General features: G+C 38.7%; 99 protein-coding genes, 1 tRNA gene and 6 pseudogenes (1 of these 106 running past the window's edge). 37 read left to right on the forward strand and 69 right to left on the reverse strand.

All coding sequences use genetic code 11. The features are described from left to right. Positions 1–173, forward strand: a pseudogene (locus F908_RS10295) (IS4 family transposase); the annotation flags it as partial. A gap of 54 nt (positions 174–227) precedes the next feature. Here the strand turns inward: F908_RS10295 and def are convergent. Then, complete coding sequence (gene def / locus F908_RS10300) at positions 228–710, reverse strand: peptide deformylase (RefSeq protein WP_005161384.1); 483 nt, start codon at positions 708–710, stop codon at positions 228–230. Positions 711–840: 130 nt separating this feature from the next. Here def and F908_RS10305 point away from each other — a divergent pair, with 130 nt between their 5' ends. Next, positions 841–1,044, forward strand: a complete 204-nt coding sequence (locus F908_RS10305; RefSeq protein WP_034602845.1) for a hypothetical protein — start codon at positions 841–843, stop codon at positions 1,042–1,044. A 45-nt stretch (positions 1,045–1,089) separates the two neighbouring features. Here the strand turns inward: F908_RS10305 and F908_RS10310 are convergent, their stop codons facing one another. Together F908_RS10310 and F908_RS10315 are read right to left on the reverse strand one after the other, a co-directional pair. After that, a complete protein-coding gene (locus F908_RS10310; RefSeq protein ID WP_005161389.1) occupies positions 1,090–1,581 on the reverse strand; it encodes a DUF2505 family protein in 492 nt (163 codons plus the stop codon). Between the two features lie 109 nt (positions 1,582–1,690). Further along, positions 1,691–1,981: a hypothetical protein gene (locus tag F908_RS10315; RefSeq protein WP_005161399.1), complete on the reverse strand. Its 291-nt coding sequence runs from the start codon at positions 1,979–1,981 to the stop codon at positions 1,691–1,693. A 213-nt stretch (positions 1,982–2,194) separates the two neighbouring features. On the opposite strand from F908_RS10315, the gene F908_RS10320 reads away from it, so the two are divergent. After that, positions 2,195–2,635 carry a universal stress protein gene (locus tag F908_RS10320; RefSeq protein WP_005161401.1) on the forward strand — a complete coding sequence of 147 codons (441 nt, stop codon included), beginning with the start codon at positions 2,195–2,197 and terminating at the stop codon, positions 2,633–2,635. Between the two features lie 44 nt (positions 2,636–2,679). On the opposite strand, the gene F908_RS10325 is transcribed toward F908_RS10320, so the two are convergent. The 3 genes from F908_RS10325 to F908_RS10335 all read right to left on the reverse strand — a co-directional run bounded on the left by F908_RS10325 (position 2,680) and on the right by F908_RS10335 (position 7,109). Further along, on the reverse strand, positions 2,680–3,843 hold the full coding sequence (locus F908_RS10325; protein WP_005161405.1) for an alanine racemase: 1,164 nt from the start codon (positions 3,841–3,843) through the stop codon (positions 2,680–2,682). 234 nt (positions 3,844–4,077) lie between these two features. Beyond that, positions 4,078–5,364, reverse strand: coding sequence for a D-arabinono-1,4-lactone oxidase (locus F908_RS10330; RefSeq protein ID WP_005161411.1), 1,287 nt, complete (start codon positions 5,362–5,364; stop codon positions 4,078–4,080). Continuing rightward, positions 5,361–7,109: a neutral/alkaline non-lysosomal ceramidase N-terminal domain-containing protein gene (locus F908_RS10335; RefSeq protein ID WP_005161412.1), complete on the reverse strand. Its 1,749-nt coding sequence runs from the start codon at positions 7,107–7,109 to the stop codon at positions 5,361–5,363. Before F908_RS10335 ends, F908_RS10330 begins: the two co-directional genes overlap by 4 nt. Positions 7,110–7,170: 61 nt before the next feature. Between F908_RS10335 and F908_RS10340 the strand changes: the two genes are divergently transcribed. Beyond that, positions 7,171–8,271, forward strand: a complete 1,101-nt coding sequence (locus F908_RS10340) for an AraC family transcriptional regulator (protein WP_034602731.1) — start codon at positions 7,171–7,173, stop codon at positions 8,269–8,271. Positions 8,272–8,380: 109 nt separating this feature from the next. Here the strand turns inward: F908_RS10340 and F908_RS15955 are convergent. Then, positions 8,381–8,644: pseudogene (locus F908_RS15955) on the reverse strand (IS701 family transposase); the annotation flags it as partial. 258 nt (positions 8,645–8,902) lie between these two features. Between F908_RS15955 and chrA the strand changes: the two are divergent. After that, the gene (chrA, locus tag F908_RS10345) at positions 8,903–10,246 is read left to right on the forward strand and encodes a chromate efflux transporter (RefSeq protein WP_005161417.1); all 1,344 of its coding nucleotides are present in this window, start codon (positions 8,903–8,905) and stop codon (positions 10,244–10,246) included. A gap of 139 nt (positions 10,247–10,385) precedes the next feature. Here chrA and F908_RS10350 read toward each other — a convergent pair whose 3' ends face one another. Genes F908_RS10350 through modA form a run of 3 tightly spaced genes read right to left on the reverse strand, consistent with a single transcriptional unit; the run spans position 10,386 to position 12,470 of the window. Then, complete coding sequence (locus F908_RS10350; protein ID WP_005161420.1) at positions 10,386–11,003, reverse strand: molybdenum ABC transporter ATP-binding protein; 618 nt, start codon at positions 11,001–11,003, stop codon at positions 10,386–10,388. A gap of 2 nt (positions 11,004–11,005) precedes the next feature. Continuing rightward, positions 11,006–11,695 carry a molybdate ABC transporter permease subunit gene (gene modB / locus F908_RS10355; RefSeq protein WP_005161422.1) on the reverse strand — a complete coding sequence of 230 codons (690 nt, stop codon included), beginning with the start codon at positions 11,693–11,695 and terminating at the stop codon, positions 11,006–11,008. A gap of 4 nt (positions 11,696–11,699) precedes the next feature. Then, complete coding sequence (modA, locus tag F908_RS10360; protein WP_005161425.1) at positions 11,700–12,470, reverse strand: molybdate ABC transporter substrate-binding protein; 771 nt, start codon at positions 12,468–12,470, stop codon at positions 11,700–11,702. A gap of 756 nt (positions 12,471–13,226) precedes the next feature. Here modA and F908_RS10370 point away from each other — a divergent pair. Both F908_RS10370 and F908_RS15675 read left to right on the forward strand, forming a co-directional pair. Beyond that, positions 13,227–14,756, forward strand: coding sequence for a cryptochrome/photolyase family protein (locus tag F908_RS10370; RefSeq protein WP_005161436.1), 1,530 nt, complete (start codon positions 13,227–13,229; stop codon positions 14,754–14,756). 2 nt (positions 14,757–14,758) lie between these two features. Next, complete coding sequence (locus tag F908_RS15675) at positions 14,759–14,920, forward strand: DUF2256 domain-containing protein (RefSeq protein WP_081399873.1); 162 nt, start codon at positions 14,759–14,761, stop codon at positions 14,918–14,920. A gap of 24 nt (positions 14,921–14,944) precedes the next feature. Here the strand turns inward: F908_RS15675 and F908_RS10375 are convergent, their stop codons facing one another. After that, complete coding sequence (locus tag F908_RS10375) at positions 14,945–15,478, reverse strand: lipocalin family protein (protein ID WP_372616322.1); 534 nt, start codon at positions 15,476–15,478, stop codon at positions 14,945–14,947. Positions 15,479–15,822: 344 nt separating this feature from the next. On the opposite strand from F908_RS10375, the gene mdh reads away from it, so the two are divergent. Then, positions 15,823–16,995, forward strand: a complete 1,173-nt coding sequence (gene mdh / locus F908_RS10380; RefSeq protein ID WP_005161441.1) for an iron-dependent methanol dehydrogenase — start codon at positions 15,823–15,825, stop codon at positions 16,993–16,995. Between the two features lie 365 nt (positions 16,996–17,360). On the opposite strand, the gene F908_RS10385 is transcribed toward mdh, so the two are convergent. Continuing rightward, on the reverse strand, positions 17,361–18,542 hold the full coding sequence (locus F908_RS10385) for a hypothetical protein (RefSeq protein ID WP_005161443.1): 1,182 nt from the start codon (positions 18,540–18,542) through the stop codon (positions 17,361–17,363). A gap of 142 nt (positions 18,543–18,684) precedes the next feature. Here F908_RS10385 and F908_RS10390 point away from each other — a divergent pair, with 142 nt between their 5' ends. Then, on the forward strand, positions 18,685–20,196 hold the full coding sequence (locus F908_RS10390; protein ID WP_005161445.1) for an acetaldehyde dehydrogenase ExaC: 1,512 nt from the start codon (positions 18,685–18,687) through the stop codon (positions 20,194–20,196). Between the two features lie 212 nt (positions 20,197–20,408). Here F908_RS10390 and F908_RS10395 read toward each other — a convergent pair whose 3' ends face one another. The 7 genes from F908_RS10395 to F908_RS10425 form a co-directional block, all read right to left on the reverse strand. Next, entirely contained in the window at positions 20,409–21,803 is a 1,395-nt protein-coding gene (locus tag F908_RS10395; protein ID WP_005161448.1) for an amino acid permease, read from the reverse strand. Between the two features lie 177 nt (positions 21,804–21,980). Then, on the reverse strand, positions 21,981–22,955 hold the full coding sequence (astE, locus tag F908_RS10400) for a succinylglutamate desuccinylase (protein WP_005161451.1): 975 nt from the start codon (positions 22,953–22,955) through the stop codon (positions 21,981–21,983). 34 nt (positions 22,956–22,989) lie between these two features. Continuing rightward, positions 22,990–24,330 carry an N-succinylarginine dihydrolase gene (astB, locus tag F908_RS10405; protein ID WP_005161454.1) on the reverse strand — a complete coding sequence of 447 codons (1,341 nt, stop codon included), beginning with the start codon at positions 24,328–24,330 and terminating at the stop codon, positions 22,990–22,992. Between the two features lie 32 nt (positions 24,331–24,362). Further along, positions 24,363–25,832: a succinylglutamate-semialdehyde dehydrogenase gene (gene astD / locus F908_RS10410; protein ID WP_005161458.1), complete on the reverse strand. Its 1,470-nt coding sequence runs from the start codon at positions 25,830–25,832 to the stop codon at positions 24,363–24,365. After that, positions 25,832–26,875 carry an arginine N-succinyltransferase gene (gene astA / locus F908_RS10415; protein WP_005161461.1) on the reverse strand — a complete coding sequence of 348 codons (1,044 nt, stop codon included), beginning with the start codon at positions 26,873–26,875 and terminating at the stop codon, positions 25,832–25,834. Before astA ends, astD begins: the two co-directional genes overlap by 1 nt. 22 nt (positions 26,876–26,897) lie before the next feature. Further along, the gene (locus F908_RS10420; protein WP_005161465.1) at positions 26,898–28,103 is read right to left on the reverse strand and encodes an aspartate aminotransferase family protein; all 1,206 of its coding nucleotides are present in this window, start codon (positions 28,101–28,103) and stop codon (positions 26,898–26,900) included. A 79-nt stretch (positions 28,104–28,182) separates the two neighbouring features. Beyond that, on the reverse strand, positions 28,183–29,457 hold the full coding sequence (locus F908_RS10425) for a Glu/Leu/Phe/Val family dehydrogenase (protein ID WP_155756603.1): 1,275 nt from the start codon (positions 29,455–29,457) through the stop codon (positions 28,183–28,185). Between the two features lie 226 nt (positions 29,458–29,683). Here F908_RS10425 and F908_RS10430 point away from each other — a divergent pair, with 226 nt between their 5' ends. Continuing rightward, on the forward strand, positions 29,684–30,106 hold the full coding sequence (locus F908_RS10430) for an Lrp/AsnC family transcriptional regulator (RefSeq protein WP_004660976.1): 423 nt from the start codon (positions 29,684–29,686) through the stop codon (positions 30,104–30,106). A gap of 82 nt (positions 30,107–30,188) precedes the next feature. Here the strand turns inward: F908_RS10430 and F908_RS10435 are convergent, their stop codons facing one another. From F908_RS10435 to F908_RS10490, 13 genes are all read right to left on the reverse strand, one after another. Continuing rightward, positions 30,189–31,028 carry an SDR family NAD(P)-dependent oxidoreductase gene (locus F908_RS10435; protein ID WP_005161472.1) on the reverse strand — a complete coding sequence of 280 codons (840 nt, stop codon included), beginning with the start codon at positions 31,026–31,028 and terminating at the stop codon, positions 30,189–30,191. Positions 31,029–31,037: 9 nt separating this feature from the next. Beyond that, entirely contained in the window at positions 31,038–32,105 is a 1,068-nt protein-coding gene (locus F908_RS10440) for an amidohydrolase family protein (RefSeq protein WP_005161475.1), read from the reverse strand. Positions 32,106–32,403: 298 nt separating this feature from the next. After that, positions 32,404–32,514 (reverse strand): hypothetical protein, encoded by a 111-nt coding sequence (locus F908_RS15960; protein ID WP_087543379.1) that lies wholly within the window; start codon positions 32,512–32,514, stop codon positions 32,404–32,406. Positions 32,515–32,727: 213 nt separating this feature from the next. Continuing rightward, positions 32,728–34,428 carry an NAD-dependent malic enzyme gene (locus F908_RS10445; RefSeq protein WP_005161493.1) on the reverse strand — a complete coding sequence of 567 codons (1,701 nt, stop codon included), beginning with the start codon at positions 34,426–34,428 and terminating at the stop codon, positions 32,728–32,730. Positions 34,429–34,720: 292 nt separating this feature from the next. Further along, positions 34,721–35,107 (reverse strand): carboxymuconolactone decarboxylase family protein, encoded by a 387-nt coding sequence (locus tag F908_RS10450; protein WP_005161494.1) that lies wholly within the window; start codon positions 35,105–35,107, stop codon positions 34,721–34,723. Then, the gene (locus F908_RS10455) at positions 35,104–36,561 is read right to left on the reverse strand and encodes an NAD-dependent succinate-semialdehyde dehydrogenase (RefSeq protein WP_005161496.1); all 1,458 of its coding nucleotides are present in this window, start codon (positions 36,559–36,561) and stop codon (positions 35,104–35,106) included. Before F908_RS10455 ends, F908_RS10450 begins: the two co-directional genes overlap by 4 nt. A gap of 147 nt (positions 36,562–36,708) precedes the next feature. Next, the gene (locus F908_RS10460) at positions 36,709–37,878 is read right to left on the reverse strand and encodes a hypothetical protein (protein ID WP_005161498.1); all 1,170 of its coding nucleotides are present in this window, start codon (positions 37,876–37,878) and stop codon (positions 36,709–36,711) included. 25 nt (positions 37,879–37,903) lie between these two features. Continuing rightward, positions 37,904–39,304, reverse strand: a complete 1,401-nt coding sequence (locus F908_RS10465; RefSeq protein WP_005161499.1) for a purine-cytosine permease family protein — start codon at positions 39,302–39,304, stop codon at positions 37,904–37,906. A gap of 313 nt (positions 39,305–39,617) precedes the next feature. Beyond that, the gene (gene tgnC, locus F908_RS10470; RefSeq protein WP_005161500.1) at positions 39,618–41,087 is read right to left on the reverse strand and encodes a (Z)-2-((N-methylformamido)methylene)-5-hydroxybutyrolactone dehydrogenase; all 1,470 of its coding nucleotides are present in this window, start codon (positions 41,085–41,087) and stop codon (positions 39,618–39,620) included. Positions 41,088–41,097: 10 nt separating this feature from the next. After that, complete coding sequence (gene tgnB / locus F908_RS10475) at positions 41,098–42,135, reverse strand: flavin-dependent trigonelline monooxygenase oxygenase component (RefSeq protein WP_005161501.1); 1,038 nt, start codon at positions 42,133–42,135, stop codon at positions 41,098–41,100. A 2-nt stretch (positions 42,136–42,137) separates the two neighbouring features. Continuing rightward, positions 42,138–43,070 carry a flavin-dependent trigonelline monooxygenase reductase component gene (gene tgnA, locus F908_RS15965; protein ID WP_004660963.1) on the reverse strand — a complete coding sequence of 311 codons (933 nt, stop codon included), beginning with the start codon at positions 43,068–43,070 and terminating at the stop codon, positions 42,138–42,140. Positions 43,071–43,100: 30 nt separating this feature from the next. Then, a complete protein-coding gene (locus F908_RS15970; RefSeq protein ID WP_005161504.1) occupies positions 43,101–43,892 on the reverse strand; it encodes an alpha/beta fold hydrolase in 792 nt (263 codons plus the stop codon). Then, positions 43,861–44,463, reverse strand: coding sequence for an amino acid synthesis family protein (locus F908_RS10490; protein ID WP_005161507.1), 603 nt, complete (start codon positions 44,461–44,463; stop codon positions 43,861–43,863). The genes F908_RS15970 and F908_RS10490 overlap by 32 nt, the downstream gene beginning before the upstream one ends. 153 nt (positions 44,464–44,616) lie before the next feature. On the opposite strand from F908_RS10490, the gene F908_RS10495 reads away from it, so the two are divergent. Then, entirely contained in the window at positions 44,617–45,279 is a 663-nt protein-coding gene (locus F908_RS10495; protein ID WP_005161509.1) for a GntR family transcriptional regulator, read from the forward strand. A 56-nt stretch (positions 45,280–45,335) separates the two neighbouring features. Then, on the forward strand, positions 45,336–45,623 hold the full coding sequence (locus tag F908_RS10500; RefSeq protein WP_005161511.1) for a DUF1330 domain-containing protein: 288 nt from the start codon (positions 45,336–45,338) through the stop codon (positions 45,621–45,623). A 116-nt stretch (positions 45,624–45,739) separates the two neighbouring features. Here the strand turns inward: F908_RS10500 and F908_RS10505 are convergent, their stop codons facing one another. From F908_RS10505 to F908_RS10530, 7 genes are all read right to left on the reverse strand, one after another. After that, positions 45,740–46,699 (reverse strand): ATP-binding protein, encoded by a 960-nt coding sequence (locus tag F908_RS10505; RefSeq protein ID WP_005161515.1) that lies wholly within the window; start codon positions 46,697–46,699, stop codon positions 45,740–45,742. A gap of 86 nt (positions 46,700–46,785) precedes the next feature. Further along, entirely contained in the window at positions 46,786–47,112 is a 327-nt protein-coding gene (locus F908_RS16320) for a hypothetical protein (protein ID WP_005161517.1), read from the reverse strand. Next, on the reverse strand, positions 47,112–47,792 hold the full coding sequence (locus tag F908_RS10510; RefSeq protein ID WP_004660952.1) for a response regulator: 681 nt from the start codon (positions 47,790–47,792) through the stop codon (positions 47,112–47,114). Before F908_RS10510 ends, F908_RS16320 begins: the two co-directional genes overlap by 1 nt. Then, entirely contained in the window at positions 47,777–48,682 is a 906-nt protein-coding gene (locus F908_RS10515) for an FAD:protein FMN transferase (RefSeq protein ID WP_005161520.1), read from the reverse strand. The genes F908_RS10510 and F908_RS10515 overlap by 16 nt, the downstream gene beginning before the upstream one ends. Positions 48,683–48,763: 81 nt before the next feature. After that, the gene (locus tag F908_RS10520; protein WP_005161523.1) at positions 48,764–50,143 is read right to left on the reverse strand and encodes a DUF3570 domain-containing protein; all 1,380 of its coding nucleotides are present in this window, start codon (positions 50,141–50,143) and stop codon (positions 48,764–48,766) included. Beyond that, the gene (locus F908_RS10525) at positions 50,134–50,388 is read right to left on the reverse strand and encodes a DUF4266 domain-containing protein (RefSeq protein ID WP_005161526.1); all 255 of its coding nucleotides are present in this window, start codon (positions 50,386–50,388) and stop codon (positions 50,134–50,136) included. Before F908_RS10525 ends, F908_RS10520 begins: the two co-directional genes overlap by 10 nt. A gap of 13 nt (positions 50,389–50,401) precedes the next feature. After that, positions 50,402–50,935, reverse strand: a complete 534-nt coding sequence (locus F908_RS10530) for a TlpA disulfide reductase family protein (RefSeq protein WP_005161529.1) — start codon at positions 50,933–50,935, stop codon at positions 50,402–50,404. A 183-nt stretch (positions 50,936–51,118) separates the two neighbouring features. On the opposite strand from F908_RS10530, the gene dsbD reads away from it, so the two are divergent. After that, positions 51,119–53,026 (forward strand): protein-disulfide reductase DsbD, encoded by a 1,908-nt coding sequence (gene dsbD, locus F908_RS10535; protein WP_005161532.1) that lies wholly within the window; start codon positions 51,119–51,121, stop codon positions 53,024–53,026. A 65-nt stretch (positions 53,027–53,091) separates the two neighbouring features. Here the strand turns inward: dsbD and F908_RS10540 are convergent, their stop codons facing one another. The 4 genes from F908_RS10540 to F908_RS10555 all read right to left on the reverse strand — a co-directional run bounded on the left by F908_RS10540 (position 53,092) and on the right by F908_RS10555 (position 55,959). After that, positions 53,092–53,976, reverse strand: coding sequence for a cation diffusion facilitator family transporter (locus tag F908_RS10540; protein ID WP_005161539.1), 885 nt, complete (start codon positions 53,974–53,976; stop codon positions 53,092–53,094). Between the two features lie 19 nt (positions 53,977–53,995). Continuing rightward, positions 53,996–54,505 (reverse strand): cytochrome b, encoded by a 510-nt coding sequence (locus F908_RS10545; RefSeq protein ID WP_005161542.1) that lies wholly within the window; start codon positions 54,503–54,505, stop codon positions 53,996–53,998. 319 nt (positions 54,506–54,824) lie between these two features. Beyond that, positions 54,825–55,598 carry an NAD(+) diphosphatase gene (nudC, locus tag F908_RS10550; protein ID WP_005161545.1) on the reverse strand — a complete coding sequence of 258 codons (774 nt, stop codon included), beginning with the start codon at positions 55,596–55,598 and terminating at the stop codon, positions 54,825–54,827. 97 nt (positions 55,599–55,695) lie between these two features. Further along, positions 55,696–55,959 (reverse strand): TIGR03643 family protein, encoded by a 264-nt coding sequence (locus tag F908_RS10555; RefSeq protein WP_034601686.1) that lies wholly within the window; start codon positions 55,957–55,959, stop codon positions 55,696–55,698. 585 nt (positions 55,960–56,544) lie between these two features. On the opposite strand from F908_RS10555, the gene F908_RS10565 reads away from it, so the two are divergent. Next, positions 56,545–57,704 (forward strand): IS3 family transposase gene (locus F908_RS10565; RefSeq protein ID WP_136374631.1). Its coding sequence is split into 2 segments (ribosomal slippage): positions 56,545–56,779 and positions 56,779–57,704, totalling 1,161 coding nucleotides; the frame shifts between segments, so codons are not numbered across the junction. Between the two features lie 284 nt (positions 57,705–57,988). On the opposite strand, the gene F908_RS10570 is transcribed toward F908_RS10565, so the two are convergent. Further along, complete coding sequence (locus tag F908_RS10570) at positions 57,989–59,029, reverse strand: PDDEXK nuclease domain-containing protein (RefSeq protein ID WP_005161559.1); 1,041 nt, start codon at positions 59,027–59,029, stop codon at positions 57,989–57,991. Between the two features lie 464 nt (positions 59,030–59,493). Between F908_RS10570 and F908_RS10575 the strand changes: the two genes are divergently transcribed. The 4 genes from F908_RS10575 to F908_RS10590 are packed head-to-tail and all read left to right on the forward strand — an operon-like array spanning position 59,494 to position 64,105. Next, on the forward strand, positions 59,494–60,588 hold the full coding sequence (locus F908_RS10575; protein ID WP_005161561.1) for a CBASS cGAMP-activated phospholipase: 1,095 nt from the start codon (positions 59,494–59,496) through the stop codon (positions 60,586–60,588). Next, complete coding sequence (locus F908_RS10580; RefSeq protein ID WP_005161563.1) at positions 60,585–61,886, forward strand: CBASS cGAMP synthase; 1,302 nt, start codon at positions 60,585–60,587, stop codon at positions 61,884–61,886. The genes F908_RS10575 and F908_RS10580 overlap by 4 nt, the downstream gene beginning before the upstream one ends. A 4-nt stretch (positions 61,887–61,890) precedes the next feature. Beyond that, on the forward strand, positions 61,891–63,651 hold the full coding sequence (locus F908_RS10585) for an E2/UBC family protein (RefSeq protein ID WP_228127623.1): 1,761 nt from the start codon (positions 61,891–61,893) through the stop codon (positions 63,649–63,651). A 10-nt stretch (positions 63,652–63,661) separates the two neighbouring features. After that, positions 63,662–64,105 (forward strand): CBASS system CD-NTase/cGAS isopeptidase Cap3, encoded by a 444-nt coding sequence (locus F908_RS10590; RefSeq protein WP_228127624.1) that lies wholly within the window; start codon positions 63,662–63,664, stop codon positions 64,103–64,105. Between the two features lie 47 nt (positions 64,106–64,152). On the opposite strand, the pseudogene F908_RS15685 reads toward F908_RS10590, so the two are convergent. Continuing rightward, positions 64,153–64,251, reverse strand: a pseudogene (locus F908_RS15685) (transposase); the annotation flags it as partial. Positions 64,252–64,483: 232 nt separating this feature from the next. Between F908_RS15685 and F908_RS10595 the strand changes: the two are divergent. Further along, complete coding sequence (locus F908_RS10595) at positions 64,484–66,190, forward strand: hypothetical protein (protein WP_228127625.1); 1,707 nt, start codon at positions 64,484–64,486, stop codon at positions 66,188–66,190. A 104-nt stretch (positions 66,191–66,294) separates the two neighbouring features. Here the strand turns inward: F908_RS10595 and F908_RS10600 are convergent, their stop codons facing one another. After that, positions 66,295–66,606, reverse strand: a complete 312-nt coding sequence (locus F908_RS10600; protein ID WP_005161574.1) for a hypothetical protein — start codon at positions 66,604–66,606, stop codon at positions 66,295–66,297. 1 nt (position 66,607) lies between these two features. Continuing rightward, the gene (locus F908_RS10605) at positions 66,608–66,937 is read right to left on the reverse strand and encodes a hypothetical protein (RefSeq protein ID WP_228127626.1); all 330 of its coding nucleotides are present in this window, start codon (positions 66,935–66,937) and stop codon (positions 66,608–66,610) included. 199 nt (positions 66,938–67,136) lie between these two features. Between F908_RS10605 and xseA the strand changes: the two genes are divergently transcribed. The 4 genes from xseA to F908_RS10625 all read left to right on the forward strand — a co-directional run bounded on the left by xseA (position 67,137) and on the right by F908_RS10625 (position 73,746). Then, positions 67,137–68,396, forward strand: coding sequence for an exodeoxyribonuclease VII large subunit (gene xseA, locus F908_RS10610; protein ID WP_005161580.1), 1,260 nt, complete (start codon positions 67,137–67,139; stop codon positions 68,394–68,396). Beyond that, positions 68,389–68,583, forward strand: coding sequence for an exodeoxyribonuclease VII small subunit (xseB, locus tag F908_RS10615; protein WP_005161583.1), 195 nt, complete (start codon positions 68,389–68,391; stop codon positions 68,581–68,583). The genes xseA and xseB overlap by 8 nt, the downstream gene beginning before the upstream one ends. A gap of 102 nt (positions 68,584–68,685) precedes the next feature. After that, positions 68,686–71,424 carry a UvrD-helicase domain-containing protein gene (locus F908_RS10620; protein WP_005161587.1) on the forward strand — a complete coding sequence of 913 codons (2,739 nt, stop codon included), beginning with the start codon at positions 68,686–68,688 and terminating at the stop codon, positions 71,422–71,424. A 534-nt stretch (positions 71,425–71,958) separates the two neighbouring features. Further along, positions 71,959–73,746: an alpha/beta hydrolase gene (locus F908_RS10625; protein WP_005161590.1), complete on the forward strand. Its 1,788-nt coding sequence runs from the start codon at positions 71,959–71,961 to the stop codon at positions 73,744–73,746. A 43-nt stretch (positions 73,747–73,789) separates the two neighbouring features. Here the strand turns inward: F908_RS10625 and F908_RS10630 are convergent, their stop codons facing one another. Beyond that, complete coding sequence (locus F908_RS10630) at positions 73,790–74,659, reverse strand: IS982 family transposase (protein ID WP_005161594.1); 870 nt, start codon at positions 74,657–74,659, stop codon at positions 73,790–73,792. Positions 74,660–75,038: 379 nt separating this feature from the next. On the opposite strand from F908_RS10630, the gene F908_RS10635 reads away from it, so the two are divergent. Both F908_RS10635 and F908_RS10640 read left to right on the forward strand, forming a co-directional pair. Beyond that, positions 75,039–76,040: a hypothetical protein gene (locus tag F908_RS10635; RefSeq protein ID WP_005161596.1), complete on the forward strand. Its 1,002-nt coding sequence runs from the start codon at positions 75,039–75,041 to the stop codon at positions 76,038–76,040. Between the two features lie 56 nt (positions 76,041–76,096). Further along, complete coding sequence (locus F908_RS10640) at positions 76,097–76,462, forward strand: hypothetical protein (protein ID WP_005161599.1); 366 nt, start codon at positions 76,097–76,099, stop codon at positions 76,460–76,462. A gap of 165 nt (positions 76,463–76,627) precedes the next feature. On the opposite strand, the pseudogene F908_RS10645 reads toward F908_RS10640, so the two are convergent. After that, positions 76,628–77,398 (reverse strand): annotated as a pseudogene (locus F908_RS10645) (hydrolase or metal-binding protein); the annotation flags it as partial. A 26-nt stretch (positions 77,399–77,424) separates the two neighbouring features. Continuing rightward, on the reverse strand, positions 77,425–78,318 hold the full coding sequence (locus tag F908_RS10650; RefSeq protein ID WP_005161604.1) for an AraC family transcriptional regulator: 894 nt from the start codon (positions 78,316–78,318) through the stop codon (positions 77,425–77,427). A gap of 101 nt (positions 78,319–78,419) precedes the next feature. Here F908_RS10650 and F908_RS10655 point away from each other — a divergent pair, with 101 nt between their 5' ends. Further along, positions 78,420–79,172 (forward strand): SDR family oxidoreductase, encoded by a 753-nt coding sequence (locus tag F908_RS10655; protein WP_005161607.1) that lies wholly within the window; start codon positions 78,420–78,422, stop codon positions 79,170–79,172. Between the two features lie 75 nt (positions 79,173–79,247). Here the strand turns inward: F908_RS10655 and F908_RS10660 are convergent, their stop codons facing one another. After that, the gene (locus tag F908_RS10660) at positions 79,248–79,892 is read right to left on the reverse strand and encodes a hypothetical protein (protein ID WP_005161610.1); all 645 of its coding nucleotides are present in this window, start codon (positions 79,890–79,892) and stop codon (positions 79,248–79,250) included. A gap of 12 nt (positions 79,893–79,904) precedes the next feature. Beyond that, on the reverse strand, positions 79,905–80,870 hold the full coding sequence (locus tag F908_RS10665; RefSeq protein ID WP_034602738.1) for a 5'/3'-nucleotidase SurE: 966 nt from the start codon (positions 80,868–80,870) through the stop codon (positions 79,905–79,907). Between the two features lie 188 nt (positions 80,871–81,058). Here F908_RS10665 and F908_RS16195 point away from each other — a divergent pair, with 188 nt between their 5' ends. Beyond that, positions 81,059–81,292 carry a hypothetical protein gene (locus F908_RS16195; RefSeq protein ID WP_005161616.1) on the forward strand — a complete coding sequence of 78 codons (234 nt, stop codon included), beginning with the start codon at positions 81,059–81,061 and terminating at the stop codon, positions 81,290–81,292. 302 nt (positions 81,293–81,594) lie between these two features. Here F908_RS16195 and ppk1 read toward each other — a convergent pair whose 3' ends face one another. Together ppk1 and F908_RS10680 are read right to left on the reverse strand one after the other, a co-directional pair. Then, positions 81,595–83,676, reverse strand: a complete 2,082-nt coding sequence (ppk1, locus tag F908_RS10675; RefSeq protein ID WP_005161617.1) for a polyphosphate kinase 1 — start codon at positions 83,674–83,676, stop codon at positions 81,595–81,597. Between the two features lie 268 nt (positions 83,677–83,944). Beyond that, positions 83,945–85,570, reverse strand: coding sequence for an inorganic phosphate transporter (locus tag F908_RS10680; protein ID WP_005161620.1), 1,626 nt, complete (start codon positions 85,568–85,570; stop codon positions 83,945–83,947). Positions 85,571–85,759: 189 nt separating this feature from the next. On the opposite strand from F908_RS10680, the gene F908_RS10685 reads away from it, so the two are divergent. After that, positions 85,760–86,203, forward strand: coding sequence for a universal stress protein (locus F908_RS10685; RefSeq protein ID WP_005161622.1), 444 nt, complete (start codon positions 85,760–85,762; stop codon positions 86,201–86,203). Between the two features lie 628 nt (positions 86,204–86,831). Here F908_RS10685 and F908_RS10690 read toward each other — a convergent pair. From F908_RS10690 to F908_RS10705, 4 genes are read right to left on the reverse strand one after another with little or no spacing between them, the layout of a single operon-like run. Continuing rightward, positions 86,832–87,950, reverse strand: coding sequence for an ABC transporter permease (locus F908_RS10690; protein ID WP_005161623.1), 1,119 nt, complete (start codon positions 87,948–87,950; stop codon positions 86,832–86,834). Positions 87,951–87,955: 5 nt separating this feature from the next. Beyond that, on the reverse strand, positions 87,956–89,083 hold the full coding sequence (locus tag F908_RS10695; RefSeq protein ID WP_005161626.1) for an ABC transporter permease: 1,128 nt from the start codon (positions 89,081–89,083) through the stop codon (positions 87,956–87,958). Next, on the reverse strand, positions 89,080–90,864 hold the full coding sequence (locus tag F908_RS10700; RefSeq protein WP_005161628.1) for an ATP-binding cassette domain-containing protein: 1,785 nt from the start codon (positions 90,862–90,864) through the stop codon (positions 89,080–89,082). Before F908_RS10700 ends, F908_RS10695 begins: the two co-directional genes overlap by 4 nt. Positions 90,865–90,874: 10 nt before the next feature. Then, on the reverse strand, positions 90,875–91,873 hold the full coding sequence (locus F908_RS10705; protein WP_005161633.1) for an HlyD family secretion protein: 999 nt from the start codon (positions 91,871–91,873) through the stop codon (positions 90,875–90,877). Positions 91,874–91,989: 116 nt separating this feature from the next. Here F908_RS10705 and F908_RS10710 point away from each other — a divergent pair, with 116 nt between their 5' ends. After that, positions 91,990–93,018 carry an IS701 family transposase gene (locus F908_RS10710; RefSeq protein ID WP_081399852.1) on the forward strand — a complete coding sequence of 343 codons (1,029 nt, stop codon included), beginning with the start codon at positions 91,990–91,992 and terminating at the stop codon, positions 93,016–93,018. Positions 93,019–93,089: 71 nt separating this feature from the next. Beyond that, a complete protein-coding gene (locus F908_RS10715) occupies positions 93,090–93,746 on the forward strand; it encodes a TetR/AcrR family transcriptional regulator (protein WP_005161636.1) in 657 nt (218 codons plus the stop codon). Positions 93,747–93,824: 78 nt separating this feature from the next. On the opposite strand, the pseudogene F908_RS15690 reads toward F908_RS10715, so the two are convergent. The 8 genes and pseudogenes from F908_RS15690 to F908_RS10755 all read right to left on the reverse strand — a co-directional run. Further along, a pseudogene (locus tag F908_RS15690) lies at positions 93,825–94,031 on the reverse strand (hydrolase or metal-binding protein); the annotation flags it as partial. 56 nt (positions 94,032–94,087) lie between these two features. Continuing rightward, the gene (locus tag F908_RS10725) at positions 94,088–94,786 is read right to left on the reverse strand and encodes a response regulator (protein ID WP_005161641.1); all 699 of its coding nucleotides are present in this window, start codon (positions 94,784–94,786) and stop codon (positions 94,088–94,090) included. An 11-nt stretch (positions 94,787–94,797) separates the two neighbouring features. Continuing rightward, a complete protein-coding gene (locus F908_RS10730; protein ID WP_005161644.1) occupies positions 94,798–97,443 on the reverse strand; it encodes a sensor histidine kinase in 2,646 nt (881 codons plus the stop codon). 12 nt (positions 97,444–97,455) lie between these two features. After that, the gene (gene kdpC, locus F908_RS10735) at positions 97,456–98,088 is read right to left on the reverse strand and encodes a potassium-transporting ATPase subunit KdpC (protein ID WP_005161645.1); all 633 of its coding nucleotides are present in this window, start codon (positions 98,086–98,088) and stop codon (positions 97,456–97,458) included. Positions 98,089–98,097: 9 nt separating this feature from the next. Then, complete coding sequence (gene kdpB / locus F908_RS10740) at positions 98,098–100,110, reverse strand: potassium-transporting ATPase subunit KdpB (RefSeq protein WP_005161646.1); 2,013 nt, start codon at positions 100,108–100,110, stop codon at positions 98,098–98,100. A 16-nt stretch (positions 100,111–100,126) separates the two neighbouring features. Beyond that, positions 100,127–101,824 (reverse strand): potassium-transporting ATPase subunit KdpA, encoded by a 1,698-nt coding sequence (kdpA, locus tag F908_RS10745; protein WP_034602849.1) that lies wholly within the window; start codon positions 101,822–101,824, stop codon positions 100,127–100,129. 243 nt (positions 101,825–102,067) lie between these two features. Then, positions 102,068–103,654, reverse strand: a complete 1,587-nt coding sequence (locus tag F908_RS10750) for a CAP domain-containing protein (protein WP_005161648.1) — start codon at positions 103,652–103,654, stop codon at positions 102,068–102,070. A 25-nt stretch (positions 103,655–103,679) separates the two neighbouring features. After that, positions 103,680–104,288, reverse strand: coding sequence for a hypothetical protein (locus tag F908_RS10755; RefSeq protein ID WP_005161649.1), 609 nt, complete (start codon positions 104,286–104,288; stop codon positions 103,680–103,682). Positions 104,289–105,326: 1,038 nt separating this feature from the next. Between F908_RS10755 and F908_RS10760 the strand changes: the two genes are divergently transcribed. Continuing rightward, complete coding sequence (locus F908_RS10760) at positions 105,327–105,674, forward strand: hypothetical protein (RefSeq protein WP_005161651.1); 348 nt, start codon at positions 105,327–105,329, stop codon at positions 105,672–105,674. A 1,343-nt stretch (positions 105,675–107,017) separates the two neighbouring features. Further along, positions 107,018–107,290, forward strand: coding sequence for a helix-turn-helix transcriptional regulator (locus tag F908_RS10765; RefSeq protein ID WP_005161653.1), 273 nt, complete (start codon positions 107,018–107,020; stop codon positions 107,288–107,290). 56 nt (positions 107,291–107,346) lie between these two features. Here the strand turns inward: F908_RS10765 and F908_RS10770 are convergent, their stop codons facing one another. The 3 genes and pseudogenes from F908_RS10770 to F908_RS10780 form a co-directional block, all read right to left on the reverse strand. Beyond that, the gene (locus F908_RS10770; RefSeq protein WP_005161656.1) at positions 107,347–108,573 is read right to left on the reverse strand and encodes a tyrosine-type recombinase/integrase; all 1,227 of its coding nucleotides are present in this window, start codon (positions 108,571–108,573) and stop codon (positions 107,347–107,349) included. Positions 108,574–108,741: 168 nt separating this feature from the next. After that, positions 108,742–108,831: transfer RNA gene (locus tag F908_RS10775), tRNA-Ser, on the reverse strand. Positions 108,832–108,927: 96 nt separating this feature from the next. After that, positions 108,928–109,275 (reverse strand): annotated as a pseudogene (locus F908_RS10780) (GreA/GreB family elongation factor); the annotation flags it as partial. 108 nt (positions 109,276–109,383) lie between these two features. On the opposite strand from F908_RS10780, the gene gmtY reads away from it, so the two are divergent. The 5 genes from gmtY to F908_RS10805 form a co-directional block, all read left to right on the forward strand. Further along, entirely contained in the window at positions 109,384–110,694 is a 1,311-nt protein-coding gene (gmtY, locus tag F908_RS10785; protein ID WP_004660863.1) for a gamma-mobile-trio recombinase GmtY, read from the forward strand. Further along, a complete protein-coding gene (locus F908_RS10790) occupies positions 110,691–113,459 on the forward strand; it encodes a gamma-mobile-trio integrase GmtZ (protein WP_004660861.1) in 2,769 nt (922 codons plus the stop codon). The genes gmtY and F908_RS10790 overlap by 4 nt, the downstream gene beginning before the upstream one ends. Then, a complete protein-coding gene (gmtX, locus tag F908_RS10795; protein WP_004660860.1) occupies positions 113,449–114,057 on the forward strand; it encodes a gamma-mobile-trio protein GmtX in 609 nt (202 codons plus the stop codon). Before F908_RS10790 ends, gmtX begins: the two co-directional genes overlap by 11 nt. Further along, positions 114,054–114,533 (forward strand): transcription elongation factor GreB, encoded by a 480-nt coding sequence (gene greB, locus F908_RS10800; RefSeq protein ID WP_004660857.1) that lies wholly within the window; start codon positions 114,054–114,056, stop codon positions 114,531–114,533. Before gmtX ends, greB begins: the two co-directional genes overlap by 4 nt. Before the next feature lie 65 nt (positions 114,534–114,598). After that, positions 114,599–115,343 carry the 5' portion of a DUF4297 family anti-phage-associated protein gene (locus F908_RS10805; protein WP_005161669.1) on the forward strand. It continues 263 nt past the right edge of the window, so 745 of the gene's 1,008 nt are visible here — the first part of the coding sequence; its start codon is at positions 114,599–114,601; its stop codon lies off the right edge, out of view.

Raw genomic sequence — 115,343 nt, forward strand, 5'->3', positions numbered from 1 at the left:
AAGCGATAAAAATAAAGAAGCATGGACGACTTTCAGTCAGTTTATTTCGATACGGTTTAGACTATGTTCAGATGGCTATTCTACGTTTGATTGGTTTTGGAAAAAAAGAAGAATTTAAGAAAGTGCTCGCAATTTTAAGAAAGAAAAAGCCTGATAGGACAAGGGCTCTATGAAATTTGTCGTGTACAGAGAGCTTTTGTAATTTTTTTAATGTCTAAGCAATAAACTTAACTCACTCGTTCTACAAACAGTATCCCATTTAAATGATCCACCTCATGCTGCACAATTCGTGCAGGAAAACCATCAAATATTGTTTCAATCACCTCACCTTGTAAAGTGTGATAACGCACTTTGATACTCTGGGCTCGTTGCACTTGCCCACGCTCATCAGGAACACTTAAACACCCTTCTTCCCCCAAACAAGTCGCTTGAGAAAACTCCAAAATCTCAGGATTGACCATTACTACGGCATCCATTTCAGGTGCTTCGGGATAACGTGGATTTGATCGCGAAGCAACGATGATCACTCGCTTAGAGATATACACTTGTGGCGCTGCTATCCCTACACCATTACGTTCAAGCATAGTGGCATGCATCGCAGAAGCCAGTTGCAATAGCCACTCGCTATTAAACTCCCCCTGAGCAACCGCAGTCGCTTTAATTTTTAAAATCTCTTCACCGCGTTGCGCTACAGGTAAAATTACATTCATCCCACGACCTAATTATTTTTGATCAATACTCACACACATCGTATTCGATATTTATTCACGCTTCTATAATTTTCATTTGAGAATCTTGTCATAGTATATGCACGATAAAAATAACGTATGGCAAATCACAATGAACGCAACCCAGCTTTTTCTTGGTGTGATCTTTAGCTCAATTGGCTTAGGCTATTTTATGTATGGCAAAAAGCAAAAAATGACTGTGCCTTTAGTTTGCGGTTTAGTTCTGATGATTTATCCTTATTTTATCGAAAGTACGACTTTATTAAGTGTCATCGGTGTGGTTATCTCAATATTGCCCTATTTTCTACGCTTCTAAAATAAAAAAACTCCCCTTACGGAGAGTTCTTTTATCGCATCTAAATTAAAGGTTTTTCTTTAATTCATCCTCAACAATTTCAATCTCAAGCTGGCTAAACTTGCGAATCTCGCCCTCTGCATGCTTTTCAAGCATTCCACCGATCAAAGGTACTTTCACCTTTACCGTCCAGGTCAGAGTAATGTCTACTTGGTTACTGTTACCTGTTACCTTACGTTCAGCTTTTGCTTCTAAAGGTAAGTTTGCGCCTAGCTCTACAGTTGAGGTTAAATTTTTTAAATCAGTAATATCAGAACGTTTTAAACGGAATGCATTTTTTAATAATTTTTTAGCCACATCTGGGATATTCACATCAAGATTATATTCACGACGTAAGGTATAAATATCACCTTTTACAGCAGATTCAATAATTTCTAAGTTCTCACCTGGAATACGCTTACATACTGCTTCATGCAATGAAGTCATAGCAACTAATCTTGAAAAATCTTCAATTGAAACGCCATGAATTGTTTCATTTACCGTAAATTGATGTGCCATTTTTTAAATTTCCGTTTAGTTTTAATTAAGGTTTCATCATCGCAGCAAATTATATCATTCTCATTTCAATCACAAAATCTGAACATGTAAAAATTAATGACTGCCCGGATTAATAATTTTTATTGTAATGATGTCTTATACCTAATTTTACCGTTACTCGCTCCGTTCGGCTGATATAGAGATAGTGATTGCCATATTCGATGACTGCATAAAACTGCTCAGCGCCATCATCTAATCCTGTAGCAGACCATGTCGCCCCTTGTGGAAACTCATCTAGCCATTCAGCTTTATAAAAATCTGAAACTGAGTCAAATGCGAGATAACGCTCTGGATCAGCCATAATTTTTGCTGCGACTTGATCAAATTTTTGTTGTTTGAATGCTTCTAAACTGAGTAACACGGATGTTCCTATGCCGATAAATATGAAGAAAAATTACAAAAATACAGAGATTCTCTTAGACCCATATTTTGCTGAGGGATTTCCTATATTTCTAGATTATATTCAGCGTTATCATAGGTTTTAGATGATCGTCCCATTTGCTAGAATAGGTTCAATGTGTTATCAACTGCTTATACTTTTATCTTTTACAACGATAAACTATAAGGAGTAAATATGTCTTATCAAAATATTTTAGTCGCTGTTGATGATTCTCCAATTTCTTATGCAGCAGTTGAACATACACTGTCTTTAGCAAAATTATCAGGGGCAAAAGTGACTGTACTCAGCGTGGTGGCTGTTGATCCATATGTCGGTGTTGATTTTTATCAAGTTGCACCAGCCATTACCGATCATTTTATGCAGGCTGAAGCGCATGCTAAAACCCAACTACAAGATATTGCTCAATCTTTCATTCGCGATGGAATTGAGGTTCAAACCAAAATTCAGCATGGTGTAGCGAGTGAAGGCATTATTTTTATAGCTGATGAAATTGGCGCAGACCTTATTATTATGGGTTCACATGGTCGTACAGGCGTAAAACGCTTATTACTGGGTAGTGTAGCGCGTGCTGTTTTAACGGAATCACATATTCCTGTGCTGATTGTCAAACAATAAACTGAGACAAAATGCAAAGCCTTGTGTGATCGCACAAGGCTTTTTTATTCCCGAAAGCTTTGCCATGTCTCAAAAGCATGTGCGCGATAAAGCTTCAACTTAGAAAACTGAAGAATAATCGCTTCACTCTGTGTCGGTCTTAAAAAAACAAAATCATCGACCTGAATATCACAATCCTTGGGTACATTGACCAACTCCTGATTACTACTTCGCCCATACAATGCATGTGGATGCGCTTGTTTTGGATAGACATAATTCGCTAGCCAATAGCCGCCATAAATAAACAGTGCCTTATACTTATGTGGCAATTTATCGAGTAAAGACATTGATGGCAGCTGGGTAAAAGGTAAAACTTTTAAGACTGGCGATGCAATCCATAAAGCAGGCTGTAAAGCCTTTAAAAAATCACTGTCAAAATCACTTGGTTTTAAGAGCATTGAACCAAAAGACAAATCATTGCAGACACTTTCAGTGGTATGAAAGCTAAAGGTTAGACTACCACCACCATTAAAACACAGCGCATCACTCCACAGCGATGGAAACTGCTGTTTAATTAGCTTTTGGTAATCGGCATAGGTCTGCTGTGAGCTTTGATAAGCCAATTCAGGTTTTTTAATGATGGCTGGAATTTTAGTGACATGTGCATCATAGCCCATCAAACCAGAAAGCTTTAAATACTGCGGATACTGTTGAATCAACTTTAATATTTCGACCATCTGTGCTGCCGATTGCACGCCACCACGATGCAAACCAACATCAATCTCAATATTCACATGCAAAGATAGAGCATAGAGCTGAGCAATCTCAAGATACTGTTGTAAGCGTTGCTTGGTATCAATCAGCCACTGAATGTTGGCATTTGACCACTCCGCATGTTGATCAAAAAATTGATGGACTGCTTGAGCGGGCATTGGTTTACCCAACAAAATATTGGCTTCGGCAAAATTTTCTAAGATCGAAACAATATGCGGTTGATGAAATACCATAAAGCGTTGCGTATTCAGTTGTTCAGATAGCAACTTAAGTAATTCTAGGCTTGCTAATGATTTCACTACCAAGCGTGCTTTTAAATGTGGTGCATGTGACAAACGCAGTTGTACATGTTGGATATTTTGTTTTAACGCAGCCGCATCTACAATAAGTTGCGGGGTCGCAATCCCCTGTTTTTTTAGGTCAAGATTGAGTTGTTTAAAATAATGATCCAACATGGCTATACCTTTTTTATTTAATCCTGATCCTAAAAAACCATCTTATACAAGGGAATGTCATCTACAACCTGAGTAAGCCAAAACGACCAAAGCTTTGGCAAAACGCAAGAGTTTAAATGCATCTTATACTTTTTAGGATGAAACCAAAGTAAATCTAGCTGAAAGCTTCACCCTTAATTGGATGAGAACTCGATATGATTCCGTTAAATACTTTCAACTCATAAAAAACTCTATTTAACCTAAAAACAGCTTTTCCAGATAGGGATTTAAAAACTTAGCTTCTGGATCAAGCTGCTGACGCAAAGCCATAAAATCATCCCACTTTGGATATACAGCCCGAAGCTGTGTGCTGGTCATATGATGCATTTTACCCCAATGCGGACGCCCTCGATATTTCTGCAAAATCGGCTCAACCACATCAAAAATCAACTTCGGATCTTGCTTATGATATTGATGTACTGATATCGAAATCGAGTCCTGCTGATAAAAAGGACTGAGCCAAATATCATCACCTTTCACAAAGCGAAATTCGAGCGGAAAAAAGGTGGCGACTTTATACGTTCTTAAAGCATGTAATACTTCATCCAAACACTCAATTCCACGATCAACGGGAATCTGATACTCCATTTCATTGAACTTGGTATTACGCGGTGTTGGAAATATCTTGCTCGACCAATCGACATAGGTGGTTGGTTTGACAAAGATGCCTAATAGTTTCTGTAAATAAGGATTTAGTGATGGAAAGTTTTTGGTCAACTCAGAGCATAAGGTCAGTAAGGTATCATCCGATGGGAAATTCTCTTTCCGAGGTAAAATTGCTGCATCGGTTTCATCCAAAGTTTTCAACATCAACTGCTTTTCATGGGGAAATACAAAACACTCGATATGTCGATGCTGATGCTTCCATTGCTGAATGTTTTGCATCATGTCCTCGACTAGACAAAGTTGAATATGCTCTTTCAGCTTATAGCGAGGTCGATTCTGCATAGTGATCTTGGTTAAGATTCCCAAGCTACCCAAAGAAACCCGCCCTGCGGCAAAGATTTCAGAGTTCTCTGTGCGACTGCATTTTAGGATTTCACCAGATGCCGTCAATAACTCAAAAGCTTCAACATAGGCTGAAATACAATGTAAATCTGCACCTGTGCCATGTGTGCCTGTAGAAACTGCACCCGCCAGACTTTGCTGATCAATATCTCCTTGATTCATCAAAGCCTGATTGATGGATTGCTGCTGTAAATGCTGATCTAAATCGTATAAACGTGTACCCGCATAAATATTGCTCTGACAGTGTTCTACATCGAAAGATGCAACACCTGAGATTCGATCTAAAGATACTAAGGTCGCATCGGTACACACCAACGGCGTAAAGGAATGCCCTGCACCCACGACTCTTATTTTTTGCTGTTCATAAACAATCGACTGTAATTCTTGAATATTGACTGGTTGTAAAATCTGTTGTGGCTTGGCTTTTTGAAAGCCTGACCAGTTTGTCCAAATGCCTTGTGTTAAATCACTCATACTGCCTCTCCTTGGCTAACGGCAGTTTTTAAATTGCCATGATTGCTGCGTTTTGCGAGTTCGTTTTCTGGAATCGGCTGTGGTCGTGTCATTTCATCGTAATGACGTTTATTTTTTTCTAACAACAATTGTTTTGCCAAATCTTTGAATTTGCTCTGACAAGCTGCCAATGTCCATTGACCAAATAAGGTATGCCCACCCTCATAAGCTTGTTGTTGGTATTCTTCATAGGTGGTGACATAACCCATATAATCATTGCAATACGATGCCAACCAGACCCTCTCTATTGACGCCTGTGTAGCAAGCGTCTGCTTGACGGTGTCAACCACACGCTGCCCTGCGATGGTGGTAAATTCGCCTGGACAGCAAATCAAAGCCAATTGACCTAATCGTATAATCTGTAATGGAACAACGCTCGGGACTAAAGAACTGTGCTGAATCGCCCCCGCTTTCACTTGTCGGTTCATTTCTGCAATCAACGGATCAAGCATACTCGGTGGAAAACCAATCGGTTGACCTAAAATCTTTTTAGCACCTGCTTCCAGTAAGATCTGTTTTGGTCCTTGAGAGGCATACAACTGCTGATAGTCTGCAAAATCAGCTGCTTTTGAATGCTTGGTTTTCTGTCTGCGAAATTGATCGGCTAAAAACTGCATCCCTTTAATTAAAACTTTTGGCGCACCTAAACCATCGACAGGCGTGCCTGCAAAAAATGCGGTGCCATGACAAGGCTGACTGGTTTTTGCATGCTTTTGCCCCGCTGCAAACTCATCTGGAATCTCAATATTACTCAAATCAACATAGGACAAAACAGCATCGATCTTGCCTTCAACTTTATGTAAATTTTTAGGAATATTGGACTGTAAAGCCGTCAAAGCCAGCTCACTTTGATAACGACCATTTTGTTGTGCGTATTGATATTCCTGCTCGCCTTTAATCTTATTGCGAATCTTCAGCTGATCTTTGCCATGAAAATGCGGTGATACGTCCCCTGCAGTTGCTTGAGCAAAAATTGTGACTGGATTTTGAATCCCTTGCTCAATTAAAGCCTGCTCAGAGAATACGGCTGCATAGCCTTTATTATCGCCATCATAGGCGTTTAAAGAATTTCCCAAACAGGTTGCATGGACACCAAATAATGAAATAAACGACTGTAGTTGTTGCTCACGATAGAAACCGATCAACTGCATTTCTCTGTTCAAGGCTAAATGCGTTTCAGCTTCGGTACGTGGCTGAACTTCTGGATTCCGATTATAGGCTTTGATTGAACGATTCCATGCGACAGGTGTCTGTTCTGGAAAATGCTGCGTCCCTAAAAAAATCTCGGTGTCTTGTTCAGATACAATCGCATTTTGAATACTCAATACAATCGCCTCAACAATGGCAGTTAAATGTTCAGGCACAAAACCAGGGGTTGGCATATTGTATAAAGCTTCATAGCCACAACCGCCAGGTCCTGAGTGAGTATGGGTTGCCATGAGGACCAATTGATTTTCATCAAATGCTGAACCTAGAGTTTCGATGAGTCTCTCTACGGTTTGGCTACGCATCGCATGGGTAATACAGCCTAAATCCAGACAGCAGATAATGAGCCGATGCTGTTGCTGATCAACAATAGTAAAGCTACGTGCATATAACGCTGTGCGCTGTTCATAGGCACGATGTGACCATTGTCCATAACCAAACATGGCATAGCCTTTCGGTGTAATTTTGATTTGTTGTTTATCCCAACCCACCTGATACATCACGACTTCCTTTCGATTTTTTTATAACTGTGTTAAAGCATGTTGAAAGTTAATCAAAATTATGCTATACGCAACAGGGTTAAAGAGACTTTTCTTTAGGGGGCAAAACGGACTTATGCCTATACGTAGCAGCGATAAAAATGATCAACAGCAATTTATTCCACCCACCATTCTGGCGAGCCTGATCCATTATGCAGAGCAGCAACAGTGGGATTATGCTGCATGGTTTCAGAATTCAGGTTTAGACATTGCACAAATACAGCAAACCCAAGCTGTGGTCAGTTTTAGCCAACTCTGTGATGTGGTTGGTCAAGCCATGACCACCTATCAGCAGCCCGACCTTGGTTTAAAGCTTGGCAGTAGCGAAGGTCTGATTTCGATGGGGATTTTGGGCTTTGCCATGCAATCCTGTAAAACCGTTGCAGATGCTCTAGACATTGCACTGCGCTACCATCGGATTTCTGGCAGTGTCTTAAATATCGACTTTTCTATCCACGCTGATCTTTGTGAATTAGAAGTCACTGAACCCTATCCCTGCAATGAACTTAAAGCCTTTTTCTATGATGAATTATTCAGCAGCATCATCACCTGTTTAAATGCAATGCTGGGCGACCATAATGATGTGATCAGTCTTGAGCTCAGCTATTTAGCAAGCGAATATCAACAGCAATATAATGATATCTTTGGCTGCCCAATTCAATTTAACAGTGATAAAAATATCATGCGCTTTAGCAGCAGCATGTTGCAGCGCAGCTTAAAAAATTACAGCCCTGCCAATTACGCAACTGCTATCCAAATCTGTGAACAAGCCTTAAAAGAAATCGACCGGCTCAATCAGGTCGGCTATGTACATTTACTTGATCATTTGATTGAACAGCATTTACCTGAGCGTTTCGAGATGCAGCAAGCCGCAGAACAATTACACATCAGCGAACGCCATTTAAGACGGCAATTATTATTGGAAGGTCTGAGTTTTCAACAAATTCGGCAAAATGTATTGGAACGTAAAGCCAAACAATTACTGGGACAAAACCTGTCCATGAGTGAGATTAGCCTGCAACTGGGTTTTAGCGAATTACGTGAATTCCGACGTGCCTTTAAACGCTGGACAGGGCAAGCGCCTTCGGTTTATAAACAAGAGATCATTTTACTTAATGCCTAAGAATCAAACGGTCTAGAAATTTCCAAGCGCAGATAAAAGAGAACCGGAAATGCCTTTTCTTGTAATTTTAAATTCTCGCAAATATTCACTACCGCGCTCGGTGGCATGTATGCTGACTATACGGTTTATCTAAAACAGTATCATCAATACTGACAATAAGTTTATTATTATCAATATGTTGAATTGCTTATTGATATAGGTCGTGAGGTGTGTAGTCTTCACGCTCTAGAAAGCGATTTACACTATCATGCGAGATGTTATAAGTCTCGGCAAGTTGTGTGCAGCTAATAGAGTTCGGTTCTGTCATGAGAAAGCCCATATAAATGGGTAGAGTACAAGTTGCTGTAGAAGCATTTTTAATTCGTCTGATCACAGATACTTTATAAAGCATTTTAATACTTTTTTGAATCCGTCAATGCGTAAGTCCTATATTTATATTTTTTATCGATATAAACACTTTGTTTTTATTATTCTGCAATCAGAAAAATTTATTAAAAGTCATTAATTTGAATTATTAAAGCAATTAAATATATAAAGAAATGAATTGGATTCATTTAGAATCGACAACTTCTTATGGTGTGCAATACAACTCGCGATATTCAGAAAATAAACGCTCTATCTGAGAATAATTATGCAGCAATCTGATCGAATAAAAGCTCTGGACTCTATTCCTTTTTGGCAAGCCTTTTTATTTTGGTTGAAATTAGGCTTCATTAGTTTTGGAGGACCAGCAGGTCAAATTGCAGTGATGCACCAAGAACTAGTCGAACAGAAACGTTGGATTTCTGAAAAAAGATTCTTACATGCACTCAACTATTGCATGCTTTTACCTGGCCCTGAAGCACAACAACTCGCCATTTATATTGGTTGGTTGATGCATCGAACCGCAGGTGGCTTAGTTGCAGGCATTCTATTTGTGCTGCCTTCTTTATTTATTCTAATTGCCTTGTCATGGATTTATGTACAGTTTGGTGATGTGCCAATTATTGCTGGATTATTTTATGGTATCAAACCTGCCGTAACAGCAATTGTATTCCATGCAACTTATCGCATTGGTAGCCGCTCACTCAAAAACAATTTCTTATATTTGATTGCCGCTACTGCTTTTATCGCGATCTTTTTCTTCAATATTCCCTTTCCATTGATTGTATTGAGTGCCGCGATACTAGGCTATTTACTGAGTAAAAAGCAACCACACTTATTTGCAACTCAAAGCACCCATCAAGGCAAGCAAAAACATTATGGTGCTGCCCTGATTGATGATGATACGCCTCCTCCTGCACATGCTATTTTCCGTTGGACTCAACTGACTAAAATCCTCGTTATCGCAGCATTGTTATGGTGTATCCCAATGATCAGTTTAACCTTAAGCTTAGGATGGCAACATGCTTATACCCAAATGGCATGGTTCTTTACCAAGGCTGCATTACTGACATTTGGTGGAGCTTATGCCGTATTACCTTATGTGTATCAAGGTGCGGTGAATCACTATGCATGGCTCAGTCCAACCCAAATGATTGATGGATTGGCATTGGGTGAAAGTACTCCAGGCCCACTGATTATGGTGGTTGCATTCGTTGGATTTGTAGGGGGCTTTAATCATGCCTTGTTAGGTGCAGATCATCTATTCTTGGCAGGTACACTCGGCGCTGTCATTGTCACATGGTTTACTTTTTTATTTTCCTTTGTGTTCATTCTCGCAGGTGCTCCGATTATTGAATCCACTCATAATGAACTTAAATTTACAGCACCACTTACGGCAATTACCGCTGCTGTCGTGGGGGTTATTCTCAATCTTGCACTTTTCTTTAGTTATCATGTGCTGTGGCCACAGGGTTTCGATCACGCTTTTAATTATGAAGCGGCAATCGTCACAATCGCTGCGATGATTGCGCTGTTTAAATTCCAAATCAATGTGCTTTATGTGATTTTCGCTTCTGCACTTTTTGGTTTAGTTCTATACCTATTTGTATAAAAATTCGCACTAGAGTTGATGCATAAATCAACTCTAGTCACCCCAATCTATTCAATATGATGAATTTCCACTATTAAAAGATGTTGATCATGTCAATGATGAGGAAGTACAGAAATTTCTGGCTTTATTACAGCGCTATTTATAAATACCAGATTTCATGGGTGAGCTGCTCAATCTCAGATTTATCATGGCTGACATATAACATTGGAATGCCTAATTCCTGTTTGACGCTTTGAAAAAAAGGAATGATCTCTGCTTTATGTGCTGCATCCAATGCAGAAAGTGGCTCATCTAATAACAACACTTGTGGTGAATACAGCAATGCTCGTCCCAATGCGACACGCTGTTTTTCCCCGCCAGATAGTTTCATGGGCATTCGCTCAATCAGATGTTCTAACTTGAGTAACTCAATAATATAGTCCACCTCAAACTGACGTTGCTGCGGTTGAATATGCTTAAATCCAAACAATAGATTCTGCTTGACGTTTTTATGCGGAAATAACTGTGCGTCCTGAAATACAAGACCAATACGACGTTGTTGTGTAGTCAGATTAATTTTCTGTGCCTGATTAAACCATGTTTGATTTTTGATTTTGATCCAACCTGCTTGCGGCGTAACTAAGCCTGCAATACTATGCAAAATCGTGGTTTTTCCTGAACCTGAAGCTCCAAATAAACCAATCACAGACTGATCGGATTGAAAGCGTTGATCTAGAGAAAATTGTCCTTGGGTAAGTTGGATATGACAATCAATCATGCTTAACGACCACGTTTATTTTTCTGATAACGATTGAACCATTGCGCAAACCATAGTGCAAAGAAAGCTACGGATAAGGATAAGATTATTAAACGCCAAACTGCTGCTTCAGTATCAGGTTGCTGCATCAAACTATACATGGCTAAAGGCAAAGTACGAGTTTCACTGGCAATATTCCCCACGAAGGTAATCGTTGCGCCAAACTCACCTAAACTTCGGCAAAAACATAAAATACTTCCCACCAAAATTCCGCTACTTGCAAGTGGCAAAGTTACCTGCATAAACGTGCCGAATGCAGAAGCGCCTAAAGTTTTTGCAGCCATTTCTAAACGCTGATCCACCAGTTCAAACGCCAATCGAATTGATTGTACGAGTAAAGGAAAGCCCATTACCGCAGATGCCAATACCGCCCCTTTCCAATTAAACGCAAACTCCAATCCAAGTGGTGCTAGATATTGTCCTATGATGCCTCGATTGCCAAAAATTTGAAGTAACAAATAACCAGGTACAACTGGTGGTAACACTAAAGGTAAGAAAACCAGTGTTTCAAATAGTGATTTACCCCAGAACTCTTTCCTAGCTAAAATCCAAGCAATCAAAATTGCTGGAATTAAACTCACAATCAAACATGTTGCTGCTACTTTAGATGACAGTAGCAACACCTCAAGCTCTTCAGGAGTCAGAATCATCATTTAATTACTTAAGTACGCTAAAACCATATTTTTTAAATACTTTTATTGCCTGACTGCTTTGTAAAAACTTATAGAATTTCATTGACTCTGTATTCTTTTTTACTAAACCTATTGGATAAATAATAGGTTGATGGGTATTTTCTGGAAATGTTCCAACGATGATGACATTTTTGCTGATCGCTGCATCAGTAGCGTAAACAATCCCTAACTGACATTCACCATGTGCCACAAAGTTTAAGGCTGCACGTACATCTTCTGTTTCCACTAGACGAGTTGAAACCTTATCCCACCAGCCGATCGAATTCAAAGCCTGCTTTGCATATTTCCCAACAGGTACACTCTTAGTATCACCTGTACACCATTTACCTTGAGCAACCCTAGTGAAATCAAAACTTTTATTCATTTTTAATTTGATTGGACGAGCTTTGGGAGCAATCACTACCAAACGATTACCCAATAAATTCACGCGATCATTTGCCGATACCAACTGTTTTTTTTGCAAATAATCCATCCATTGCACATCGGCCGAAATAAATACATCAGCTGGTGCACCTGCTTCAATCTGCTTAGCTAGCGTTGAAGAACCCGCATAAGAAGTCTTTACTTCAACTTTATTTTTTTGTTCGTAGATTGCATCTAATTCATTCACCGCGTTGGTCAAACTTGCTGCGGCATAGACCGTTACAGACTCATTCGCAAAAACATTGCTACTAGAAAATACGCTACAAGCAAAGATAGTACATAAAACACGGATCGCTTTCATATTGATCGGCATGCCACTTTTCCCTCATAAATCAATATATTTTTAAAAACATATCGAAAGATAAAAATATGCTAAAAATAACAGAGATTAGGGCTTTGCTATTTTTAATGATGCTATGAGTCAAAATAAAATCTCACAGCATGATGAAATTCAATTTCACCTAATGTGAGTTCATCCCAGTTTGGTGCAAAAATTAAAAACAGCTCAATTTAGTGCAATCCAAATTATGAAACCTTTTCCCCTTTTGCAAAGGTCGCATTTTAAAGATTCTAATTCTATTGAAATCAGAACGATAAAATATACTTCATACTTAAAAATATATTCTCAGAAATATAGCGATAAGCAAAAGATTTCACTCCAAAAATACAAAAAATATCGTGAAATATGTTTCAAGAAGGAAACAAACGAAAAATACTTTGTATCTATTCCAAGAGCCTGAGCATAGATATTTTTCAACCAGCATAAAGCAATGGCTATGCCAAAAAATTGGATGATTAATGTAGCTCACACAAAAGCTGTGGCAATGTCATTCAACCAACGCTGAGCTGTAATTGTTGCGGTCAAAAATTAGATGCGCATTTGATTGATGTTACCTGTTTCTTTCACTGAGAATATTTCATAATGTATATTCAAGTTTTAGCTATTTATTTAAGTGCCCATGCTGCTTAATTTAAAAGCTCTCAATCCAATACGATTAAAAAGAATTGCAGTATTCACAAGAACTTTACAACCGAAAAACTATATTCAAATTTTTAAGCGTGAAAGCTTATGCGCTACGGTTTAATTTTAGGTGATCAACTCTCGGAAGAAATCGCCACATTAAAACGACTTGATAAACATGAAGATGTGATTTTAATGGCAGAACTGGTTGAAGAAACCACTTACGTAAAACATCATCCTCAGAAAATTGCACTCATTTTTAGTGCAATGCGACATTTTGCCAAACATCTTAAACAACAAGGATGGACTGTTCGTTATCAAGTTTTTGACCGTTCAAAAACAACAAACAATTTTCTTCAATTTCTTAAGTCTCAATTAGATAAACAAGAGGCAAAAGGTTTAGTCATAACCGCATGTGGAGAATACCGCTTACAATATCAAATGGAAAATAGTTGGGAAAAAGAACTTAACATTCCCATACAAATCCTTATAGACGATCGTTTTTTCTCTTCGATTCAAGCTTTTAAACAATGGAGTTCAACTGCCAAAGTCCTACGGATGGAGTTTTTCTACCGAAAGTTAAGACAGCAAACAGGCTATTTGATGCAGGCGGATAAACCAATTGGAGGAAAATGGAATTTTGATAGTGATAATCGTCAAAAGTGGAATGGAACCCCCGCTATCCCTCCTACTTTAGATTTTACTCATGACCAAATTGATTTAGATGTGATCGCTTTAGTTAAAGCAGAGTTTCAAGATCATATTGGTCAAATTGATCATTTCAACTGGGCAACTACACGTCAACAGGCTCTTCAAGCCCTTGACCATTTTATCCAACATCAATTAGTCCATTTTGGTCAATATCAAGATGCTATGGTGAACCAACAAGATTATATGTTCCATAGCCTCCTTTCTCCCTACCTAAACTGTGGATTGCTGTCACCCAAAGAAGTTTGTGATGCTGCTGAATCAGCTTATTACAATAACCAAATTCCGTTGAACGCTGCTGAGGGTTTTATTCGACAAATACTAGGTTGGCGTGAATTTATTCGCGGCATTTATTGGCTGTGTATGCCAAATTATCGTGATCTCAATAAATTAAATGCTGAAAGAGACTTGCCCAGCTATTTTTGGACTGCTGAAACAAAAATGCAATGTATGCATGAATGTTTAAGAAACTCTTTGGAAAATGCTTATGCTCACCATATTCAACGCTTGATGGTGATTGGTAATTTCACATTACTGAATGGTATCTCACCCAAGCAAGTCAATGAATGGTATTTGAGCGTTTATGCTGATGCATTTGAATGGGTACAACTTCCAAATACTCATGGAATGGTTTTATTTGCAGATGCTGGTCTTGTTGCAAGTAAACCTTATGCAGCATCAGGTAATTACATTCATAAAATGTCCAATTACTGTCAACACTGCCATTACAATGTAAAAACCAAAACTGATCATGATAGTTGCCCATTCAACAGTTTATATTGGGACTTTCTACATCGAAATCGAGTCTTTTTTAGTTCAAATCCGCGGATGACAATGATGTATAAGCAATGGGATAAATTAGAATTATCTGAACAAAATCGTATTTTAAAACGTGCCTCCCATCTTCAAAATCAGATCGAAGAACTCTAAAAATGCATAAAAAAATACATTTACCCGAGAAAGTTTGTCTAAATTGCCACCTCACATTTTCTTGGCGTAAAAAATGGGAAAGATGTTGGAATGAAGTTCAATATTGCTCTAAAAAATGTAAATCACAAGCTAAAATTAATAGTAAAAATCAGGTATCAAACTGAGATACCTGATTAAATTTTAATAACTTATGGTGTCCGATGAGGAGTTTTGATGAGCTTAGATAAGTCGTAACCTTGTTGTTTCGCTGTTTCAAGGTATGAATTATATGTAGCGTCATCAATTGTTGGTGTCTTAGAAAGAAGCCATAAATATTTCGTCGATGGCCCACCTACCAATGCAACTTTATATTCAGGATCTACGCGTAAAACCCAATAATCGCCTTTCGTAAATGGCAGCCAACGTAAACCTTTAGGTAAGAAACTAACTTTCAATTTACTATTCCCACTATTAGCAGGATAAGCCACACCTTCTGAACTATCCATTTGCCCTGTTTTAGTTCTACAGCTATTTAAGACCCCGATGGTTTTATCAGGATTAAGCATATACACAGCAGTCGTATCACTTAGACAGTGTCGTTGAAAATACATTGGCAAATGAGCGATCTCGTACCATTTTCCAGCATATTGATTCACATCAATTTTATCGACAGCAGAGGGTTTTTCAGCATTTGCTTGCATTGGTATTACAGCAGCAGTCATTGCAGCAGACAATATTGCCATGCCAAATAAAGTTTTGGCTTTCATTTTATCCTCTTGATTTTATCAAAATTGACTAAACAATTTATAAAGATAAAACCGTGAATAAAATGTGAGATTTACTCTTTATTACATTAAAAAACAATTATTTAACAACATTAATATTCAGTAAAAATACAGATATTTAATTTTCTAATATGCATCGATTGCGCCGAGATAAAAATTCATATTATTGCATTTAAACAGTCTGAGACATTTCTTGGTAGGTTTTTGGTAGGTAGGAAAAATTTTTAAGCCTCGCATACTGAGCCTACAGTGATGAGATCACTGAATAACAAACAATGGAATATGGAAGAAGGAATCGCTCCATGGCTTTTAAAAATATTGCAGATCAAACTAACGGTTTTTACATCCCTTGTGTATCTCTTTTTGGACCAGGCTGTGCAAAAGAAATCGGTGCGAAAGCACAGAATCTTGGTGCAAAAAAAGCACTGATCGTAACTGATCAAGGCTTATTTAAATTTGGTGTTGCAGACACCATTGCACAATATTTAAAAGATGCAGGCGTTGACAGCCACATTTTTCCAGGCGCTGAACCAAATCCAACTGACATCAATGTACATAATGGTGTACAAGCCTATAACGACAATAGCTGTGATTTTATTGTCTCTTTAGGTGGCGGTTCATCACACGATTGTGCAAAAGGGATTGGACTCGTCACGGCCGGCGGTGGTCATATCCGTGACTATGAAGGTATTGATAAAAGTACGGTACCTATGACGCCACTTATTGCGATTAATACCACTGCGGGTACTGCATCAGAAATGACCCGTTTCTGTATTATTACCAATACCGATACCCACGTAAAAATGGCAATTGTTGACTGGCGCTGCACTCCATTAATTGCAATCGATGACCCTAAACTCATGGTTGCAAAGCCAGCAGGTTTAACCGCTGCAACGGGAATGGATGCACTTACACATGCAGTTGAAGCTTATGTATCGACTGCAGCAAACCCAATCACCGATGCCTGTGCAGAAAAAGCCATTACCATGATTAGCCAATGGCTACGCCCTGCGGTTGCAAATGGTGAAAATATTGAAGCACGTGATGCAATGAGCTATGCACAATACCTCGCAGGTATGGCATTCAACAATGCATCTCTAGGCTATGTCCATGCCATGGCTCATCAATTAGGCGGATTCTATAATCTCCCTCATGGTGTATGTAATGCGGTATTGCTCCCTCATGTATGTGAGTTCAATCTAATTTCTTGCCAAGACCGTTATGCAAAAATTGCTGAACTTATGGGTGTAAATACTGAAGGGCTTACAGAAACTGAAGCGGCTTTTGCAGCCATTGACGCCATTCGGGAATTATCATCTTCAATCGGTATCCCATCTGGTTTAACTGAACTTGGTGTGAAAACTGAAGATCTTGCAATCATGGCTGAAAATGCTCAAAAAGATGCCTGTATGCTGACTAACCCTCGCAAAGCAACGCATGCCCAAGTTGTTGAGATTTTTAAAGCAGCATTGTAATCCACACTTTTCCCGAGAAGTAAGCTGAATCTCTCCGACCGTTAGCTTACTTAATTTTAGGAATACCCCTCAAAAGGTATTCCCTTTTTTTATTTCATTCAGCTTCTCAATATCCATAATCGAATCAAATTTCAGCGAACTTGTGAATCATTTTTTCTAAATTAACCCTGTCTTTGATAAGGTCAAACGCTGCTATATTGTTTAAAGGTTATGAACTAAATTAAGCTAATCATATTGTTTTTCAATTTGATTAAATGATATGCCTTTAGACAAATTTTTCTAATGCCAGCTAAATGATATCCCAAAAGATATCACCCATTGTTATTGAATATAAAACAAAATTTTATTTTTTAGATCCGCTATAGTTATGACATATCTCTGAATTTGCTCAGCGATTGATGAGCAGGATGATCTAAAGGTAACAATTCAATTAATCTTTCAACGGCATCAATTGCTTCAGGAAAATGAGCTACATGTTTCAGTAATACATCGATTTCTTTGGTTTTAAAAATCATATCGCTGAGACGTGATTCAAGACAATCTCGCCATGCGCATAGGAAAGGACTTTCTGTTTTTGATAAGAAGATACCCTTATACAATTGTAATGCTGAGGCGATATAACCCGAATCAAGTGCCTGTTCCACATATAAAAAATCAGCTTCTACATTTGCAAGTAAGCGATAAGGTCTTGAGCCTAGCATTCCGCCCAAAATATCACGTAACTGTGACATCTCAGCCTTTAACGTTCCAACACTGACTTTACGCTCACCATAAAGCGCTTGATGTAAATTTTCTAAATTTAAACCATTCGGACAGAGCGCTAAAATTGCCAAAATTTCAATTTGACGCGGCGTTAAAACCAAAGATTTATTATTAAACATCACTTGCGGTGAAGTAAAAGCACGGATATATAAACGCTGACGTTGCTGTTCAATCAGAGCGGTTTGAATAATAGATGCACAACGCTCAGCAGCCAATACACCGAGCGTATTGTGATTTTTCCAAGTTGTGGATAAATCCACGACACCTAACACTTGTTTGGAGTAGGGATCAATCACTGGCGCTGCATAACAAACCCAGTCATGCACGGATTCCATATAATGCTCATTTGAAAACACGCAACTAGATTGTTGAGTCTTTAAAGACAGCGCTAAGGCATTCGTCCCAACCTCTTCTTCTGCCCATTGACCGCCTGCAATAAAATGTACCTTTTCAGCGGCGCTTTGCATCTGCGTACTGGAAGCAGTCCAAATAATTGTACTCCCCACATCGCCAACCGCAATCACCATAGATGATTGTGCCGCAATATGACTGAGATCATTTGAACAAACCTCTAATGCTAAATCTAAAGTCGTTTTTGCTTTCTTATGTTGTGCCAATAAAGGTGCAGCCAAGCGCTCTTTTGGAATAGCACAAGATGCTGAGCGTTGCCAAGAACTGGCAATACTTTGTCCTAGCATTTCAGCACTTTGCGGCGACAAACTATTGTGTCGCTTAAGTTGATCAATTGATGTTCGTTGTTGTAATAGGTCTCGTTTTGTAAACATTTGTGTATCCTTTACTAATGACCACGATTTCCAACCTTTCTCCAACCTTCCCAGTTATATCCTAATCAAATAGCGTACAAAAGTACCTTATACCAAAGCTGTAGATGCTTAACAGATCAATTATAAGCAAAGGAATATATATATGCGTTATGTCGATCCTAATCAACCTGATTCAAAGGTTCAATTCAAAGCTCAATACGAGAACTTTATTGGCGGTCAATGGGTAGCACCTATTAAAGGAGAATACTTCGATAATATCTCTCCTGTCGATGGCAAAGTATTTACAAAAGTACCGCGTTCGTCAGCTGAAGATATCGAACTCGCATTAGATGCAGCACACAAAGCCAAAGCTGAGTGGAATAAAAGCTCTCCGACAGTACGTTCAAATATTTTACTTAAAATCGCTGATAGACTAGAACAAAATCTAGAATATCTTGCCGTTGCAGAAACTTGGGATAATGGTAAGCCTGTTCGAGAAACACTTGCTGCCGATATTCCATTGGCAATTGACCACTTCCGCTATTTTGCTGGTTGTATCCGTGCACAGGAAGGCGGCATTTCAGAAATCGATGAAGATACAATTGCTTACCATTTCCACGAACCTTTAGGTGTCGTTGGACAAATTATTCCATGGAACTTCCCAATTCTCATGGCTGCATGGAAACTTGCTCCTGCACTAGCAGCAGGTAACTGTGTCGTATTAAAACCAGCAGAACAAACACCTGTAAGCATTCTACTTGTTTTAGAATTAATCCAAGATATTCTACCTGCTGGTGTATTAAACGTTGTGAATGGCTATGGTGTCGAAGTAGGCCGTCCACTTGCCACTAATCCTCGTATTGCCAAAATTGCATTTACAGGTTCAACCCAAGTTGGACAGTTGATCATGCAATATGCAACTGAGAATATTATTCCAGTCACTTTAGAACTTGGTGGAAAATCTCCAAATATCTTCTTTGAAGATGTTATGGATCAAGAAGATGATTTTCTTGATAAAGCACTTGAAGGCTTTGCAATGTTCGCACTCAATCAAGGCGAGATTTGTACTTGTCCCTCTCGCGCATTAGTTCAAGAAAGTATTGCGGATAAGTTCTTAGAAAAAGCCATTGAGCGTGTGAAACGTATCAAAGTTGGACATCCACTTGATACTGAAACAATGGTTGGTGCACAAGCTTCACAAGAACAACAGGAAAAAATCCTACGTTGTATTAACATGGGTCGAGAAGAAGGTGCTGAACTTCTTACGGGTGGTGGTGCTAGACAAGAAGTGGGTGAAGGTTTCTATATCGAACCAACTGTCTTCAAAGGACACAACGCGATGCAGATCTTCCAAGAAGAAATTTTTGGACCAGTTCTATCTGTAACAACGTTCAAAGATTTTGATGAAGCCATCAAAATCGCAAATGACACCATCTATGGTTTAGGTGCTGGCGTTTGGGCTCGTTCTGCACATACTTCATACCGCGCTGGTCGAGCAGTTGAAGCAGGACGTGTTTGGACAAACTGTTACCACATCTATCCTGCTCATGCTGCTTTTGGTGGTTATAAAAAATCAGGCGTTGGTCGTGAAAACCACAGAATGATGTTAGATCACTATCAACAAACCAAGAATCTTTTAGTCAGCTACTCAACTAAACCTGCTGGATTCTTCTAAAACATGACTAGCGATATTTACCTATAAGCAAATATCCTAAATCAAATGAAAAGAGCAAGTACTACGGCACTTGCTCTTTTTTGTCATCTCTATTTGAAGTTCTTTACATTTTATAAACAGCCAAATCGTCATTTTCTAAAGTAAAAAAGACGAATCTCAACTCAAAGATTCTGAGTATAGATTCGTCTTTTATGAAGGATTAGCTTATACAGTTAAGCTTTGTTTTTATAAAACATATAGTAGCTTGCATAGCAGGCGATGATAAATAGAACACAGCAGACAAAACCAACTTGCATTGAAGGATCTGCCACCATACTAATACAAGTAATGACACAGAAGGCCCCACCTAAAATTGGTGTCAACGGAAACAACGGTGCAGCAAATTTAAGGTCTTTTACGGTTTTACCAGACTTAATCCATTGTCTACGGAAGTTAAATTGGCTCACACAAATTGAGATCCAAACCACGACCATAGTAAAAGCAGCAACACCCAGTAAATTTTTAAAAATGGTTTCAGGCGCAAATTGTTCAGATAATAAACCAGGAATTGCACCAAACATGGTGACAATAATGGCAATAATTGGCGTACCTGAACGTGTCAATTTAGCAAACACTTTAGGAAGTTGATTCTGCGCTGACAATGACCACATCATTCGAGAAGCAGCAAATAAGCCTGAGTTGGCAGCCGATAAAAGTGCAGTAATAATCACAAAACGAATAATATCTTCTGCATATGGAATGCCGATGTAATTAAATACCGTTACAAATGGACTATTACTTACGCCTTCTGCATTGAGTCCTGCCATTTCATAAGGCAGTAATGCACAAATCACCACAATCGTACCAACAAAGAAAATCAATAAACGCCAAATTGCAGCATTAATTGCTTTCGGTACCGTTTTCGCAGGTTCTTCAGCTTCCCCTGCGGCAACCCCAATCAGTTCTGTACCAGAGAATGCAAAATTAACGATCAGCATTGTGGCAAAAATTGGGTAAATACCATTTGGGAACCAACCATGCTCGGTCAATTTACTAAACAGCGGTGCTGACTCATGACCATGATAGGAGATCAAGCCAAAAATAGCGGCTAGGCCCAATGCAATAAAACAGATAATGGTGAGAACTTTAACCAAAGATAACCAAAATTCCGACTCAGCAAATAACCGAGTGGAACTCACATTCAGCGTAAAGACCAGTGCTGCAAATAATAAGGTCCATGTCCACATGGATATGGAAGGAAACCACTCCTGCATGAGTAAAGCTGCAGCTGTAAATTCAGTACCTAATGTTGCAGTCCACGTCAACCAATACAACCATGTGATCATATAGCCCGTGCCTGGTCCAATATAGGTTCTGGCATATTCACCAAATGAACCCGAAACTGGCATCTGTACTGCCAACTCACCTAAACACAGCATCACCATGTAGGCAATAATACCACCAAGCAGGTAAGAGAGAATCGCACCAATGGGACCTGCCTGTGAAATCACATCACCTGAGCCTAAAAATAAGCCCGTTCCAATTGCACCACCTAATGAAATCATCACCAAATGACGTTTCGTCATGGCACGTTTTAGCGGCTTACCCACTTCCATATTGTTAATCATACACGATCACTCCAACTATCTTTTATGACAACCTGTCCTTGCTTTCCACTTCATAAAAATGAATATCCAATGGATATTTTTTCCGATCTTTTGTTTTCTACTGAACATACATATTCAAACTCCATTTACGCCTATTCCGTATCACATCCATTTTTTAAAAGTCGATGTATGTGTATGCTACCCAATTTCCTTTAAAACCAGTCCAGCTCTCAAGCCCATCTTCACATTTGGATTTGGAAATAAAATCCAAACTTGTTGATTATCGACGACATAATTGTCTGCTTGCTGAGTTGCAATCACCTCACCTTTCTGAAAGGTTGAAAAATTAGGTGCATCAGCACTTAATTGCAATTGGAAATCGTCACTCTGCTTTAGAACGGAGTCCACCACCTTAAATTGGCGAATACTTGGCTTCTGTCTACATGGCAAAGCCTGCTCTGAAAGTACCGCACGTAAAACCTGATCGGTACTCGCAAATTCAGATAAATCATTTTGACCAAAAGGCTTAGCTTTGCCTAACTCCAAGGTACTACTCGCCGCCTGAAACCGTTCAGCAGTAAAATGAGTAAAGGTTTTTCCAACCGCATTGTGATAGACCAAAGCATCGAGATCCGCAGCATTTAAGCTTTGGATCAAGAAGTCATCATAGGGCTGTGTTTGATAGGGAAATAATGCAAATACAGGCAGTAATGATGCACGAATTGCAGTGTGCAGATCATAATGATAGCGCTGTGCTTCAAACTGACTTTGCTGAAAAAACTCTGAAGTACACTGTTCTAATTGTGCTGCTCGATGCGTTTCATCATCTTGTACTAACTGCTGATATGCACCACAAAACATTCGGTTCATATCATTTTCAAGATAACGAACACCTTGTCGAATTGCCTTAGGATTACCTAAAACAAAGAGTACACGCACCGCTAATTTTAAATGCTCAGCAAATAGGTCACTAATGATGTGAGACAATAATTCAATCGGTGCTGTTTCATTGCCATGAATTCCAGCAGAAAGCACCATGGTTTTTCTATACGCTGTTTTAGGTGTACATTGCAGTAACCCTTCACCTAGCCATTGCCATGTAAACTCAACTGTTTCACCCTGCATTTGCTCAGGTGCCTGTTGCGCTAAAGTCAACGCGAGTAGATCAACCATGTACTTTCATCCTTAAAAGTCGTTCTTTGCTGTTTTATCTTTGGAAGTGATAAACCGAGCCTAAATTTAAAATCTTAGTGAGTTCATCTAGCGCAGTTCGGCTCTCAATCAATAAACTTGGATCAGCCAAATCATCCTGCGTTAACTCATCACGGTAATGCTGATCCACCCACTGATTCAGTGTTTTGAACAAAGCATCATTCATAAACAAGTTTGGATTGACTGCATTTAGCTCAGCTTCATTTACAGCAACACGTAGTCTTAAACACGCAGGTCCGCCGCCATTCCGCATACTTTCACGCAGATCAAATACTTTAATGTCGTCAATTGGTGTTCCCATTTGAATCATGTCATTCAAGTAACTCCAAACGGCTGAGTTCTGACGAGATTCTTCTGGTACAACAATGCTCATGCCACCATCAGCACGGGTCAAAATTTGACTGTTGAATAAATAAGTTGAAACAGCATCTTCAACCTTCACTCGACTTTCAGGCACTTCGATCGAAATAAAATCTTGCTCAATTTCGGCCATCTTGTGACGAATTTCATCTAAAGCTTTAGATTGATTTAAAAATGCATGTTGGTGATGGAATAACACCTGTTGGTTACTGACGGCGATCACATCATTATGAAATACGCCTTGATCAATCACGTCAGGATTTTGCTGAATAAACACAGTACGCTTTGCATCTAAACGATGTAAACGCGCAATCGCTTCACTCGCCTCACGTGTTTGACGTGCAGGGAATTTTTGTGGTGCAACCGTACCACCAAGTTGTTGTTGACCGTAAACAAAAACTTGTACCCCAGCCTGATCATAAGCACCGCCTAGACGATTATGATTGGCTGCACCTTCATCGCCAAATAAAGCAGCTTCTGGTAATGCTTCATGATGTGCGAAATATACATCATTCTTGAACATCGCTTGAAGAATACGAGTCGTTGTATGATGCTCAATTGACCGATGGAACTTATTATTTAGGTTTGCAGCAGTAAAATGCATCCGCCCGTCAGCACTGTCAGCCGATGGTGATACCGTACACGAGTTCGCGGTCCACATTGATGAAGCTGAACTCAATGATGATAGCAACGCAGGTGCCGTACGCATGGCTTGAGCAATTACATCAATATCACTACCCGTAAAGCCTAAACGACGCAATGTTGGTACATGCGGACGCTCTTGTGGTGCAAACACGCCTTGTTTAAGCCCTAAGTCTGCAAGGGCTTTCATTTTCTTCAAGCCTTGTTTTGCCGCAAGCTTAGGATTTGATGCATTATTACGGTTTTTAGTTGAAGCCACATTACCAAATGATAAGCCCGCATAATGATGCGTAGGACCAACTAAACCATCAAAATTGATTTCATAACCAGACATTTTATTCTCCATGTGTCCCGATGCGATCCGTCTTAGAGCACAATGCCCGGTGATAATTTTGCAGGAAGCGTCACGTTATCACTTTCCAATGATGCCATTGGCCAAGCACTATAATCTGCTGCATAAAAGGCACTCGCTCGGTGATTACCAGAAGCACCTACTCCACCAAACGGTGCTGCGCTTGAAGCACCAGTCAATGGTTTATTCCAATTCACAATACCCGCACGGGCTTCAATCAAAACACGATCAAATAAATCTCGGTCAGGTGAAACCAAACCAACTGCCAAACCAAATCGAGTGTTATTGGCGATGCTTAATGCTTCATCAAAAGTGTTGTAGCGATAAATCGTCGTCAATGGACCGAAGTATTCATCATCAGGAATACCATCAACCAGTGTTAAATCTAAAATGCCTGCGGTCAACAATGAACTGTCTGCTTGTGGACGTGTCATTTCTAATAATGGTTTTGCGCCTAAAGCGATCAGTTTAGTTTGTGCTACTAACATTTGTTCTGCTGCACGTGCAGAAATCACCCCGCCCATAAAGGGTTGTGGTTCAGCATTCCACGCACCAACCACTAAGTTCTTCGCCACTTCAACAAAACGTTGAATGAAGGCATCACCATTTACACCCTGCTTGACAATAATACGGCGTGCACAAGTACAACGTTGCCCCGCAGAAACGAAAGCGGATTGAATTGCTAAATTCACCACAGCATCAATATCAGTTGCTTCGTCAATGATGAGGGCATTATTGCCACCCATTTCCAAAGCAAGGATTTTTTCAGGTGTGCCCGCCATTTGCTTATGCAAGTGATAGCCTGTATTGGCACTGCCTGTGAACAACAAACCGTCAATTTGTTCAGCCGCAGCAAGTGCCTCACCTGTACTACGCCCACCTTGTACGATATTCAATACGCCATTCGGCAAACCTGCTTGCTGCCATAACTTTGCCGTTTCTTCCGCAGTCCAAGGGGTAAGTTCACTTGGTTTAAACACTACGGTATTGCCTGCAATCAATGCAGGAACAATATGACCATTTGGCAAATGACCTGGGAAGTTATATGGACCAAATACAGCCAAAACACCATGTGGACGATGACGTAGTGAAGCAATACCATCTGGCATTCTAGTTTCACTGAAACCCGTACGTTGATCATAAGCACGAATTGAAATCGCGACTTTACCAACCATCGATTGCACTTCGGTCAATGTTTCCCAAAGTGGTTTACTGGTTTCTTGACTAATCACTTGAGCCAATTCATTTTTATTCTGCTCAAGTAGACTCGCAAAACGTTCAATAATTGCGATACGATCTTCTAACGGCATACGTGCCCAAGCAGGAAATGCCTGACGAGCAGCAAGACATGCCTGCTCAACATCAGCTTGGCTGGCTTCATGACCTATCCAAATTTGCTGATTGTTAACAGGGTTGGTTTTACTGAATGCGGTTCCTTGTCCTTGGATCCAAGCACCATCAATTAATAATGCACCTTGTGACATTAGTTCTTCTCCATTTTTTCTAATGCTAAAACGCGTACTTGATCGTGTTCAGCAATATTCAGTGCTTGTGCTTGTGCTGCTGTCATGTACAAAGTGTCACTTTCAGTGATTTTGTTATTGATCAACAACACGCAATAATCTTGGTATTGGTCATTCGCAACCAAAAAATGAGTTTCTGTCGTTTCAACTTGCTCAGTGATTTTAACGTTGAGCAAACGACTCTCTTTGACTGCACGTAGTTCAGCGGTATTGGCTTCCAGTGTTGGCCCTGCATCAAAAATATCCACATAACCCTGATATTTAAGCCCTTCTGACATCAGCACTTTCGCCGCAGGCAATGTGTGCGGATGTACTTCAGCAATCACAGCACGCGCCTCTGAGGTCAGCAAATCAACATAGACTGGAAATCTCGGCATGAGTTCGGCGATAAACGCTTTTTGTCCTACACCACTTAAATAATCCGCAGCTGCAAAATCCATATCAAAAAATAGATAACCGAGCGAATCCCAAAATGGCGAATGTCCATTTTGATCTGAAAAACCACGCATCTCAGCAATCAATCTTTCTTCAAAGAAAGAACGAAACGCTGCAATAAACAGAAAACGTACTTTTGATAAAAACTTACCGTTTTGGTTTTTGCGGTATTCAGGATCAAGGAACAAAGTGCAGAGTTCACTGCAACCAGTATGATCATTACTTAAAAAAAGAGTATCTAAAGTCTTATACACATTTAAGGCTTTAGAGGCATGCACCTGTTTTGCTACACGGAAGTTGTAAAATGGTTCTTTTAACCCCACTGCAACTTCAATCGCACTCACACCCACAATTTTGTGAATACTGGTATCTTCTAAAACAAACAAATAACTTGCCTCACACTTTTCGGTTAAGCCCGCTAAAGTGTGAGTCGTACGTGTAATACGTTCAGCTAAGATTTCTTTGTTTTCTGGTAAGGAGGTCAAGCCAATGCCGGACTCTCCTGCTCTTTGCGCTAAACGATAAATATCATCTAAGTCCCGATGCGCTGCATGTCTAACAATCATCATGGTTAGATGCTCACAACAAGATTTAGAGGCGTGCTAAGGCACGAGCAAAACGATTTAAACCTTCGTCAATATCTTCCATTGGAATAATCAGTGAAGGGGTAAAACGTACGACATCAGTACCTGCAACCAACGCCAACAAGCCTTCTTCACCCGCTAAGGTCACGATATTTTTTGCTTTGCCTGCATATTCATCTTTCAGAACGCAACCAATTAATAGACCTTGACCGCGGATTTCTTTGAATAAACCATATTCAGTATTGATTTTATGCAAAGCATCGATGAAATATTGATGACGTTTTTTAACGCCATCTAAAACTTCTGGTGTATTGATGAATTCAAACACCGCACCTGCCACTGCACAAGCCAATGGATTACCACCATAAGTCGTACCGTGATCACCCACCGCATACATATTGGCATAATGATCTATAGTAATCATTGCGCCGATTGGGAAACCACCACCTAAGGCTTTTGCCGTCGTTAAAATATCTGGGGTTACGCCAGTATTCATGTAGGCATAAAGTGAACCTGTACGGCCAACGCCTGTTTGTACTTCATCAAAAATCAGTACAGCGCCTTTTTCATCGCACAATGCACGTAAGCCTTTCAAAAATTCGATGTCAGCGGGTAACACACCACCTTCGCCTTGGATCGGTTCTACGATCACCGCACAGGTATTTTCAGTAATAATAGCTTTAGCAGCATCTAAATCATTAAATGCCGTATGCTCGATTCCACCCGGTAAAGGTGCAAAATCTTGAGAATATTTAGGTTGTCCACCTGCTGTTACGGTAAACAAAGTTCGACCGTGGAATGCATTTTTAAATGCAACAATATGATTTTTATTTGGATTACCACTGAGTAAACCAACTTTACGTGCCAGTTTTAATGCTGCTTCGTTCGCTTCTGCACCAGAATTACAGAAAAATACTTTGTCAGCGAATGTACTTTCAACCAATTGTTGTGCAAGGCGTAATACCGGCTCGTTGGTATAACCATTACCAATATGCCAAAGTTTTTGAGCTTGTTCTGTTAAAGCATTTACCGCAACTGGATGGGCATGACCTAAAGCATTAACCGCAATACCACCTGCAAAATCGATATATTCTTTATCGTTTTGATCCCAAATACGAGAACCTTCACCACGAACCAAAATGAAATTTGCTGGAGCAAAAACAGGCACCATCCAATCATTAAAATTGTTACGTGTAATTGCGACTTCGCTCATTTTATTTACTCACTTCCTGTTTTGATATGCAGGCTCATTGAATATTCAATGAGCCGTTTGCTTTAACTTTATGGATGGTTTATCCCGGGAAAATACCACGCTCTTTACGAGCTTTGAGGATACGTTCACACGCTAAAATATAAGCTGCTGTACGCAAGCTACATTGCTTTTGCGCTGCGGTATTCCACACATCACTCATGGCTTGAATCATCAGCTTGTCAAGACGTTCATTAATTTCGTCTTCGCTCCAGAAATAACTCGCCATATCTTGAACCCATTCAAAATAACTGACGGTTACACCACCTGCGTTACAAATTACGTCAGGAACTACAGTAATGTTACGGCTAACGAATACATCATCTGCTTCTGGATAAGTTGGTCCGTTTGCACCTTCAAGCACAATTTTCGCTTTGAGTTTTTGTGCACGTTCAACCGTAATCTGACCTTCTAATGCTGCTGGAATCAGAATATCCATATCGACATCCCAGAATTCTTCATCCGAGATCACAGTCGCTTCAGCAAAACCTTTCACGCCACCCTGTTCAGCAACATGCTTTTGTAATGCTTTTACTTTAAAACCTTCAGCATTAAAAATTGTGCCTGTGTGATCTTGCACAGCAACAATTTTTGCACCTGCCTGATTAAACAAATATGCAGCTTCATTACCTACGTTACCAAAGCCTTGAACTGCAACTTTGCTGCCTTCGATAGGTAATTTGATACGCTCTGCAACTTGCATACCTGTAACAAATACGCCACGACCTGTTGCACGAACACGGCCGAGTGAACCACCTAAATGCACAGGTTTTCCAGTTACAACTCCCGTAACCGTGTGACCTTTAATACTTGAATAAGTATCCATCATCCAGCCCATGATATTGGCATTAGTACCAACATCAGGTGCAGGAATATCAATTTGTGGGCCGATAATTGGGCTAATTTCACTAGTAAAACGACGAGTTAAACGCTCTAATTCACGTGCTGAAAGTTCTTTTGGGTTGACACGAACACCACCTTTTGCTCCGCCAAATGGGAGATTAAGCACCGCAGTTTTAATGGTCATCCATGCTGATAAGGCCATGACCTCATTCAACTCAACATCTTGGTGATAACGAATACCACCCTTACCAGGACCACGAGAGAGATTGTGCTGTACGCGATAGCCTTCAAAATGACGAATTGTGCCATCATCCATCACGATTGGCACATCAACAATTAGCGTACGTTTTGGTGTTTTCAGTGTGTTGATAAAGTTGCTGAGGTCGGCATCCAAATAAGGTGCTACACGATCTACTTGAGTGAGAAAGGTTTGCCAAGCACTACCATTTTGAGCCGCATATGATAAAGACATCATCTTTTCCTTAATTAATCAATTGTCCCTGTTATCTACAGATTCCCTTACTGCAAAGGTTTCCGCTCACCCCATCGTTCCGTGTCAACATAGATTTCTTGATTCATTCGAAAAAAATGTTTGGGGCTTCGTATATTGATTATTATTAAGAATCAAATTGATTCACAAAATTCTTTATAATGATTAAAATGAATTAATTTTTATCAATTTGCTAATAGTAAGTATCAAAATGAACAATATTGATCATATTATCTTAGGTTTACTCAAAGATAATGCTCGGATCTCAATTACAGATCTGGCTGCAAAAACACGAGTCTCTAGAGCGACTGTGCAAAAACGAATTGAATACATGGAATCGACGGGTATCATCACGGGATATACTGTACGCTTTCGCCCTAATGTGGAGAAAAATATTATTCGGGCGTGGATGAATATCATGGTGGAGGGAACCAAAGCGCAAGCCGTTATTCGTGAATTACGCCTAGAATCAGCCGTTGAACGCCTGCATACTACAAACGGGAAATGGGATATTTTGGTTGAATTACAGTCCGACAGTTTAGAAAATTTTGACAAGGCACTCGAACGAATTCGAAATATTTCAGGTATTTATAATAGTGAAACAAGTATTTTACTTTCTACATATAAAACATAATGATAGATGATAATTCACCTTGAAATGAATTAACTAGGATGCTCACACAAATTAAATGAGCATCCTTAGGTTGAAGAATATTTTAACTTTTTTTCAAAGTTTTTTTGGTTAAAAAATCCAATGCTTGAGAATAATGAGTGGGTGTAATCCGCTGAATCAAATCTAAAATTTTGGCATCATTGCCAATCAATATTCGAGCTTTGTCCTGTTTGACCGCCTCTAAAATGATTTTCGCAGCTTCTTCAGGTGGGGTTTTCAAAACTTTATTAAATGATCGACTAGCCTTTGCAGGGTTCATACCCAAAGAGCGAATACTGTCACTCATACGAGCACTATTAGCGATATTGGTTCGTATACCACCTGGATGCACACAAGTCGCACTGACACCATTATTTTGCATATTTAATTCTTGACGTAATGATTCGGTAAAACCACGCACTGCAAACTTTGTTGCGTTATAAGCACTTTGAGAAGGTTGAGCAGTGAGTCCAAATAAACTAGAAATATTAATGATATGCCCTTCACCACTTTGCTTTAAATAAGGCAAAAACTCTTTTGTGCCGTAGACAACACCCCAAAAATTAATATTAAAAATCCATTCCATTTCTTCATAGCTCATACCTTCTACGGTGCTTGCTAATGCAACGCCAGCATTGTTAAAAATCAAATTGATTTTCCCGTGATCTTTGAAACTATTCTCCGCCCATTCACGTACAGCTTGCTGATGAGAAACATCTAGTTTGGTTAAAGTGACTTTCACAGGATACTGTTTTACTAAAGACAATGTTTCGGCTAAACCTTGATCATTCACATCGCTCAAAGCTAAATCAGCGCCTTGCTGTGCTAGTAAAATTGCAAGTTGTTGACCGATTCCAGAACCTGCACCCGTAATTGCAGCAACCTTTTGATTAAAACTTTTCATATGATGACTCTAATTTAATTGATAAAAATTGGCAGCGTTTTGTCTAAAAATGGAATACATCGCTTGATCACCATAAGGTGTGATCATTTCAATATAAGCTTGGATCAAATCGCTTAGCGTTGTATTTGCTTTATCCATAGGAAAATTTGAAGCAAAAATAATTCGATCTGAGCCAAATACCTGTATTGCATGTTGAATCAATGGTGTTAATAAATTCACCATTTCATAGACGGTTGCAGTACGGTATTGTTGATAAAATCGGTGTCCTAACACGGGCATCATCAGCCCTGAAATCTTGGCATAAACATTTTTCTGCTCAGCCAGAACTGCCAAATCATGCTGCCATTGCTGGAAAATGGCGGCACGTTGTGATGGTGTTTGGCCAGTTTTTTTGCCAATAGGGCCAAAAAGTCCTGCGGGTGTTGCCAAATGATCAACGACTATAGGTGTTTGAGGAAATTGTTTCGCTAATTTTGTAATTTCTGAAATTTGTGTTGAATAAGTCCACGCATCAAAAGATAAATCCATTTTGGCAAGTTGTTCAAAGCCTTTAAGGAATTTTTTAGACTGATATAAATGTGCTTGATCACACCAACGATAAATACCAAAATCCTCATGCCAAGAAGCCATTTTACGAATACCTCTAAATAGAGGGCTGGCATCTTGATGCGCTTTTAAAATCTGTTTAAATTTTCGATCTCGCGGGTCAGCAGTGGCGATAATTGCACCTAGCTTTAAATTTTGGTCTTTAAAATTTAATTGTTGAATCCATTTGGTTTCTTCGACAACACCAAAGCCTTTATGATGATGCCAATTTGCTTCGACATGTACTACGCTTTCAATCCTATGATGTCCCATATCTTCATGATAATTTTGAGGGAGATAAGGACTCAACGCATATTTAGTTAATCCTAGCGTGTCTAAAAGTGGCTTCGGTTTAACGACTCGAATAACTTTATTCATCACACGGGGATAATTCCCCAAAGCTTTAACCAACAAGGCAGCAGAATGTGGAGTATGGTATGGATCCCATTGATGGATATGCGGATCTATAATTGCAAAATCGAGTTTTCTCATTCCAACACTCTTTATTCTTTCAAATGATGAAGATGTGATGATCATCGTCCCAAGTCATCATTTATGTAATTTTTAAAATACGGCTTATTTTTAGAGTACAGAACAAAAATCTATGAATAAAATGATTTATTCTAATGAAGAGCTATGAATATTATTCATTGTTTTGAATGGCTGGATGAATATAATCCAAGCCGCATCCAGTAGATGTGATCATTGTAGCGAAACAGATTCCCAAGCTTAAATTTGCTGTATTAAATGAATAGCTAAACAGTGCTATAAATCAGACTTGAAGCTGATTTTACAGAAAATATTCCCAAATAATATAGCCTAACCCAAAACCGATAAAAGCATAGAGTGTGATAATAAAAAACACAAAACTCGCATTATTTTTCTTTTTTAAAAAACTCATATTTAGCCCATTCATATCAACCTCGTTATACTTTGAATGAATACAGATGATAAAGGTAGATACAGATTTTATAAAAAAAATATAACAGATAGTTGTATGAGAGTAATAATAAGCTAAAAACCTGAAAGATCATTCAAGATCAGTCAGGTTTTGTTCTGTTCTAGATTACTGAATTACATTTACATTTCATCAATCAGACTAGATCTGGCTCAATTAAAAAGTAACTCGGCGATAATTTCGATATTCAGGTGTCCAAAAATTATCTTCAATCACATTTTTCAGCACATCATTGCTCATGGGTACTGCTAATCCATCTGCCATCGCAGCTTTTGCAACTTTAAAAGCAATGAATTTGGAGACTTGATGAATGTCATTAATATTTGGCAAAAGATCTGCAGCTGGATTTTTTAAACGCGGTGAGCAATCTGCCAATGCTGTGCTTGCCGCCATCAACATTGCATCACTAATATGATTTGCACCACACGCAATCACACCCAAGCCTATTCCTGGAAAAATATACGAATTATTACACTGAGCAATCGTATAAGTTTTACCTTGGAAATATACTGGTGCAAAAGGACTACCTGTCGCAACGATTGCAGCACCTTGTGTCCATTCAATAATATCTTTTGGCTGAGCTTCTACTTGAGAAGTCGGGTTAGATAATGGCAAAACAATCGGATGCTTATAATATTTAGCTAAAGTTTTAATCACTTCTTCACTAAATAAACCTGCTTGCCCTGATACACCAATCAGAATACTTGGTTTAGCATTTTTTACGACATCAAGTAGCGCAATTTCTTGTCCTGCATATTCCCATTCTGAAATTGCATTCAAAGGTGTTGCGAGTTTTTGTTGAAAGTCGAGTAAATTGGGTTGTTGATCAGTCATTAAACCGAAGCGATCAACCATGAAAATACGTGAACGGGCTTCATGATCGCTCAAACCTTCATCCATCATTTGTCTAATGATATGCTCAGCAATACCACATCCTGCTGAACCAGCACCAACAAAAGTAATAGTTTGATCTTTGAGTTGTTTACCAAGTGCTCTAGATGCAGCGATTAAACTAGCAACTGTAACTGCTGCAGTTCCTTGAATGTCATCATTAAAGCAGCAAATTTTATCTCGATATTGAGTCAATAATGGCATTGCATTAATTTGGGCAAAATCTTCAAACTGTATCAACACATTCGGCCAACGTTCACGCACAGCAGAAATAATCTGTTCGACAAATTGGTAATATTGCTCCCCTCTGATTCGAGGTTGCTTCAATCCCATGTAAATTGGATCGTTGAGTAATTCTTGATTATTTGTACCAACATCTATGGTAATCGGTAACGTATAAGCGGGACTAATACCTCCACATGCGGTATATAGAGATAATTTTCCAATTGGAATTCCCATACCGCCAATACCCTGATCACCTAAACCAAGGATGCGCTCACCATCGGTAATGACAATCACTTTGACATTTTTCTTATTTACATTATGAATAATTTGATCGATGTATTGACGTTCAGCATATGAGATGAAAATCCCACGATGACGACGATAAATATCAGAAAAACGCTGGCAAGCCTCGCCGACGGTTGGTGTATAAATAATGGGTAGCATTTCATCTAAATGCTGACTCAATAAATTATAAAAAAGAGTTTCATTTGTGTCTTGAATATTTCTTAAATAAATATGCTTATTCAAGTTATTGTCAAATGACAAGTACTGCTGATAAGAGCGTTGCGTTTGTTCTTCAATGTTTTCGATATTGTTAGGTATCAGTCCATGCAAGTTAAACTGCTCACGCTCTTCTGTTGAAAAAGCTGAACCTTTATTCAAGAGTGGAAGTTCTAAAAGAGCGTTCCCAGCATAGGGAATATATAAAGGTTTTTGGGTTTTACTAGGATTTGCGGGCATACCTTACTCTTTCGATGATCTATCAAATATCAAATTTTCTTTGCTCAAGATGGAATTAAAACCACCTTAAACGAAGTGCATAATTTACACCAATAGACACCTAAAGCTGCATATATCTCAGTATATAAAAGGTGATTGGTTATTTAGAAAATAAATACTCTGTTTAAATTATATCCATTCTGACCGTAACAATCGTAACAATTGGTATGTCACTATAAGAGCGAAGAGCCAAAATGAAATCACTTAAGCAAACATCACCAGCATGCTGTGTAATGTTTGCTCAATCGTTCAATTAGTTATTTTCTTGTTCATATTCCTGAATCGCTTCTTTAGCAATTCGAAAACTATCTACGGCTGCCGGTACGCCACAATAAATTGCGACTTGTAGCAGCACCTCACGAATTTTTTCCTGAGGTACACCATTACGCAAAGCACCTTTGACATGAAGCTTCAACTCATGTGGACGATTCAGTGCAGAAATCATGGCAAGATTGATTAAGCTTCGCTCAGGCTTGCTCAGTTCCTCTCGCCCCCAAACTGCCCCCCAGCAATACTCTGTGACCAACTCTTGTAAAGGTAAGTTAAAATCATCAGCATTGTTGATCGAATTATTGACATAAGCTTCACCCAACACTTGTTTACGAATGGCTAAGCCTTTTTCAAATTTTTCATTACTCATGCATTCAATCCCCCAAATAAGGTGTATTTGATTTCAAGATAATCTTCGATCCCGTATTTCGAACCTTCACGACCTAAGCCCGACTGTTTGATTCCACCAAATGGTGCCACTTCATTGGAAATTAAGCCCTTGTTGATTCCAACCATACCGTATTCAAGCTGCTCACTCATCCGCCAAGCGCGTCCTAAATCTTTGGTATAACAATACGCCGCTAAGCCAAATTCCGTCGCATTTGCCATTTCAATGGCTTGTTGTTCAGTTTCAAACTTGAATACAGCAGCCAATGGACCAAATGTTTCTTGAGTCGCCACATCCATCTCAGCGGTGACATCAGCAATAATGGTAGGTTCATAGAATAACTCACCTGCACTATGACGTTTACCACCAGCTATCAAACGACCTGCTTTAGCTAAGGCATCAGCGACGTGAGCTTCAACCTTTTTCACTGCATTGGCATTAATTAATGGACCAATTTCACTCCCAACATCCAAACCATTGCCGATTGCAAAAGCATTGACCTTTTCACTTAATGCAGCAATGAATTTTTCGTAAATTCCTTCTTGAACAAGAAAGCGATTCACACAAACACAGGTTTGTCCTGCATTGCGATATTTAGCAATTAATGCCCCTTCGATTGCAGCATCCAAATCTGCATCATCAAAGACAATAAAAGGTGCATTACCGCCCAATTCTAATGAAACTTTTTTCAGCGTTTGCGCTGAGCGTTGATACAATAATTTTCCAACGGGTGTTGAACCTGTGAAGGTAAATTTCCGTACATCATCACTTTCAAAGATTGCATCCCCAATCGTGACTGCATCCCCTGTAATGACACTGAAAATCTCAGCAGGTACACCCGCTTGAATCGCTAAATCGACCAAAGCCAATGCCGTAAATGGGGTTTCTGGCGCTGGTTTAACGATACAAGGACAACCCGCAGCCAAAGCAGGTGCAACTTTACGAGTAATCATTGCCGCAGGGAAATTCCACGGCGTGATTGCTGCAACAACACCAATCGGTTGCTTGCTCACGATAATCCGTGCATCTGGATAAGGACTGGGAACAATATCACCATAAACACGTTTTGCTTCTTCAGCAAACCATTCAACAAAGCTAGCAGCATATAAAATTTCACCTCTCGCTTCTGCTAAAGGTTTTCCTTGTTCGCTAGTCAAAATAAATGCAAGTTGATCTGCATTTTCAACCATCAAATCGAACCATTTTTTTAAAATTGTTGAGCGATCTTTGGCTGTTTTATTTTTCCATACAGCCCAACCTGCAACTGCTGCTTGAATTGCGCGTTCGGCTTCTGCCTTGCCCATATTCGGTACAGTACCAATCACTTCTTGTGTTGCAGGGTTATAAATATCAGAAGTTTGTTGATTATCGGCATCACACCATTGTCCAGCAACAAAAGCTTGTTGATGAAATAATGGCAATTGATTAAGTTGCATACTGATTATCCTATTTAGACTTCGGCATTAATACACAGAACATTTTACAAAACAGTATCAATGTTCTGGTATTAACTAAACCTGTATTATGGCATACCAAATAAATCTTGAAAAAAATTTTCGGTTGCCCGAATGTTATAGCTGATTTTAGAAGTAATAGAATAACGTTAGGTTAAGTAACTTATTCCATTTACCATCATCCCCATGCGCCAGTGATTTTTCAGTACCACCAATGAAGGGATCATTTTGACTCATAATGTATTCTGCAACCAAAGAAATCTGTTTATGGTCGATTGAAACACCAAGGATATTACGGATTGAATCTTGAGAACCAGCCAAATCCTTATTGTATCGACTGTGCATAAAATACGGCGTGATATTGCCAATTTGCTTAACATCTTTAAAAGTGTAGCCAAGATCAGCTGTATAGTAAGTCGCTTTGTTTGCAACATAATATTCACCGTCATATGAACCCATCAAAGATGAAGTTGCATCAACAATGTCTTTATTAGTGACATCATTTTTACCACCTGTTAAGGTCAGACCTAGATTGCCATAATTGATTTTGCTAAATAATGCCCACGCATTACGTCGACCCGTTTGAGATGTGGTTTTATTGTCAATCTCTGAAGTCCAATATGAAGCACCGACCTGTGTAGTTAAACCTTTTACACCCAGATTAATATCTTGGGTAATACGTCCGACCCACATGTTTTTCTCTTCTATATCACTTTTGGTAATGTCATCAGAACTTACATAGTTCGCACTATAGCGACCTGAGTCTTGGGTAGTACCTTCATAGTGACCTGCATCTGCCGCAAAATAACCGACATCAAATTTGGTCGCACTTGGCAATTCAAAATGATAGTTTAAACCTAAATTATGAACATCTTCTAAACCTGCTGTAGTATTGATACTACCGTACAAACTATTGCCCCAGAAACGTCCTGATCCAAATGGAATAGCTTGCATTCCTGCCACAACCTGATCAGTTTCATTTAAATGATAACCTGCATATGCATCGATCAAGGTTGAAAAATCACACAGCGTATCGTATTGATAACAACGATATTCAGCATGTCCAAATAGTTTGCCGCGTTCATAATCAAGTTTTAGTTGTGCAGCATCAAAACGGATCTTATGTTCTGAAGCAGGTTCACCGTAATCTTTGTGTTGATAATTGGCACGTACATAACCAGAAACCGTTAACTTGCCTGAGTCGGCATTGCTGTCACCAAAACTAATTCCTGCATAACTTGGTGTAATCATACTGGTTAATGCAGTTGCCAATGTGAGTTGTAAATAACTTTTTTTCATGTCATCGATTCCATTCTAAGCATGTTTAATGTTGCGCTTTTACATTGAGTGCTGGGCTACTGCATTTAATCTTTTCGAGATTAAAGACGTAGTACACAACAAAACTCACCACCAATCCGATTACCCAAGAAATATCCACATCCTGAATGACGTTTGCGAATGGGCCTGTAAAAAATGCATTGGTCAGAAAAGGGATTTGAACCACGATTCCGATGAAATATGCAGTTAAAGCTTTGCCATTAAATTTGCCGTAGATACCACCATCTTGTGCGAAGATCGACTGAATATCATAAGATTTCTTATTGATCACATAGAAATCCAATAGGTTAATCGATACCCAAGGCACTAAAATAAATAGCAAGGCAAAAATGACGTTCAGGAAGAAGCTAATAAAGTTGCTCGATGCCCAAAGTGCTGTAAACGTAGCGAGAATTAAGACCATAATCGACAAAATAATACGGACATTCTTACTTGGCATCCATTGACCTGCAAAGGTTTGGATCGAAGTAATACACGATAAAACCGCACCATATAAATTCATGGCATTGTGACCGATGATATTACAAAGGAATAAAATCATCAGAATCGAACCGAAAATACCTGTACCCGATTTCACCGCTTCCATCGCATCAGTACCAGAACCAATACTCACCGCAACTGTACCAAATGCCATCGCAAAGATTGTTCCAAGCGAAGCGCCCAAGTAAGTGAAGATAAATGGTTTAAAAATCCCAATCGACTTCGGTAAATAACGTGAATAGTCTGAGGTATAAGGTGAAAAACTAATTTGCCAAACTGCACATAGACCAAACATGGCAAACCAACCTTTTAGGTTAAATGAGCCTTTGGCAAGTACTTCAGCATTAATTTGTGGCAACATAATCAACAAGCCGATCAGCAATGAGCCACCCATTAACCATGTCCCAATTTTATTAAAATTATGAATTAAATGATAACCCACCACCCCAATGGTGGTTGCTGCAATTGCACCAATCACCGTCGCAGTTGGAACAGGGATTGCGGGAACGACGGTATGTAAGGTTTTACCTGACAAGATAATGTTGGAAATAAAGAAACCGAGATAAATCAGTGTCGTAAATAATACGACTAGTAATGCACCATAACGCCCAAACTGTGCTCGGCTTTGAATCATTTGGGGAATGCCGACTTGGGGTCCTTGAGCAGAAGTTAAAGCTAAAATTGCAGCACCAAAGAAATGACCACAACAAATTGCCACTAGCGCACTGATCAAACTGAGGTTAAACGTTAGCATCGACATTGCACCAGTAATTACAGCTAAGGGTGCAATATTGGTACAAAACCAGAGCGTGAATAGATCACGTACTTTTCCGTGACGTTGAGATGGATCAACATAATCAATTGAATTGCTTTCAATGGCGAAAGCACTATTTTCATTTTGGCTCATATCCTTAATCTCTCTTTGAGGACTTCATTTTCCTCAATATCAAATATTTGTGAGAGTAAACTTAGGTTTCACAACCTGCCTGATCAGCGCCATATCCAGATGACCTGACCTTTATTTCTCTTGTTTTACAGACGAATCACATCAACTTTGGTTAAAGAAATGGCAAAAAAAGATAAAGGAAACCTTGTTGAGGCTCTTGAAGCTCAACGAATATTATCTTACGTATGCCTTGATCAGATTTATGTGATTTTGAAATTCAACTGCGTCATCTTTTCATCCCTGAAATTTAAATCCTAATGACTGTTGTGATGTATTAACGCATCACAAAAGGGTCATCAATCGGTTGATCTGAGGTACGCAACCACACAGTTTTAGTGGTGGTATAGTCCAACACCGCATCTGAGCCAGCTTCACGACCATGTCCTGATAGACCATGCCCACCAAAAGGTGCAAGTGGAGAAACAGCACGATAGGTATTCAGCCAAACAATCCCTGAACGAATTGCTTTGGTCATACGATGCGCACGGCTTAAATTATTGGTAAATACACCAGCTGCGAGTCCATAAGGCGTACTGTTGGCTTTTTGAATCGCGTCTGCTTCAGTGTTAAAACTCACTACAGACAAGACAGGACCAAATAACTCGGTCATGACGCAATCGGCTTGTGGTACATCACTACAGTCTAAAATTGTGGGTGGATAGTAATAACCTGCTCTTTCAAGCGTTTTCCCACCTGCCAATAATTTCGCCCCTTGCTGAATCGAGCGAGCAACGACTTGCTCAATTTTTTCACGTTGGCGCAAGGTGCACAGAGGGCCATATTCAGTTGCCATATCATCAGGCAAACCAATCTTGATACTTTGCACACGCTCAACCAAACGTTGAACAAATTCATCTTTGATACAGTCTTCAACCAGCAACCGTGAACCAGCAACACAGCTTTGCCCTGTTGCTGCAAAAATCGCTGCGACTTGTGCATTTACTGCGCTCTGTAAATCAGCATCTGCAAATACAATAAAAGGAGATTTTCCGCCTAACTCTAATGAGACTTTGGCAAGGTTCTGAGCAGAGTTGCGCACAATATGGCGTGCTGTTTCTGGACCACCAGTAAATGCCACATGAGCCACGTCTGGATGGCTACATAAAACGACACCACATTCAGGGCCAAAACCTGTAATGACATTCACCACACCTGCTGGAAATCCTGCTTCATGCACCAAACGTGCAAAAGCAAGTAAAGGCGCTGGTCCCTCTTCAGAGGCTTTCAGAACAATACTGCAACCTGCCGCCAATGCTGGACCAACTTTAACCGCAGACAAAAATAATTGGCTATTCCACGGAACAATTGCAGCGATCACACCGACTGGTTCACGGATGGTCCATGCTTGCATATCTGGTTTATCAATCGGTAAATAGCTACCTTCGAGCTTGTCTGCAATTCCTGCATAGTAACGATAATATTCAGCTACATAAGCAATTTGGCTCGACGTCTCACGAATGATCTTGCCTGTATCACTGGTTTCATATTGAGCCAGTTGCGGTGCAGCTTTTTCGATTAAATCAGCAAGTTTATATAACAATTTTCCACGCTGTGAGGCAGTTAAACCAGCCCAAGCTGCATCTTGCAGAGCCTGAGATGCCGCGGCAACTGCACGATTGACTTCATCTGTACGTGCTTCAGGCATTTTCGCCCAAACTTGCCCTGTCGCAGGATTGATGCTGTCAAATTGTGCAGCACCATCCTCAAATTGACCATTGATATACAACTGGAATTGAGAAGTCATGTCTTCTCTCCTATGCAAATGCAGGCATCACTTCATTAATCATACGTTGTAACGATGCTTTTTTACGCTCAAAGCTCATTCCTGTATCAATCCAGAATGAATATTCGTTATAACCCATTGCTTCATAAGCTTTTAAGCGATCAATCACTTCTTGCGCCTGACCAATCACATTATTTTTACGCATGGCTTCTGGCGTATAAAATGGATGAGCTGCAATTTCTTCATCACTCAATGGCGCGATTAGACCTTGCGTAATTTCACGCTCATTTTTAAACCATGCGCCAAAATAGTTATAGAATGTATTGATTTCATCTGCTGCTAATTGAGCATCTTCCTCACTATCAGCGACATAGGTATGACGCAATAACATAATTTCAGGACGAGGAATATCAGCAAACTTTTCACAGGCGGTATTAAAATGTCCCATGAGTTTTTCAACTTCTTCATCACCAAAATGTAATGGTGTGACTTGTACATTACAGCCGTTTTGCACCGCAAATTCATGGCTATTTGGATCACGTGCTGCTACCCAAATCGGTGGATACGGTTGTTGTAACGGTTGAGGTGCAGAAGTGGTTTTCGGGAACTGCCAAAACTCACCATTATGCTCATAATCACCTTTCCACAGGTTTTTAATCGCGGGGATCATTTCACGTAAACGCTGACCTGCACTCCATGCATCCATACCAGGCACCATACGCTCATATTCAAACGAGTAAGCACCACGTGCAATGCCAATATCTAAACGACCATTGGTGATAATATCCGTCATAGCAGCTTCACCTGCCAATTTAATTGGATGCCAAAATGGCGCAACTACTGTACCCGTGCCCAAACGTACATTTTGGGTTTTATTGGCAATATCAACTAAGTTAATGAATGGATTAGGTGCAATCGTAAAATTCATTGCATGATGTTCACCTGTCCAAATCGCATGCATACCACCTTGATCGGCAATCTGGCAAAGTTCAATCATCTCATCATAGAGCTGCTTCTGCGTTTGTTGATCAGAAACACGTTCCATGTGTACAAATAATGAAAAACGCATAGTTAAACTTCCTCTTTAACAATTTGACGAACCGTACCGCTAATTTGATTACCGTAATAAACACCATAGGTTTTGAGATGGTTTTCTTTACGATAACGCATCAACATACTTTCTAAAGCGCTATCCACAAAAGTCAGTTGTTCTAAATCATTTAAATCAACAAATTGACCTTTGGTTGCATGTGCGATCGGGGTATTACATAAAAATGCAATATATTGCTGCTGGGTGGTCACATCATCATAGACAGAATAGATAAAGCTTGGTGAGGCTTCTGGCTGATAAGCTGCAAAGATTTTTTCCAGTGCTTTTTCTGCACCGTCTTTTTCAACCATCAAATGTGGCAATGTCCACTTTTGATCCTGTGTCTGTTCAAGCAAGATCTGATTTTCATGTCCAATCAATGCCATCATCATGACTTTCATACTCGAAATCACATCAGTAGATGATTTGGCAGGTGTGAAATAAGCTCCACGGTAATACCCTAAACCAGCAAAGCCTGCTGAACCAAAATCTTCAACTTTACCAATTAAAATCGCATGATCACCTGCATCTACAACTTGATACGTCGTACAATCAAACCAAGCACTGACTTGATCAATGACAGGGTTATGAGATGCGCTCTTTGTCCATGCTAAATTTGCAAATCGATCGTCACTTGGGCGAGCAAAAGTATTCGAAACATCCTTTTGTTCTTCTGCCAAAATATTAATTGCAAAATGTGAAGCATTAGCAAAGTTATTATAATTGCTTGATGTCTTTGCAATGCTGACCAGCAGCAAAGCTGGGTCCAAAGACACCGAAGCAAAAGAGTTCGCAGTAAAGCCTAATGGTGTTCCATCATCTTTACAGGTGGTTACGACGGTTACGCCAGTCATAAATGACCCAAAGGCATCACGTAGTTCGCGTATTTTATTAACACTATCCATTTCACTCATTGTCATATTCCTTCATCAATGTGTGGCAATTTAGACTTGGGTTTCTAACCACGCCTGCATTGCAATATTTACTTGGTCTGGTGCAGTCAAATTCACCATATGACGCTCATTTTCAATCACAATAGCGGTGCCATTTCTCGCTTGGCTTGCCATTTGTACTGCCATTTCTGCTGTTGAATTTGGATCATCAGTTCCAGTTAAAACCAATGCTGGACACTGAATTTTGCTCCAGTCATCTGCGTAAATTTGATCGCCATATGCAAATGCCGCATATGCTGTGGCATATCCAGACAAGTCCACATTTTCCAACCAAGACTTGACTTTTCCAGCAGCAATTTGTTCTGCTTCACTGTTACCAAACCAGCGTTGTAGTGGTGTTTCAACGTCAATATGACCTGTTTTTAACTCTTCTGCACGATTCACGACAGCATCACGAGCTTGGCTGGTCCGCTTGTATACACCGTTCAACACCGCCATTCGTTTGACTAAATCAGGACGAGTTGCGCTTACGCCTGTCGTAATCAATGAACCCATCGAATGACCTGCCAAATTCACCGCACCTAGATTCAATGCTGTAATAAATTCGATTGCCCAATCAACAAATGCTTTTAAAGGTGCACCATTCGCAAGTTTTGTACTTTTTCCATGACCTGGCATATCCACCGAAATCACACGATAATGTTTCGAGAAATATTCGATTTGTGGATACCAAGCGGCTGCTTGCATACCTACACCATGGATGAGAACCAAAGGCTCTCCTTCTCCTTGCTCAAGATAATGAGCAATCCGATTATTTGACAGCTGCAGGGTTTTTGAGATCATGACCTAACTCTTCCAAATCTTGATAACGATCGCCAATACGATGATGTGGACGTCCACCTGTCGCTGCGCCAATTACAATCACAATTTCATCGGCAGCAGGTGCATCTGGAATTGCAAATTGAAGAGTCAAATAATGAGAACGGCGGCCTTCATCATTTTTATCCATCATTGGAACAAGAATCGAAGCATTCGCTGGACCACGCGTATTATTAAAAGCGAGATAAGACTTAGCCCCAACCGCATTACGGTATGTATTTCCAAAATGTAAGGTATGAATGAGGGCTGATGCATGCTCTAGCTCACCATTCAAACCTACGACCGCACTTTTACCAAATGCTTCTACCGCTTCACCTGAACCGACTTCATCAAGAATCAGTTGAGTTAAATGCTCACTTAGAATCGGAGCAATACGGCGAATCTCAGGTGTTAGGTTTTCGACATAACCCTGACCAGCCCATGGGTTATTGATCACAGCAGCAGCAGCCACCATTTTTAGCGGTTTTGTTGCTTCTTTATCGCCATCGACATAAGTCGTTTCAACATGAAGAACTGTTTTACGGATTAGATTCATGGCATTTCCTTGCGAGTGAATTTATTTTTGCATTCGTATTATGGTATACCATAATACATAATGAAAAAAAAGCAAGAGTTTGGTATGCTAATTTTCAGCTAGAAACATGTAACAAAATTTTGACTTATTAAAATCAGGAAAGATTAATCATCTATGAATCTTAAAATTGAAAATCCACCTGTGACTTTACGTGAGCTTTGTTTGAATAAAGTACGTAACGCGATCATTACAGGCTATTTCCCTTCTGGGAAAAGATTAGTCGAAAGAAGCTTGTGCGAAGAATTAGGGGTAAGTCGCTCTGTTGTACGTGAAGTCATTCGTTATTTAGAAGCAGAAGGTTTAGTTGAAATTCTGCCAAATAAAGGCCCAATTGTTTCATTATTGGATTGGGAAATTGCATCGCAAATTTATGAAATTCGACTATTACTCGAACAAAGTGCCGTTGCAGATTGCACCCAAAACCTAACTGCTCAAACAACAGAAACGCTGAAAGTATTATTGATTGAACTTGAGCAAGCCTTTACAGCAGATGACATTAATTTAATTATTTCTACCTCTTCAAAACTTTACGAAACTATTTTTACCACTGCAAAACATCATATTGCTTGGGAAGTAGTACAACGTTTGAATGGTCGGATTAGTCGTCTTCGTGCAATGACCATGAAATCGACGAAGCGTGAAATTTCTGGCTACCAACGTATTAAAAATATGTGCGAAGCAATTTATCTGCACCAAGATCCTGAAAAAGCAAAACAAGCCGTGGCTGAACATATTGCTGAAGCTGCTGCGGTTGCAAAAAATATTTTGAATGCTTAATGCCTCAATCTGTAACTAAAATGGTTTTTTTAATTTAAAAATAAAAGGATAAGGAAATGTCTGCTTACTGGATTGCACATGTCATCATTCACGATATGGAACAGTACAAAGAATATATGGCATTAGCTCCCTTAGCATTTGAAAAATATGGTGCTAAATTCCTTGCTAGAGGAGGAAAATCAATCGATATGGAAGGTATACAGTTTCAACGTCATGTGATTATTGAATTCTCTGATTTGGCAACTGCACAAGCTTGTTATGATTCTGAAGAATATACTAAAGCAAGGCTCGCACGTGAAAATTGTGCTGAAGTCATGATTAGTATTGTTGAAAGTCTAGATTGATCAAAGAAGAGAGATCGACTCTCTTCTTTTTCTTATTCAATGATACATTTTAAATAATGAATTTATTGAAATAAAAATTATTACATCATCGTAAAAATCAGGTTTATTTCGGTTTTCTACCATTGTAAGTGCACGCTTAAGCCACCTGTTTCATGGTTATTTAGAACTAAGCGCATACCATGTAATTGAGCAATTTTAGATACTATTGCCAATCCTAATCCTGAAGCTCCCACATCACTTCCACCAACTTGGGTAAACCGATTGGTAACCTCACCTAGAAACTTTGGATCAATCCCCGTTCCAGCATCAACCACTTCAAAAATTATCATTTGAACTTGCTTAAATAACTTTACTGAAATGACAGCATTATTTGGCGAGTGCCTTAGAGCATTATCAAATAAATTACGTAGCAACGAGAGTAAAAGCGCCGAGTCTCCATTGATAGTCACCTCTTCAACATCTAGGTGAAATTCAATATTTCTCTTAAATGCCAATGGCATGAGTTGAGCAATTGCCTCTCGAATTAAAGCTGAAAAAATAACAGTTGTAGTATGTACAGACATTTGCCCCGCTTCTAAACGTGCCAACAAAAGCATTTGTTCGACCACTTGCTGATTACGCTCTACACTTTCAGATAAACGCTGTAAAATCATTTCTCTTGCATCAGGTTGAATCAATGCTTGTTCAACTTGTAATTTAATCACAGTAAGTGGCGTTCTTAGTTCGTGCGCTGCATCAGCTAAAAAATGTTTTTCTCTTTCTAATGAAGAATCTACTCGATGAAATAGATCATTTAACTCCGTTATCACAGGTTTCAATTCGTCGGGCGAATGAGGTAAATGTAACGCACTTAAATCATTAAAATCGCGTTGAGAAATTTTTTCACCCAATTCCACTAACGGTGCAAATGCTTTTTTAAGTTGAAGTTTTAATAAACATAAGGCTAAAAAAAGTGCAAAAATCAAACTGAGTAATAGACTAGCTTCGATATTGGTTGATAGCTCCTTTCGAATATCTAATCGCTCTGCAACAGCAAGCCAGCTCTTTTTGTTAGGCAGCCAAACGGTATAAACCATCCAATCATATTCCCCACCTTGAAATTGTGTTAATCCCTCTTTTAATGGTGCTAAAGCATGATTTGGGGCACTGGCCGAACGAAGGACTAAATCGCCCTCTTTACTCCAGACCTGAATTGCAATCTTCTTTTCATAGGCATGACCGTTGAAGCGTTGATCACCTGAACTGATATATGTTCAAGTAATGTTTCATCAAGGCTTTTTTGCAAATCTATCCAATTTTGATGTGCCTGTTCTGAATCAATTAAACCCTTAATAATTCTGGTATTATCAATTAGAGTTGCGTCAAACAACTCATTTACTTCATGTTTTGTCGCAAGATAGCCTAAAATACTACTCAAAACTAATGCGAGAATAAGCGCATATAAACTTGTTCTAACAACTTGTTGTTTTATCGATAATATTTTCTGCATTACAGTTCTACTTGAACTAAATATCCAACACCGCGAATGGTTCGAATAAACTCAGGAAATAGCTTTTTACGTAAATGATGGATATGTACCTCTAAAGCATTACTTTCTAATTCATCTTTATCTAATAATGCCGTTTCTAAACGATCACGGGTGATCACCTGTCCAATATGCTCCATCAGTAACTTCAGCAAGCGATATTCTTGACGCGATAAGCTAATTTTCTGATTTAAATAAAAAACTTGATGTGAACTTGGATCTAAACAAACCTCACCAATTTTAATTTTGGTCTGCGCACGGCCACAACGTCGTCTAATTAAAACACGAACTCTTGCCAGTAATTCAGATAAGTCAAAAGGTTTTAAAACATAATCATCTGCACCAAGATCAAGACCAAAAACTCTGTCTTGAATCATGTCTCGTGCCGATAAAATCAGAACAGGCAAGTCTTGTTGCATTTCCCGTAATTGGGCAAGTAACTCAAAACCAGAAATTTTAGGTAAACCAATATCCAAAATCATCAAGTCATAGCTTGAAGTTTGCAAGCAGCTCATAACCCGTTCAGCATTCTTATGCCAATTTACCTCTGCACCTTGAGCTTGCAAGATTTCGGACAAAGACTCACCTAGCATAAGATCATCTTCAACTAAAAAAATACGTTGTCCACTTAGTCGATAATCCATGCTTGCCCCTCTGATTGTTCTCCTAAGAACTGTTTTGCACCCGCGCCTTCTAACATTGCCAAGGTCGCTAACATGCCAGCTTGAATACAGGTTTGAGCATAAACGGTAATTGAACGCGGTGCATCTTTTATAGAAGCCCCAGTTAATGGATTTAAAATATGGCTATAACGAACACCATCTTTGAACAGATATCTTTTACTATCACCACTGGTCGCCATAGCCCCTGTATTTAAATCAAAATAGGCTTGCGCTTGATTGCTTTGCTCAGGGGTTTCTAAACCGATTCGCCAAGCCAAACCTGATTTTCTTGGCCCTCTCGCTCTGAGATCCCCACCAAAATTGACCAAATAAGCTTGCTGACTTAATTGCTCAATGATTTCTGCACAACGATCTACTGCGTATTCTTTACCAATTCCACCAAAATCGAGCGACATTCCTTGAGGTAAGTAAATTTTTTTCTGAGATTTTTTCCATTTCACTTTGTCCCAACCAATATGAGGCAAAAGCTGATTAATTTGCTCAATACTTGGAACTTGGTCTGAACCATCAAAACGCCAAATTTTTCCAAGTACGCCAGAAGTAATATCAAATTTTTTTTCGGACAATTGATATAAAATTTCAGAAAAATCAAATAATTTTGCTGTTTCCTCATCCACATCAAACCAACAATCGGTATTGCGATGCAAGGCAGCTAAAAAACTATCATTACGATAACGGCTATATTTCTGTTCAATGCGTAAACATTCTGCATAAACAGCTTGTGCAATATGTGCTGCGCTCGTCCAATCAGTATGATCTAATAACACTTGGCAAGGACTTGCCATCGCAGTAAAGCGAATTTGATGAAGCGCATCATTTTCTTGTATTAATTCTAATCTATGAGACATCATACTCAGGCTTGGTTTAAATCAATATAAATTATGAAACCTACCACTCGAAAGTAATAGGTTTTAACAGCTTAGATTAAATTATTACCATTTAAAACTATAACCAAGTTGAACAAAAGTTGCCGATAAATCTGGTTGCAAAATTTGTCCTGCCAAGTTCCCACCAATTGGTTTTAGGTCTTTGGCTTTCTGATCATATTGTTCTACACGGAAACTCAGCTCACGGTCATTTGCAAGATTCATCCCAAATTTAACACCGTAGGTCGTTGCATCAAACGCACCTAAGCGGCTATCCGCCGATGCATATTGTACGGTCGGAATCGGTTCACCTTGAGCATCCAGTTCAATACCATCACCCACTTTTAAGTAGCTATGATAGAAATCAGCAGCCGTTTGGGTGTAGTAACGAACATGAGGTTCTACAAAATATTTCTCGTTTACCGCATAACGATATTTTGCATCAAATGTGTGTGATTTAACGCCCCAGTCATCTGTGGTAAAACGATATGAGACATCGGCAACATCACCACGATCAAACCCATATTTATATTCACCAAAGAAGCTATGACGTGTTCTTTTCTCTGGACGATTTTCAAATAAGTAGAAATTATTACCTGCAGCAAAGTCCTGATCAGCAATTAAATTGCCGTTAGCATCGACTAGCGTCAAAATTTTATATGGGTCGTTTTGGTATCCATTACTCATCGATAATGAATAGTTGAGTTGTACCAGTGAGTGACGATCAATTACTTGCGTTAAGCCAAGTAAAACATCAGAAACATTCTTGCTCTTTGTGCCTTGTTGTTTCTGTCCATCCAATTGTGGAGTTAGAGGTACAGGCGCACCACCAACAGCATCAATACTGTCATACTCAAATGCGCCACCCAATGACACAGTGGTATTCTTGTCATTAAAGTCTTTCGCAATGCTCGCATTTGCTCCGATTGATCTGAAATCGTACTCATTTGAGACATTTCCACCCACATTCAGCTTCATATCTGGTGCAATTGGTTGTTGCCAATTTGCGGATACTGCAACACGGGTATCATGAAATTCATCATCTAAGGGTAATTGGTTTGCTGGCGTTGGTTTCGCAGCATTACCTGATGGGCCTGTAAAAGTTTGTGGCACATTGGCTGATGTCGCACCGTTCGGTGAAGCACCTGTGAGTGAATCAACAACCACTTTTCCAGATAAAATATGTTGGTCGCCAAAGTCTTTTTCAAAACGAACACTCGGTTCGATGGCTTGAACACGACTATCCGCTTCTTTGTACATCAACACCGCAGTATCAACTTTCCAACCCGGCTCTACGATTTTAGATAAACTAAAAGGCGAAGTTGTACTTTCTTTGCTAGAAGTTGCAGTCATTTCAGCATGTGCAACGTGACTACTTAATAAAACTGTTGAAGCCTGAGTCAAAGCAAGCGCAATGTGGCGTGCTGATTTTTTTGTTAATTGCATCCGCAACCTCCACCACCAAAACCACGACCGCCACTGGCTGCTTCTTTACTAAAATAAATATGTTCATCATACGCAGCATCTAATGGTGCAGCATCTAATTGCATCGCTGGACGAGCCAAAATATCACGCTCCCAAGGCTTAACCCCTAAAGTTTGCATCTTTGTCGGCATATGACTACATGCGGATAACAACAGACTCGGCAATAAGATGCCTAGACTGGTTAATATCTTTAAACTAAATTTCAAATTTCACCTCTGCTTAAGTATTTTTATTGGAGAGTAAGCGCACAATCTCAGCCTCATACTCGGCTTCTTTGGCCTTGAAGAAACCTTGATGTTTTGCTGCTGGCTGACCATCGCGCCCAAGAATGAATGTGGAAGGCATTCCTGGTACCTTAAATTGGCTGGCTAACTTTCCTTGTTGGTCTAATCTAATTTCAAAATTAGGCTGATATTGCTGAATAAACTTGAGCGCTAATGCAGGATCTTTGTCTACATTGATTCCTACGAAAACCAATCCATCTTTTCGGTACTTGGCTTGCATTTGTTTCATCCAAGGAAAAGATTCTCGACAAGGGCCACACCAACTGGCCCAGAAGTCAATTACAACCACTTTCCCTGCATATTTCGACCAATTAATATCGCTCGCTGGCAACATTTTATTGTTCGCAGAAACTGCTGACGGTTCTGCTGCCTGAATTGTGCTGACACTAAAAGCACCACCACAACTAAGTAATGCTAAAACTGCAATTCGCCATTTTATTTTTGCTAACGTTTGTTTTTCCCAAGCCATCGACGGACTCCACATTTTCCTCAGCTCATAGACTAATGAAATGCAATCGGTCAAACATTAACACTTGCTTAAGACAATCCAACAATGGCTTAAGCAAGTGTTAAGGCAAGTTGTGATTAACTTCAGTACGCTTCATCCATCAAAAAATGTACGTCCGTATAAATGAAATTAGGGGATGTCTGGATGAGACCGTTCTTCAATCCGATTCAAGATGTTTATAGATCTACACTGCATATTTTTATTGTTTTAATTTTAGGTTTTTTATCACTGCAAATCGTGAATGCAGCTACACCTGATTTCTCGAAAGTTGTGGATACAACTCAAGATAGCTTTTTGCCTGTTGAACAAGCATTTTCATTAAAAGTACAACCAGATCAAAATCAAGCTGCACTAAATTTGAAATGGACGATTGCACCCAATTACAGTTTGTATCGAGATCGAATTCATGTAGAAGTCTTCACACCAAAAGATGTGACGATAGATACAAGCGAACTTGCTGGTCATATGGTATGGAAACAAGATCCTAATTTTGGACGTGTGGCTGTATTTCATGATGCTGCAACAATGAAAGTTGGTATTACCCATTTAGGTAGTAGCCAACCAGAAACAGTCCAAATCAAATTGCGTTACCAAGGTTGTGCTGATAGTGGCTTATGCTTTCCACCTGTAGATGAAGTACTCACCATTCATCCCAAAGGATTAAAATTGGTTTCTGCAACTAGTATTAAAAAGCCCGACAACCATATAGAAACCATAAGTCCTGTAAAAAATAAAGATGAGAATTACGATCTGAATAACGCCTCGAGTCTTGCTGCATTTTTAAATCATGCGAGTGTGCCACTCATTTTATTAACACTTTTAGTCTTAGGTGCAGGTCTTGCATTTACACCTTGTGTATTTCCCATGATGCCGATTCTTTCAGGTTTGATTGCGGGTGAAAAAAGTGAGCGATTAACAGGATGGAGAGGTTTTAAGCTGTCCCTTGCTTATGTACTGGGCATGGCGGTGTGTTATGCCATCATGGGAACACTCATGGGGTATTTCGGTGCGAAAGCAAATCTTCAATTATGGCTACAATCACCAGCGGTACTTATCAGCTTTGCTATTTTATTTATTGTTTTGGCTTTCGGCATGTTTGGTGTATACACCCTACAACTCCCGCATTTTGTTCAAAACAAATTAGATCGATTCTCTCAACAACAAAAAGGTGGACGCATTGGTTCGGTTGCACTGATGGGCGCACTTTCAGCACTTGTTGTTTCGCCCTGTGTTTCTGCGCCTTTAGCGGGTGTATTGGTCTATATCAGTGCTACTAGTGATGCTTTACTTGGTGGAATGGCATTATTTAGTTTAGGACTAGGTATGGGAATTCCATTAATTGTCCTAGGTACCACAAGTGCTAAATTATTGCCACGCTCTGGAAGCTGGATGGAGCAAATCAAGAGTATTTTTGGTGTTGGATTAATCGCTGTCGCAATTTGGTTACTATCTCGCGTTTGGACAGGAAGTGTAACGCTATGGATGTGGGGTGCCTTACTTGGAGGCTATGGGGTTTGGTTAGGTGCTTTTGAACAAGCAAAAAACCATAAAGATCGCTTAGTCAAAGCATTTGGTCTTGGGCTTAGCGTATTAGCGCTATTTTTATGGATCGGTGCTGCAACAGGCCAAGATGATCCATTACACCCACTTGCTGCTTTAAGCCATACGGCAGTATCACCCGATACCACTAAACCAGCGAATGTCATCTTTGAAACAGTGAGCCAACCGCAAGCTTTACAAGCCTTATTAGATCAAGCCAAACAAAATAAACAGACTGTTGTAATCGATGTATCTGCCGATTGGTGCGCTGCTTGCCAAGTCATGGAACGTTCAACGTTTCGCGATAGCCGTGTGATTGAAGCATTTTCGAAATATAAAAGAATTCGTTTTGATATGAGCGAAAGTAGTCAAGTACAAAAAGAATGGCTACAAGCCATTCATTTGTATGGCCCACCTGCACTCATTTTTATCGACAATAATGGTAATGAATTAAAAAGTTTACGCGTTCAAGGGGAAATTGAAGCTGATAAACTGATTGAATATCTTAAATAAATCATCCAAATCTAGGCATCTTGAATATAATTTATTCTAGATGCCTTTGCATTTTCAATGCCTCACTATATTGGATCAATATGAGTGACCACATCAATGACATTATGATTTTTAAGGACTTCATTTCTCGCCTCTACTGCAATTCTATGTCCTTCTTTGACACTTTGTTCGCCACTGACTTCCAAATGAACATCGACAATAATCATGTCACCCATTTTACGTGTTCTCAGTTGATGCAGACCTAGTATCCCATCTTTCTTCAACAAAGTTGCTTTGATCGCAGCTATTTCATCTTCGTTCGCTGACTTGTCCATCAAATCATGTAAACCCGTCCAGCTAAACTCAAACCCCATTTTGGCAATCATTAAACCGACAATTAAGGCTGCGATTGGGTCAAGAATTGGATATCCTGCGAGATTACCTAAAATCCCTAAGGCAACAACAAAAGAAGATGCTGCATCTGAACGTGCATGCCAAGCATTTGCAATCAATAAACTTGATTTTACTTTTTTGGCAATAGCAAGCATATAGCGGAACAAAAGTTCTTTACAGATCAAGGCTGTTATTGCAACCCAAAGCGCCATACTGTGAACTTTGGGAATTTGTTCGGGATGAAGGATCTTATGCGTTGCCGTCCATAACATACCAACACCAACAATGAATAAGATCAGACCAAGTATAAAAGATGCTGCATTTTCAAAACGAAGATAACCATATGGATGTGCATCGTCAGGTGCTTTTTGGCTATGACGGTTCGCCACCAATACAATAAAATCCGCAACTAAATCACTTAAAGTATGAATACCATCTGCAACTAGACCTTGTGATTTTGAAAAAATACCAATCAATATCTGTCCAATCGACAAAAAGAAATTAACAACAACACTTATCCACGTTGATTTGGAAGCAGCTTTTGCTCTCGACTCAAGATCAATATTTGATTCAATCATAATCTTTTAAGCTCTTGGTTCATTTTTTAAAATAAAGCATGCTTTTCAGAACATTATCTTTAAATACATAATGATGAATTAAGGCAGCTAATGCATGTAAACCTATAAGCACCATGAAAAAATTTCCAAGAAACTCATGCGTTTCACCAATTATTTCTACGTTCCATGAATTACTTATTAAAGGTAAATTCATTCCAAATAACTGATAACTTTCGGTTAATCCAGATAAAGTAAACCAACCAAATACAGGAATTAAAAATAACAATGAATAAAGTGTATGTTTCACCATTAAAAATAATGTTTTCTGATATTTACTCATCGGCTTATTGTGTGGGAGATCTTTTTTATAAATAGAAATCATTATAATTCTGATGAAAAATAACAGAAATACTGAGACTCCAGCAAAAACATGCAGTTCCCCACTTTTTAGATGCACTGTTGGATCTCCGCCAGTGATATAAGCAAGTACGACAAGAAGAAACGTTAACCAATGCACTGTCATTACAGGAAAAGGATATTTATTTTTCATACCACCCCGACATTAAAATTCATATTTCAAAATATATAAAAACATTCTATTACATTATAAAAGTGATCTTAAATTTAAATTAATTTTTAAAAAATAGTTTAAATATCAAAAACTAAAAATAAATATCATTTAACACCAAATAAAAGCAATCATTCTCAATTTCATTCATCATAAATTCATGAGTAAATACAACTCTAATTATTTCCATGTTTAATCTCAAAGTATTTTATGAAAAATTCAGCATAAAATACTCGGATATCTGAATTATAAAATTGGCTTAATCCGCCCAAATAATGCTATTAAGTGAATCAATACAAGATTATAACCATTCACTCGTATCATCAGCGACTGCTGTACCATGAATGATATGCATGATCATGGCATAGGCAATACTGCCTTTAAATGGGATTTCTGGAAGTTGATCAAATTTAAAAAATTGAGCATCACTAAGCTCATCTTGCTGTAATTCAATTTCACCCGCGTGATAATCTGCTTTAAATGCAACCATCAAATTACTTGGAAATGGCCAAGGCTGACTTGCCAAATATTTTATATTTTTAATATGTAGGCCTACTTCCTCAAGTGTCTCACGTCGAACGGCATCTTCTAATGTTTCCCCTACCTCAACAAAACCCGCGATCAAACTATACATTTTCGTTTTATTTCGTGCATTTTTTGCGAGTAGTATTTCATCATCACCACGTGTAATAATCGTAATGACACATGGATTCACTTTTGGATATTGTGTATAGCCACAACTTGAGCAAACCATCGCAAACTGCTCAATGCTCTGGATAGTTTTAGTTCCGCATCGACCACAAAACTGATGATTACGTCGCCATTCAAGTAATTGAACAGCTCGACTTGCTTGCTCAAATTGCGTCTTATTCCAAAACTGTACTAATTGACGAATCGGTACAAAATCGAATCCTTCAGGAATGGTTTCATTTTCACATAAATCTCGAGCAATCACTTTATAATCACTTGATAACGCCAGATCGTTATGCAATCTTTCGACTTGAGGAAGTTGGAAATCTTGATCCACTAAAAGCTGCTGTTGTTGAAAAATATAAGCAATTGATAAATTAGACATTACTTTACCTTAGTGATATTCAATTGATCTATATAAATAAAATCTATACTGTAGAATTGGTTATGAATGAAAGCTTCTAATTTGTCACTGATCTTATTCAATGATGCTTGTATTGGCGTGAGCAGTAACCACGAGACACTTCAGGCGAACGCAATTGCAAATGTTTTGTCTTACGTCCACTTACTCTCTTCCGCCAAAGCTTAAAGCTATTGGTTTGTAAATGAAGCCGCATAAGTCGGATTACAGCTGATTCATTCAAACCATATTCACGAGAGATCGCTTCAAATGGGGTTCTGTCTTCCCAAGCCATTTCAATAATTCTAGATATATCACCATCGAGATATTGAGCTGTCTGAATCACAAAATCATCCTTATTTTTTAGAATTAAACTCAAAAATTCATGCAATAGATGACGATCAATCATCTGTTATCACAATTTAAATATTTGGATGATATTAAGATGTTATAGATGAAAAATTTGTGATTTTTTAAGATGAAGTAGTATAAGAAAATGATCTAAATAAGGGAGAAATTTAATCTCCCTTAAAACATAAGTGATTGATCTACAATTTTATATAATTCGTTTTATACGAGAGCAGTCTTTTTAGGATGTAACCTTGCTTAGGCTACTCAGAGATCAAAATTTTTTGACTTAAACAAACCATCGTAAACGGAACAGAATATTTACAGTATTGGATCATTAAAGTTAACCAGATTAAAAAAAGCCACATCTGGAAATGTGGCGAAAGGTGTAACTATACTTGTACGGCTTTAGCGTATTTTTAAGTTAACTGAATTAGCTTAAATCAAACTGAATTTATCAAACTCAAGAAAGTTCTCTGATCAGTAATGATCATATTAAGTAATAAGACATTGATCCTAGCCAAAATAATGGACAGTACTTCCCTCTAAAGATAACGTAATGTTAACTTTGGAGATCCAAGAAATGGCCAAACGTTTTAGTCCTGAATTTAAACAGCAAGCAATTGATTATGCACTTTCAAACTCACACGAGCCTATAGCTGCAATCGCCCAGAAATTAGGTGTGGGTTATTCAACTTTAGACAAATGGATTCGTGAAACCAATCCAGTGGGTTCAAGCAAACGTCAACTTTCACCAGAACAACAGCGGATCTTGGAATTAGAGAAAGAAGTCAAACAGCTCAAGGAAGCCAATGACATCTTAAAAAAAGCGCATGTGTACTTTCTAACAGATCATGCCAAGAAAAGTACACGGTAATTCAAGATCTAGATATGAATGAAGTCACGGTATCTTCTGCCTGTAAATACCTAGGTGTCAGCACTTCAGGCTATTATGCCTGGCGAAAACGTCAGGCCAATACGGTAGAGAAATATAATGATTTAAAAGCCGTATATTGGCAGCATCATGCACGATTGGGTGCACCTTCATTGGTACATGACATGCATTATTTAGGTTACAGCATGAGTGAACGCACTGTTGGAAGAATGCTGAAAAATCTGGGTTTACGCAGCAGGATTGCGCGTAAATACAAGCATACGACTGATTCAAACCATCGTTTGCCTACAGCACCCAATCTGTTAGAGCGTCAATTTACAGTCATTCAGCCTAACAAGGTTTGGACAACGGATATTACCTATATCCGTACCAAGCAAGGTTGGCTGTATTTATGTGTGATGCTGGATCTATTTAGTCGTCGTATCGTGGGGTGGCAAACCAGCCATCGAATAGACCGCCAGTTGGTGTGTGATACGTTTAACTATGCAATGGCTCGTCAGGGTTATCCAACTGGTGTTATGGTTCATTCGGACCAAGGTTCACAGTACTGTAGTCGTGATTTTAGAGCGCTGTTACTGACAAATGATTGTAATCAGAGTATGTCTAGACGTGGAAACTGTTGGGATAATGCAGTGACTGAAAGCTTCTTTCATACATTGAAAGGTCATGTGGTCCATGGCAGTGTGTTTGCTACTCGAAAAGAAGCGAATGCTGTCTTGTTTGACTATATTGAGATTTATTACAATCGGGTCAGAAGACATTCTGCAAATGGCTGGTTAAGCCCTGAAGCCTTTGAGAAGAAATATTTTAAGAATTTAGAGGGATTTGTTGTCCACGATACTGTCTAGGATCACCTATCAAATGTAATTAAATCCAAAGTTTGATGAGGGGTAGGTTGAGGGGTAAACACATAGATAAAAAAAAGCCCTTGTAACAACAAGGGCTTATTTAAATATTTGGCGGAAGCGGTGATAGTCACATTAAAATCATAATTACTTGATTAATATAAATAAATAAAATACAAATTCAGTTTTTTACTACTATTTTTACTACTTCAAAACTCCACCCACTTGTTTGCTCAATCCTTGTTCATTCTAAATTAAATTGCTGTGAATAGCCTGATAACTATCCATTAAGCACCACCGTCACCTTGCTCATCATCAATCAACTCAAATTTTTTTAATTCATTGGATACTAAAGTTTGCAGTTTATCTTTAGGTAATAGGAGTTGATACTCGGCTACCCCAATAGGTTTACCCACATCCTGCAAGGCAATTTCCACATCTAAATGATCTTTATCAGCACAAAGAATTATACCAATAGACTGATTTTCGTTCTCATCTTTTTCTAGCCTATCAAGCAACGATAGATATAGGTTCATTTTACCAACGTATTCCGCTTTAAAACTTCCTATCTTTAATTCAATCGCAATAAGGCTTCGCAAGCCACGATGAAAGAAAAGCATATCTACAAAATATTCTTTACCGTTATATTCCAATCGATACTGATTACCAATAAAGGTAAAGCCTTTACCAAGCTCCAATATGAAATATTTGATCTTCTCGATCAAACGTCTTTCCAGTTCCAGCTCTTTGATGGGTTCTGTGATTCCTAAAAAACCAAGATTATACTGATCTTGGAATATCTCATTGGCATAGTCTGCATGAGTTGCAGGAAGTGTGGTGTTAAAATTGTTCGATTTTAATTGTGTCTGAGTTTGACTGTACATGTCCATTTTGATGGCATTCAGCAATAAATCCCTTGACCAATTTTTTTCAATGGTTTGTTGCATATACCAATGGCGAATTTCTTTATCTTTAATTTTTTCCATCAATAAAATGTTGTGCCCCCACGGCAATTTCGCCACAGGCTGTGGCAAAATTTCATCTTCTTGATATTCTTTATAAAAAGCTAACATCCTACTCAGGTTTCGTTCTGAAAAACCTTTTAGGCTAGTAAATTCATGTCGTAAATCTGCTGCAAGTCGTGGGATGACCTTTGCTGACCAACCTTCCTGTTGCTGGCGTTCAGCTATCATTTTTCCTGTTTGCCAATAAAGCAATATCATTTCAGCATTTACAGAAAGTGCTGTTCGTAACCGTGTTTGTTGTATTGTATTTCTTATCTCATCTAACAATGACTGATATGTTTCAATTGCTATTTCATTACTCATAAAAACACCTAAAAGCAGATAAGCATCTATCTTTGTGAATTTGGTACAACAACTTAATCCATTGCTTTATCCATGATGAGATAAAAGCATAACATACGTTGAACCAAAGGATTTTTACTGTCGCTTAATTTACAACCAAAGCATCATTTTCAAAAACAATCTGTAAGACTTGGTATAAATATTCCACAGCAATCACTTTCATAGAGTCTATAGGTTGTTTTAGCTGATTCATTTTAGGAATAACTACAGTTTTAAATCCGTTCTTTTGTGCTTCATTTAGACGTTCTTGGACATTGAGTAATTTATACTCATTTTGTCACCACCTATATCTTCGGCATTTATTACACTTTTCACATTTAAAAAATATGTGACCATATATACAGAAATATTTACTTACATGATCAATCTTGAATAATTACTACCCATCACAAGATATTAGCAATCAACATAAAACAAAGATTGAAATGACAACAGAAAGTAATAACGAAGTAGCAGAACAACCTGAACAGATTAAAGTTTTAGCCTTAAATGGTGGTGGTGTGCGTGGTTTATTTACTATTACTCTACTTGCCGAGCTTGAATCAATCATTGAGAAACGTGAAAAACGTGAAAACGTGAAAATCGGTGATTATTTTGACCTAATCACAGGCACATCTATCGGTGGTATTTTGGCACTTGGCTTAGCAAGTGGAAAAAGTGCACGAGAGTTAAAACAAGCTTTCGAGGAAAATGCACAGCATATTTTTCCATTAAAACGATTTAAACAAAAAAGATGGTGGCATCTCCTACGTCGCTCAATCTATGAAAGTGAACCACTGTATGAAACAGTTAAAAGTATGATTGGCGATACGATTAAATTTGAAGATCTGAATAAACGGGTAATGATTACTTCAGTAAACCTTTCTACAGGAAGACCGAAATTTTTTAAAACGCCCCATAATCCGATGTTCACCTTTGATCGTGAAATTCGACTGATTGATGCAGCAATGGCAACATCAGCTGCGCCAACCTATTTCAAACCTCATTATATTGAAAAATTAGGTCATTACTTTGCTGATGGCGGAATGGTAGCAAATAATCCAAGTTTTGTTGGTATTCGTGAAGTTTTAATCGATATGAAAGCTGATTTCCCTGATGCTGAGCCTAAAGATGTGAAAGTCTTGAATATAGGCACGTTGAGTGAAGATTACTGTATCAGTCCAGATACACTTTCTAAAAAATGTGGTAAAGGTTATTTGGGGCTATGGAATATGGGCGAACGCATAGTATTGACTACTATGACGGCTAACCAACATCTACAGCGTTTTATGCTGTTACGTGAGTTTAAAGCACACAATATTGAAAAAAACTATGTTGAAATTGATGCAACCATACCAAATGAAGCAGCATCTGAAATCACTTTGGATAACGCAACTTCTAGCAGTCTAGATGCACTTCGTGGGATGGGTAAGAAATTAGGGGCTGAACGCTATACCGAAGATCCTGAATTGCGAAAATTCTTTCTCAAATCAGTTAAACCATTTACAGCGGATACACCATCACAAGGGGATGCAGCATGACCTGGAATTTTCACAGTTACTATACCAATCGTGATACTGGTTTGATTGGTCAGCTACTCCTTTCGGATGGTGAGAAAGAATCTCTTAAAGCTTTACGTCAGATCGTACGTGAACGCACACGGGATGTTTTTGATGAAGCCAAACAGCTTGTGAAATCATCTAAGCTTTACTACACAGCTCTATCATTTCGTGCCGAGTTTGTAGGTACAAATTTTAAATATCTATCACCAGATGATCAAAAGATTCTATCTGAACTGATTATGGATTTGTCGGAAGATCTAAAAACAGAATTCTTGAAGCTAAGCCCACGTTTTTGGACTCAAGGTAGCTTCATGTATGACACTTTGAATCGTCCATATAAGCTTACACAAGAAATGGATATTGATGATGGTACATACCTACCAATGCAGTTCTTTGAAGATAAACCAGCAATTGGGCATCAACTTTTATTGCTATTGGTAGATGCCTCACTTAAATCTTTGGCTGTTGAACGTCATGGATGGTCATTTGAAGCTAAGGAGACATGTGGTCGCATTAAGATACCTACAAGAAGTGTTCATATTGACGTACCAATGTATGCGATTCCATATGAAAAGTTCTTGGAAAAAGAGGTTCTGTTACGAAAGGCTGCGAATTCTCAAATCTTTGCCGAAATGTATGATGGACTTTCAACTGCCGACCATGCACTCTATGATCAACTTGAGACAGACTGTGTAAATCTAGCAGTACGTAAGGACGATGCAAAATGGATTAAAAGTGATCCTAAAGATGTTCATTTATGGTTCCAAGACGCTTGCCAACGTACAGGTCAGCATTTACGAAAAGTATGCCGTATTCTTAAAGCTTGGCGTGATGCTGGTGATTGGAAAGAAAGCAATGGTCCGTCATCCATTTCATTGATGGCAGCAGTTGTAGATATTTTGGATCGTACTTCTGTAGACCCTAAAAATTTCGGATTATTGATGCTGACGGTTGCAAGAAAGCTTCCTGATACTTTTCGCAATGGTGTAGAAAGTCCTGATTCAAACGATGAACGTCCGTTGTTCCCACCTATTTATGAACATGAACAAAGGCATACAGAAGTTATAACGAAGTTAAAAGAACTGGTAGTTTCACTTGAAGCTGCATACGCAGCTCATACCAAACAAGATGCTTTGAACATTCTAAATAGTGAATATGGCAACCGTGTTCAGGATTTAAGTCTTATTGTGTCTCAGACAGCTGCTCCAGCTTACGAAAGCACTCCACTCAAAGCTAAACAAGCTGCCATTATCAGCACTTCAATGAAAAGTGGTTGATTGAGTGTCTGAATTACATTCAGTAATGCTTGATTGCGGGTATCAACACCTAGCCATCAAGCAACGTCAAAAATATGAAGCTTTAGCTGACGTAGACGATAAATCCCTTGTATACATTAAAGAATATTCTACATCTGAGGGTGTTTTTACTATTGCGTTAGAGCTTGGCTATGACGCATATACAATCTTACCGCAGGCGCACATCATCAGCAAACCTGAACAACTTGATGATGTTCTGCTTCCGCATGTCAATAATGGTGATTATCTTTGCTATGTAGAACAACTCGAAGCAGATTGGGATCCGAATGATATTGGCAATCTGTATAAGACTGTAGATATTCAGATCCAGATAACCTTAGACAACTCCATCAAATCATTAAGAAATGGTCATATAGACCAAATTGAATTGGAGGGTGAGTTTGTAGCGTATTGGAAAGCTGAGAAAGCAACCTATGCTCTTTCAAATTTAAACATACTGAATGGCAAAGTAGCCTATCTAACTCAAAATATATCTACTGATGGATCTGATCGCCTTGAATCTATTTTGTTTGGGACACAAGACAAAGATAATCAAGAGAAATGGTTTAGCCAGAGAGATCTCAAGGAATTTGACTCCCAAAAGCTCAATATATTCATTCTCAAAGTTAGACCAACACGACTTTCTGGAGTACATTGGCCTCCTAAAGATGCAAAAGCCTTACTCAGGTGGCTATCTCTCGTAGATCATAATGCTAAGGCACATCTGATAAAGTATTTTGTAGAACATCCCTATAAACATCATCTGATTGTTTTGGAGGTAGATAAGCAAGATACATTCGGGGTAATATTTGAACTGAACCAAACAGCGGTACAGTTTACGACCTATGCTAATTCTAGAAAAAAAGGAAAAGGTGGTCGTAAACTTGACTTAGGACGAGCAAATTCGGTCCTTACAGGTAAGTACGCTTTCAACAAATTTCAACGAATTTCATTTGTAAAAGCGGATAAAGACTCAATTCTTTCTCGGAACCGATCTCGACCTGAGATTGGAGATCTACGCACCAAGAAAATCGCACTAATTGGTTGTGGAACGATTGGTGGGTATGTGGCTGAGCTATTGATTCGTGCTGGTGCTGGCATGGGAACCAAAAGCTTAGATTTATATGATCATGACAAGTATGGTCCACACAATTTTAGTCGTCACACATTAAGTAGCAGTGATTTTGGTAAATACAAATCAGAAGCACTTAAAAATAGGCTTGAGAATTCAACTCATCTTGCAACCAACATCGAATCATACAAGTTTGGATTCCCTCTCTTAAAATCATATCTGTCGTTATATGATATTGTTATTGATGCTACAGGTCGTGCACCTGTTTCAAAACGTCTAGCTTATTTGGTTCGTCAAATTGATGGCACAAAAAAACCAATCATTATCCATGGGTTCAATGACGGTAATGGCCTTGCTTCAAAGGTCTTTATAGATAGCTTGGATGGTTGCTATAACTGTCTATGTGGTGATATAGCTTTTTATAAAAATGGTGTTGACAGACGTTTTGAGAATTTATTAGCTGTGAATCAAAAGAAAGTCTCATGCGGTAATACATACACGCCATATGATGCAGCAGTCAGTGTGATGACGTCAGCATTAATTCAAGAAGCAGTTTTATCAACTTTGGAGCATGAAAGAGATTGGAATTATAAAGAACATATCTTCATGGGCAGTCGTACTAAAAAGCCGACTTGGATTAGAAAACAAGCTTTCTGCAACATCTGTAATGATTGATAAAGAACTTGTGTTCCAAGCTCAGGATCGGTCCCTAGTTGTGATCTCCACTGATGTTGCCAATATACTGGTATCGTACCGTCAATTAAGTGATTCTAGTCAAGAAAGTGCTGGAGTACTTATTGGTGAGCGTAGAGGTGTTCATATCGTTATTAAGACGCTAACTGAGCCTAGTCGTTGGGACATTAGAAGTCGTTTCATGGTAGATCGTGTGAGTAAGCATCACCAAAAGGCTGTTGATAATGCTTTCAAAAAAAGTAATGGTGAATGGCACTACTTAGGTGAGTGGCACACACATCCAGAAGATGAACCCAAACCATCTATGACGGATTATAGCAGTTGGCATAAAAACCTAAAATCATCAGATCCTCTAATTCTGATTATTGCAGGTAGGACAGGTTTTTGGGTAGGAAAGAAAATTAATGAACAGATTGAAGTACTTCAAAGTATATAAAACATACAGGCTTTAATTTAAAAACAAGCTCAATATGACCACAGGACAATGCTATGTTCACGACAAAGTGTAGCGACAGATATCCCAGACTCTGCCTGTTTCACAATGGACATGATCTGGCCGTCAGTGAATTTAGATGTTTTCATACAGAATCTCCTGCCTATATTTTAAGAAAAAATTCCATTTTTAGATCCTTTTACTTTCAGAGGGGATTTAAATGGCATTTTGAATATTCATATTTTATCTGAATTTACTTTATTCTTTAAATTTCATAAAGTTATAATAAAGACAACTTTAATATTTTTGTAGAATAGAATGATCAAGAAATACTCAATATCATTGCTGTGTCTCATCATTACATTACTGATAATTTTCTATGTGACCTACTTTAATCAGCAAAGGTATTACGATATTCAGGAAAAAAATAGGATCGGTGGATTTGAACTTTTATTGGAAGCCAAATCTGAAACAAATAAAGTTTGTCTTAAATATTCCACCCAACAGGACTGTTACCAAAATTTCGTTAAAAGCCTTGAACATCTAAATCCAAGAGGCTCTGTTCAACTTACAAATTCCGAACACCAAGTTATTCAGGTCTGGGACAATGAAAGACATAAAGATGATAGGGAAAATGTTTCTGTGTCCAAAACTTTCACTGAGTTTGATAGCAGGCCTGTAGTTACCCTTTCCAAGCTGACACGCCACCAGAATCTATATAAGTCTTCCTTTAATGCCATGTTCTTCTCGATACTTGATTATTCTGAAGCATTCCGTGCACGTGTTAATGGTCTACCCTCCACCTTTGGTGAAATGACTCCATACACTTTTGCCAAATATGTGGCATGGGGGCGTTTTTATCCGATACTCCCGATCTGGATAATTGCCTTGGGTTTGCTGGGCTATATTCTTACCCTTCTATTCAAGAACATTGGATTCAACCATTCAATTAAAAATCTTCAAGAGGAAATCATCAATAAAGAAAAAACTCTTAGAAGCATGCATGATGAAAGTGAGTTGATAAAAGCAGACTTCAGCAAACTTCATAAGGAATCCACTGAAAATCTTAAAATTCTTAATAATGAAAAGCTAGAATACACAAATAGGATCAATACCCTAGGATTGGAATTAAGTGAAATCCATCAAGACAGGATTGCTTTGTTAAATAAAATCCAGTCTTTTGAAACACAAAACAGAATGAATACTGAAGAAAAAGAAAGGCTACAAAAGTCCCTGGAGCATCAACGAAATATTCTAGAAAAGTTAGACAAGCAAAATAAGGACTTAGAGCAGAATATCTCTAACAACAGTAGCTTTATGGAAGAGTTTAACTCAGCAAAAAATGAGCTGGCTGCTTTGGAAAGTCTTTATGCTGCCAGTAAAAATAAAGAACTAGACCTTTCCAAAAAACTGGATGGTCTAAATCAGGAAATGTCTAATTTAAACAATAAGCTGGTTACTTCAGAATCCCAGAAAGACGCAATGATTAATAAGGTAGACAGCAAAGAGTCTGAGTTAAAGGATTATCTGGAATATGTTTCGGATATGGAAAACCAATTTAAACTGCAACTTGAAACAAAAAATCAGGAAGTGGAAGTGTTAAAGTCTGGAATACTTGATCTACAGTCTCATAAAGCAGATTTGCAATATGAGCTTGATAAACTTTCAGGTACAGATACTTCATCCAGAAAAATCTACAATATCCTGATAAGTAATCCTGATCTGCCTAAAAGCAAAAGTTATGAGTACTCTGAGCCTGAGCATCATTCCAAAGCATATCTGAAATCCATACAGAGCTCTTTTAATAGTCAAAAAAATAATAAAATTGGCAACTTAATTACAGATCTACGGGGCACAAAATTTAACTCTAAAACGCCCAACACGCTACGTATCGTTTATAACTACGCTGTCAGTCCTGATATTACCCGTTCTGGATATGGCCTAGTTGCTGTAGAAAAGGACCATGGCTATGCTGCTTACCTGCACTTAACCGCGAGAGATTCATCCGAGGCAATGTTGGCTGCCAAGGCGATTCAAACATACTGTTCTATATTTAAAGGATACCGAATCATTCCGTTAAGTAGTTAACCCCTGTTCAGTATCAAAAATGCTAAAAAGAATCCTACCTAAAATAGGGTTCTTTTTTAATGCCAACATCTAAAAGAATTCGATTTACCTAATACCCAGAATTATTATTTATCCTCAGTTTTTGATGACTCACAGATATTTTTATATTTCTCACCAAAACTCCGAACAGCCTGTTCCTTACCCAAGTCTGTCATTTTCACAGGTTCAGCATAAGCGTCTTCAACTATCATCTGGTACAAAGAACTGATAGGGTTACTCTTAATTTCCTCAGCAATATATTTTTCAAAATACTGCTTGGGCACATTTCTCTGATGTTCCCTCATCACATTCATGGCCAGTTCTTCGACCACATTACACTCTTGATTAGCATACAGGTTGATTGGGATAAATAATAAAATTAGTATCAGCTTGTTCATTTTAATCACATTGAATCAACAATTTCTTTTTGTAGTAATCCGTCACCTTTTTAAAGTCGGCCTTTAAATATTCCTGAGTATAGTCATTAGGCGAAAGCTTAAGTAAAGCGGGCATATACTGGGTTTCATATAGTTCAGGATAATCCTTACAGAGAATTTTTGTCTTTTCTTCTTTTGCTTTTTTCTCATCATCCAAGATATCCAAATATATTGAAATTTTTTTATCAGCCTCTTCCAATTGATTTCTTACCATATCCTCTTCATTCTTGTTTATCGTTGATGATGTCTCTTGGCATCCATTGATAAGTATAAAAATGATAGCTAAACTCAAAACTCTTATTATCATAACTAATTAATTTTAAATAACATTACGTGATTATAGAATAATTCCCCCTCTTAAATCCATTTTTGTAAAACCATTATGTCCCTTTCTAATTTGTATAAAAAAAATCTTTAAAAAGATTTGAGAGTTTGTTATAGCACCTTTCTATTGCTACTATTCAAGGACAATTCTATATTTCCCAGATTAAATGTCCGAACCACAATTCTTACTCAGCGACTACCTTTCTACTGTACGGGAAGTCATTCACCTGACTTTTGATGAGCCTGTGTGGGTAAAGGCTGAGATACGCAACCTGAGTATCAAGGGTGGACACTATTATCTTGAGCTGGCTGAAAAGGAAGAGGATACAGACAAGGTTATTGCAAGCTGCAAGGCCACCATCTGGAAATCCACCGCCGTAAAAATTGTGCTCAGGTTTGAGCGTGAAAGTGGCATTGAGCTTTCAAGGGACCTGAATGTACTCATAAAGGTCAAGGCCCGTTTTGATCCCCAGTATGGCTTTTCAGTCAACATTGAGGACATCGACTCCAGCTTTACTCTGGGTGATATCGCCAAGCGCTACCAACAGATTCTGGCCCGCCTAGGCACTGAGGGTTTGGTCAACCTGAACAAGTCACTTCCTCCCCCTTTTGATATTGAAAATGTTCTGGTGATTGCACCAGAAAATGCTGCTGGTCTGGGTGACTTCAAGAAAGATGCTGATGCCTTGAATAAAGCTGGCGTATGCCACTTTGTTTACCATACAGCCACCTTTCAGGGTAATACTGCCCCAAGCAGTATTATGGAGTCCTTAAGCTCAGGGCTACGCCAGTGGACCAAGGATTATGTTGTTCCACCCGACCTCATTGTGATTATTCGCGGTGGCGGTGCAGTAAATGATTTAGCTTATTTAAATGACTATGATCTTGCAGTCCTGCTCTGTAAGCGCAGGGTTCCAATATGGGTGGGCATCGGTCATGAAAAGGATCGAACCATTCTGGATGAAATCGCCCATCGTTCTTTCGACACGCCAAGCAAGGTGATTGCTGGCATCCGCAATGTTATTTCAGAACGGTCTCAGGATGTGATGGATTACCTGCAAACCATCAAGTTGCTGTCACAGCATCAAATCACAGCATATCAGGGCCAGAATGACCAGTTGATGAATGTCATTAGGACCCACGCCCAGAATCAGGTAAATACTGCCAATAGAAGTCTTGACCTGGTTAAGTCCACAACCCAGTATTTTGCCCAGCAGCAGCTTAAGCTTGCCTCCACACAGGTTGAGTCATTAATGCGTGAAACGTTGTTGCAGAATCCAAGGAATGTACTTGCCAAGGGCTATGCTATTGTACGGAGTCAAAACAAGGCTATTCGATCTGTACAACAGGTCGGTTCAACTGTTTCAATTGAGATGCAGGATGGTTATATTCATGCCAGTGTAAGTGAGGTGACAAATCATGAGTAAAAATGAGTTAAGCTTTAAAGACGGTTATGAACTGCTGAAGAAGAATGCTGCCCTGCTGGAATCGCAGGAGGAACCAGACATCGACAACCTGATGAAGATTGTTGAGGAATCAATGACGGCTTACAAGGCATGTAAGTCACGGGTCGATGCCGTACAGCAGGCCCTGAATGAAACATTCAAGGAGTAGTTGTGAAAGTAATAAAAACAACTAACTAAAATTTCTGTAAACTTTATAAACAGTTACAAATCTTGAATTATTAAAAAAAATCATTTTTCATTTTAGGGCAATATGGATATCCGACCAAGTTTACTCAGCTTCATTTTTGCAGGTTCCAGCAAATGGCGACTCAACTATACATTTCCTGAGCTGGTACTTGAACTGGATACCAGAACCATAAAGCTTAATCCTGAACAGGTGCTGGAAACACATATCCAGAAAGGCTGGATATGGTCATCATTGACGCTCAAGACACTTGATCAAAACTTTCAGTTCAAGGGTATGCTCAACACACAGGCTGAACAGTTTCAAGCTGAAATCCGCAATGATGCAGAATTCCTGAGAAATAAAAGAAACGCTGAACAGATCAAGGAAACCTTAAAACCATACTTACGGGAATATCACAATTTTATCCAGCAAAACATTTACCTCTCCCATCGCCTCAGCAAGCTGTTTCGGTCAGATTTATCACAAAGGTCAAAAGCCCCTGTTGAACAGTTTAACAGCCTTATTCAAAGGGATAGCTCTTTTGCATTTGAGCCGCCCCTACAAAACCTGTTTGAGCAATTGCAACAGTTTATTGAATTGCCAGTTGAGGCAAACTATGCCATCGATGCAAAGAATAAGCGTTTTGTTGAAAGTGAGTTAAAGGTATTTAAGCAGTTCTTTGATCAGGTGGAAAGTACGCCCCTAACCGATGAACAGCGCATTTCCTCCATCATCTTCGAGGACCGTAACCTATTGGTTGCTGCGGCTGGTTCAGGCAAAACATCCACGATTGTTGGAAAGGTGGGCTATGCCCTCTTAACTGGACTCTACAAACCCGAAGAGATTCTGGTTCTCGCATTTAATAAAAATGCGGGCGATGAACTCAGTGAACGTATCAATCTTAGACTAAAAGATATTCTCACCCAGTTTACCACCCGTGTTGAGGCACTTAATTTCCATAAGTTTGGTGTCAAGGTGATTGGTAAGGCAACTGGAAAAAGCCCCTCTGTTTCCAATGATGCAGGAAAACCTCAATCCCTGCTGAATCGGATTATTCAACAACTGATCGAAACAGATCCAGACTTTCAGGCAAAATATCTTTTATTTAAGACAGCCTACCTAAGACCACCCTTGTCTCCCTTTGCATTTAAAACCCAAAATGAGTGGGAAAAGGCACACAGACGATCATTTGACAGGTTCAAGGATGGCTTTGAAACCTATCAGGGGGAAATCGTTAAGTCACATGGTGAAAAAGCGATAGCAAACTGGTTGTACAGTCAGGGGATTCCCTACCAGTACGAAATAAGCTACGAGCATGACACAGCGAATGAGAACCACCGCCAATACAGACCTGACTTTTACCTGCCTGAAATAAGCCTATATCTGGAACACTACGCTGTAGACCAAACTGGCAAACCGCCTGCACATTTTGGACAAAAGTATCTGGATGACATGAAGTGGAAATCAGGAATCCATCAACAATATAAAACTGATTTAATCACTACCACATTTCATGAGTTTATTACAGGTTCCATTTTTAGAAAGCTGGAACAGGAGCTGAAGTCAAGAGGACAGGTATTTAGGCCACGTAGTCTTGCCGAGATCAACGCTAAAGCGCAGTCCATTTATGAACATGATGCCAATGAACTTTATGTCAGCTTTTTAAGTCACTACAAATCCAATCAGGCCAATATTGCCAGCCTATTGACCAGACCCTCACTCAACCTGCGGGAGAGTCTTTTTTTACAGCTATTTTCCAAGGTTTACCAACAGTACGACCAGTTATTAAAAAGCAGCAAGGAGCATGACTTTGATGACCTGCTGATTGAGTCTGCCCAGTTAATCAATGAGAATAGATACAAGAGCCCATTCAAGCTCATTATCGTGGATGAGTTTCAGGACACTTCACAGGCCAGAGCCAGACTCATCCTTTCCTTACTGAATCAGGTGCCCGAAGCAAAACTGTTTTGTGTTGGGGACGACTGGCAGGCCATATACCGTTTTGCAGGCTCGGACATCAGTATCTTTACTCAATTTGAAAAAGTCTTTGGCTATACCAAACAGACACAGCTTACCCAGACATTCCGTTCCAATCAGGGTATTGCCAATGTCGCCAGTGGCTTCATCCAAAAAAATAAGTCCCAGCTTCAAAAAGTGGTCAATGCCGTTGATAAGACCAGCAGTAAAGTAGTTGAGATAAGCTTTTTAACAAAGACCCAGGAAATTCATGAATACCTGATGAAAACCATTATGGAAATCAATAATGCCAATTCAGGTTCGGACAAGAAGAAATCCATTTATATTTTGGGCCGCTACAGACACCACAAGCCAAACCTGGACAGTATTCGACCCTTTCTTAGAAATTGCAGCGTTGAGTTTAAAACCATTCACTCATCCAAAGGCCTACAGGCAGACTATGTGATTCTTTTAGGTTTAAATACTGGCAGTAGCGCATTCCCCTCTGAAAAAGAAGATGACCCTCTTATCAACTTAGTCTTGCCACAACCCGAAACACACGCCTATGCTGAAGAACGTCGTCTATTTTACGTCGCCCTGACCCGTGCAAAAGAAAAAGTCTTTCTTATTGGTGAACGTAATTCAGTATTCCTTGAAGAGCTTACCAAGGACCCAAGCCGTAAGGAATTTATCCATATACCGCAAGATGAAAATACGTCCATTAACCATGATATTCCAGAAAAATGGCGATGTCCAAAATGCAATCAGGGACGTATGTGGAAAAGAACAGGACCATACGGTGAATTTATGGCTTGTAGCAATTATTCAAAATGCGGATACACTAAAAGTTTAAGAAGAAAAGTATGATCTATACTTAACCTAAGTAATGCATAAAACTCTAACACTGTAATCGACAACTAAAATCTTATTTACATATTCTTAGAAAATTTTATATCTTATCTTTATTTGTAGTTTACTAAAATTAAAATATATATCTGGGTGATTATAAAATAAACTATATATTTAGTTAATTTTAATTATTAAAATTAACCAATATAGTTCAGATAAATTAATCTAAATTTTTGACTGGATTTTTTCTACAAAAACAATAATGCTCTATAAAATAATAGGAGAAAATGAAAAATATTATCTTTTGCGTAGATGGAACATGGAATGGCCCATCAAAAGATGGTTATGTGTGTCTAGAATTTTGGTAGTTATTCACTATTTAACTTTCAGTTATATTTTTAATCATTGGTAAAGTCAGCACCATGTGATTATACAAAAGCAAAAAACTAAAGTTTGTAATGAATCAGGAGATCTAATTCAAATTGCAAAATATATTAATGGTGTCGGTGTAGAAGACTCCTTTTTTGAATGTAAATTTTTAGGAAATACTCAATGAAAAGTGAACTGATTAGTAAGAAAAATTCGAATACACTGATATTATTATTACATGGTTACAGGGGTGATTCAAAGCGACTTATTAGTCTAAAAAAGGCTATAAAAAATAAATGGCAGAATGCAAAATGCTTAAGCCCTGATATGCCTTTTTCACTTTGGTCAACTGTTAATCCCAACGAAATTATTATTCAACTTATTAAAACACTTAATGAAGAAATTCAAAAAGCTAATAACACTGAAACTCCTATAGTAAATATAATATTTATTGGGCATAGTTTTGGTGCACTGCTTGCACGAAAACTCTATGTAATTGCAAGTGGGGAAACGAAGCAAGCTCCTTTTGAACCTGCATTTAAAGAACTTGGACCTAGAACTAAAGATGGACTGCTATTACCTCAGCCTTGGGCAACTAATGTTTCAAGACTGATTTTATTGGCTGGCATGAATAGAGGTTGGCATATTACTCATCATCTAGGTATAAGTAAAGCTGCCTTATGGATGACAGGAGCCCTATTTAGCCATATAGCCCGTTTGTTTTTTGGTCAGATATTAGTTATTTCAACAATTCGGCAAGGTGCAGAATTTATTACACAGTTAAGAATCCAATGGGTTCGGATGAGACAACAATACAAACGAAATATTAATAATAGCCAACTAGGAGGAGCTATAACCATTCAATTGCTTGGCTCAATAGACGATATCGTTGCTCCAGAAGATAATATTGATCTCGTTTCAGGTGGTGATTTTATTTATCTTGATGTTCCCTATAGTGGTCATACAAATATTATTGATCTAGATCATCCAGTTTTTGGTATTGAACGGCAAAGAATCTTTTTATTGGCACTGACAGGCTCTATTGAAGAACTTGAAAAAAATGCAATTATTCCTGCTGATGAACAGTTTGGAGCTCCCAATGAAAATATCCAAAACATGGTATTTGTTATTCATGGTATTCGGGATGTAGGTTATTGGACTCACAAAATCGCCAGACAAATTAAGTATGGCGCAAAGCGAACAAATACCCTTAATGAATGGACTACTGAAACATCAAGTTATGGCTATTTTCCTATGCTTCCCTTTCTTTTTTCATGGTATCGACGCAGAAAAGTAGAGTGGTTAATGGATCAATATACTGAAGCATTGGCAAGATATCCAAATGCGTCATTCTCCTATGTTGGGCATAGCAATGGAACATATCTCTTAGCAAAAGCATTAGAGCTATACCCTTGTTGTACTTTTGACAAGGTGGTTTTTGCTGGAAGCGTAGTACGATCATCCTATGATTGGCAACGTTTCATGGATGGAAAAAACCCTCAGGTAAAGGCTGTATTAAACTTTGTGGCAACGCGGGATTGGGTTGTAGCTTTTTTCCCTAAATTCTTTGAGTTTTTAAAATGGCAAGACCTTGGAAGTGCTGGACATGATGGCTTTATGATTGCCCAACATAATCCTAATATCTATCAAATTACTTACATTAAAGGTGGACATGGGGCTGCAATCCAAGAACCTGTATGGGATACGATTTCTAACTTCGTTCTGACAGGTGATATACAACCTCAACAATTAGAACAAATAAGTCAACGACGAAATTTATTGGTAGAGTTAGGAGGGAAATTTCCTCCATTGGCATGGATAATCATTGGCGGATTAATATTTTACATTTGGACAAGAATTCAGTTACTAATTAATTGGATATTTTCAGATAGCACTTCACAACAATTCTCTACAGGATTCGCTCTTTCGGCCTACATACTTATACTTTGGTTAATATTAACTCGTGTATAAACATCACCATTTGAACCATTTATCTATATAACCCCAATCCTGTTTAAGCCCTCGATTCATAAACCTGAATCGTTGGCTTATTTTGATGACAGAGTTGATAAGCACATAAAGAAGCATAGATACCTGCTAAATAGCCTGCAACACTTCGGGCTTTAGTCGTTACTAAATGGTATGTTCCCTTAAGCAAGCTGAATAAAGTTTCAATCTTGTTGCGTTGTTTGAGATGATATTCATCTTCTTCTGATAATTGAACTGCCTGCATATTTTTACGGTGATAAGTAATTAAATCAATACTTTGATTTATAAGTTTACTTTTGAGTTCATGACTAATGTAGCCACGATCAGCATAGAGTTTCGCTTTTAATCCTTCAACTAATTGCTCAACCATTTTGATATCTGCTGTATGTCCATTTGATAAAGCAGTGCTCACAATTTCTCCTGACTGATTCATAATTAAATGTAGCTTACAGCCAAAGAACCAACCCATTGAACTTTTACCTCGTGTTGCAATCTCAATCATAGATTGATGACGTTGAATCCGCTGATTTTTACAGACAGGTAATGTTGTTGAATCAATCCATAAATAAGGGCTTTGATGATCTTTCATCAGAGCAAAATGTAAGGCATGTAAAGCGAGTTGATGCGTATTGATCAGGTGAATCATACGCTGGTAACAAGGTAGGCTTTTGAATAAATGGAAATCGTTATGTCTCAATGCTCTAAAGAATGCTTTAAAGTTATTGAAATGTGAACATTTATACCAAATTGCAATAAAGACAATTTCAGAAATACTAAGCTGTGCAGGGCGAATTCTTAAGCATGTGAGGTTTTGCTTTAAGAATTTCCAATAAATTGATTCAAATTTTAGAAAGAAATCATCAATCAGGCAGAATAATTGGGTACTATCGAACATAAGGGCTAGAGTCGTGAGTTTGGTGTGGTAACTCAACTGATGGCTCTAGTCCTTCTCTTTTTCAAGTCTATTGCTTATCCGTGATTCAGGTTATATAAAATCTAAAGATAAATAAATTAAAAATTTTATTAGAAAATAAAATTTTTTAATTTTTATTTAACCAATCAATATAATAACAAACACACTTCAGAATTAAATTCTATCGCCAATTCAAATAAACCCTATAAAAATTCACTATAAATAAAACAAAAAAGTATCTTTAAATATACTTAATACACCCCCTAAAGACCACCCAACCATCCATCACATTCTATCTTGACAACCACTCATTGGATATTGTTTATTATATCTACAAGAAAATAATACGAGAAATTAAAAAATGAAAGACAAACTTAATTTAACTTATTATCGTACCTACTTACCTATATTTTTAGTATTTTTATCTGGTTGTTCCCCCTACATTTACAAAGAAAGCATCAATAACTTATCAGCAGCAATTACTTCAATAGCTACTACTGGAGATACTGCATCCAATTCAATGCTTGATTTAAGAGAAGCTCATTTAGAAGAAAAAATTTCTAAGAATCAAGAGGCTATTATCACGACTCCTAAATTTTGTAATATTGAGTATGGTCAACCAATAAAAACCTGTACTATTGGCCCTAAAAACCCAATTCAGGATAAATTATTTATTAATCAACAGAAACTCTATAGTGATGCAGAAGAACTCTTACTAAAACAAAAAGATATATTAAAATTATTAAATGAATATTCTTTAGCATTAAATAAGATTACTAATGCTAAAGATCAAGATGATTTAAAACAAGCAAGTAACACTCTAGCAACTTCTACAGCCAATTTGATTAATTTAAAATATAATCTTGAAGGTAATTCAGAAGCTACTGCTAATGAAGCTGCTTATAAAGCTTCTGCTTCGATATTATCTAGTGTTTCTGGGTTATATTTAAATCATAAACGGTATAAAGCACTCAAGACTGCTGTTCAACAAGTAAATCCTGTACTTAATGCACTAGTAACTCCAATTGGAAATTCATTACTAAATGCAAAAAATGCTCAACTCAATTTTCTTACAAATAGAATAGAAGATACCATCTATAAATTGAATAGTGAAAATAAAAAAATCACTCCTAATCAATATAACACCCTATTAGAATTACTAAAACGGGATGTTGCTGATGTGAATATCTTAAATATGTCAAATCCAACAAAGACTGCTAAGGAGTTAATATCTGCTCATGATTCTCTAAATAATTCTCTTAAATCTTCAAGTTGGTCAAATAAAGGACAATTTAATGCCTTTACTGAACAGGTTAAAATTTTAGTTAAAGATACCGAAGATTTAAAAAACGCATTAAAATAAATTAATTAATTTACTATCCTAAGATTGTTAAATAACTAAAGAATAAGGATAAAATAATGAGTAATGAAATCCAGCAATTACAAAACCAAATGGAAACCGCACTTATTGCTATTAGTAAGATAAAAATGAAAATAGTAAAACTCTTAAGCGATGAAAATATAACTGAATCTAAACGACAAATTTTAAAAGGAGAAATAAGTGGGCTTGCTCTAAAAGAAAGTCAAATTATTAGTAGCACAGTCAATAAAATGATGAATACAGAAGAATATAAAAATGCAGTTGCATCTATTAAACAGGCAACAGAAGATCTTACCAGTATAGCTGAAGAAACAATAAACTTAACAAATTCTGTAAATAAACTTAGCAAAACATTTGATAAAATAGTTAAGTTTATCGGTTTAGTTGCACCTTTTGTAATCTAAATCCAACTTATAGAATTTACAGAATATAAAAACATTAAAAAATGACCCTATTAAAGTAGGGTTGTTTTTTTAATGTATCACTACTTAAATAAAAAATAGATATATCAAAATTAGGGGGAATTCTATTCCCCCCTGTTGCCTAATCTCACCCAATCAATTCAAAGCCTACACCGACTGCTGCAACCCTTTCTGAATATCCTGAACATGGATCAGATCATGCGTTTGCTGATGCTCTGACCTTGCTTCATCCGTGTAGAGCTCCTCAACAATATCCAATCCCTCCTCACCTACTACCTCAAAGCTGGCATTGCCATAGCCCTGCCGTGCCACATGGTCCAGTGCCTCCTGATAAAATCCTGCTGCCTTGCTCTGTTCATCCATCTGTTTGGCTGAAGTAATTGCTTCCTGCAAATTCACGCCCTCACGTAAGGTCAAGTCCACATAATAGATTGGGGTACGATAACTTTGGGTGGTGCTTTTACCTCTCAAAGTGAGTTGCAACGGCAGGCATGAAAGTAAATCATCTGATGCTGCATGGTAATAACGCAACCGTGCTGCCAAAGTACGAATACTATTAAAACCTGTGGTTCTAAAGATAAATGTGCCAAACTCATCCGATTCATCCAGATTGACATAAAGCCTACCGTAGGGTTTGCATAGCCCACCTTGTGCCAGTGGACAAAGATCAGGTGATGGACATGGATGTTGTTCAATGCCATTTTGCCCAAGTCGCTGACAGGTTTCCCCATTGCCTGAACAGATCAAGCGTCCAGTCTGGCGGTCAAACAGGCTGTGCTCTGCCCGCAGGTTTAGTTCAGGATCATTGAAGATCATCCATACTGGTATGGTTCTAAGTTTCTGGTTCTGTGCTCTGACTCGTAGCTGTTCATCCAGTGGATATTTGACCCATCTGGCTTTATTTTGGATTTGGTTAGTTTTAAAGATTACTGTTTTGGTTAATATTAAGAATAAGTAAATTTGCTTGGCGCCAGCCCCACATATCGACTAAAAGCTGTACTAAAAGCACTAGCTGACCCATAACCCACCTGCTCTGCAATTTGAGTAATTGTCAGGTTCTGCTGCGAAAGCAAATCTTTTGCAATCGTCATACGCCAAGCTAAAAGATACTCCATTGGCGGGATACCTATTGCATTGGTAAATCGCTCAAAAAATGTAGAGCGAGATAAAGCGACCTTTCTAGCCAACTCATCCATTGTCCATGAATGGGATGGATTACCATGAATATGACGTAATGCCTCAGCTAAACGTGGTTCAGCCAGACCTCGAAGTAACCCAACTGGAGCATCTACTTTTTCCATTAAACGTAATGATTCAATTAATAAGATTTCAACCAATCTCATTAATATGTGCTCTCGACCTGAACGCTGTTCAGTAAATTCATCTCGAATAAGTTGTACAAGTACTGAAAGCTTTTCTGCGCTTTGTACATGTAAAAGTTGCGGTAGTAATGACACGAATAATGCAGTATCAACTGAATCAAATGAAAAGTATCCACCTAGCATCAGTACATCAGGTTGCCCATCTTGATCTCCATGTCGAACTTCTTCTGTTACATGAGATGTATTTTTTGCATCGACTTGCTCAGACACTACTGACCCAAACCCTGATATTGTAAAACTGGGAGTTACAGGCATAAACACGAAATCACCCTCATTCAATATCACAGGTTCTTTTCCCTGTATTGTGAGCAGGCAACTCCCTTTTAGAATGGTGCAAAAGCTTGGTTGTTCAAAAGCAGAATAATAAATCCCCCATTTTCCTGCACCACTGATGAGTTTACTCGATACTGTCCGTGGTCGAAGTAATGTAATAATTTCTGATAAAGGATCAATCATAATCGGACGTTAAGTAAAATTATACAGACTATAAATTATAGATCATCCAAATTCTAAGTTCTATCATTTTAAGTACGGACAATGTTTAAAGAAGATACCTTATGAAAACTGTACTTATCACTGGATGTTCATCTGGCTATGGTTTAGAAACAGCTCGCTATTTCCTATCAAAGAACTGGAATGTGATTGCGACAATGCGAACACCAAATCCTGAACTATTACCAAGCTCAGAACATTTACGCATTTTGCCACTTGATATAACCAATCCTGAAAGTATCAGGGCCTTGATTCAAACCATAGGGTTAATTGATGTATTGGTGAATAATGCAGGAATTGGTGTTGTGGGAGCTTTTGAAGCGACATCGATGGATATTATTAAGGAAGTATTTGAAACTAATACTTTCGGGACGATGGCAATGATGCAGGCAGTTATGCCTCAATTTAGAGAACGAAATTCAGGTGTTATTGTCAATGTCACCTCTAGTGTGACACTTGCAGCGATGCCATTAGCTGCTGCATATACTGCCAGTAAAACTGCAATTACGGGTTTGACTGAATCCATTGCCTTTGAATTAGCATCCTTTAATATTCGGGTAAAGCTGGTTGAGCCAGGTTATGCTCCAACAACTCGTTTTGCAGAAAATGGTGGAGCACGAATGCAGGACTTGATTCCTGAACAGTATATGACATTTGCAGAACCAATATTTGCAGCTTTTGCTCACCCCAAAGCGATCACAAAAGAAATAGATGTTGCTGAAGCCATCTGGCAGGCAGTCAATGATGCTTCTAATCAACTTCACTATGCCGCTGGTGCAGATGCGGTTGCTCTTACTCAAATGCACAAGATTGAATAAATCTTCGATATTGTATTTTTAAATATCATTATTAAGAAAACGCCAATAAATCAAATTTTATTGGCGTTTTATAATCTAAGATTCAGCAAATGCCCAAATATCTTTTGAGCCTACTGTATCTGATAACAGTCTAAAGCCTGCTGGTTCCAGATCCTGATCCATCACCACATAGCCTTTAACATTATTTTTCATTGCTTCGCATTTATTATCAGTTAATTGATAAGTTGCTGTATTCGCCAGTAAACTTTCACTCATCACACCAGAAAACATACAGTTCTGATCCTTTGAAATGATTTGTCCCTGGGCCTTAACTTCAACTGGAATCATTGAACCATCTGCAAATGACAGGGTATATGTCCCCATCAACTGATTGAGGTTTAATTTCTGGTCGGCGATCTTTTCATAATGAGCAAACTGGACCTTAAAGTTTTTATCAGCCTGATTACTCTGCCATGACTTACTCTGCACATCATAGTGCATCACAATCTTTGCACGGTCCTGTTCATCATCCAGCACCAATAGCTTACCACCATCACCACCAGAATAATATTTGCCAACCATTGGTAATTCCTGGTCTGTTTCAACGCTTACAATATAGGTACCCAGCGCTAAACCTGGCGCCAAGTCTGGCTTCTCCACAGTCTCCTGCTGGTCTTTGTTATCATTATTACAGGCCGTCAGCCCCAGCCCAAGAAGCAGAATCCATAAACAACATTTCATGGCTGTTCTCCTTTACTTGAACAAGTTTTTAAGACGTATTTTAAGCCATTCCTGAGCTGCTGGACGCTGGTCATAGGCAACCTGCATTGCGGTCACGGCAATCTTGCTTTGCATCACCGCACTTTCATCTGCTGCCTGTGCCGCTGTTGGTGCATTTGGGGCAATGTCATACCCAAGCCCATATTGATTGACGCCTTTATCATCCTTGCTGACCTTAAACTTGAAATTGTATAGGTCGTAGGTACCAATTCTAGAAAATGCAAAGGGTGTACTGCTGGTCAGGTTCTTTGGAAAATTAACATTCAGGGTAATGCCTTTTGGCAATAATGGCCCCTGACCCGCTTTACCTTGTAGCTCTTTTAACAACACCACTGTCTGTTTTGCGACAATAGCTGAATTGGCATTGTTTAAGGTTTTATCATCAACCGTATTGGTATCTGCACTCAGGGCAATAGACGGAATACCTTTTCCCGCTGAAAACTGTACATTACCAATCGTTCCAGAATGTACAACAACTTTTCCAACATTCTGCCCCTCATTTGGTCCAGACAGTACCAAGTCTGGTGCTTTACCCCATTGTTTCACTGCAACGACATCCAGTCCATAAGCCGTTGCCATAACGGGTGTACCATGAACATAGTTCCAGTTACCATTGGTGTAGCCTGTTTTTGTAAAACCACCTGCTGCGGGAGCGCCAATTGGTGCCGCACCATTATGGCAGCCATTTTCAGCGGCAATTTGCTTGTCATTATCAACTGATATTGTTGTTGGGCTATACATGACAATAGCACCACCCCGACCGCTTTGTGGTGAACATGGTACAGAAACAGCCACGCTATGCCCATTTGCCTTGAGTTCATCATAGAGTGCCTTGATGTTGCTGGTCAGCCCATCATCATTAACCAACAGGATATTTAGGGCGAAGCTATGTGTTGAACAAGCAGCCAGGACAAGTCCACCAAGAAGACTTCTTTTCATTGTAAAATCACTATGCAGGGATATTTTTCCAAACATTAGTACTTGAGTATGTAAGTTTTATGACCAGATTTAAGCTAAATATCCTTTTAAAAAAAATAAAAATCATATTCTTGTTGTTGTCTTAAATTCTTAACAAAAATTAATTAGTTTAAACAGATTGCTTATGAAAACTAAAAGGCTGCTTGAAAATGACCAATACATCTATTTTTACAAAACTCACCCATTTGATTGAATCATATAGCCAGGAACATAAAGCGAAACCTCAAAAAATATTAATTGGGTATAAAGCCTATAACGACCTGATGGGAAATTCTGAATTCGCTGATGAAGTCACCAACTCTGCATTAAACCCGCACAAAAGAAAGTATAAAAAGATCAAACTTAAAATCACCAAAGATGACCATCAACTTGAACTTGAATGATTTCCTGAAAAACCATGTAGGACAGATTAATTGTTGCCAGGTAACTGGCAATGAAAGTCACCCAGCTGTTCCCTTAATTTTAATGGCTCGATAACAGAAAATTTTTTTTAAATTTATACCCACATGTATTTTCCACTTCGTTCTAGAACTAAACAGAAACCCACATGAGTGGGTCAAAAAATCATCATTCTGTATCAGGAACATAAAAGTTATTATTTTTGTGATTCAACTGGTTTTTATTCTTTTTATAGAACCAGTATAAAACACTGTTATTACAGTTAAGTTACCCAAGCTTTATATGACTAAACTTCTCTGTCCATCAGGTATCTCTGGGCAATATGAACCACTTGATCCTGTTTGGGCTGACACTGCAACCAGGTACCATCTGCCTGCAACTCCCATGCCCTGCGATTATCTTTTAGATAGTTGTTCAAGCCATCCTCTATAATTAGCTTACGTAATTTCTTGTCTTCAATTGGAAAACAGGTTTCTATACGGGAGAACAGGTTGCGCCCCATCCAGTCCGCACTAGCGCAATAAAGTTTACTGTCACCATCATTATGGAAATAGTAAACACGGGTATGTTCCAAATAACGTCCAACGATTGATCTCACCCGAATGTTTTCTGACAACCCCTTGACCTGTGGTCTCAAACAGCAGATTGAGCGAATGATCAGGTCAATCTGGACCCCAGCCTGTGAGGCCTTATATAAAGCATTGATGAGTTGGGGTTCAGTCAAGGCATTGACCTTAATCATGATATGGGCTTTTTTACCCGCCTTGCTGTGCTCAATTTCCTGCTGAATCAAATCAATAAGTTGGGAATGCAAGGTAAATGGAGCATGAAAAAGTTTTTTCAGTTTTGCCATTTTGCCCATACCCGTCAACTCCTGAAAGATTTTATGCACATCCTCACAAATCTCCTCATCACTGGTGAGTAAACCATAGTCAGTGTAAATCTTTGCATTGGTTGCATGATAATTGCCCGTTCCCAAATGCACATAACGCTTAATCCTATCTTGTTCCCGACGCACAACCAGAATCATTTTGGCATGGGTTTTATAACCTACAATACCGTAGACAACAACGGCCCCCGCCTCCTGAAGCACATTGGCAACCTCAATATTTGATTCCTCATCAAAACGTGCCCTCAGTTCAATAACAGCGGTAACCTCCTTTCCATTTCTTGCAGCTTCGGCAAGAATCTGCACAATCTCGGAGTCTGCCCCACTACGGTAAAGGGTTTGTTTAATTGCCAGCACATTTGGATCATAGGCCGCATCCCTCAGCAATTTGGTTACTGGCTTGAAACTATCAAATGGATGGTGTAACAACACATCACCAGCTTTCAGCACATCAAAGATAGGCTTCTTGGTATATAAGGCTTTTGGAATTTTTTGCTGGTAGGGCTGAAAACGTAAGTCTGGCAAATCAAAATTCGAGATAAAGCGAGCAAGATTGACAGGACCATCCACAAAATAGAGGCGGTCTTTTTCCAGTTCAAACTGTTCAAGTAAATAGTCAGCAATATGTATTGGACAGTTTTTATTGACCTCAAGCCTAACCGCACGTCCAAAACGTCTTGCTGAAAGTTCCCCTTTGAGTGCTGTCGCCAAATCCTCAACATCCTCGGAAACAGTCAGGTCCGCATTTCGTGTCACCCGAAATTGATGACACCCTGTTGCTTTCATACCAGGAAACAGGTCTGAAATATGCTCCTGTATAATGGCTGACAGCAAAATGTAGTGTTCTGCATTACCAGAAATTTCCTTTGGCAGTTTAACCAACCGTGGTAAAGACCTTGGTGCAGGCACAATGGCTAAATCAATTTCTCGGCCAAAAGCATCCTTACCCTCTAAAGTGACAATAAAGTTTAGGCTTTTGTTCACCAAACGCGGGAATGGATGGGCTGGGTCTAAACTGATCGGTGTGACAACAGGCTGCACTTCACTAAAAAAGTAGTCTTTGATCCATGCTTTGTGCTTTTCCAGAATATCGCCGTGCTGTATGTAGTGCACTCCATAACCCTGTAATTGGGGAAGAATGGAATGGTTCAATATTTTATATTGCTCCTCCACTGCTTCATGCACAACTTTAGAAATTCTTTCCAGCACTTCTACCAAAGGCATTCCCTCTGGCCCTGTAGTGGCGCCATTACCAGAGATATTCATTTGCTGGATCAGGCTAGCAACCCTAATTTCAAAAAACTCATCCAGATTTCGTGAAAAAATGATGAGGAAGTTAAGGCGTTCCAATAAAGGATGTTCAACATCTTTCGCCTGTGCAAGCACCCGTTTATGAAACTCTAATAATGATAACTCTCGATTAATATAAGTTTCCAAACAGTGTTCCTGACTGTTTGTTAGTGCCTGCAATGAAGTCATGATCAACCTTTATCCCTTTATAAAATTTTTTAATTTTAGGGCGTTCCACTGCGTACTTACCCCTATTCTTATTCTCTAAAAACTGTATTGCAAATTAATGACGTACCCTATTTAAATATAATTTTCTGACAGCCCATTAGAATTATAATTTTTCCCCAAGCAATACTGATCAGTCATAAAAAAACCATATCAGAAAACAGGGTAAGCACATTACATGCTTTACCCTGCCCTGGTTCTGGAACCTTTCAGTTCATTCTTACGTTAAAGTTTATTTCGCAACAAACTGTAAGAATAACCAGTATAGGCAACCTGATAACACAATCGTTGCAGGCAATGTAAAAACCCAGGCCGAAAGAATGGTTTTTACTGTATTAAAGTTTAAACCTGACTTATTTGCGACCATTGTGCCTGCAACTGCACTATTTAACACATGTGTTGTTGAGACTGGCATGCCCAAGCCATCAGCTGCCGCAATGGTACTCATCGCAACCAACTCAGCAGACATCCCCTGACCATAGGTCATGTGATTTTTTCCAATTCGCTCCCCAACCGTTACCACAATCCTTTTCCATCCCACCATAGTCCCAAGTCCCAAAGCCAGTGCGACCGCAACCTTAACCCAGGTTGGAATATATTGCAGAAAAGAGTCCAAACTTTTACGGTACTCTTTCACTGTCTTGGCTTGGTCACTTGACATCTCAGGTAGTTGTTTCATCTTTTCCAGACGTTTAAATGCAGTAGTATTCAAATACATGTCATTGCGAATGACCGTCACTTCATTCTCAGGAATCGCTTTTAAATCTTTATACTGCGCAACATTTTCACCCAACTGGTGAGTTAACACAGCCAGGGCAGGCAAAACCTCTGGATTAATTTCCTTAGTCTGAATATAACGTGTAACAACATTTCTTGCCTGGTCGGTTGAAAGATTGAACTGTCTTTGGGAGTCAAGAATTAAAACCGTTTGACTTGATAATTGCTCAAAGCCATACAGTTGATTCGTATCCATGTTCTTATTCAGGGAATAGGCTAAAGGAACCAAACCAATCAAAATCAGCATGATTAGACCCATACCCTTTTGCCCATCATTGGAACCATGGGCAAAACTTACACCAGTACAGGTAAAAATCAAAAGTGCACGAATCACTGGCGGCGGTGGTTTATTTCCTTCAGGCGGCTGAAACAACTCCAGCTTTTTTCTAAAAACTTTTTTGACCAGGATAAATACGACTGCGGCAAAAGCGAAGCCAATCAATGGAGAAAAAAGCAGCGCCTTACCCACTTTGAAAACCTGATCCATGTCAACATTTGAACCATTCCCTGATGACAACAGGTAATTCATCACGGCAACACCCAAAATAGACCCAATCATGGTATGTGAGCTGGAAGCAGGTATTCCAAGGAACCATGTACCTAGGTTCCATATAATCGCAGCAAGCAGCATTGCAAAAACCATCGCAAAACCAGCCCCAGAACTGACATTCATAATCAGTTCTACAGGAAGCAAGGCGATAATACCGTAGGCAACAGCACCACTGGCAACCATGACACCTAAAAAGTTACAGAATCCTGCCCACATTACTGCCACTGATGCAGGCAATGCATTTGTATAAATGACTGTGGCAACAGCGTTTGCTGTATCATGAAATCCATTGACAAACTCAAACCCCAAAGCAACCAATAATGCTGCCGCCAACAAAGCTAAGGAATAAAAACTTAAAGCTGGAACACTCGCCAAATCAGTTGATAGCTGAAAACCTATATAAATCAAAGTTGCAATTAAAATTGATAAAAATACGGGCATAAACCATTTAGGTGAAACAGTATGTACATTCGTCGACTTGCTGGATGATTGCTCTATCATATTTGCAAGAGGAATGGGATTGGAATTCATAAGGAAAAAACACTAAAAAGGACATCCGTATTTTAAAATTTTAATAATGACAATTTGTTGACATTTTCAGTGGTTCAGAAGTTTTATACTTTAGCCTAAAATAGTTTTCCCTTTGGCATAAATCATTTTTTTGAAATATATTTCAGATAGCTTAAGCAGGTCAATTACCCTTATGATGGTAAAAAAACCATGGTTTACCAAAATATTCTCGTTCCTGTAGATAGTTCTGAAGAATCTTTCGCCGCTATTCAACATGCCATTGAGATTGCCAAAGCATTTCAAAGTGAAATTACCATTGTACAAGTGTTGACCCTTGACCCCTATATTGCGCATGAGTATCTAAATTCAGGACAAACCAATCCATTAATTGAACGTGCCAGAACTTTTATTCAGGCAAATTTACAAAACGTTTATAATAGGTTTGTCACCGAAACCAATGTTGATATAAAAATAAGATTACTTGAGGGTGAGAGTGTTACCCATACGCTTATTAACATGGTTGAGCAATCTAAAACGGATCTGGTTGTAATCAGCTCTCATGGCCGTAGTGGATTAAAAAAACTGATTTGGGGAAGTATCACTCAAAACCTTATCTCTGAACTTAATATTCCTATTTTTATTGTTAAACCCTAACTATTTTTTCAGATGAATGAAGAAACAAAAATGAGTTACTGTATTCAAATAACCATGATGCATCTTCCTTATTCCATGGAATTTAACTGCTGCAACTCTTTATGGATATCCTGAACTCTGTTCATCGATTTGCTTGGCTGAGCCAATCGCTTTGGACACGTGCATTAAACCTGAGTGAGATACCCAGATAATCGGATATTTATCTTGCAATAACAAGTTTGTAACACCAGGTTCATTAAGAAACTGCCATTTTACATGGTGTCACCACCATATCCTGACGAGTAGCTAGGATGAAAGCACGAATACCCTGTGAATTCACTTTTCCTCACTCAAGGATTGCGTAAATTGTGATTGTACTGCTTGTTGCGTAACAAGCGGTACAGTAGACGGATATACATGATGTAGAGATGGGTGTTGTAACATGCAGACTTGGTGCAAGCGCCACGATAAGATCAATACGTCCAACCAACTCTGGAGATCATGCAACTAGAAAAGTGAGAAGTCAGTCTTGTGAATGTCCAACCAAACTGACTTTTTTACCCCCGTTTTGATTAATACAGACTGAATGAATTTATTGATTTCCCCTACAGATTAGTTGATATTTATTAACAAAACTCATTCCCCTAATCTAAGATAACCTGTTTCTAAACAACCAGGCCGCCAAAGGCAAGGTAACCACAGCCAAGACAAACATTGGTACAAAATCCCACTTTATCTGAGAAAAGGTTGCGCCCTCTATATAAACTCTTTGTACCAGATCAATCCCAAAACGTAATGGGTTGGCGTAAGTTCCAACCTGCAATACATATGGCATATTCTGGACAGGAGTTAGCAGTCCTGACAACAGCATCAATGGCATAATCAGAAAGAACGTAAACAGCATGGCCTGCTGCATATTCAGGGAAATGGCCGAGATGGACAAACCGACACCAACCACCGCAACGTTAAAGCACAGTAATCCAAAATAAAGTAAAGCCAGTGAGCCATTCAGGGGAATCTGAAACCAGAACATGATGATCAGCAAAATAATGGTAGATTGCATTAAGCCCACAAAAACTGGCGGTAATGCCTTGCCTATCATAATGTGAATGGGCGTGTAAGGCGTGACCAGTAATTGGTCAAAAGTACCCTGCTCTCGTTCTCTGGCAACCGATAAAGAAGACAACAACAGAGTTTGCATCATGCTTAAAGCCGCAATTAAAGATGGCATCAACCCCCATCTAGATTCCTGATTAGGGTTATACCAAGTCCGAGTTTCAATATTGATGGTAGGGGTCGCACCCAAACGCTCCTGATTGACCTTTGCCACCACATTACTGATATATGAACCAGCCATACCCGCAGTGGAAGAATTACGCCCATCCAGAACAACCTGAATTGGTGAGGTCTGTCCCTGATTGATTTTATCTTCAAAATCAGCAGGAATCGTGATCACCGCCAATGCACTTCGATCATCAATCACCTGCTGGATTTGGCTATTATTTGTCAAAGTCGCTGTGCGATTAAACACACCTGAACCATCCAGATGCGCCAGAAATTGTTGTGATACCTGCCCCTTACTCTGATCCAGAACCGCATAATCCACATGATTGACATCATAGCTGGCTGCATAGCCAAACAATAAAGCCTGCATCAGGGCGGGGACAAATAAAATGGTACGATTGGCAGGGTCACTAAAAATGGTAAGAAATTCTTTCCTTACTAAAACCATGAGGTAACTAAACCAAGCCGTTACACGTTGAATCATTGGGATTACCTCAAACGTTTTTTCAATGATTGAGTGGTTGCAAAGGTCAGCACCACCACATAGATCATTAAAATGCCACATTGTTTTAACCATAAAACCCAATCATCACCGCCTAAAAACAGAGTTTTGATCAGAGTCATAAAATGAGTAGCTGGTAAAAGTTGGCTGATGATCTGTACGACAGTTGGCAGGTTACGGGTATCGAAAACAAAACCTGACAGCATCATGGCAGGCATAAAACTGGCCAGTAATGCCATTTGACTGGCCTGAAACTGGCTTTTTGAAATACCTGAAATGGTTAAGCCAAGTAGCAAAGAAACCATTAAATATAAAAATGATGAACTAATGATTGAAAGCAATGAACCACGAATCGGCACCTCAAAAACCCACGATGCGGCCAATAAACACACCACAATATCAATCATGCCAACCACAATATAAGGAACCAGTTTTGCCAATACGATTTCCAAAGGGCGAACTGGGGTCACAAATAACGCTTCCAGCGTTCCCCTCTCACGTTCTCTGGCAATCAATAAACCTGTCAGGAATGCACCAATCAAAGTCAGTACCAACACCATTAAACCTGGCACCAGAAACCATGTACTATTAGCTGACTCGTTAAACCACATACGTTGTTCAACACTGATCATTCCTATTGTTGGGCGCATATGACTGCGATCAGCCTGAATGGCTTGGGTATTATTGACAGCACCAGTAATATAGCCCTGCAAGGCTGAGGCAATACTGGTTGAACGACCATTGCTAATCACCTGAATCGTCGCAGTGTTATTGGCACTTTGTTGGGCAAAATCGGAGGGCAACACCACAATGGCATCTATTTCTGCCCGTCCCATCGCCTGTTCAGCCTGATAAAAATCTTGATAGGAGGTTGCCGTAATATAGCGACTGCCATTCAATCCCCTCATCACTTGCTGGCTTTGTGGCGTCATATTTTGATCTACAATACCCACACGACCATTGCTTAAATCAAAAGACAGACCATAACCAAACAATAAAATCAGGATAATCGGCAGGATTAAACCAATTGCCAAACTGCTTTTATCCCTGACCAATTGATGGGTTTCTTTACGGATCAAGGCAATTAGACGTAAGACAGATGCAGGAATTTTCATGTCTTCTCCCCTTGCTGGGAACGGGCTTGCTCAACAATGGCAATAAAGGCACTATTCATGTCATCTAGCCCTTGTTCTCCTGCCTGTATCCGCACCTGTTTGGGTGAACCCAATGCCAACATTTTGCCTGCATCCTGAATGGCGATGCGATCACAATATTCTGCTTCTTCCATAAAGTGTGTAGTGATAATGATGGTAATACCCTGATTCGCCAACTCTCCAATGGTGTACCAGAATGCACGTCTTGCCAAAGGGTCAATACCACTGGTGGGCTCATCCAGAAACACAATTTCAGGTTGATGTAACAAAGCGGCTGCCATAGACAGGCGTTGCTTAAAGCCATTAGGTAAATCACCACTTTTGGCATGCGGTTTCAATTCAAAACGTTGTAGGGCTTCATCAATCTGTTGTTTTAATTTTTTCCCTGATAAGCCGTATGCACCACCAAAAAACTTGAGATTGTCCAGTACCGTTAAATTACCATACAAGGCAAATTTCTGTGAGACATAGCCAATTTTTGCCCGTGCCTGCGCCCGTGCGGTACGTAGGTTCATACCAGCAACTTCCAGTGTGCCACTGCTGGCAGGCAATAATCCGCATAACATTCTAAATGTCGTGGTTTTACCCGCACCATTTGGACCCAGCAGTCCAAAAATCTCACCTCGTTTAACTTCAAATGAAGTATTTGCCACCGCAGTAAAATCACCAAATTTGCGGACTAAATCTTTTACGACAATCACAGATTGTTGCTGTTCAATTTCATCAGTTGATGTATTGTCAATCACACTAACCTTATCATTTTTCTCACCATGCGCTGCCTGCTGCGCTTGATGTAGAAACCACATAAAGGCATCTTCAAGTTCAGGTTCTCGACTGGAAACCGCTGCATCTTGAGGTAATAACTGCTTTGGTAATTCTGGAAACTCAGGTGTAGTAATAAATCGCACCACATCGCCTTTTGGCACAGCATCAGTAATATATTGATGCATATCCAGCAACTGGGTTTGTAAAATCCGAGCTTTAATATTTGTAGGGGGTTCGACCTGCCATGTGCGTCCACATACTTGCTCACTCAGACTTTTTGCTGTGCCCTGTTGTAGAACTTTTCCCTCATACATCACATAAATGTCAGCGCACCGTTCCGCCTCATCCATATAGGCGGTACTTATAATAACGCTTAAATTTTCTTCCTTGACCAGTTGCTCAATAATAATCCATAGATCACGTCTGGATAATGGGTCAACCCCAACACTGGGTTCATCCAGTAACAACAATTCTGGTGAACGGACTAAGGTACAGGCCAGTCCCAGTTTTTGTTTCATCCCACCTGATAATTTACCTGCGGGCCGTTCAGTGAATTTCTTTAAATCGGTAATTTCCAGTAAACGCTCAAAACGTGATTTACGCTCCTGCTGTGATACACCATGCAAGTCCGCATAGAGATCAAGATTTTCCTGAATACTTAAATCTTCATATAGTCCAAAACGTTGTGGCATATAACTAATACGGTTTTGTACCTGTTGTGGATATTTCGCCACATCTATGCCCAATACCTCTAATGAACCTGAAGAGGGCTGATATAATCCTGCAATCAGACGCAGAAATGTGGTTTTACCTGCACCATCAGGCCCAACCAGAGCTGTGAGTTGTCCCGATGTAATCTGGATATTTAAATCCTCAAGCGCACAAGTAGCAGGGTTTTTCTTATTCTCCGCCTGAAATACCTGCCGTAAATTACGGGCAATCACCACAGAGGAATTATTATTTTGCAGGGCATTCATATCAGTTCACTCAATTTGCTTTTGCAATCTTGACTGTCACAGGCTGTCCCATTTTCAGTTGATCATTCGGGTCATCAACATATACCCGAACCTCATAGACCAATGTGGTGCGTATATCTTCGGTTTGTACCGTTTTCGGGGTAAATTCAGCCACCGATGAGATATAATCAATTTTCCCTGCAATCGGTTGATCAGGTAAAGCATCCCGAATGACCTGTGCTGTCGCTCCCATTTTGATGAAACTTAAATCTTTTTCATTGGCATAAACCCGCACCCACTTTGGATCAGTCAAGGCAAGTGTATAAACGGTTTTTTGTGCTGTGGTCATATCACCCACTTCCTGCAATCTTGCCCTTACCACTGCATTCACAGGTGAACGCAACTCACTCTGGGAAATTTGATACTGAATTAAATCCAGATTAGCCTGCATTGCCTGATACTGGGCTTTGGCTGCGGCACGTTCTTCTGTTCGTGCGCCTTTTTGCAACAGTTGTAAATTTGCTTCACGCTCTTTTACTGCGGCAGCCGCAGTGGCCTGATTACTTTGGGCGTAATCCAGTTCCTGCTTACTGATTGCCTGCCCTGACGTGGTGTTGCTCAGTACTTGTAGACGCTGATAATCCTTATTGGCTTTTTCTAGTTGTGCCTGTGCGGAAACGAGTTGTGCTTTTGCCTGAGCAATTTGTTCAGGTCGATTGCCTGCATCTTGTTCAATCAAGGTCTGTTTTTGTACATTAAGCTGTGCTTCGGCCTGTTGTTGCTGAATTTTCAGGGCATCGGTTTTAAGCGTTGCCAATACCTCACCTTGTTTCACTTTATCTCCCTCCTGTACAGAAAGAGTTTGAATACGTCCCGCCTGTTCAAAAGCCAAAGACACCTGACGAATATCCACATTTCCATAAAGAGTTAGCTCATGCTCTGTATTTTTATCTTTATTGATTAACCAGATTGCAATCGCCAGAATAACAACAAGGCATAGCAGCACACTCGTAATAATACGCTTCTTCATGGAAAAAACCTTTTGAGCAAAGCAAAGTTTAAATTCAATTTAAATTTAAACTATATCAATTAGGACTTACGCATTGACGGATTCAAAAAAGTATTAAAATAGTTTATAAAGTATCTGTGATCAGACGAACTAAACATGCTTCTACAGCAACTTGTACATTACCCATTTATATGGGCTTTCTCATGACAGAACCGAACTCTATTAGCTGCACACAACTTGCCGAGACTTATAATATCTCGCATGATAGTGTAAATCGCTTTCTGGAGCGTGAAGACTACACACCTCACGACCTATATCAAGAAGCAATTCAACATATTGATAATAATAAACTTATAGTCAGTATTGATGATACTGTTTTAGATAAACCATATAGTCAACATATGGACTTGGTTAGCTATTTTTGGTCAGGCAAACACCACCGATCCGTCAAGGGGATTAATCTCATTACCCTGTATGCGACAGATCAGAATGGTCAAAATATTCCAATTAATTTCCGAATTTATGACAAATCTGAGGGTAAAACCAAGAATGATTACTTTATGGATATGTTAAGTGAAGTACTTAGTTGGGGTGCAAAGATTCAATTTATTACAGGTGATAGTTGGTATTCATCGACTGGAAATCTAAAAACCATAAGAAAATATGGTATTCGATTTATGTTTGGTATCGACTGTAACCGTAAGGTTTCCCCAGAAAAAGGACAATGGTTTCAACTGCGTTTATTGCCAGATTTTCATCAGGGTCAAGTGGTCTGGCTCAAAGATTTTGGCTTTGTACAATTATTTAAGACTCAGTTAAAAGAACAGCAGAGGTTTTATATTGTGCATCAAGATGAAGATGATTTATTGTCCTTTGAGGGTTTTCATGAATTACATTCAAGTCATTGGAAAATAGAGCAATATCACCGAGTGATTAAACAGGTTTGTCATATTGAAAAGTTTCAAGTAAGACGATCTAAACTGATTTTGAATCATATTTTTGCAGCCTTGATGGCCTACGTCGAGATACAAAAGAACCAGTTTGAGCGGATCTTTGAAAATGTATATCGTTGGCAGAAGAAATTATTTAGACCAATCATCAAAGACTTCATTGATGACTTTATTCTCGATAAAAATCATCTCCTACCACAGAGAATCTATAAATAATAGTGCGTAAGTCCTATCAATTTAATAAAAAAAGCTATACTTAAACGGTAACGTTTGATTCAGAGTAAAAGATGTCGACAGCTAGACGTAGTGATGGTGATCTAACCAAATCAAAAATTCTGGAAGCCGCTGGTCAGTTGATTGCTCAAAACGGTTTTGCACAAACCTCCAATAAACAAATTGCCCAAGCGGCTGAGGTCGATTTGGCTGCCATTAATTATCATTTTGATGGGCGTGACGGTTTATATAAAGCTGTCCTTGCTGAAGCGCATACACATTACATCGATGAAAAACGCTTATTAGAGCTTGTGGAAAGTTCACTCCCCCCAACCCAAAAACTTGAAATCTTCTATGAAGCTATTGTCAATAAACTAATTGAGAAAGATATTTGGCATAGTAAAGTTTTTATTCGTGAACTCTTTTCTCCATCACTTTATTTACATGAATTCATGGCTAATGATGGAGCACGAAAATTCCAATCTGTCCGCAAAATTATAAGTGAAGTTGCGGGACTGGATGAAGATCATCCTGCCTTACTGCCCTGTGTACTCAGTACCATTGCCCCATGCTTTATGTTGATTATTACCAATACCAACATTCCCACCCCAATACAAAATATCTCACAGATAGAATCACAACAACTTGTAAAACATCTAATGACTTTTTCCTTAGCTGGATTAAAAGCAGTTAAGCAAGAGCAGGAACAACTTTGGAGTTTAGGAAGTTAAGCACATCAAAGTTATAAATGCTTAAATAAAAAAATAATTTTACAAATAACAGGAGAACCCTTGATTCTCCTATATTTTTTAATTCAATGCCTGCACCGACTGCTGCAACCCTTTCTGGATATCCTGAACATGGCTCAGATCATGGGGTGACTGAGACGGTTCTTGTTGGGGTCCATCCGTGTAAAACTCCTCAACAATATCTCTTTCCTCCTCAAAGCTGGCATTGCCATACCCCTGCCTTACTACATGATCCAACGCCTCCTGGTAAAACCCTGCCGCCTTGCTTTATTAATTTATGTGTTGGCTAAGCCAATCATAAAAAAAATTTTAATATTAAAAGATTAGGCAAAAAAACGTAATCCAACCCCTGATATAGTATAAATATATCTTGGACTTAAAGCTGAATCCCCAATTTTTGTTCTTAGTTTCTTTACCAAGATTCTTAAATAGTGTGTGTCTTCTTCATGGCTAATGCCCCATAACTCCGTCATGATTTGTTTCTGTGTAACAATCTTTCCCTGATGACGAATCAATAAAGCCAGCAACTGAAATTCTTTTTTGGTTAAGAGAATGTCCTCGCCTGCCAGTTTGGCTACATGCTCAGCCACATCCACCCAAAGCTTTCCATCATTAAACACAGTATTTTGCTCTGAATGCTGTGGTTTATTTCTAAACATCACACGAATACGGGCACACAGCTCCTGAATACTAAAAGGTTTTGTCACATAATCATTTGCGCCTGCATCCAGCAGTTTAATTTTTTGATTTTCGTCTGGACGTGCCGATAATACGATGACAGGAATATCTGACCACTGCCGTAATTCTGTTAAAACCTCTTGTCCTTCCATATCAGGTAAACCCAAGTCCAGAATCAACAGATCAGCGCCACGTGTCGCCAATGTCTCCAACCCTTTCATACCATTTTCAGCCACATGTACCAAATAACCTTGCGCACGTAAGGCAATATCCAGAAATTTCCGAATTTGTGGCTCATCATCAATAATGAGAATAGAGGCTTGCTGATTGGATGTTTGCGGCATAAATGATGATTTTAATCCTGATGAAGTGGTAACCGTATTCTAATCAATGTGCCCAGACCACGCGTGCCTGCCAAGGCTTCAATACTACCCATATGTGCCCCAATAATGGCTTTTACAATGGCGAGACCTAAACCTGTTCCTGTTTTACCACGATCTCCACGTTGCATGGTATAGAACATATCAAAGATTTGCTCCCGCTCCTCTTCAGGAATCCCGACACCTTGATCGACGATATCAATCTGTAGGAAATTATCTTCTTGTTTGATTGTTACTTTGATAGGTACATCATCAGGCGAAAACTTGGCCGCATTTTCCAATACATTAAAAATCGCCTGTTCAATTAAAGCTGGATGCACGTAGAGCTGAGGTAAATCCTCTGTTAAGGACACATCAATATTCACATGTGGTTGATAGCGTTTCAGACGTTGTGTGGCAGATCCAATCAGCTCTTCAACACCGATCCAGTCTCGGCTTAAGCTTAAACCTTGATGGCCCAAGCGAGTCATATCCAGTAAATTTTGAATATAACGATCCAAGCGCTCACCCTCGACATGAATGGTATCTAACAGTTCATGGCGATCTTGTTCAGGCATCTGTTCACCGTAGTATTTTAGCGTATCCGCAGAACCAATCATCGCGGCTAATGGCGAACGTAAATCATGCGAGACCGAAGACAGTAATGCAGAACGCAACTTTTCAGTTTCAGCGACCACACGAGAATTTTCCAGTTGCAAAGCTAACTGTACCCGCGAAACCGTTTGGGCAATATCATCGATCATCAATTCAGCCAGACGCTGCTGTTCAAAACTGATATTTTCTGCATTTTGCTGAAAACGTATCGCAATCACCCCCAATCCACCGACGAGATTGAGCGGATTAAACCACCATTCAGACTGGGTTAAGGTATTGGTAAAACGGCCACAAGGCTTGGCATTTTTCTGGGTCCAATTTGCTGCAATCTGATCTTTTTCATTAAATACAGAATGATCGCCTAACTCCTGTGTTCCGATCCGAAGCCAAACCACAGCATTTAAAGAACTTTCCAAATGTTGTTTGGCGACACTTAAGACCTGTTCAATATCAACACAGCTGGATAATTTCCGTTCCAATTCTTGTAGCTGTAAGGAGAGAGAGTTCGCTGCACGTAAACTCAATACCTGAGCACGTAACTGATTGGCCAAACGCCCCACCAGCAGGGCTGAAACGATAAAGATAACAATCGTCATCACTCCACGCTCGGCACTAATTCGAAAGGTAAAGCGTGGCTCAATAAATAAATAGTTATAGAGTAAGAAACAAATCAAAACACTTAGAATCGTGATGAACATCCTTGCCCGCATTGCAACCACAAGTACCGTGACCACAAAAATTAAAGCTAACTCACTATAACCAATAAAATGATCACTCACCGTTGCCGCAATTAAACCCAACAACACAATCAAAATACTTTCAATCATTTCACGCGGATGAAACGTCAGTGCTTGCTTCGACCACGATGAAGCAGTGCTATCGACCTGCTTCATCTCATGATTTTTGGTTTTTAAGGGCTGAACAAAGGTGATTTCAAAGGGATGCTGTTTCTCTAACAGTTGATCGGCAATATGATCTGAGAATAGGCGCTGCCATAACGATTTTTGAGGGCTTTTACCAAGTAAAATATTAGATGCACCATAATCATAAGCTGCCTGTAAAATGGTCGATGCAATATGATTGCTATAGAGTAAATAAGTGTCTGCACCGAGCTTGCGTGCTAGATTAAAAGCCTTCGTCACTGCAAAGGTTTGGGTCGTTTCAACCTTACTTTTTTGAATCGAAATGACGCTCCACGTTGCATTGCGTCTTTCCGCAATCCGATGGGCACGGCGTACCAAATCTTCTGAAAACTCAGAACCATCTATCGCCAACATGACATGATTTTGAATCGGGATAATCTGCCCTTGTGCAACAAACTTTTCTCGATAATCAATATCGACCTGCCCTGCAACAGTTTGAATTGCCAGATCACGTAACGCTGTCAAATTTTCAGCTTTAAAAAAACCTTGTAATGCATGAGGGGCAACATCAGCGAAATAAATCTTGCCATGATTCATCCGTTCTAATAATTCTGGAACAGGTAAATCAACCAGTCGAATGTCTTTCAAACGTTTAAGTAATGCATCGGGGACGGTTTCAGTTACCCGAATCCCCGTAATTTGAAAAACCACATCATTGAGGCTTTCCAAATGTTGAATATTTAAGGTGCTATAGACATCAATGCCTGCATCCAACAACTCATTGACATCTTGCCAACGATATTCATGGCGGCTGTTCGGTACATTACGATGTGCCAACTCATCAACCAAAACAATTTCAGGTTTTAACTTAAGAATTTGGTCGAGGTCCATCTCTTCCAACATTCGCCCTTGATATTCCAACGTCTTTCTAGGAATAACATTCAATCCCTGAATTAAACGCTCGGTATCAGATCGACCGTGGGTTTCGACCACACCGACCACCACATGCTGCCCTTGCTGCATCAGTTCATGCGCTCGGGTCAACATGGCATAGGTTTTCCCGACTCCAGGTGCTGCACCCAAGAAAATGGTCAAACGTCCAGATTGTTCACGCTGACTATGTGCCAACCATGCATCTGCTTTGTTATTACGGTCGATCTGCATAATTACGCTCTATCAAGTGGTCGATGACAATTGATCTAAGGCTAAATTTAGCTGTAACACATTCACTCGCGCTTGCCCATACAAACCAAACTGTGCAGGCTGAATCTGTTGCTGTACTAAATCTTTGATCTGTGACTCTGATAAATGACGCTGCTGTGCCACTCGTTTCACCTGTAACAAGGCACTTTCAGGTGAAATATCTGGGTCAATCCCACTGCCTGATGCAGTGATCATGTCCAGTGGTACCTGCTGCTCAGCAATCTGATTGTACTGCGCAAAGTCTAGTGTTCTTTCTTTAATTTGTTTTTGCAAATCAGGATTGGAGATTGCCAAATTACTGCCCGCCATGTCATCTACACTGTAACTTACAGCACTCGGTCGTCCATGGAAATATTGATCACTAACAAAGTTTTGTCCTACCAAACTTGAACCAATAATTTTACCATTCAGTTCAATGACACTACCATTGGCTTGTTTGGGAAAAATCAACTGCGCAATGGAGACACTTGCTGTAGCATACAACATGCCTGCAATGAAAAAACCAACCACAATCAAACCCAGACTCGGACGTAGGACTGAATGTCCTTGATTAGATAATGCTAAGTCCTGTTGATTCAATTGCTCATGACCCAATAAAGTATTCATTTCCAACTCCTAAATCCACAATGACACAACAAGGTCAATAAGCTTGATCACAATAAACGGAAAGATCACACCACCTACACCGTAAATCAGCATATTACGGCGTAACAATTGCAGCGCACTGGCAGGTTTGAATTGAACGCCTTTGAGTGCCAATGGAATCAACATTGGAATAATCAAAGCATTAAAGATCAAAGCGGAAATCACGGCACTGCTTGGACTACTAAGCTGTAAAATATTCAGTACCCCAAGTTGTGGAATCGCCACGGCAAACAATGCAGGTAAAATCACAAAATACTTAGAGACATCATTTGCCAACGAAAAAGTGGTTAATGCTCCACGAGTAATCAATTGCTGTTTACCAATTTCGACCACATCTAGCAATTTGGTTGGATCAGAATCCAAATCCACCATATTGCCAGCTTCCTTCGCAGCTTGTGTGCCTGAGTTCATGGCCAAACCAATATCTGCTTGCGCCAAGGCAGGTGCATCATTGATCCCATCACCCACCATTGCGACTAATTTTCCTGCTGCTTGCTCATTACGAATACAAGCCAATTTGTCCTCAGGTCTCGCTTCAGCAATATAGTCATCCACCCCTGCTTCAGCCGCAATCGCAGCCGCAGTCAATGGATTATCTCCTGTCACCATAATGGTTTTGATGCCCATCTCACGTAGCAGTGCAAAGCGTTCTTTAATGCCTTGTTTAATCACATCTGAGAGTTCAATCACCCCTAAAATACTGTGATTCGAAGCCACCACCAATGGTGTCGCACCTTTAGAAGCGACTTGTTCGACACGAGTTTTCAGTTCAATGTTGTCTTTGATTTCTTGGTTGGTAAATTTAAGAATTGCGTCCACAGCACCTTTACGAATCGTTTGTCCAGTCGCTAAGTCCACACCAGATAAACGTGTCGATGCATTAAACTGAATAAACTCCGCATCTGTTGGTTCTTTAATACTTTCACCCAACTCTTTGCCAAGACTCACCACGGACTTCCCTTCAGGAGTTGGGTCGGCAAAAGAAGTTAACATTGCGGCTTGGCGTAACTCGCTTGGGCTTACCCCTGCCAAAGGATAAAAGGCTGTGGCTTGACGGTCGCCATAGGTGATCGTGCCTGTTTTATCTAATAGCAGCACATCAATATCACCAGCAACTTCGACAGCCTTGCCTGATTTAGCAAGAACATTGGCTTTTAAGGCGCGGTTCATGCCTGCAATCCCAATCGCCGGCAGTAATCCTCCAATCGTGGTTGGAATCAAACACACCAGTAAAGCAATCAATAAGACTAGACTGATTTTGATCCCTACCATTGCCCCAATGAATGGTAAGGCCGCGACCACAACAATAAAGGTGATGGTCATGATATTGAGTAAAATACTCAGTGCGATCTCATTCGGTGTTTTTTGACGATTGGCCCCTTCAACCAATGCAATCATGCGGTCTAGAAAGCTATGTCCCGCTTCATTACTCACCCGAATAATAATTTCATCAGATAAAACCTTGGTTCCCCCAATGACACCTGAACGATCAGTATTGGCTTCACGCAATACAGGTGCAGACTCACCGGTCACCGCAGACTCATTAATGGTCGCGAAACCTTGAATAATCTCCCCATCCGCTGGGACAATTTCACCAGCTTTGACACTGACCAAATCATCTTTTTTGAGTAGATTTGCAGAGATGACCACCGGCGCTGCATCCAGATCGGCAATCCGATTAGCAGTTAAGTTTTCACGCGCTTGGCGTAAGGATGCTGCCTGTCCACGTCCTTTAGCTTCTGCGACTGCTTCAGCATAATTGGCGAATAATACAGTGACCAATAGAATCAAGCTCAACACTAAACCGAAACCTAAGCTGGTACTGCCCATCAAAGTTGCGACAATCGTTAAGATTGTTCCCACCCAGACACATGCCATCACTGGATTTTTAAAAGCGTACTGTGGCAACAACTTATGAAAGGTTTGTTGAATAATTTCTTTATTCAAAATATCCATCTGTTGTGTCGCATTTGAATGTTTCATTGTGCTTGCTCCACACTTAAACTTTTATAGACAAGTAATCAGCAATTGGTCCGATCACCAACACTGGCATGAATTGCAACAAGGTCAGAATCAACATAATCCCAATTAAGGTCAATGCAAATGTGGGTGACTCGATGTGTAAAGATCCTTTGCTTTCGGCAGCTTGCGGTTTGGTTGCTAAGCTGACAGCAATTAAAACAGGAATAATCAACACGCTATAACGACCTGCCAATAAAGCCACACTGGCACTCAGATTCCACCATAGGGTGTTATCACTTAGTCCTTCAAAACCAGAACCATTGTTGGCATAAGCAGAGACATATTCATAAAACACTTGGCTAATGCCATGAAACGCTGGATTGGAATTGCCTGTCAGGGTTGGAAATGCGATTGCGATCGCAGTTAAACCAAGAATCACCACGGGTTGTAATAAGATCACAAGAGCCAAAAGCTTAATTTCAGTTACTTCTACTTTTCGACCAAACAATTCAGGGGTCCGACCTGTCATTAATCCCGCGATAAATACTGCTAAAAATAGATAAATAAAGAATTGTAATAAACCACAGCCAATTCCTCCCCATATGGCATTGATCAACATATTGCACAGTTCAACCAAGCCTGTAAGTGGTGAGGCGGAGTCATGCATCATGTTGACTGAACCATTGTTCACTTGTGTGGTGAGACTTGCCCAAAGTGCCGATGCATCCGCACCAAAACGTACTTCTTTGCCTTCCATCAAGGTTGCATTAGGAATCAAAGATGATTTTTCAGCCCAGAAAGCCAAAGAGGTGGAAATCAATGACATTAACAACATACTGCCAAAAATCATCCACATCAGTTTTTTACGTTGGATAAAGCGTCCGACCATAAACACCACTGACAACGGGATCAGTAAAATCGCAATCATCTCAATCACATTGGACAACGGTGTTGGGTTTTCTAAAGGCACACTACTATTTGGGCCATACCAACCACCACCGTTACTGCCAAGCTGTTTAGTTGCAACCATGGGTGCAACTGGACCAAGTGGAATATGTTGTGTTTGCACCTCAGAGCTTTGATCTAAGACCTGCGCTGTTGGTCCCGCAGACAGGGTTGCTGGCACACCTTGAAAAGTAAGCAGCAAAGAAAAAACTAAACCAAGTGGAATAAAGAATCTAAACAATGGTCGGATGATATCCATCCAGTAATTGCCTAAATTGATCTGATTCCAATTGTTTTGGTCTGAAGCTTTGTTTTGATCTGATTGCAGGAACAAAGCTCTTAACATTGCGACCAATAATGCAAGCCCAATAATTGGCGATAAATATTGCAAACCAACAATCACAGTCATTTGCGATAAATAAGACAGTTGAGCCTGCCCTGAATAATGCTGCTGATTGGTATTGGTCAGAAATGAAATCGTAGTATGCAATGCTAAATCCCAATTCATATTGGGAATATGATCTGGATTTAGCGGTAGCCATGCCTGCGTCATCAGGATTGTGACACTTGCGCCCAGCAGCAAAATATTACTGAGGACAAAAGCGACCAAATACTGCCGCCAGCTCATCCCTCTACGCTTGACGCCAAGTACGGCATAAATTGGCTGCTCAATCCATTTAAACAAAGCGTCACTTCTCATTGGCTTTGCCTGCATCACATCGGCAAGATAAACACCGAGCGGATAAGCCAACAGTAAGGAAAGGACAAATACAGAAATAAATTCCCACATAGCAAATGCCATTTTAAAATAGGTCAGCTTTAGTATGGAAATTGACTGTGTAAATTCTCTATATTAAAAATGGCAAAAAGCGTAAATTCTTCGTAAATAAAAAATTGTTCTTTCTTATAAAAGGAGAAGAGAATCAACGATTCTCTTCTCCTCCTAATTTAAAGCCCAAACCGGCTACCGTATCCCTTTCTGAAGATCATAAGCCTGCTAAGTATTAATTTCCTTATCTGATTCTTCTCCTTATTATTGATCATTCACGTTAAACCAGTACGAATATTCTTTAGGCTGACCATTCACTAGGACATTGCTGAGTTTGACATCGTAGATCATGTTCAATTTCAAATCGTCAAAGTTAAACTGGATATGGTTGGGAACTCCGATATTTTCATAGCGGATATTACTGATCTTTTGTTTAGCTCCACTACTTCGCTCAGTAACAACAACAGTGGCTTTAGCGTAGTCCACATTGCGATTGGCAAAGAAATTCTTTTGATCGGTTAAAACTGAAATCGAGAGAATTGAACCCGCCATATAATATTTTGCTGGATAGTTATGGTAGGGATAAGCAATCACACCAAGTGGTGCAGTGGTTGCATGATTAAAGGGATAAACCACTTTATAGGACGTACCGACCACATAAGGGAATCTGGTATCCTTAAACGATGGTGCATTGACTGAACCATATGCTGTTTTTTGTAAGAATGGGTTGAGCATCCAAAGTCGATGTCCTACATCTCCTGCAAACAGGTTTAATTTGTCATGCACCATATTGGTGATGCTTTCCGCGGGTGAATAGTCATTCTTATTCTGCCTTACCCCCATTTCCAGACTACTGGTTCTTGCACCCACGGCACCAATATCTGAATAGCAGTTTGTGTTGGCTTCGGGGTAATGCGTCAAAATATTGTTGGCAGCAAGAATCAGTGCCGTCTGCATCATCTCATCTTCACGGGCATCGTCATAACTCACACTGGGTAATCCATGCAAGGCACGAACCGTATTGATTTCATTTAAAAATTCATTTCTAAACTTTGCACTGAGCTTACCCGCATAACAGTTATTGATATCGGGTGCCTCGCTCATGGATGAGGCTTTAAATACATCAAAGCTAATAGTCCTGCTTTCTGCGGCCAATGTTTTGGCATCACCCTCCTGGGTGAGTTTAAGGGTACATACACCCGCACTAATCCCCTTTAGTTCACCATTAGAATAAGTACAGGTTGCTGAAGAAAGGCTATTGATTTTAACAGGAAGTTTGACACTGGATTCAGCATCCAGTGAATAAATACTATCCGTCAGGATGTATTTCATTTTAAGTGGGGTAATGGTTTGCTTGGCCTTAGTTACACAAACATTATTTTCTAGATATTGATCGGCAGCACAAGTCACATTGACGGTCATGCTGCTATTGAGTGGTAGAACTTTTTCCGTCCCTACCTGTGTCAGTGCCAGAATACACTGACCAACTTTAAGCGCTTTGAGTTCACTGCCACTTACACTACAGATGTTGGGTGTGTTACTGCTAAACGTTACTGCCAGACCTTGATCTGTCTGAAGCGATAATGGATAGCTTTGACCTTGAATCAGGCTGCTGAATGGTAAAGACTGGATATTCTGCACTACCTTGTTTTTACATGTACCCTCTTCCAGATATTGGCTTTCAGCACAGGTCACTGGCTTAGGGTTTATATTGCCATTATTAGAATTTTCCGTTCCACCACCATTGGATGAACCAGAATCTCCTCCCGAACCACCGCCCCCACACCCAACCATTACTGTGCTGATTGCCAGCATCAGAACAGATGGCATAAACGTTTTTGAAATCTTCATAATTTATTACCTTATATAATTGTTGTTATTGATAATAATCAGCCGAAAGGAGTTGACGAATTTCACTGGCCATTTTGGGACTACGCCAAGGAAACAGCACTTTAAGGCTGTAATTTGGTTTAAATTGATCCCGTGTTCCAATATTGACCTGAAACTCACGTTTCATCGGTGTCCGATGGACTTGTTGATTAACATGGGTTCCCATCATTGGGTTACTGATCACTGTGGTTGTGGTTCTGAAGCGATCTTCAACCAAATTGTAATGTCCAACAGAAGTTATATAGTCAAAAGGATATTTGACGAGACGCTGATCGGGCTGATCAAACAGGATGATGGTTTTGTCCTGAGAGTTAATCCAGACGCCACGGTTTTGATAATTAAAAGTTTCACTCTGACGTTTCAGTTGTTCCGTCAACCCGTCAAAGTAGGTATTTCCATATTCATAGAGGTAATAAATGATCACAAACCAGAATAGGTCAAAGCCAAAGAAAAAGTAGCCAAACCATCCAAAGGAAAAGAGTTTGGCAATAATCAGAAAGATCACTATCGGCACCATTACACATTTTAAAAATAGCCTGGATTTCTGTGGACGGTTTTCGATTGGAATGATTTTAGGTTTGGTTAATTCAGTCATGGTTGTTCCCCGCATGTTCAATGCAATTCACAATCACCAGCAGATATAAATATAAAAAGGTCTATTTTTTATAGGCATAATTTAGCCATCCACCGTTGGATTGTTATTATTAAAAAGTTTTTTTAAATACAGCCTAAAAAATTAAATTAGCCGTATAGTCTCCATTGAAAGGCACAACAGGATTGAACAGGTGGTGAAGCACAAATGAGAAAATATGAATGTGACATAACGAACTCCTTGAATCTAAGAAGCCCTGTCAATTACTGCTAAATAATGGTGACAGGACGAAAAGGGGTTAGCAGACTGGGATCCAAGGAACCAGCACATCACAAGGATGTCCCCCTTCCGCCCTATCATAGAGAAAAAGAGGGACGAGAGGGTTCACAAAAAATAGACGGGCTATTTTCTGTGCCGGATCAACGGTCTGCTAAAACCGACTGACCATGAGGGCCAGCGAACCCATATTAATTTTATCCAGCACTTTAGTCAATTTTACAAACCGCTAAAATCTAAATAATCAGCTTGGCGAAATGAATTTAAGTTATTAATTTTTCCCGTAGGATCAAATTAAGCCCATTGAGGTTCTTATTTTGATTTCATGGATGAGTTAAAATGTGAAAAAGAATCAATATTAAACTAAAACATCCCTCCATAAGTACTTTTAGCAACCAGTTACCCCGCCGTCAGAAATTTAAAATATCTTCAGGATAATCAATAAATTATTTAATGTTAAGATATGTAAAAAGATCAAACTGAATCGTTGACAGCTCAAGGTATACCCAGTTAAGCTAATTCTACACAGCAAAATCTGTGTTCAGGCGTAGGAACCTGATAATATCTACAAGCGCAAATTAATGTCGCTTATGCGGCTATTTTTTTGTCTGTTGTTTAGCTGTCGTTATGGCGGCTTGACAGGACAGCCTTGTGCTGGCCGTGCCTTGTAGAGCGGTATTTCCTACTCCTGTTAAGCTGCCACCATCTCCGTAGGAAAGTGATGGGGGTAAGTAAGTATTAAAACTTATCTACAAGGAAACGACTATGAATGCAATTCTTCATGGTGCAAATACTTGCACACTTAAACAACAAGCCTCTCAATTAATTGTCGAACTTGGCAAGACAATTTCAAACCCTCAACGTCAGACGCTAGCAAACCTTTATATTGCGGTTGATACCGCAAATTCATTACTCAACGAGCTTGAGCAAGCACATCAAGTCATTCGTCAATGTATGCATGAGATGACTGACACTCAAATCCTTGAGGTTGCAAAACTGAATCAAAATAATAACTTGTCTTCATTATGGGAATTCCGTACGCATCAACGTCAAAAGTTGATTGAACGTGCACAACGTCTGCTACTTGGAACAGGTTACGTCCAAGACCAATAGATTTTAGAAGACTACCCTCTGATTGCTTCGCCTACGTTCATTTACCTAAGCGTATGGCGTAGCTACCACCTATTTTCTACAACAATTAGATTACTATTTATATTAGGGATATTAAAAAAATACTAGAGATGCTAAATATCGAGATTAAAGAAATATAACTTAATTTATTTAATTATCAATATATATTAATACGATCAAAGCTGACTAAAACCTTAAATAACAGAGTTATTTTTAAAAACCAAAATAAATCCACAAAATATTAATATATAAAAACTCACACCATTCCAACTATAAACACTACACCAAACCATATACATTAAAATATAATTTTAAAAAACGATATATAAAATTAAAAAATTAATTTTATAATACCAATCATTAAAATAAAAAAAATATGATAACTCAACAAAATAACAAAAACATGAGTAACACCCCTCAAAATGACCAAAAAATAAGAGTAACAGAACTAAAAAATATGTGTAACACTCTCAAAATGACCAAAAAATAGGAGTAACAGAACCCAAAAATATGTGTAACACCCTCAAAATGACTAAAAAATAAGAGTAACAGAATCCAAAAATATGTGTAACACCCCCTCAAAATGACCCAAAAAATAAGAGTAACAGAACCCAAAAATATGTGTAACACCCCTGAAACGATCAAAAAAATAAGAGTAACAGTAGATAAAGTATAATTATTAATCAAATTAATAAAATATTTTATATGCAGATATGAGTATTGCTATGAATTTTTAAGAACCATGAAAAGCTAGATGAAATCTAAAACTCATGCTAATAGAATTATTTCAACAAATAAATTAATTATAATTATATAGCAGGGTTATAAGCCTCAATCACAATGTAATTTACAAAAGTTAAATTCAATATTTTTTAAAAACCAAACAAAGATACTATTAAAATAATAAGTCTTAGTTTAATTATCAATAAAATATTCTTTACAGAAATACAACTTATTATTAAATAATAATTTTAAAAATTTAAATAACCAACATTTAATCATCAAAACCAGTATTAAAAAATTCCAATTAAAATACCTAAAGTCCTCACAAAGATTTACTCCCAATCAAAAAGACGATTAATTTAAATACAATTAAAAATTAACAAAAATCTATTATATCAGCAAAATAATCTCATGAAAGATACTTAAGATTATTTAATGTTATAATACCCAAAAAAAATACATATTTTTTTTAGTTTTCCATATAAAACCCATCTTTTTTTTAGATCTTATGATAACTTCCAATCCACAAAAGGTTTAGTTATTAATATACCTAACTTAATCTTTTAAATATTGAAATAAAATTAATACTGGAGAGAATCAAAATGATTCAAAAACATTATCGTGTTAAAGATCTTGTAAATTACCCTGAACGATTAGCTCGGGATTATATTGATCGCAGTGGCCGTAGACGTAGGATTTCTCATAAACCTGCTACCAAGGGGCTGCTCAATATCGCAGAATCCACCCTTTGGAAAATGGTCGCCCGAGGTGATTTCCCTACACCAACCTATCTAACAGCAAGCATGCCGACATGGACTGAAAACCAGATTAATAATTGGCTTGAACAAAGAGCAAATACAAATCATGCTGCATAATGCTTGCTCTTTTGAAGGCTGTCTAAAGACGGCCTTTTTATTGGCGTAAATTTAACCTAACTTGTTTTTATATCATTATGTTCAAGCAAGGATTCTAAATAATCAGCCCACTCCTGCATCATCTCTTGGCGTTTATTCAAGAACTTAGTTCGGTTGTAGGCGGTACCGTTATTGTCTTTTACCTTATGCGCCAACTGATGCTCAATAAAGTCCACACGCTGCTCCAGAATCTCATCCAGCATGGTACGAGCAGTTGCCCTAAAGCCATGTGCTGTCTGTTCCCCACCATAGCCTAAACGCTTCAAGGCGGAGTTGATGGTATTGTCTGAAATAAAGGTTTTACCATTCCGCCCCACGAAGATATATTCGCTGTATGGATGCAGATCAATGATTGATTCAATCAGATCAAAAGCTTGATCTGACAATGGCACAATATGAAGCTGCCTGGTTTTACTGGCTGTAAATTTAAAGCAGCGTTCCTCACGGTAGAAATACTCCTTTTTCAGCTTGCGAATCTCACCAGGTCGCTGAAATGTCAGCACAGAGATTTTTAACGCCACTTGTGTGATAAGCGAACAACGTGGATAAAGTTTGGAGTAGTTCCAAATTTTATTCAGCATTGGAGCTAGGTCTTGCTCTTCTGTCACGGCAGCAAAGTTTCCACCCTGTGGTTTTGGTAATTCAATATCCTCAATTGGATTGTATTGAATCAGCTTTTTCTTACGTGCTGATTTAAAGATCTGGTTGAGGTCTGATTTTAGGCGTTTGGCAACAGACAAGGCTCCACGCTCAATAATGCGCTTAAAGACTTTAATCTCAAGAATTTCTAGGGTAAGCTGGGGAAAGGTTAAATCACCAATATAGGGATAGACATCGTGCTTTAAACGACGGATGGTCTCTTCATCCTGTTTTTGCTCTAGCTCACGTTTATATAGCCATGCTTCAGCAACAATACGAAAGGTGTTTTCTGCTTCTTTCTGTTTCTGAGACTTGGTTTCAATCCGCTCCATTGCTGGATCAATGCCCTGCTTGATGAGCTTTTTATATTCATCACGAATGGTACGCGCATCATCTAGTGAAACTTCAGGGTAAGTCCCCAAAGATAAATCATTACGCTTGCCTAGGAATGGACGTGTGTAATTGAATATCCAGTACTTGCTACCACTTTGATCAATACGCAGATAAAGATTTCCACCATCTGACAGCTTATACATCTTGTCAGGATCAGGTTTAGCTTTTTTGACTTGTAAAGCACTAAGCTTGTTGATTCCACGAGTTGCCATAATTCAGACATAAAAAAATGCAGTAAGAAATAATCTTACTGCATTTTTTACTACTTTATAACCACCGATTGGCGTAGTGCGTCACGGCTTGTCATATCGTATATTTCCAACTTTAACCTTATAAATCATAAACTTATATAGTACTAAACAGTGTCAGAAACTTGAATTTGGCGGAAGCGGTGAGATTCGAACTCACGGAGGACTCACACCCTCGTCGGTTTTCAAGACCGGTGCATTAAACCGCTCTGCCACGCTTCCAATGGCGGCTATCATATAAATAAAAATTAGAATTGGCAAATCTTTTATTCAAAATAATCAATCAAATGCTCAAAATAAAATCAAAACAGTAAAAATTTAAGCATTTTTAGATTTTTCATAGCAAATTGAGTTGATATACCACACTTTTTTTCCTAATGGAGTAATGACTTCCACCTCATCATCCACCTCTTTGCTCAATAATGCACGTGCCATTGGAGACTCAATCGAAATATGCTGGGGATGATGATCATAAATTTCATCTATCCCCACAATCCGTAATTTCTTTTGCTCCCCGTCATCATTTTCAATCTCTACCCAAGCTCCAAAATAGACTTTTCCCTCCTGCTCAGGCACAAAGTCAACGATTTTCAATTCCTCTAAACGCTTACCCAGATAGCGAACACGACGATCTATTTTTCTAAGTAATTGTTTATTATATTGATATTATAACCCCACCTTAAAACATACTATTTCTAGTATTCTGTATTGACAATAGATCAAATAATGATAAGTTTAAATTGAGAAAACCTCATACTTCATACTAAATAGTATATGGCTTACGTTAAGAAAATTTATGTAAATTACAAAGATTGTTCTACTCAAACCACCTTAGTCTTGCCTTGCCTCTTGACTGAGAAAGGAATCATCATTTCTCATTTGCGCTATTTGGCTTGGTTTAATTCAAAAAGTGAATCATGGAAAGAAAGATCTTGTTATGCACTTAAACTTTTATTGAAGTATATAAATTCAGTTCCACAAATTGAGAATGCTACTAAATTACTGAAAGCTTTCACCGAGGCATTAATCACAGGCACAATTGACCCAACAACCCGTACAGATTCTCTTAATCTTTATTGGCGACCACGCACAGTCAGAGATACCAATAATCTATTATTTCATATTACCCATTACACTGATTTTCTGACTTCACAGGATGAACATTCAACAATTCGTATAAATCCATTTCGCAAAGCCACAAGTTATGAAGAGCGTCTAAATTGGTGCGCTTATTATCATAAACAAGCAAATGTCTTTCTAAATCATTTAACTAAAAGAGATTTATCACAGCAGCAAGTTCGTTTGGTTGGATCGTTCAATGAAGACCTGATTGATTTTGAATATGCAGTTCGTTTCCCTGAAGATCAAATTGAAAGATTGATTTACTTAGGGTTCGAAAAAAATGGTAAATATGACTATAAATCGCAAGCGATTACGATGTTGATGAATTACGGTGGGCTTAGGAAAAGTGAAATTTTTCATATTTACACTTCAGATATCACATTAAACCCAAACCGTCCTCAAGAAGCTCTTGTTCGTGTTTATCATCCTGAATTAGGTCTAGCTCCAGACCCTCATTTCAAAAATAGACGTGAATTTCTTTTATCCAAAACATCATTGAAGCCTAGAAATAACTATCCATTTACCGAACGTTTATATGCAGGATGGAAGTCCCCATTACTTACATCTAAACAAGGTTACTTTGAGGTTGTATTTAACCCTCCTGAAAAAGCTAAAGATTTCTTATTAATTTGGGCAAACTATCTCAAATATCAGCGTGTAGAGCCGCTGAAAAGTAATCCACATCCTTTTGCATTTACAAATAATTTAGGTCAGCCTGAAACTATAAAAAACTTTCAACGCCTGCATAAACGTGCAGTAGAGCGTATCGGGCTAATTTGCAAAAAATCTCTTGGTACGACTGAGCATGGTCATCGTCATGCATATGGATTTCGTGCGCGTCAGGCTGGTTTAAATCAAGTCGAAATTCAAAAAGCTATGCATCATAAAAGCCCAACATCATGTCTTGTTTATATCAAACCAACAATTGAAGAAGTCCAAGAAAAGTTGAGAGCGATTAAATGATTAAACCTCAAGCAATCAGACGAATTGAAAGTAAACGATTTAATAAAGAGTTTTCGACTTTTCCTAGCTTAGATTCTTTAAAACAATTTTGTAAAAATGAAGGTATTACAAACTCAGTACTCTATAAACAGAAATATAGAGAATATGGGCTACCTGCTCATCCCGAAAGAATTTATGACGAATGGATTAGCTATAAAGATTTTTTTGAAATAGCTGATTTTATTTCATATGTCGAACTAAAAAATTTGATTGAAAACAAAAATCTTAAAAATGCGAAAGAGTACAAAGCTTTTATTTTAAAATTAAATGATCTAAGTCTTCCACTTGATCCACAAACTGCATATCCAAATGAATGGGAAAACTGGTATAAATTTTTAGGTAAAACAGAACCATTTAAGCCAGATTTTATTTCTTCTGACTATGTCACTTGGGCAATAAAAATTAAAGAATTTATGACTAAAGCTCGTGGTGGAGGTACTAAAGAAACTCAGCTTTGTCGTTTCGTTCGTCTTTATATTGAACAATTTGATAAAAGCAAAACACCACATGCTTTTCTTATACAGGAAAAATTCGATGTAAAACCCTTTCGAGATATTCTTGAAAATATAGAATCTGAACCTATGAGGAGGAAACTCGTTGTTTATGTCAATGAATTCTTAGATTACATTATTGACAATGATTTAACGATTGAAGATGAAGAAACAGGCGAAATAGTACGAGTCGATAATGCTAGAAATCCGTTCAGCCTTTTACTCAATCAACAAAATATATCATCTAGCTCAATCCGCTCTGAAACAACAAAGCCATGCTTACAATACCATTTTGTTAAAAAAGCTCAAGAATGGATTATTCCAACCAATGCAAAAAACTTTCAAGATTTAGAGCACCTTCATAAATTCGATGCAGATTGGGTAAAAGTAAGCTTTGATCAATTAGATTTACATGATTTAGATTGTGTATACCGTGTAATTGATAATCAAGCATATTTATGGTGCCCAACTGACTGGATTCATACTTATACACTCACTAAAGTTCCCTTAAGAGGACGACAAATCGCCTATAATGATTCTGGTGAAGCCGATGAGTATATTGCAGATTTAGATCAACAAAACAAAATCATTTGGCTAAAAAATAATTCCCCACTTTCACGATTAACCAAAGAACAATCGTTCATCAAAAGAATGCCTGATGGTCAAACAGGTATGTTTACCACTACAAATAAAACAAATAACAATGGGCAAGGCTACACAATTCCGTGGATACCCGAAGACTTAGCATATTGGCTTATTAGGCTAAGGAAATGGCAACAAAAATATAATTCTATCTCATACCCCAGTGCTTGGATTAATTGCCAAAGAACAAATTTAAATGAGGTACAAAGAAAAGCCAAAGGATTGAATTGTTTTCTTTTTAGGCGCTTTAATGATTTTGAACCAGCAAATGTCGGAAATGCTTTAACCCCAAGATTAGCGGCTGCTCTTTATAATATACAGCCCTCAAATCTTTGCTTAGCTACACTTGAAGGAAATAGAGCAATTTTAGGTGCATATAAGTCTAAATATACACCTCATAGCATGCGTGTTAGCCTCATTACAGCCTATGTTCTTGAAATGGGTATGCCTATTGAAATCGTGATGAAGATCGTTGGCCATAGCTCCGTGATCATGTCGATTTATTATTGCAAAGTTTCCAATCATGATATTAGAACTCGATTAGAAGAAGGTGAAAAAATAGCCTTAAAATCTGAAGTTGAATCAATTCAAAGGACAATTGAGCAAAATAAAATTGAAAGTGTTAAAAACCAATTAATTGGTAATAATTTGGAGTTACTGCAAGCTTTATCTAATGAGGTTCCTGCAGGAAATTTTATTTTTAGAGATTACGGTATTTGCCCTTTTGCAGCTTCAAGATGTGAGGATGGTGGTGAGTTAATAAAAAGTAGTTCATTCTATACCCCTACACCCCAAGGTTATTTAGGAACTCAGAATTGTATCCGTTGTAGACATTTTATAACTGGGCCTGCCTTTATTGGTGGTTTATTGGCAATTACAAATGAGATCTTACTCCAATCCAATGATCAATCTGAAATATGTTCGAAACTACAAATTAAAATCAATCAGATTAATCAAGATATTGATAATATTGAAAAAGAAGAATATATAGCCAATTTGAAGAAAGAAAAATTTGAAGGCACAGCAAACAGATCCAAGCTTGAGACTGAACTTCGAAATTTCGAATCTGAATATGAAACAGCCGCTAAAAAATTGGATATGCTTTTATGCGATATCCAATCGGCTTATAGTCATATTACGAAATGCCACAAGCTCATCAACAACAATCCCCTTATAGAGAGCGATGAAAAACTTTCCTTAATTACAGCCCCTAATGCTGAATTGATATTAGAAATGGAAGAAGTGAGCCATTATCAACAATTACAAGAAGTCTGTGAAAATGCAGCCATTTATAAATCTTGTAATGCAGATCAAGCTATTTATCCAAGAACTCAGCTCATTGATAAAATGGCAATGTTTAATGAAATTATGCCCGCTTTATTCATGTTATCTAAAGAACAGCAACTTTCAGCAGGCAATCAAATTTTCAAGTTATTGATGAGTCGTCTCAAATCTTGGGATAAAGTGCAAAGTGTTATAGATGGAAAGCTTAAACTAATAGAACTTTCTGAAACTGAACAAATTTCAAAATCAGAGATTGAACTCATTCTACATAATTCACCAAATTTAATTGAGGTAAGTCGTGAATCCTGAAGAGTTATTACATAAGTTAAAACATGGATCATCACTTAAAATCCAACAGTCACTCGATGCAATCTATGAAGTATGTATGGAGCAACAGGAACGTGGAATTCAGGATTTTTCTGTAAGTACGATTGCTAATTTAGGATTTAACAGAGGTGTTCCTAAAGCGCAAAGCATCAGAAATAAGACAGGTGAAAAATATAGAGCACTGATTCAATGTTTTGCAGATTCATCCCAGACGACTAAATTAACAAAACCATCTCCAACAGACAATGCGTGGATTGAAGAAATTCAAAACCCCAAACATCAGTTGCTTGTCCGTATTATGGCATCTGAGTTAAAGGAAGCTCAACAAATGATCCGTGAAATCATTCCACCTAAACAAAGGATTGATATTTATGATCATAAGAATATGATACCCGATGAATCTTTTAAGCTTTCTGATCAAGAAGTACGGGCATTACAATATTTATTGTCTACAGATTTCCAAAAAAAATGGAATTTAAAGCCTACACATTATGGTGAGCTTGTAGATGAGTCAAATAAGCCTGTTTTTAAAGTGTCAACATTGGATGCCTTACGCAAGGCTTTGGAGTATTTGTCTTGAATCGTAAATTATTAACGGTTGAAGGTTATCAACGTTTACAAGATGAGTTAAATGATTTAGTTCGTAAAGAACGTCCTGAAATTACTAAAATTGTGTCTTGGGCAGCCAGTCTAGGCGATCGATCGGAAAACGCTGATTACATCTATAATAAAAGAAAGTTACGTGAAATTGATCGTAGAATTAGATACTTAACCAAGCTTTTTGAGGTGGCACATAAAGTTGAATATAGCCCTGAACAAGATGGAAAAGCGTATTTTGGTGCTTGGGTTGAATTAGAGAATGACGACGGTGAAACCATTAAATTTCGCATAGTGGGTGACGAGGAGATTTATGGTAATAAAGACTATATTTCCCTCCAATCACCTATGGCTAAAGCTTGCTTAGGTAAGTCTGTAGATGATGAAGTCCAAGTACAAACACCTACTGGTAAGAAAATTTGGTATATTACAAACATTGTTTATAAAAAAGTCACTTAATAGTTTGTTTTTTCAAAATAAATCTAGTATAAAAAAACATACTTATAACATTTAAATAATTTGCTATGTCTGATTCAGATAGAAGTGCTGTTGACACACTAAAGGGTTATTTTTATCAATTTGATCAATCCATTCTTAAATTATTGAGTCTTGAATCACCTGAGGATAGCGTGGCTATAGAATGTCTTGAGGATATAGATATAAAAACAGCTACTGAGGTCTCAGCTATACAGTGTAAATATTATGCTAAGACAGAATACAATCATTCAGTGATTAAAGATGCTGTAAAGCACATGCTTAATCATTATAAAAAAGTAACTAAAGGAGAAAAACAAAAAATAAATTATCAAATCAATGGACATTATAAATCTGGTCATGAGAAGTTGCCTAATGAGTTAGACATAGATTTCCTAAAAAAACATTTTTTAACTTATACTGTAGAAAAAGTTAAACATGAACATCATATTGAACTTGGATTATCAGATACTGAGCTTGAAGATTTTTTATCATGCTTAAATATTAATATTAACTCCCCAGAATATACAATACAATACAATCAATTAATAGATTCACTGTGCACACACTTTAATTCAACAAGATATTCAGCAGAATCATTTTATTACAATAATTCCTTGCGAATTATTAAAGATTTATCAATTAATTCAATTAAGAAAGATAGGATGATTACTAAAAAAACATTCTTAGAAAAAGTAAATAATTCCAATATTCTTTTTAATGAATGGTTTATAAAAATAAAGGGAAAGAAATCACATTTTAAAAACCTTAAACAAGAATACTTTACATTCTTGA

This window comes from Acinetobacter sp. NIPH 284, assembly GCF_000369425.1.
Classification (GTDB): Bacteria; Pseudomonadota; Gammaproteobacteria; order Pseudomonadales; family Moraxellaceae; genus Acinetobacter.

What these genes read in the sequence shown, in the direction of transcription:
- def (WP_005161384.1), bottom strand. Translation starts at nt 710, where the DNA reads ATGAATGTAATTTTACCTGTAGCGCAACGCGGTGAAGAGATTTTAAAA.
- F908_RS10305 (WP_034602845.1), top strand. Translation starts at nt 841, where the DNA reads ATGAACGCAACCCAGCTTTTTCTTGGTGTGATCTTTAGCTCAATTGGC.
- F908_RS10310 (WP_005161389.1), bottom strand. Translation starts at nt 1,581, where the DNA reads ATGGCACATCAATTTACGGTAAATGAAACAATTCATGGCGTTTCAATT.
- F908_RS10320 (WP_005161401.1), top strand. Translation starts at nt 2,195, where the DNA reads ATGTCTTATCAAAATATTTTAGTCGCTGTTGATGATTCTCCAATTTCT.
- F908_RS10325 (WP_005161405.1), bottom strand. Translation starts at nt 3,843, where the DNA reads ATGTTGGATCATTATTTTAAACAACTCAATCTTGACCTAAAAAAACAG.
- F908_RS10330 (WP_005161411.1), bottom strand. Translation starts at nt 5,364, where the DNA reads ATGAGTGATTTAACACAAGGCATTTGGACAAACTGGTCAGGCTTTCAA.
- F908_RS10335 (WP_005161412.1), bottom strand. Translation starts at nt 7,109, where the DNA reads ATGTATCAGGTGGGTTGGGATAAACAACAAATCAAAATTACACCGAAA.
- F908_RS10340 (WP_034602731.1), top strand. Translation starts at nt 7,171, where the DNA reads ATGCTATACGCAACAGGGTTAAAGAGACTTTTCTTTAGGGGGCAAAAC.
- chrA (WP_005161417.1), top strand. Translation starts at nt 8,903, where the DNA reads ATGCAGCAATCTGATCGAATAAAAGCTCTGGACTCTATTCCTTTTTGG.
- F908_RS10350 (WP_005161420.1), bottom strand. Translation starts at nt 11,003, where the DNA reads ATGATTGATTGTCATATCCAACTTACCCAAGGACAATTTTCTCTAGAT.
- modB (WP_005161422.1), bottom strand. Translation starts at nt 11,695, where the DNA reads ATGATGATTCTGACTCCTGAAGAGCTTGAGGTGTTGCTACTGTCATCT.
- modA (WP_005161425.1), bottom strand. Translation starts at nt 12,470, where the DNA reads ATGCCGATCAATATGAAAGCGATCCGTGTTTTATGTACTATCTTTGCT.
- F908_RS10370 (WP_005161436.1), top strand. Translation starts at nt 13,227, where the DNA reads ATGCGCTACGGTTTAATTTTAGGTGATCAACTCTCGGAAGAAATCGCC.
- F908_RS15675 (WP_081399873.1), top strand. Translation starts at nt 14,759, where the DNA reads ATGCATAAAAAAATACATTTACCCGAGAAAGTTTGTCTAAATTGCCAC.
- F908_RS10375 (WP_372616322.1), bottom strand. Translation starts at nt 15,478, where the DNA reads ATGGCAATATTGTCTGCTGCAATGACTGCTGCTGTAATACCAATGCAA.
- mdh (WP_005161441.1), top strand. Translation starts at nt 15,823, where the DNA reads ATGGCTTTTAAAAATATTGCAGATCAAACTAACGGTTTTTACATCCCT.
- F908_RS10385 (WP_005161443.1), bottom strand. Translation starts at nt 18,542, where the DNA reads ATGTTTACAAAACGAGACCTATTACAACAACGAACATCAATTGATCAA.
- F908_RS10390 (WP_005161445.1), top strand. Translation starts at nt 18,685, where the DNA reads ATGCGTTATGTCGATCCTAATCAACCTGATTCAAAGGTTCAATTCAAA.
- F908_RS10395 (WP_005161448.1), bottom strand. Translation starts at nt 21,803, where the DNA reads ATGATTAACAATATGGAAGTGGGTAAGCCGCTAAAACGTGCCATGACG.
- astE (WP_005161451.1), bottom strand. Translation starts at nt 22,955, where the DNA reads ATGGTTGATCTACTCGCGTTGACTTTAGCGCAACAGGCACCTGAGCAA.
- astB (WP_005161454.1), bottom strand. Translation starts at nt 24,330, where the DNA reads ATGTCTGGTTATGAAATCAATTTTGATGGTTTAGTTGGTCCTACGCAT.
- astD (WP_005161458.1), bottom strand. Translation starts at nt 25,832, where the DNA reads ATGTCACAAGGTGCATTATTAATTGATGGTGCTTGGATCCAAGGACAA.
- astA (WP_005161461.1), bottom strand. Translation starts at nt 26,875, where the DNA reads ATGATGATTGTTAGACATGCAGCGCATCGGGACTTAGATGATATTTAT.
- F908_RS10420 (WP_005161465.1), bottom strand. Translation starts at nt 28,103, where the DNA reads ATGAGCGAAGTCGCAATTACACGTAACAATTTTAATGATTGGATGGTG.
- F908_RS10425 (WP_155756603.1), bottom strand. Translation starts at nt 29,457, where the DNA reads ATGATGTCTTTATCATATGCGGCTCAAAATGGTAGTGCTTGGCAAACC.
- F908_RS10430 (WP_004660976.1), top strand. Translation starts at nt 29,684, where the DNA reads ATGAACAATATTGATCATATTATCTTAGGTTTACTCAAAGATAATGCT.
- F908_RS10435 (WP_005161472.1), bottom strand. Translation starts at nt 31,028, where the DNA reads ATGAAAAGTTTTAATCAAAAGGTTGCTGCAATTACGGGTGCAGGTTCT.
- F908_RS10440 (WP_005161475.1), bottom strand. Translation starts at nt 32,105, where the DNA reads ATGAGAAAACTCGATTTTGCAATTATAGATCCGCATATCCATCAATGG.
- F908_RS15960 (WP_087543379.1), bottom strand. Translation starts at nt 32,514, where the DNA reads ATGAGTTTTTTAAAAAAGAAAAATAATGCGAGTTTTGTGTTTTTTATT.
- F908_RS10445 (WP_005161493.1), bottom strand. Translation starts at nt 34,428, where the DNA reads ATGCCCGCAAATCCTAGTAAAACCCAAAAACCTTTATATATTCCCTAT.
- F908_RS10450 (WP_005161494.1), bottom strand. Translation starts at nt 35,107, where the DNA reads ATGAGTAATGAAAAATTTGAAAAAGGCTTAGCCATTCGTAAACAAGTG.
- F908_RS10455 (WP_005161496.1), bottom strand. Translation starts at nt 36,561, where the DNA reads ATGCAACTTAATCAATTGCCATTATTTCATCAACAAGCTTTTGTTGCT.
- F908_RS10460 (WP_005161498.1), bottom strand. Translation starts at nt 37,878, where the DNA reads ATGAAAAAAAGTTATTTACAACTCACATTGGCAACTGCATTAACCAGT.
- F908_RS10465 (WP_005161499.1), bottom strand. Translation starts at nt 39,304, where the DNA reads ATGAGCCAAAATGAAAATAGTGCTTTCGCCATTGAAAGCAATTCAATT.
- tgnC (WP_005161500.1), bottom strand. Translation starts at nt 41,087, where the DNA reads ATGACTTCTCAATTCCAGTTGTATATCAATGGTCAATTTGAGGATGGT.
- tgnB (WP_005161501.1), bottom strand. Translation starts at nt 42,135, where the DNA reads ATGCGTTTTTCATTATTTGTACACATGGAACGTGTTTCTGATCAACAA.
- tgnA (WP_004660963.1), bottom strand. Translation starts at nt 43,070, where the DNA reads ATGAGTGAAATGGATAGTGTTAATAAAATACGCGAACTACGTGATGCC.
- F908_RS15970 (WP_005161504.1), bottom strand. Translation starts at nt 43,892, where the DNA reads ATGATCTCAAAAACCCTGCAGCTGTCAAATAATCGGATTGCTCATTAT.
- F908_RS10490 (WP_005161507.1), bottom strand. Translation starts at nt 44,463, where the DNA reads ATGAATCTAATCCGTAAAACAGTTCTTCATGTTGAAACGACTTATGTC.
- F908_RS10495 (WP_005161509.1), top strand. Translation starts at nt 44,617, where the DNA reads ATGAATCTTAAAATTGAAAATCCACCTGTGACTTTACGTGAGCTTTGT.
- F908_RS10500 (WP_005161511.1), top strand. Translation starts at nt 45,336, where the DNA reads ATGTCTGCTTACTGGATTGCACATGTCATCATTCACGATATGGAACAG.
- F908_RS10505 (WP_005161515.1), bottom strand. Translation starts at nt 46,699, where the DNA reads ATGGTTTATACCGTTTGGCTGCCTAACAAAAAGAGCTGGCTTGCTGTT.
- F908_RS16320 (WP_005161517.1), bottom strand. Translation starts at nt 47,112, where the DNA reads ATGCAGAAAATATTATCGATAAAACAACAAGTTGTTAGAACAAGTTTA.
- F908_RS10510 (WP_004660952.1), bottom strand. Translation starts at nt 47,792, where the DNA reads ATGGATTATCGACTAAGTGGACAACGTATTTTTTTAGTTGAAGATGAT.
- F908_RS10515 (WP_005161520.1), bottom strand. Translation starts at nt 48,682, where the DNA reads ATGATGTCTCATAGATTAGAATTAATACAAGAAAATGATGCGCTTCAT.
- F908_RS10520 (WP_005161523.1), bottom strand. Translation starts at nt 50,143, where the DNA reads ATGCAATTAACAAAAAAATCAGCACGCCACATTGCGCTTGCTTTGACT.
- F908_RS10530 (WP_005161529.1), bottom strand. Translation starts at nt 50,935, where the DNA reads ATGGCTTGGGAAAAACAAACGTTAGCAAAAATAAAATGGCGAATTGCA.
- dsbD (WP_005161532.1), top strand. Translation starts at nt 51,119, where the DNA reads ATGAGACCGTTCTTCAATCCGATTCAAGATGTTTATAGATCTACACTG.
- F908_RS10540 (WP_005161539.1), bottom strand. Translation starts at nt 53,976, where the DNA reads ATGATTGAATCAAATATTGATCTTGAGTCGAGAGCAAAAGCTGCTTCC.
- F908_RS10545 (WP_005161542.1), bottom strand. Translation starts at nt 54,505, where the DNA reads ATGAAAAATAAATATCCTTTTCCTGTAATGACAGTGCATTGGTTAACG.
- nudC (WP_005161545.1), bottom strand. Translation starts at nt 55,598, where the DNA reads ATGTCTAATTTATCAATTGCTTATATTTTTCAACAACAGCAGCTTTTA.
- F908_RS10570 (WP_005161559.1), bottom strand. Translation starts at nt 59,029, where the DNA reads ATGAGTAATGAAATAGCAATTGAAACATATCAGTCATTGTTAGATGAG.
- F908_RS10575 (WP_005161561.1), top strand. Translation starts at nt 59,494, where the DNA reads ATGACAACAGAAAGTAATAACGAAGTAGCAGAACAACCTGAACAGATT.
- F908_RS10580 (WP_005161563.1), top strand. Translation starts at nt 60,585, where the DNA reads ATGACCTGGAATTTTCACAGTTACTATACCAATCGTGATACTGGTTTG.
- F908_RS10600 (WP_005161574.1), bottom strand. Translation starts at nt 66,606, where the DNA reads ATGAACAAGCTGATACTAATTTTATTATTTATCCCAATCAACCTGTAT.
- xseA (WP_005161580.1), top strand. Translation starts at nt 67,137, where the DNA reads ATGTCCGAACCACAATTCTTACTCAGCGACTACCTTTCTACTGTACGG.
- xseB (WP_005161583.1), top strand. Translation starts at nt 68,389, where the DNA reads ATGAGTAAAAATGAGTTAAGCTTTAAAGACGGTTATGAACTGCTGAAG.
- F908_RS10620 (WP_005161587.1), top strand. Translation starts at nt 68,686, where the DNA reads ATGGATATCCGACCAAGTTTACTCAGCTTCATTTTTGCAGGTTCCAGC.
- F908_RS10625 (WP_005161590.1), top strand. Translation starts at nt 71,959, where the DNA reads ATGAAAAGTGAACTGATTAGTAAGAAAAATTCGAATACACTGATATTA.
- F908_RS10630 (WP_005161594.1), bottom strand. Translation starts at nt 74,659, where the DNA reads ATGTTCGATAGTACCCAATTATTCTGCCTGATTGATGATTTCTTTCTA.
- F908_RS10635 (WP_005161596.1), top strand. Translation starts at nt 75,039, where the DNA reads ATGAAAGACAAACTTAATTTAACTTATTATCGTACCTACTTACCTATA.
- F908_RS10640 (WP_005161599.1), top strand. Translation starts at nt 76,097, where the DNA reads ATGAGTAATGAAATCCAGCAATTACAAAACCAAATGGAAACCGCACTT.
- F908_RS10650 (WP_005161604.1), bottom strand. Translation starts at nt 78,318, where the DNA reads ATGATTGATCCTTTATCAGAAATTATTACATTACTTCGACCACGGACA.
- F908_RS10655 (WP_005161607.1), top strand. Translation starts at nt 78,420, where the DNA reads ATGAAAACTGTACTTATCACTGGATGTTCATCTGGCTATGGTTTAGAA.
- F908_RS10660 (WP_005161610.1), bottom strand. Translation starts at nt 79,892, where the DNA reads ATGAAATGTTGTTTATGGATTCTGCTTCTTGGGCTGGGGCTGACGGCC.
- F908_RS10665 (WP_034602738.1), bottom strand. Translation starts at nt 80,870, where the DNA reads ATGAAAAGAAGTCTTCTTGGTGGACTTGTCCTGGCTGCTTGTTCAACA.
- F908_RS16195 (WP_005161616.1), top strand. Translation starts at nt 81,059, where the DNA reads ATGACCAATACATCTATTTTTACAAAACTCACCCATTTGATTGAATCA.
- ppk1 (WP_005161617.1), bottom strand. Translation starts at nt 83,676, where the DNA reads ATGACTTCATTGCAGGCACTAACAAACAGTCAGGAACACTGTTTGGAA.
- F908_RS10680 (WP_005161620.1), bottom strand. Translation starts at nt 85,570, where the DNA reads ATGAATTCCAATCCCATTCCTCTTGCAAATATGATAGAGCAATCATCC.
- F908_RS10685 (WP_005161622.1), top strand. Translation starts at nt 85,760, where the DNA reads ATGGTTTACCAAAATATTCTCGTTCCTGTAGATAGTTCTGAAGAATCT.
- F908_RS10690 (WP_005161623.1), bottom strand. Translation starts at nt 87,950, where the DNA reads ATGATTCAACGTGTAACGGCTTGGTTTAGTTACCTCATGGTTTTAGTA.
- F908_RS10695 (WP_005161626.1), bottom strand. Translation starts at nt 89,083, where the DNA reads ATGAAAATTCCTGCATCTGTCTTACGTCTAATTGCCTTGATCCGTAAA.
- F908_RS10700 (WP_005161628.1), bottom strand. Translation starts at nt 90,864, where the DNA reads ATGAATGCCCTGCAAAATAATAATTCCTCTGTGGTGATTGCCCGTAAT.
- F908_RS10705 (WP_005161633.1), bottom strand. Translation starts at nt 91,873, where the DNA reads ATGAAGAAGCGTATTATTACGAGTGTGCTGCTATGCCTTGTTGTTATT.
- F908_RS10715 (WP_005161636.1), top strand. Translation starts at nt 93,090, where the DNA reads ATGTCGACAGCTAGACGTAGTGATGGTGATCTAACCAAATCAAAAATT.
- F908_RS10725 (WP_005161641.1), bottom strand. Translation starts at nt 94,786, where the DNA reads ATGCCGCAAACATCCAATCAGCAAGCCTCTATTCTCATTATTGATGAT.
- F908_RS10730 (WP_005161644.1), bottom strand. Translation starts at nt 97,443, where the DNA reads ATGCAGATCGACCGTAATAACAAAGCAGATGCATGGTTGGCACATAGT.
- kdpC (WP_005161645.1), bottom strand. Translation starts at nt 98,088, where the DNA reads ATGAATACTTTATTGGGTCATGAGCAATTGAATCAACAGGACTTAGCA.
- kdpB (WP_005161646.1), bottom strand. Translation starts at nt 100,110, where the DNA reads ATGAAACATTCAAATGCGACACAACAGATGGATATTTTGAATAAAGAA.
- kdpA (WP_034602849.1), bottom strand. Translation starts at nt 101,824, where the DNA reads ATGTGGGAATTTATTTCTGTATTTGTCCTTTCCTTACTGTTGGCTTAT.
- F908_RS10750 (WP_005161648.1), bottom strand. Translation starts at nt 103,654, where the DNA reads ATGAAGATTTCAAAAACGTTTATGCCATCTGTTCTGATGCTGGCAATC.
- F908_RS10755 (WP_005161649.1), bottom strand. Translation starts at nt 104,288, where the DNA reads ATGACTGAATTAACCAAACCTAAAATCATTCCAATCGAAAACCGTCCA.
- F908_RS10760 (WP_005161651.1), top strand. Translation starts at nt 105,327, where the DNA reads ATGAATGCAATTCTTCATGGTGCAAATACTTGCACACTTAAACAACAA.
- F908_RS10765 (WP_005161653.1), top strand. Translation starts at nt 107,018, where the DNA reads ATGATTCAAAAACATTATCGTGTTAAAGATCTTGTAAATTACCCTGAA.
- F908_RS10770 (WP_005161656.1), bottom strand. Translation starts at nt 108,573, where the DNA reads ATGGCAACTCGTGGAATCAACAAGCTTAGTGCTTTACAAGTCAAAAAA.
- gmtY (WP_004660863.1), top strand. Translation starts at nt 109,384, where the DNA reads ATGGCTTACGTTAAGAAAATTTATGTAAATTACAAAGATTGTTCTACT.
- F908_RS10790 (WP_004660861.1), top strand. Translation starts at nt 110,691, where the DNA reads ATGATTAAACCTCAAGCAATCAGACGAATTGAAAGTAAACGATTTAAT.